The organism is Niallia sp. WK069_GA_01 (assembly GCF_983173855.1).
The window spans coordinates 4,036,999-4,152,341 of record NZ_OZ470138.1; the positions used below are offsets into that span (position 1 = coordinate 4,036,999).

Below are 115,343 nucleotides of genomic sequence, written 5' to 3' on the forward strand. Positions count from 1 at the left end.
ACAATGGTGCTTTTTGGAACAATCACAATGGAATGAGTTGGCAAGAAACTAACCGTTCTTCCTCTATCTTTTCCACTGAATAAAACAACCGTTCCAGATTCCGCTAATGTGATTTCGCTAATCGTAATGCCTATATTTGCTTGGTCTGCTTTTTCTATATTTTCTTTCCCCAAGGAGGAGTCCCATTCAAAAAACGCTGTTTCCTCCAACTCTTCCTTTAACAGCTTATTCACACCAAATTCCTCAAAACGCTCGTCTTTCCATGTGACGATTGATTTCCCGCCATATTCTTTCACTATTTCGCGGAGCTTTTCTGGCAGTTTTTCTTTTGAAGTAATGGTTAAATCAGTATGAATTTTTAAGCACTGTGTTTTTAATACCTCTACTAACTCATCTTTTGTTGCGTTTTTTAGCACCTGATCCTGAGGATTGTACGCCCATGCACGTTTAGGTGCTTCCCTTCTTACTTCTCTGCCAAGTCTATTTGCTATCGTCTGAAGAAATGCCTCTTTGTTCTGTATCGACCCTTGCATATTTGCCGCCCCCTTTATCTCTATTTTTAAACCAGTCCCGAAATCTTTCTTTTGTTGGTGCAGGAAAATCACGAATATCTGTCCATTCCTTTAATAGCCCTACCCCTTTTGTAATTTTCCCTCCCTTTGTTAAAGGCTTTGTCATAGCAGGAGCCATCTTGGAGCCAATATTATATAAAGATGGAGATGAAGCACCCATACCAAATGCATTAAATAACATTTTTTCTGAAACAGGTGCTTTCCCTTCTTTTTCCACGATTATTTGTCGATGTTTTAACAATAATTGGTGCAGCGGAATTTTCACGGGACATGCATCGGTGCAGGCAGCACATAATGATGATGCATAAGGAAGCTCTTTAAATTCATCATAACCGCCAAGAAGGGGAGATAGTACTGCTCCTATTGGTCCGGAATAAATCGAGCCATAAGAATGGCCGCCGACATGTCGATATACGGGACAAACGTTGATGCAAGCAGCACAACGAATGCATTGCAATACAGATTGAAATTCACCGCCAAGAATGGACGAACGGCCATTATCAACAATGACTAAATGAAATTCCTCTGGTCCATCCACATCGTCTGTCTCTTTTGGCCCTGTTAACGTGGTAACATAGCTTGTTAACTTTTGACCGACTGCACTTCTTGTCAGCATGCCGACAAGCACTTCCATTTCTTCAAATGTCGGCACAAGTCTTTCCATCCCCATAACGACCACTTGGGTTTTCGGCAAGGCAGCAACAAGATCTGCATTTCCTTCATTTGTCACTAAGGTAATTGAACCCGTCTCTGCTACAGCAAAATTACAGCCTGTTATCCCTATATCAGCTGTTAAATATTCTTGACGCAGCACTTGGCGAGCATGCCATGCCAACTCCTCTGGTTTCTCTGTGTTCGTGTAATTTAATTTTTCTGCAAACACATCGCGAATTTGTTCTTTGTTTTTATGTAATGCAGGAACCACAATATGGGATGGTGGATCATGATCATCGAGTTGGAGAATATATTCTCCTAAATCTGTTTCAATCACCTTACATCCAGCATCCTCTAATTTTTGATTTAATGAGATTTCCTCTGTTACCATCGATTTCGCTTTTACTACCTTTTTGGCATTCTTCTGTTTCGCAATATCTCCAATATACTTACTTGCTTCCTCAGCTGTTTTAGCAAAAAAGACATGTCCGCCTCTTTTAGCAACATTTTCGCTTAGCTCATCTAAATAATAATCAAGGTTATCCAACACATGCTGGCGAATTTCTTCTCCATGATTCCGCCATTCTTCCCAATTTCCCATTTCATCGGTTACAGCATTTTTTCTTGTTTGAATCGTTTCTTGTGCTTTCGAGACAGCGCCACGCATAAATTCATTTTTCAACTCACTGTTTACTCGCTCTTTAAACTTTACGGAGCTTGTTTTCATTGACATTACTGCATCCCCCTTTATTCATTAGATTTGACTGTTTAACACCTCTGCAATATGAAGTACTTTTACTGGCTTATCCTTTCTATCAAGACGTCCCCCTATATTCATCAAACAGCCAGCATCAGCACTTATTAAATAGTCCGCACCAGTATCTTCCACACAATGAACCTTTTCATCGACCATTTGCTCAGAGATTTGCCCCATTTTCACGGAAAAAGTCCCACCAAATCCACAGCAGTTTTCTTTATGTGGCAATTCGTTATATTCGATTCCCTTTACATTTTTTAATAGTTTCATAGGAGCTTCCTTGACACCAAGAAGTCTTGTCATATGACAGGATGTATGATAAGTTACCTTGCCATGAAAGCTTGCGCCAACATCTTCTATTTTTAATACATCCACAATAAACTGTGTTAACTCATATGTTTTAGAAGCAAGTTCTTTTGCTTTTGGCTCCCATACTGGGTCCCCTTTAAAAACATGTTGATACTCATGAAACATATAAGCACATGAACCTGAAGGGCAGACAATATATTCTGCATGCTCAAAAGCATTTATCATTGTTTTCATTGCTGCTTTCGTTTTTTCTACATAGCCACTGTTATAAGAAGGCTGTCCGCAGCATATTTGATTTGTTGGAAAATCCACTTCACATCCAAGCCGTTCTAATAATTCTACCGTTGCTTTTCCGACATTACTTTGAAACATATCCACTAAACATGTCGCAAATAAAGTCACTTTCATACTTACATCCCCTTTTTAAAATAAACTGAACTTTCTCTCCTTAAAAAGTCTGATCTTAATCAGATATACACATGAACAGGTCATCTGATGACTACTTTTTTACTATTTGCTTCATTTTTACAAAATAAATAGAATAAAAAAATTAAGCGCTTTCATAAATATATTGCTTTTTTATCCTATTGGCAAGGAAGAAATATTTTGCGCTTAACTGATTTTTTTCTTGTGCAAGCATTTAACAAAACTAGCTTTTGCTAACTACTTATACTCTTCGATGACTGCTAAATTCAGTCAAGCATGAAGGAAAAAGAGATTATCCTTTATTCTCTTTCCCCATAAAATATTGCTGCAAGACAGCTTCCACCTTTTGCAAATGGTATAGCATTGCCTCTCTTGCTTTATTTTCATCCTGATTTACTATTGCTTGATATATTTTTAGATGTTCTTCATAAAGTCTTTCTGTGGTTGTTTGTTTAGAGAATAACCATAATCGCCTCGTTTCCTTCATCGTTTCCTGCATTAAGTCAGAAACATTTAGTAACAAGTTCATTAATAAGGGATTTTGGGAAGAATCAGCAATTGCTAAATGAAAATCCAAATCCGATTTTTCTCCTAATTCTTCTACTCCATTTGCCCCTTTCATTTCAATTAAAGCTAGCTTCATCTTTTCTAAATTTTCTTTTGTTCGTTTATTAGCTGCTGCTGCTGCAGCACCAGTTTCTATAATCCTTCTTACTTCAAGGAGGTTATGAACATCCTTTTGATTCATTAAAATGGCTGTAGGAAAAGAAAACGAAATTTCATTCGCTTCAAATTGCCTAACATAAGTACCTTCTCCTTGTTTCATTTCAATCAAGCCTTTTGCCCTTAAAGCAGATAAGGCTTCCCTCACGGCTGAACGACTTACTTGGAAATTCTCAGACAGCTGCTGAACAGATGCGAGTCTATTTCCAGGTTTTAATTGACCTGATTGAATAGCCTCATGCAATGCTTCAGTTATTTCTTCGTAAATCTTTTTTGGTTTAATTTGTTTAAATTCCATTGTTTTACCTCAGAGCGCCACTCCGTTTGTTTAATTATACTGCTAAAAAGCAACTTTTTACACAGAAAAGACAAATTTTTGTAAAAAATATGTTGTTTTTTTCCATTTTAGATTTTATAATAGGTTCATCAAGTCATCAGATGACCTAGTTTTCCGTTTAGAATATTTTGAAAGCGTTTACTAAAAGGTATGCATGTAACGAAGGGTGTGAAGACTCCTGCGGGAAATGTGGGAAGGCTAAAGACCCCGCAAGGCTACGCCGAGGAGGCTCAGAGCTCCCACCCCGCGGAAAGCGAAGCAACCCGTAGTGGAAAGTAACCTCCACAATAAAAAACAAGCCACCCATTTTATTGTTCTTAAACCAAGTAATATCAAGACTTGCAAACGAATTTGATGGTGCGAAGTTTGAGTAATTAAGTGAAAAGATGAGTTGATTTTTATTTAGAAATGGTGAATGTAGAGAAAAAATGTAGCAAAGAGGAGATGAGTTTAATGACATTTACGCAAAATTTCACAGCGGTTGGTGATAATTTAGCTTTATCAGCAATCGTAGCTTTAATTCCAATTTTATACTTTTTTTGGGCATTGGCTATTAAACGCATGAAAGGTTATTTGGCTGGACTTACTACATTGGCAATCGCTTTACTTCTTTCTGTAATCGCTTTCGGAATGCCGACAGGAATGGCTGTAATGTCTGCCAGCCAGGGAGTTGTTTATGGTCTGCTTCCTATTGGCTGGATTATTATTACCTCTGTACTGCTCTATAAATTGACAGTAAAAAGTGGGCAGTTTTCCATTATCCGTAATTCTATTTTATCTATTACCGAGGATCGTCGTCTACAGGCATTGCTAGTTGCTTTTTCATTTGGAGCTTTTTTGGAAGGAGCTGCTGGATTTGGAGCACCAGTTGCCATATCAGCTGCACTGCTTGTTGGTTTAGGATTTAATCCTCTGTATGCTGCTGGCATTTGTTTATTAGCGAACACGGCACCTGTTGCATTTGGTGCAATTGGCATTCCAATTACTGCTGTAGAAGGTCCTACAGGAATTCCGGCATTAGAAATATCAAAAATGGTGGGTCGTCAGCTTCCTTTCATTTCTGTATTTATTCCCTTTTATCTCGTTATTATTATGGCAGGATTTAAACGAGTGTGGGAAGTAATGCCTGCTATTCTTATTTCCGGCATTTCTTTCGCAGTTACTCAATATTTATCCTCCAACTTCCTTGGGCCAGAATTACCAGACATTTTATCTGCATTAGTTTCTTTATTTGCCCTTACAATCTTTCTTAAATTTTGGAAGCCAAAAACAATTTTTCGCTTTAAAGGCGAAGAAGAGCTTGCCGCTTCCTCAGCAGAAGCAATTAAAACAGAGATGCCCCACTATACAAAAGGACAGATTTTTCATGCTTGGTCTCCTTTTTTAATCTTAACTGCCTTTATTTCTATTTGGGGGATTCCTCGCATTAAATTAGCTTTAACAGGACATTATGAAGGAACAAATAGTATATTAAAAGCAATCAATCATCTTGGTGAGGCACTAACCTTTATACCTGAAGTACCGTTTTTGCATAATAAAATTATGAATGGAGCAGGGGAAGCCGTTGCCGCTCTCTATAAAATAGAGTTATTAGGTGCTGCTGGAACTGCCATTTTATTTGCCTGTATTGTGACAAAATATCTTTCTCATTTATCTTGGAAGGATTGCTTCTCTACATTAAAAGAAACATTACATGAGTTAAAGTTTCCAATTATAACAATTGGTTCTGTCGTTGGATTCGCTTATGTAGCCAATGCTTCTGGAATGTCTACAACACTTGGAATGACATTAGCAAAAACTGGTGCATTATTCCCGTTTTTCTCTCCTTTTCTTGGCTGGCTTGGTGTTTTTATTACTGGGTCTGATACTTCTGCCAATTTACTTTTTGGAAATCTGCAAAAAATCACGGCAATGTCTGTTGGAATGGACCCAGTTTTGGCGGTTGCAGCTAACTCGAGTGGCGGTGTAACTGGAAAAATGATTTCTCCACAATCAATCGCTGTCGCTTGTGCTGCTGTAGGTCTTGCAGGAAAAGAGTCGGAGCTGCTGCGTTTTACCATTAAACATAGTATATTCCTTGTCATCATAATCGGTATTATTACTTTCTTGCAAAGCAATGTGCTTTCATGGATGATTCCTTAATTTAAGTTATTAGCGAGGGGATGAAATAGCCCTCGCTTCTTTTACCATGTACATTCACTGCCTGTTTCTTCTTCCAGCAGAATAACACGTACTTGTTCTCCTGCTTGATATCCTTTATTACCGCCTGGCAATATCGTTAATGCATTAGCAAAAGCAAGGCTACTTACACTGCTCGATTTATCTACACCGCTTACTGCTGTCTCTAATATCCCATTAACAACGGATACTCTGCTTCTAATAAGTCTTGTAAACGAATTAGGAGTTAAGAAATTTTCTTTCAAAATTGCCTTTACTATTGGCAAATGCGGCTTTTTCGAAAACAGCAAACTTTTAATGAGTGGATTTGCAAATAATTCAAAACCAACATAACAGGCAGACGGGTTCCCGGAAAGTCCAAATAATAATTTTCCATTAAGATGTGCTACTGTTGTCACACTCCCCGGCCGCATCGCTATTTTGTTAAAAAGCACTTCTGCCTTCAGTTTCTTATAAATATCTGGTAGCAAATCATAATCTCCTACTGAAACGCCGCCAGTTGTAATCAATAGATCGACTTTATTTAACGCTTTATGTATTGCTTCATAACTTGGATCCAATAGATCGGCTAATTTCCCGAAGTAGTGGGGAATGGCTCCAGCTCTTTCTATCTGAGCTATTATCATAGGGGCATTGCTGTTTCTAATTCTCCCTTCTTGAAGCTCTTCGTGAACTTCTAAAAGCTCTGATCCAGTAGCAAAAACACCAACAATCGGTTTTTTCGCTACTGGAACTTTTTCATAACCAAAAGTAGCTAATAATGCGATAATCCCTGGATTAATTTTTGTTCCTTTTTCTACTAAAATGGCCCCTCTTTTTATATCTTCGCCTTGAAAGGAAATATGATCACCTTTTTGAATACTATGTGCGACTGTTATGTTTGTTTGCTGTTTAGAATTACTAGATGATACTTGTTCAAGCATCACGACTGCATCACAATCAGCTGGCAGCATCGCCCCTGTCATAATTCGTACTGCCTGGTTTTTGCCAATCCTTTTATGGCAAACTTGACCTGCTCCTATTTCATCAATCACTTCTAAGGCGGTTGGATGCTTAGGTGACGCGTCAATTGTATCGATAGACCGCAAAGCAAATCCGTCATATGCGGAACGATTAAAGCTTGGAACATCGTGGCTTGCAGTAATATGTTCGCTTAAATAGCGGTTATTGCTCTCTGTAAGCGATAGCCATTCTGTTTCTCCTGTTTTTTTGTATTGCATCACCTTTTTTATAGCGTCTTCCACTTTTATTGGTGTTCGCTTTTCAACAAGCATTTATTATCTTCCTTTCTTATATGTATTTCTTTTTATTAACATTAGGCTACTCTTAATATAGGTTTTGGTCTCTCAATTAGTCCCGCGGGAGTCTTCGTGTATTCTGACTTCTCCCTGCTTATAAAACTTAAGAAAACTGCTTCTTTTCATGCGCAGGGTGCAAATTTGATTGGCATAGGGGGCTGTTTTAAAAGATAATATACTTTTTAAGGGAAGTTTTACGAGATTTTCTTGTTATAAAATGGGTTGGCATTGCTTCGTATGATGAGAGCAAGAAGGTGTGAAAAGTGAATAGCACCCTGACTAGAAAAGGTTAAAAAAAAAGAAATATCATGAATATAATACTTCTTTTTCTACATATCTTATCCCCCTATATAGGACATTTCCATTTTTTTGCGAGATGCTGCGGTTTCTTCGGTTCGCTCATCAGAATATCTGTCTGTTCTGTTTTCCCAGATTCTTTTTATATATTCTATAACTTCTTTATCTGTTGCTTCTGCTCTTAAAAAATCGCGAATATTATGCCCTTTTCCATTAAATAAACAAGTATAAAGCTTACCATTTGCTGAGAGTCGTGATCTAGTGCAAGTCGAACAAAAGGATTCTGATACAGAGGTGATGAAACCAACATGGAGCTGCTGCTCTTCATACCGATATTTTTTCGCCACTTCCCCATAATAATCTGCATCTACTGGAATCAAAGAAAAATGTTTCTGTAAAATAGTGTAAATCTCTTTTTTCGTTATTACTTGATCTAATTTCCAGCCATTCGTGCTGCCAACGTCCATATATTCAATAAACCGAAGTTCCAGTCCTTCTGCTTTACAGAAGTTTGCCATCGGAATAATTTCCTGGTCATTTAACCCTTTTTTGACTACCATATTAATTTTCACACCGAGTCCGGCCTGTTTTGCAGCTTCTATTCCCTTTTTTATTGGTGCGACTCCTACATTTCTGCCGTTAATTTTTCCAAAAAGCTGATCATTTAAGCTGTCTAAACTTATATTTACCCTTTTTAGTCCAGCATTCTTTAACATTTGTGCATATTTTGGCAGGAGAACGCCATTCGTTGTTAAAGCAATTTCACGAATCCCCTTAATTTTGGTTAGCTTCTCTACTAATTCAGGAAGATTTTTCCGAATCAATGGTTCTCCACCGGTCAGTCTAATTTTTTCTACTCCTAATTTGACAAAAATTTTGGCTAGTCTTTTTATTTCTTCATAGGAAAGTAATTCATTTTGGGATAAAAAAGGGTAATCTGTTCCGAATATTTCTGCTGGCATGCAATACTGGCAGCGAAAATTACATTGATCTGTTACGCTTATTCTTAAATCTTTTATTGGTCTATTCCATTTATCCTTTACTTCTATTGGTGTCATGATCAATCAACTCCGTAATAAAGACATATTGCTTCTTTTTTTATTTAAAAGCTACCACTGAAAAAGTAGTGCTCTCGTAATAAGTCCGCAGCCGGAATACAATTCGCTTTCCGCGGGGCGGGCAGCCGAGCCTGTCCCGCAGGAGTCTTCGGGTATTCCGGCTGCTCCCTGTTTCAAACTTAGAATTAGTCTGCAGTGATGCTCTCTCTTCTACTACAGTAATAATGTTATTCTATTTAAAATACTTGCACCATTAGCGAAAACGATTTTTTCAACTTGACAATAGTAAAAATATTCTGAAAAAAGAGGAGTCTATAAAGAGTATTATTGTTTTTTTCAACTAACTTGTAGTCAGACTAGTTGTTGTGCATATTTTGCAGTAAAGTCTAAAGTTTATTTAAATGGGACTTTTTTAACTTTTTCAGTTTAAAAGCTTCTAGTCCTTGTAAGAATTGTCTCTTGCCTCTAAAAGTTGAAAAGCGCTTTTGGAGGCAAGAGAACATTTTTCTTCGGGGCTAACCAGGTGTTTCCGCTTTTATTTTTCTAGCTCCAACACCTAGCCCCTGTGAAAGATAACCTCCTGCCTCTAAAAGTTGAAAAGCACTTTTGGAGGCAAGAGAACATTTTTCTTCGGGGCTAACCAGGTGTTTCCGCTTTTATTTTTCTAGCTCCAACACCTAGCCCCTGTGAAAGATAACCTCCTGCCTCTAAAAGTTGAAAAGCACTTTTGGAGGCAAGAGAACATTTTTCTTCGGGGCTAACCAGGTGTTTCCGCTTTTATTTTTTACTGTACGCCTAGTGCGATTTTGGCATAACGTGACATTTTATCTCTAGTCCATGCTGGGGTCCAGACTATATTTACTTCTGTTTCCTTTACTTCTGGGATATCATTAGTAGCCGCTTTAACTTGGTCGACGATGACACCTGCTAAAGGACAACCCATTGCCGTTAAAGTCATGGTTACAATTAACGTCTTCTCTTCATTTATTTCTAAATCATAGATTAAACCTAAATTTACGATATCCACCCCTAGTTCTGGGTCAATAACCATTTCAAGTGCTCCCATAATATTTTCTTTTAATTCTTCATTCATTTTAGACACTCCTTTTTCATTTATTATAAACATCTATCTAAAAATGCTTGTAGGTAAACGTATTGTATTCATCATATCAGAAACAAGAGCGAATGAAAAAAAACATGATTTAGTGCTTTTTCTTTTTCGGCATTCTGATGTATTATAAATGGTTTTCAAACCATTCAATTGTTTTTAACATAGCCACTCTGCTGACCTTATGACCAGATTTCTCATCACTAATAAATTGAAGATTGTCAGGTACTTTATTATACAATGGTTTTATTTTTTCGTAAAATTGATAGGAAAACTCATATGGAACGACTTGATCTTGCTTACTATGCCAAAACATTAATGGTCTATTATTTAATTTCTCAGGAGTATTACTTAGATCCAATTTATCTAATCGTTGAATTAAGCCATAAATCTTTTCATCTTGAAGTGGAAATTCATATCCGCTTTTTTTTACTTCATCTATTTTATATTGTGTAAATTTCTTATAATAAGGCATCCCCATTAAACTGACCGCGGCATGAATCCATTGGTATTTTCTTAGCGCTCCTAATGTTACAATGCCTCCCATGCTTGTACCAACTAGTCCAATTCGATTAATATCTATAAAACCCTTTTCTTCAAAATTCTCTTTAATTATGTTAATTTCATCTATTGTCTTTAATACAATTTCCCAAAAACGAATATTTAAATCCATTTTTACATAACCTTCTTCTCTTTCGCCGTGATATAAACAATCAGGCAAAACGACACGAAAGCCTTTTTCCGCTAAATTGTAGGCGAAGTGAAGATTATGTTCTTTTGCACTAGTAAATCCATGGATAAATTGAATGAATGGAAGCTTTTGATCGTAATTTTCTTTTTTTACTATATGTAATAATGGAATTTCATTTATAAATAATTTTTCAATAAGAACCATAAAAAACTCCTTTGACTACAGATGAAAAACGTTTACTCTTTCACTTAAAGTGGCACTTCTGAATAAACAAACTTATTCAGAAACTTTCATTATTTTCAACACTTTATAACTGCATTATTCTACATAAATACGTTTACCACTATAATGCAGATTTTTTATGAGAAAGTAAGTTATTTCTGATTATAAAAGCATTATTTAACAAACCTTTACAGTAATACGCTAGAATTAATGCATATATTATAATAAAATTTTATATGTATATAATGGATAGTAAATTAAGTTTATCATGAAGTGATTTGTTTTTCTAAATATAACACTTTATAGAAAAAGCGGAAGCGTCTCTTCATTCCCAAAGAAAAATTTTCTCTAGGTTCAAAAAGGGTTTTTCAACTTGTAATGACAAGAGGCAATGCTCACAGGGGATAGACGCTGGTGCTGGACAATCTGTTTTACCATTTTAAACATACTAGAAGGAGAAACTATGACGGACAAACATCTAATAGCACTCGATCTTGATGGAACATTATTAAAAAATGATAAAACTATTTCTCCCTTAACAAAAAAGGTTATTCAAAAGGCACGGGAATCCGGACATATTGTGATGATTGCAACAGGGAGACCTTACCGTGCAAGTGAAGCTATTTATCATGAATTAACTTTAGATACTCCTATCGTTAACTTTAATGGTGCGTTTATTCATCATCCTAAAGACAGAAACTGGGGTTTTTACCATTCACCTTTGGATATGAAAACGGCAAAAAATATTGTGGAAGCATGCAGCGATTTTTCTTATCATAATATTGTCGCAGAAGTTATTGATGATGTATATTTTCATTATCATGATGAAAAGCTGCTTGACATTTTTTCATTAGGAAATCCGAAAACAACAACAGGTAATCTTCTTAATTATTTAGAAGCTGCTCCGACTTGTTTATTAATTCATACAGAAGAAGAACATGTAAAAAACATCCGGAATCATTTATCAGATGTGCATGCTGACTTAATTGACCACCGCCGCTGGGCCGATCCTTTTCATGTAATCGAGATTGTAAAAGCGGGTTTAAATAAAGCTGTTGGATTGAAAAAAGTTTCTGAGTTTTATCAGATTCCCCAACAAAATATTATTGCATTTGGTGACGAAGATAATGACTTTGAAATGATTGAGTATGCTGGAAAAGGAATTGCAATGGGAAATGGCATACAAGAACTAAAGTCTCTTGCTAGCGAAATTACATTAAGCAATGAAGAGGATGGCATAGCTGTTTATCTAAATGAAGCTTTGAATTTAAAAGCCATCTAACGGAAGTGGTTAACTTTACCTTCATTAATTCTGCCTCTCTTGTTCCATACTATAAGAGAAGCAGTGATGTATACAGTTAATACTGTAAGTGCTGTTTTAAGCCACTTTATATTTGGAGGGATTACCTATGGGAAAACGTAACAAATCAAAACGCTTTGTACAACAGGGTGTGGACTCCGTAACTAAGCATGCTGAACGTATCCCTTTTCACATGACCTATGCAGAAGCAGAAAGCTATAAAATGGCAAATGTGAAGGAATCTACTCATGGAGGAATATAAATGGGAAACAGATTATTTCAAGAAGCTAGAGAAGCTGTTGAATCTATAAAAGCCGCTCAAGGCCAAGATGTTAATGATTTATTGGCAAAAGCCAAAAATGCAATTAGTTCAGCATACGCCAATACAACAAGTGCTGAACAGCAACAATTAGCAGAGCTGCAGAAAGAACTTGAACAGTTAGAAATTCATTAAAAAAAACAGCTTCACTGCAGTCATTTCTGTAAGTGGAGCTGTTTTTTTTGCTACATGAATCAGGAAAAAAACTCTAATTCTACAGGAAATGGATCGGTATAATTTTCTGCTTCCTCAATTAAATATAAAATAAGCGTTCCATTTTTTGGAAGACTCTTCTCTGGAATCTTAAGCTGAATGGTAAACCTTCCATCTGCTTGTTTTTCAACAACTTGATTGGAAAGAAGTTCATTATGACCATCCTCCACTGTATAGAGCAGTTTATTTGGAGTTTTAGCTATGCCTGTGATGGTGTAATGGCCATGATTTCCATCCACTTTGATGTTTTTATACATAGTATTTTTCTCTGGAACAGTAATGGTAGCAACTGTCTTTATTTTCTCTTGTGGATTATCCAACTGTGTTGAAGCGAGTACAGCCTCTACTGTATAATCGCCTGCTTCCACTCTTTTTCCATTATTTTTATAATCCCATTTTTCTTTCCATCTATACGATTCATTCGGTTTTAGCGTCATATCCTGAATCGCCTGTAGAAAAGCTTTATTAAGCGAATATCTATACACTTCTTCTCCCATTTCAGATTTAATGGAAATTTCATATTTTTGGGAAGAGGAAAAGTGTAATTTTTTGGGCTGATTCCCCAGGTTGCTTAACTTTAATTGCAACTCCACTTCATCCGTTCTAGTTATGGCATGAATCGTAAATAGTAAGTTTGCATTTCTTTTTGCCTGTACCTCTTCTATAAAAACAAAACAGATAAAAAGAACAGTTAAGATAATAAAGATTCGCTTCACCAAAAACCCACCTTTATTCTTTTCTGAAAAAACCAAAAATCGCTGTTGTTTGTACAATATTCGTAAATGCTTGAGGATCTACTTCTTTAATCACTCTTTCTAAATCAAACAATTCATAACGGGTAATGACAATCATCATCATATCCCTTTCCTCATTGGAGAAAGCTCCTTTTGCTGGGATCATGGTAATACCCCTGACTAGTTTCTCATAGATAGCTACTTTTAATTCATCTGATTTTTTGGTAACAATCATTACTGTCAATTTTTGATGCCGTGTATGAATCGCATCTATCACCCTTGTTGCTGCATAAAGCGTCACTAAAGTATATAGAGCCTTCTCCCATCCATACAGATAGCCTGCAGTTAAAATAATAATGCTGTTTAATGTAAAAAAGTACGTGCCAACAGGTTTATCCTGCATCCGGGAAAGTATCATCGCTACAATATCCATCCCACCAGTTGAAGCACCTACTTTTAATGTAAAGCCAACACCTACTGCTGCAATGACGCCGCCAAAAACAGCATTTAATAATATATCATCTGCATATGCATTCACTGGTATGAGTTCAAGAAATAAGGACATAAATGCAACACTTAAAAAACTATAAAAAGTGAATGATTTTCCTACCTTTATCCATCCTAATATAGCAACTGGCAGATTTAATAGAAAAAGCAAGATCCCTGTTGACAATGGAGAAACACTGGCGATTAATTGAGCAACCCCGGCAAAACCACTAGCATATACATCAGCAGGAATTAAAAAACAATTCATAGCAATTGCATTCAACAACGCTCCAATAATAACAATACTTAATTTTTTGAATGGCAACCAATACATTTTTTATCCTCCAATTATAGTAATTTTTGCTATATTACTATTTCCTATTCATTGTTTTTTTACAAAAAAAAATATACACTACTTGTATGTATTCGCCTGTTTTTCACCATTCGAAACACAGCTTAAGCACATATACCAGCAATCAATATACCATAAATTTTATTATACGAATTCATTTTTTTAAAAAAATTTATGGAAGGATTTGTTCTTCGTCTCCACAATAAAAAAATGAGGAAAGAAGATGAATAAAAATGACTTATAAAATCATGGCTGACAGTGCTTGTGATTTGCCTTTAAGCTTTTATCAAGAAAATGATGTAACCCTTTTTCCATTAAAAGTTTTTCTTAATGAGGAAGAATATGAAGATTTAAGAACAATTGCACCGGCAACTGTTTATGATGCTATTCGCAATGGGCAAATCCCAAAAACATCACAAGTTTCACCAAATGCATTTAAGGAAGCCTTCACTTCAATGGCAGAAAAGAAGGAAAAGGGAATATATATCGCTTTTTCCTCTCAATTATCCGGTACATACCAAACAGCTGTTATGATCTATGAACAAGTGAAAGAGGAGTATCCAGATTTAGATTTAACTATTTTAGATAGTAAATGTGCCTCATTAGGATGTGGTTTAGTCGTTCAAGAAGCTGTTAAACTGCGGAAAATTGGCAAAGAAATCACCGAAATAACGCCAACTCTTCAAGCGTATTGCAATCATATGGAACACTTATTTACTGTAGAGGATTTGGACTATTTAGCTCAAGGAGGACGTGTTTCAAAAGCTTCTGCCTTTATCGGAGGTTTATTGCAAATCAAACCGCTTCTTCATGTAGAAGATGGAAAACTTGTTCCTTTAGAGAAAATCCGTGGAAAGAAAAAATTATTTCGACGAATGCTGGAATTAATGGAAGAAAGAGGCATGAACCTTTCCAGTCAAACGATTGCAATCAGTCATGCTGATGATGAAGAAACGGCAATTGAGTTAAAAAATATGATACAAGAAAAGTTTCAGCCTAATGATATTTATATTTCAGCCATTGGTGCTTCTGTCGGTTCTCACACCGGTGCAGGTACAATTGCTCTTTTCTTTTTAAATCAGGTAGAAGAATAACGACAACAGTATTTTCAGATTGAGTATTTGTCGATAACCTGGTACATATTCTTTTTGCTTTTGAATCATACTATTAGTGCGTATTCAAAAAGGAGGATAAACCGACTTTTTGAACAACCTCTATTATTGTTCCGTTTCTTTTTCAAGAATAAACTGAACTTAAGAAAGGAGCATTTTCATGCCACATACTTCTGATAATGATAAAAAAGCAAAAGACAACAATGCATTACGTCATGAAAAGAATATGATGAGAGAAAAAAATCGCAAAAAAGGTAAACATCAATACAGCAAACAAACAGATCATTTATAAGTTTGTGCTATAATCGATTACCCAACTGTACTCCCTCTGTGAAAATAAGGAGTGCAGTTTTTTACTTTTCGTCACTTTCGTATACAGTAGCCTTATTTAATTTAAAGGACGTTATAGAAAAAGTGGCATCAAAAGTTTATTTCCAACTTTTTGATGCCACTTTTTCTAATCATTAAAATCAATCTTTTTTCAAATAAGTCCAGCCTTCTTCTTGATAGACTTTCTTTTCTTTCATTAATTTGCCTAGTGCCCGCTTAAAGGAACCTTTGCTTATTCCAAAACGCTCTTGAATATCTTCTGGCATACTTTTATCACCATAAGGAATTGCGCCTTTTCTTAGTTCTAAATAAGCAAGAATCTTCTCAGCGTCCACATCTAATGCTTCTTCTTTTCTAGGCAATAAAGAAACATTCACTGTACCATCTTCCTTGACATCAATAATTCTTCCATTTACTTTTTCGCCAAGTCTTGGTTCTCTTCCTCGTTCTGTTTCATGAATAAACCCTTTAAATCCTTCTGCTGTGTAAATCCAGCTTCCAACCTTGGCTGTACGATAAATATAGCCGTGGATATTTTTATTGTAATCTTTTTTTCCTGCTTCTGTTGAAATGCTTTCTATCACTGGATCAGTTGCTACCTTTACATATAAGTAATTATTTCGGTTTACCTTTAAGGTAATATACAGCATATCACCAACCTCTGGCCATACTTCATCATGTACGGGAAGGTCATCTTCTCCAAGCAGCATATCTTTTTTTAAGCCAATATCGAAAAAGCAGCCAATTCCTGATTTGATATCTGTTACTTTCACCCAATCATATTTCCCAACTGCTATCGATGGAATAAATGTGCTAGAACATGCTCTTGCTTGTGAATCTGTATAAACAAACACACGAACATCATCGCCTATTTCCAACTCTTGATCTGTCTCACTAAAATGAAGCAGAATATCTTCTTCACCAGCTTCCACTTGTAAAAAATAGCCAAACGGTGCTTCTCTAACAACGGTCGCCATTACTTCTTGTCCTATATATTCTCTTAAAGACACATTATTGTCCTCCTTGATTAATCCATCTATTTTCTTATACATTATGCCCATGATTATGACAACTGCTATATTCTACTATAATGAGGCCTAATGCTCAACAAACTGTACAATAAGAGGAACTTAAAAAACATGCATATATCACTGTTTGGCTTGATTTTATTCATCAATTAGTTATGTAGAATAATTTATTTTGGGAGGTTTAGATTTTGTAGAATTTGGTCGTATAACGAGCAATAAACTAGCGATTGCATTTTCATTAGGTGAATAAAAGCACGCCAAACCTTTACTCCAGAATAAAAAAGTGGTGCAATGATATCAAAATGAAAAACCTAAGAAAAAATATTATTTGAAATAGGAATTGCAGCCGTCTTCCTTAACCAATATGTTCGGATTGATAAAAAGTGGCAATACGTATATGCATTTATTAATTTCTTCCATAAAAAAATAACGGTCATAGTTGCGGTTCTAACAATAAGGCACCGCTGGTTTATCACGCTTTTTTATCCACCAAGAAAGGTATAACTATCGTTAATAATCAAAAATACTATTTACTATATTAAAATCCAATAAAATGTGCATAAATAGAACTAATTGTTTCTTAATCCTAAAAAAATAAAAAAGTTACCTAATTCTTAAAATGCTTGTCTTACTAAGAAGAAAAACTTAATTCTATTAAACTTCCAAATAACAAACTAAGGTGGACCCCATTGTCAAGACACGGATTTTTAAAAGTTAAGGTGCACTAATCTTTAATTATGTGTCAATGTGAGCGTCGGGGTGCTCATGAAACATGGAATCATACGGGGGGAGTTTCTTGAGGAGAACATGCCAAAGGGGCAAAGATTCTCCTGAACATAGAAAGTGGAGGTAAGCCATTAAGAGCTAAAGTAGACGGAGGATGGTGTCTGATAGCCTAGTGACTGATGAAGTCTTGTATGGTTATAAAATTCAATGTACTGCTTTATGCCCGTTCTTGCTTCACGGGGGCTTGAGTATTCATTCAGATAAACTTCTTCGTATTTGATGGAGCGCCAGAAGCGTTCGGTTATAATATTATCAAGGGCCCGGCCCTTTCCATCCATACTAATTTTAATACTATTTGACTTTACTAGATCTGTATATTGAGGACTGGTAAAATGACTTCCTTGATCACTATTCAAAATCTGTGGGTGAGCTTGGGAAAATCCATGTTTCACAGCCTCTAGTACGAAATCAATCTCAAGCGTTTGGTCCAATTCCCAACTTACTATATAACGAGAGTACCAATCAATTAAGGCCACTAAATACATCCAGCCACGTTCTAATCGAATGTATGTTATATCAATGCCCCAGGCATGATTAGGATGGACAATCTGAAGCCCTCTAAGCAAATATGGATAGATCCTGTGTTGCATATTTCGTTTACTGAGATTTGGACCTGGATGAATCCCTTCAAGGCCCATCTCTCTCATATGGCGCTGTACAGCTTTTCGATTGATGAGCAGTCCATCTGCTTCTAAATGTTCCTTCATGCGACGGGAACCAAAGAATGGGTATTTCGTATAAAGTTCATCGATGCGATGTTTGATAATAAGATCCTCTGAGGAAGGTTCCACAGGCTTATAATACAGACTGGTTCTATTAAGATTTAATAGCTCAGCCTGGGTTTTGATAGGCAGTTCGGAATCCTCCCAATCTAACAGATCGAGCCTTTCTTTTCTAGTCTTTAATGCCAGATTTTTTTTTAAGCCACGACAGCTGCGTGGTAAGTTTGCCGACTTCGGCGTATAGGTTTTGAATCTGGTCTTCATAATCGGAAAGGAGTAGATCCTGTTTTTTGTTCTCTTTCGTAAACAACTGTGGCATTTGTTCTACCGCTGCCTTTTTCCATTGCCGCAATTGGTTCACATGGATCCCATGTTGGGAAGCAAGTTCGCTTAACGACTTCTCTTCCTTAAATATTTCTAGCACGATTTGAGATTTAAACTCTGGTGTATACCGATTTCTTCTTGTCATAAACCTACTTTAACATCTCCTTCTTTCGTGTCTAGATTTATGGGTCCATTATAAACTTGAAGAAATCTGCTGAGTAAGTCATCATTCAAATTCCCTCTCTTTTAGACCACTGCTGAATCAATAAGCATACTGACGTATTAACTCAATAATATGCTTCTGTTGAGGAGATTGAGTTGGTTTCTTTGTTTTAACAAGCGAAATCATAAATGATGGTTGTGGTTGGTCATCAATAGGCAGAGCAACCAAATCATCGTTTTTACTTATGGCAATTTCAGCCAAAAAACTAATACCTACTTGTTCTCTGATCATTCCCTTAAGAATATTTAAGTCACTATTCTGATAAATGACATTTGGAGTGAATTGTGCTTGTTGAGCAATTTTTTTAAATATATTTGGGTGGATATAGTGCTCATTAAATAATACAAATGCTTCGTTTTTCAGTTCAGAAAAAGAGATACTTTTTCTTTTGGCTAACCTATGATTAGGACTTACAACTATTTTAAAATTTTTTTCTACTAATAATTCACTATTCAACAGCTCATCACGGATAGGCTGCGTTGAACCTAGCATAGCCATGTCAAGTTTCCCCTTTTTCAATAGTCTAAAAAGATCCTGAGAGCCCCCATTTACGATATGAATGTTTTGCATTAAACCTTTTTCTATCAAATCAACAGAAATTTTCGGAAAATAATAGTTGCCAATGATAGGTGGTAATCCACATTCGAATTTCTCATCTTTCAAACGGTGGATTTCCGTTTGAGCAACATCAAGTTCCTCTATAATATTTTTTGCATGTGCAGATAAAATTCTGCCAGCTTCTGTAATCGTGAGAGAATGATGGGCTTGATTGCGTATGATCAATTTCGTATCAAGCTCTTCTTCCAGCCGCTTGATGGCATATGTAATGGTTGGCTGACTAACGTGAAAAGTCTTAGCAGCTTTAGTAAAATTACCTTCTTTCACTAACTGTTGAAAGTATTGTAAGTCTTTTAAATGCATAGTACCTCCTAGTGTCATATAAATAAAATTTATTATAACTCTTTATTTTGACTATAACAAATGAGCTTAGATAAACTAACACTCGTAATCAACAGAAGGAGGCATTATTTATGCAAGGAATAACAATTTTAAACAACCCATTTTTAAACAAAGGTACAGCATTTACGAAAGAGGAAAGAGAAAAATACGGTATTGTTGGCATGTTGCCTTCACAAGTACAAACATTAGAGCAACAAATAACTCAAGCGTATAGTCAATACCAAAGCAAACCATCTGATTTAGAAAAACGTATTTTTCTAATGAATTTATTTAATACAAACCGTACACTCTTTTATAAATTAATGGGTGAACATTTGGTTGAATTTATGCCAATTGTATATGATCCAGTCGTTGCAGACTCTATTGAACAGTACAATGAAATTTTTGTAAAACCTCAAGATGCAGCTTTTTTATCAATCGATGATCCAGAAAATATTAAAGCAAGCCTCAAAAATGCAGCAGCAGGTCGTGACATTCGCTTGATCGTCGTGACTGATGCTGAAGGTATTTTAGGGATGGGAGACTGGGGCGTAAATGGCGTTGATATAGCAATTGGTAAATTAATGGTTTACACAGCTGCTGCTGGTATCAATCCATCTCAAGTTTTACCAGTTTCAATTGATGCTGGTACTAACAACCAAGAACTATTGGATAACCCTTTATACTTAGGAAATCGTCACGAACGTGTCACAGGTGAACCTTATTATGACTTTATCGATAAATTTGTCAAAGCCTCTGAAGAGTTATTCCCTGAATTATTACTTCATTGGGAAGACTTTGGTCGTGGAAATGCTGCAACAATTTTAGAAAAATATGAAGATAAATTAACAACGTTTAATGATGATATCCAAGGTACAGGTATTGTTGTTTTAGCTGGTGTATTTGGTGCATTGAATATTTCAAACGAAGAATTAAAAGATCAAAAAATATTAACATATGGTGCTGGTACCGCTGGTGTTGGTATTGCAAATATCTTATTTGATGAAATGGTTCGTCAAGGATTATCAGAAGAAGAAGCACGCAAACGTTTCTACTTAGTGGATAAACAAGGCTTATTATTCGAAGATACGGAAGGTTTAACATCTGGTCAAAAATCATTTGTTCGTAAACGCAATGAATTCGCTAATGCAGCTGAGCTAACAAACTTAGAAGCAATTGTGAAAGAAGTTCATCCAACAATTATGATTGGTACTTCAACACAACCAGGCGCTTTTACAGAAGCAATTGTGAAAGAGATGGCTAGTCATACTGAACGACCAGTGATTTTTCCATTGTCAAATCCTACAAAATTGGCGGAGGCTACTGCTGAAGATCTAATTAAATGGACAGATGGTAAAGCGTTGGTAGGAACAGGCATTCCAGCTGCAGATGTTGAATACGAAGGAATTACTTACCAAATCGGTCAAGCAAACAATGCCTTAATGTATCCTGGTTTGGGCTTAGGTTTAATTGCTTCAACAGCTACACGAGTGAATAGTGAAGTCTTATCTCAAGCAAGCCGTGCACTTGGAGGAATTGTAGATACAACACAGCCAGGTGCTGCAGTATTACCACCAGTTTCAAAAATTACTGATTTCTCTCAAAAAATTGCAGAAATCGTTGGTCAAAGCATCTTAGATCAAAATTTAAACCGTGAGCCAATTTCAGAAATTAAAAAAGCAGTCGCTGATGCAAAATGGCTTCCTGAATATCGATCATTAGACCTTAAAGAAGATTAACAATAAATTAATCTTAAAACGGAAAGGCTTGTGATCTACCTATACCGTCATGAGACGGTATAGGTATTATCCTAATTTACTCTATCCTTATTATCAAAAATAGCGATGCTGTATGTGGTATTAAATTTTATATAGCAGGAGTGCAAATGTATAAAGATAAGGTATCACATGGAACACTCTCTGCTATAAAGACACGAGAATCAAAAAAGTATGCGTGGCAAGAGGAATTGCCACCTTGCAAGGAATTGTTAGCAAAAGATTATATACATTTATTGTTATCCTGTCCACCAAGCCTTGCAACAAGCAATAGGTGCAAAATGACTTTAATTATCGACATTTGTGTCTAAACCCACTTGGTTTAAGCTGGTAACCGTTTAGTTAGCAAAAAAGAAAGGACTAATTACGATGTCACAATCTAATTCAATTCAAATGAATAACGAGAAAAGTGGATTTTGGGCAACAAAAATTACTGGAATCAGTCTACCAGTATATTTAATCATGATTGCCATTCTAATTATTACAATTATGTTAGGGAAACTGCCAAATAACATGTTAGGAGCACTTGCGGTATTAGTATTTTTAGGTAATATATTTCATTTAATTGGAAATAAATTACCGATTATTAAAACCTATTTAGGTGGAGGAGCAGTTTTCTGTATTTTTGCTTCCGCCGCTATTGCCACTTATGGGATTCTACCTAAAGAAGCTGTTACAACAACCAAAAACTTTGTCTCCAGTATGGGTTTCCTTGATTTTTATATTGCTGCACTGATTACAGGAAGTATACTAGGAATGAACCGTAAGCTGCTAATGAAAGCTTCCATTCGTTTTCTTCCAGTAGCCCTTATATCAATGGTGTGTTCTTTCCTTGCAGTTGGTGTTGTAGGTACGTTGATTGGTAACGGCTTTAAAGATTCCGTTTTATATGTTTCATTACCTGCAATGGCTGGAGGGATTGGTGCTGGTGTTGTTCCATTGTCAGAAATATATGCACATGGATTAGGACAATCTTCAGCAGATATTATCTCTCGTCTAATTCCAGCGTCTACATTTGCAAATGTATTAGCGATTATTGGTGCTGCTCTAGTTGCTAGATCAGGAGAATCTTTCCCTAAATATAATGGCCGTGGTACATTGATGGAAATGGATCTTGGCGAAACAAAATCCAAAGAAGTCAAATTAGATATTATAAAAATGGGTATTGGCTTACTTGTATCCCTTTCATTTTTTATGTTAGGAGTTATAGGAAATTATTTTATTCCACAAATCCATTCTTATGCTTTTATGATAATTGTGGTCATGATTTGTAAACTCACTAATATTATTCCACATTATTATGAAGAGTGCGCGATTATGTTTAACCAATTAATTGTCAAGAACTTGACTACAGCGGTTTTAGCAGGTATAGGGATTGCGATGTTAGATTTAAACGTTTTAGTACAATCATTGACATGGCAATTCATCGTCTTGTGTTTAACAAGTATTTTAGCGATTTCAATCACATCAGGAATAACTGGTAAATTATTAGGTCTTTTCCCAGTTGAATCTATTATTACTGCTGGTTTATGTAATAATAGTATGGGAGGAACAGGAAATGTTGCTGTTTTATCCGCCGCAAATCGGATGGGACTTATTGCATTTGCTCAAATGGGAAATCGACTCGTTGGAGCGATTGTTCTAATTATTTCAGGATTCTTATTACAGCTTTTATAATTAGTTAGGAAGAATAATCTAGCATTTTTATTAAAAATCCGAGGTTGAGGCATAACTAAATAGATACTAGGTAATGACGAACATTCTCTAATTTAGTACGTAAATGGTTACTTCTCTATACTGGTTTTTATGTTTTTTAATCTAGTTAACTCAAACTTTGCAGTTATAAATTCTTCTTCATGTATTGCTATAATTTGGTTTAGAGCAATGAGAAAAGGATGATTGATTAATCTTGCAAACATTATTCCTTATAAACAGGGGCAAGATTCTCGTTTCAGGATGCTCGCTTTCCGTGGGGCGTGCGATGAGCCTCCTCGGCGCAAGCGCCTGCGGGGTCTCATCTAACCCGCTAATCCCACAGGAGTCTCGCACCTTACACTCCAATCAAGCCGTTTTGATTCAATAGTTGCTCGTTGAACTGGTGAAAACATCCATCTTATAGAAATAGACTAAAAGTGCACATTGTGGGAGAACAACGTTGATTAATAAAATAAAAAATCAACGCTACTAGTGTTTAGCAATCATACCTTGTCATGAAATTCGAAGGCAAGAACTTATTCTAAAACCCTGCAGGCCAAGGGCCGAAGCGGCTAAAGCCGATCCTCACGGAAAGCGAAGTGTATGCAGGCTGCGGGTGATTACCACAAACCTTCTTTTTTACATCAATAAAAAACCGAAACCATGATACGAAATATTTTTTACATCTTCGTATCATGGTTCGGGTTTATCTTCGGCTGGAATACTTTTGTCCCAGCTTCTTCCTACATTTCAATCATTTAGAGTAAAAAAAATATGGAAGTTGTTTTTGAACTCTCATTCTTCTAGCTTTAAATTTTCTATATTTATAATCCAAGTATGTGATTTTAATTGAAGGCTATTTATAATCCAAGTATGTGATTTTAATTGAAGGCTATTTATAATCCAAGTATGTGATTTTAATTGAAGGCTATTTATAATCCAAGTATGTGATTTTAATTGAAGGCTGTTTTCGTAAAGATTGTGGTTTTTAAATAGTTGTTTATTGAAACTTAGGTATTCGCTCGTCTAATTAGAATAATTTAATAAATCAAACTTTAGGAGGTGCTATATTTGAGAAAAACACTATTTATAGCGTTATCTTTTGCTTCTTTGTCTTTGGTTCTTTTGGGGTGCCAATCGAAAGACAATATCACTAATGAAACAACAAATAATCTTTCTGAAAATCTTTCAATAGACAGCAATTTTAAAAGCATCGCTATTTCAAAAGCAAAAGGTTTTGACGAAATTACCCTTGATGACAATGAATCCCTCAAATTTTTTCAAAACGTCTTTTCTAGTGCAGTAATAGAACCTGGTGAAGTAAATTTGTCAGACCCCGAATTTTATTTGGAAGTCATATATGACAAAGATAATAATCAAAGTTTGTATTTATGGGTAGGCGATGAAGGAGAAAGAAGTACATTTATGAAAACGGAAGACAACCATACCATTTACACGGTTTCAGAAGAGTTGACAGTTAAATTAATTGAATTAGTTGATTCACATTTTAATTAAGACTTCGTATGTGATCTTTTTTTACGCTCTTCTTATCATCTCAACCGTAATACTATTGGATTTTTGACACGCCCAGTTCCTGCTTTACGAGCAGAGCAATCACACTACCGTTTCGGTCTTGAGCTACCACAACAGCGATTCGAGATTAGAAATCCCTCTCTTTTTGTCTTTTTCTCCACGTTTCTTGGCTTTTCTATGCCATCATTTCGATGTATTTTACCCACTTCTCAGGGCAATGAGAACCTGAAAACGTTCATAAAATAAAAAAATAACTCCGATGAGCAACCTACATTTCCAAGAGGGAAAATACCTATAAAACAATTGCAGTCAAATAAGAAATACTCCCAGATAATTTATAATTTATAACGTATATGGTTATAGTTTTGAGGAACTAGAAAAGAATCTGTTGTAGCCTTTTTATAAGCAAAATGACTAGTTAAGGAAGCTTGTTTTATTCCCTTCTCAAAACTCTACTAGCACTATGCTTTATTAAACGGCTATATTTTACTATAATACAAACATAAAAGAAATGTGGTCCTTTTTACAAAATAGTAATTGGTTGACCTTACAGGAGGTAAATGATGGCAAAAGAAAGTTCATTTGATATTGTTTCAAAAGTAGATATGTCAGAAGTAACGAATGCAATCAGTATTGCGAAAAAGGAAATTCAGAATCGATATGATTTTAAAGGGAGCAAAAGCGATATCACACTAGATAAAGAAGAACTAGTGTTAGTCTCAGACGACGAATATAAATTAGAACAGCTTAAAGATGTATTAATTAGTAAAATGATCAAACGTTCCATTCCAATTAAAAATCTTGATTACAGTAAAGTAGAAGGTGCTTCTGGGGGAACTGTTCGTCAACGGGCAAAACTAGTACAAGGCATTGATAAAGACAACGCTAAGATTATTAATATGCTTATTAAAAATAGCGGATTAAAAGTGAAAAGCCAAGTGCAGGATGATCAAATTCGTGTTACTGCCAAAAGCCGTGACGACCTTCAGCAAGTTATCGCTGCTGTAAGAGAGTCAAAAATTACAGTAGATGTTCAATTTGTTAATTATCGTTAAGAAATATCTTTATTACTCTTCCATCTAATGAAGCTGGAAGAGTTTTTTATCTTTGCCTGCCTTTCTCTAAACCAACTTACCAACTTATGGAACTTCATAAGGAGGAATTTATAACTGCGAAGTTTGAGAAATTTATAAAAACCAATTAACCCCTCCTTATTTTTCCATGTTTAATTATTTTTTCTAGGGAAAAATAAAAGAATATGAACATACCTTTAAGGAGTGAATGAAGCATGAGCAGCAATAATCAAAATAAAAATTTCCCCCCACAACATCAAAATCAACAGCCAGGCATTCAAACGGAGATGAATCCTGTTCCTACAGATGTAAATCCAAATTATAAAGGTTCTGGAAAACTTCAAGGAAAAGTTGCTATTATAACAGGCGGCGATAGCGGAATTGGTCGCTCTGTCAGTATTTATTATGCAAAAGAAGGAGCAAATGTAGTAATTGTTTATTTAAATGAACATGATGATGCCCAAAAAACAAAAGAACTAGTCGAAGCTGAGGGTGTAAAATGTTTAGCTCTAGCTGGAGATGTTGGAGATGAAAACTTCTGTAAATCAGTTGTTGAAAAAACGGTTGCTGAATATGGCACAGTTAATATCTTAGTAAATAATGCAGCCGAACAACATCCACAGCAAAGTTTGCTGGATATTTCCGCAGAACAGCTGCAAAAAACATTCCAAACGAATATTTTTTCCCAGTTCTATTTATCCAAAGCAGCATTGCCCCATCTTAAATCAGGTGACAGCATCATTAATACAACATCTATTACAGCCTATAAAGGTAATGAAACATTGCTTGATTACTCTTCGACTAAAGGTGCAATAACAGCCTTTACTCGCTCTTTATCTCAATCACTTGCCAAACAAGGAATCCGTGTAAATGGTGTCGCTCCAGGACCGATTTGGACTCCTTTAATTCCATCTACATTTGATAGTCAGCAAGTAGAACAATTTGGTGCTAACACACCATTCGGACGTGCAGGACAACCAAATGAGCTTGCTCCGGCTTATGTTTATTTAGCAAGTGAAGATGCATCCTATGTAAGCGGTCAAGTCATTCACGTTAATGGCGGAACGGTCGTTAACGGGTAAATTTCACTAGGCTTTCTTTTAAACCGCCCTATTCCATCCACTTGGAATAGGGCGGTTTTCGTTTGTTTGCTTGGCAGCGTGGGAGAATTATCTTTATCTTATGTTTGCCGGATTATTGAGAGGAAAGCAGAATTTTTTTGAGAAACGCGGATTATCGGGTGAAGCGCGGATTTATCCGGAGAAACGCGGGATTATCCGGAGGAACGCGGATTTATCCGAAGAAACGCGGGATTATTCGGAGAAGCGCGGATTTATTCGGAGAAGCGCGGATTTATTCGGAGGAACGCGGAATTATTCCGAGAAGCGCGGGATTATTCGGAGGAACGCGGATTTATCCGAAGAAACGCGGGATTATTCGGAGAAGCGCGGATTTATTCGGAGAAACGCGGGATTATTCCGAGAAACGCGGAATTATCCGGAGAAGCGCGGAATTATTCCGAGAATCGCGGAATTATCCGGAGAAGCGCGGAATTATCAGGAGAAGCGCGGGATTATTCGGAGAAGCGCGGATTTATCCGAAGAAACGCGGGATTATTCGGAGGAACGCGGATTTATCGAGAGAAACGCGGAATTATCCGGAGAAGTGCGGAATTATTTGGAGAAACGCGGGATTATTCGGAGGAACGCGGATTTATCCGAAGAAACGCGGGATTATTCGGAGGAACGCGGAATTATTCCGAGAAACGCGGGATTATCCGAAGAAACGCGGAATTATCCGGAGGAACGCGGAATTATTCCGAGAAACGCGGAATTATCCGAAGAAACGCGGAATTATCCGAAGAAACGCGGGATTATCCGGAGAAACGCGGGATTATCCGGAGAAACGCGGAATTCTCTCCAGAAACGCGGGATTATTCGGAGAAACGCGGAATTCTCTCCAGAAACGCGGGATTATTCGGAGAAACGCGGAATTCTCTCCAGAAACGCGGGATTATTCGGAGAAACGCGGAATTCTCTCCAGAAATGCGGGATTATTCGGAGAAACGCGGAATTCTCTCCAGAAATGCGGATTTTTCCTTCTAATCCTATTAGACCATTTTTCTCTTTCTTCTTTTAAAACCTAGTGATTCTGGAAATGCTAGTGAAAAGTTTTTCTAGGGGAGAGAGATAAGAATGATCGATTTAGCCTCCATTTACCATAGAACAGTAGATAATTATTGTTATCTTCATAACGAAGAAACGCTTCATATTCGCATCCGAACAAAACAAGGGAATATATCAGAAATAGAATTATTATTTGGGGATCAATATGAGATAGTCGATTATAGATGGAAAACATTTCGCCAGCATATGAACAAAACTGGTACTGACGCATTATTTGATTATTGGCAGATTTCGATTAGAGCTGATCATAAGCGGATACGATATGGGTTCATTTTAAAAAATCATGATCAAGAAATAACTTTCACAGAAAAGGGTTTTTTTCCGTGTGTTCCAGAAGATGCTGGTTTATTCTTTTGCTTTCCATACATGCATAAAAAGGACCTATTTTCGCCTCCAACTTGGGTACAAAAAACGGTTTGGTATCAAATATTCCCAGAACGTTTTCGTAATGGCAATGCAGAATTAAACCCAGAACATACATTAGAATGGGGACAGGAAGAACCTAATTTAACCAATTTTTTTGGTGGAGATTTTCAAGGGATAATAGACTCACTTGATTATCTTCAAGATTTAGGAATTACCGGAATATATCTTACGCCTATTTTTGCAGCAAGATCCAATCATAAATATGATACGATTGATTACTTTACTATTGATCCGCAATTCGGGGATATTTCTCTTTTGCGTGGCCTTGTAGAAGAATGCCATAATAGAGGAATTAAAGTGATGCTTGATGCTGTTTTTAATCACTGCAGTGTTGAATTCCCGCCATTTCAAGATGTATTAAAAAAAGGAGAAAACTCTTTGTATAAAGACTGGTTTCATATAAAACAGTTTCCGTTAAAAGATGGAAATTCCGTGAATTATGAAACATTCGGTTTTTATGAATATATGCCTAAACTCAACACGGCAAATGAAGAAGTGAAACAATATTTATTAGAAGCAGCTTCTTATTGGATTACAGAATGCGATATTGATGGCTGGCGGTTGGACGTAGCCAATGAAATCGATCATTGTTTTTGGCGTGATTTCCGTCTAACAGTCAAAACAAAAAAGCCCGAACTTTTTATTTTAGGCGAGATTTGGCATGATTCTGCTCCCTGGCTTCGAGGAGATCAATTTGATTCGGTTATGAACTACCCATTTTTGAACAAATCCTTACAATTTTTTGCTTATGATATGATTGCTGCTCAGCAATTTACAGAAGATTTAACAGCTATTCTTCATTGCTATTCTGATAATATCAATCACATTTTATTTAATATTCTTGGCAGTCATGATACCCCTCGTGTACTAAACGAATGTCAGTATCGAAAAGAACGTGTCAGACTGCTGTTTACCTTTTTGTTAACCTTTCCAGGAACTCCTTGTATTTACTACGGAGATGAAATTGGTTTAGATGGAGGCAGTGATCCAGGATGCCGGAAATGCATGCCCTGGCAAGAAGAAAAGCAAGACCTTGAGTTAAAAAACTATATAAAAACATTAATCTCTATTCGTAAAGGAACACCATTATTAACAAGTTATGGTACTTTATATTTTCTACCAGCCGTGGAAAATTGCTTCGCTTATTATAAACAAAAAGACAATCAGATTGTATTAACTATTATAAATAAAAGTGACAACGACATGCATTATGTTCTGCCATTTTCTTTAAAAGGCAAAAAGATATCCCTACTGCTAAGCAAACAGGAATATGCAGCTGAATCCGAAAAACTAACTATTACGCTTGCTCCATATGAAAGCACTATTTTATCTTTTAGCATTTAATTTTTTAGCTAAATCTTCAGAAATAAGAATTATCAGAAAAATCCTCTTGTCTAAGCACTGAATTAGGACTATTATTTGATATGACTGAATAGACAGGAGGACTGCCATAATGCAAGAAGACAACTCTAAATCGATTGGACTGCCTTTAGTCATTTCGATTATCGCTATTTCTTTTTCTGCAATATTTGTAAAATGGTCTGATGCACCTGCAGCCATTTTAAGCATGTATCGAATGTGGCTGGCATGTGCATTAATGCTCCCAATGGTGTGGATGCATAGACAGGATTTAAAAAAATTATCCAAAAAGGATTGGTATCTACTATTCCTTTCTGGCACCTTTTTAGCCATGCATTTTGCTTTATGGTTTAGTTCATTAAAATTGACTACTGTAGCCAGCTCAACCATCATCCTTGCATTGCAGCCTATTGTTTCTCTAGTTGGCGGATTTCTATTTTTTAAGGAACGCACAACTTCTTCTGCCATTATGACAATGGCTATTGCAATTATCGGAGCGATGATGATTGGATGGGGAGATATTTCCTTAAATAGCAAAGCCATTCTCGGAGATTTCTATTCTTTTCTCAGCGTCCTTTCAGTGGTTGGCTATTTGTTAATCGGACAAAGCATTGTGAAAAAAATGTCTCACTGGGTATATACTTGTTTTGTGTTTTTTTTCGCAGCATGTTTATTAACCTTTTATAATCTGATAATCGGCGAATCGTTAACAGGCTATTCGGGGAAAGAATGGGGAATTTTCCTTCTTCTTGCTATCGTTCCTTCTCTTGCACACGTTATAAATAACTGGCTGCTGAATTATGTCAATGCTACTACTATTTCGATGAGCATTTTAGGAGAGCCTGTCGGTGCTACCATATTAGCCATATTATTATTAGGTGAACATTTAGTTGGCTGGCAAATTGTCGGTGGAATACTAGTATTAGCAGGTGTTTTCTTCTTTCTTGTCCAGCAGCAGCAAAAACGAGAAATCAGACAAAAAGAAGCCGTGTGAAAATACCTCCCTTGGAAAATATCCAAGGGTTTTTCATCTTTACTCTGCATCCATTACATCAAAATCGATAGACTCTCTTTCTACTCCATTAACGATAAGGTATAAAGTATGCTGTCCTTTATAATGCTTTCTTGTTGTTAGATCTTTAAAAGAATGAACTTTGGAATAAGCTTTTCTTTGTTCTGCCTGCAACATGGTTTCAGATAAATGAAACACCTTTTTGCTGCGTTTTCCATTTGCTTTTACATAATCGATTGCATATTCCACTCTGATTTTTTGCGGGTTAGGAGCATAAATCTCAAAGGAAAAAGCAATGCTTTCACCAATGGAAAGATGCTTTTTTTCACAATGAATCGTGCTGATTTTCAGCGATTCTCCTGCATCATATCCAAAAATAGTTAACACTTTGCTATCTCCTTTTTTTAATAACGTTCTGCAGGCATGCTTCACAATCCAATCTGTATAAGTATTTTCTCCGTACCAGGATGTTGCCAGCTCTACGACCAAATCAGGATGTGTTTTGGAAATATCATTAAGATTATTCGCTACGCTTTTTCGTACATATAATGAATCATCTGATTTTAAGCGTTCTAAAATCGGCAAAACTGGATACGGGTTCTTTTTTAACGCTGGAATCGACATACCCCAAGGTAATCTTGGACGGCAGCCTTCACTAGCAAAACGACGTACATGTTCATTTTCGCTTTTAGCCCAAATCTGCATTTGATTAAGCATTTTTTCCTGGTCATGCAAAAGATATGGTCTAACAGCAAACTCCGAAGTGGAATATTCTGTTAGAAATTGTAATGCAGCAATCGATTGCTCCCAATGGTTCTGCCCGTATACTTCTATATAATCCGGGAAAATAATACCTCCTAACCCTTTAAAAAAAGGAGCCGCTTTATAGAAGCAATCTAACACTTCTAGATAATCCAATGGCAGAGAATCATGAAGCGAAATCGTTAACCTCCGCATTCTCTCCTTTAATGCAAGCTCTTCCCAATCTTGTTGATAAACAGAATCAAAAAAAGACTGCTCATCAAAAGAAAGACATTCTTCTTTCATTTTATCTGCCAATTTTTCTACAAATGTTCTGTTATAAATATTTTTTAAAGGCTCCATTCTATCTCCTTCTTCTAGTTTTTCTTCTATCAGTATAACCGAACTGATGTTCTTTTAAAAGCAAAAAAAAGCTGCACCTAAAGATTTAGGAACAACCTCTTAACGTTCATTTTTTCCGCTTAATCTACTACATTGATATTATAATCCTTAAACCAATAATGAATTTGCGCTAAATGTGCCAGTAACTGCGGCCCTGTCATCAGCTGACCAAACCAAGGTTCTTTAAAAGCAGCTCCTTCTGTTTCGATAATTTGCGTTAACTTTTCTTTATCAAAAAATTCATATAGTGCAGAACTTTTGTCTGCTAATATGCCATTCAGCATATCTTTTACCGTTTTTGTATACACAGGATTATGGGTTTTTGGATATGGACTTTTTTTACGATAAAGAATTTCGTCTGGAAGAATTCCTTCTAATGCCTTACGTAATAAACCTTTTTCTCTATTTTGATAGTTTTTCATTTCCCACGGAACATTCCACACATATTCAACTAGACGATGATCGGCAAATGGTACACGCACTTCTAAGCTTGCGCCCATACTCATTCGATCTTTTCTTTCTAATAATGTTGTCATAAACCATAATTGGTTAAGATAGAATAATTCTCTTCTTTTCGCATCTTCTTTGCTTTCGCCTTCTAATTTCGGTGTTTCCAAAATTGTTTGATTATATTTATCCAGCATATACTCTTCTAATTTTAATTTTTTGCTCCAATCGCCTTTTAACAAGCCCTGTCTTTCTTGAATAGATCTCATCCATGGAAAACCGCCGCGAGCTAAGTCTGCTTCTCTTCTAAACCATGGATAGCCTCCAAAAATTTCATCCGCACATTCTCCTGATAAACTCACTACAAAATCCTTTTTTATTTCTCTGCAGAACCATAATAAAGAAGAATCTACATCTGCCATACCTGGTACATCTCTTACTGTCACCGCTTCATGTAAGTATTGAGCCAATTTCTCTTGTGTAATCACACAATTATGGTGGGTCGTTCCAAAAGTATCCGTCATTTTTTTAATATACACACCATCTGAATTAGGTTGAAATTCAGTGGCTTTAAAAAATTTATCGTTTCCTTCATAATCGATGGAATAAGTATGAAGTGGCCCTTTGCCTGTTTTTTGATATTCATTTGATGCAATTGCAGTAATAGCACTTGAATCAACACCACCAGATAAGAAAGTACTAAGCGGCACATCCGAAACTAGCTGTCTTGTAACAGCATCTTGAAATAAAAATCGTACTTTTTCTACCGTTTCTTCAAAAGAATCTTCATGCTTTTCACTTTTCACATTCCAATAACGCCAAATTTTCAAACCATCCTGTGAAAATTTGAGCGCATGACCTGGTCGTAATTCTTTAATTCCTTTAAAGATACCAGATCCTGGTGTATGGGAAGGCCCTAATGCAAATACTTCAGCCAATCCTTCTCGATCTAATTCTGCTTTTACATTAGGATGTGCCAATAAAGCTTTAATTTCCGATCCAAAAATAATGCCTGTTCCTACTTCCGCATAAAATAGCGGTTTAACTCCTAGGCGATCTCTTCCTATGAATAAAGTATTTCTTTTTTCGTCCCAAACTGCAAAAGCAAAAATTCCATTTAAGTATTGTAAGCAATCTTCACCCCATTCGATATAAGAAGCTAATAAAACTTCTGTATCAGAATGACCTTTAAATGAATATCCTTTTATTAGTAATTCTTTTCTTATGTCTTCTGTATTGTACAACTCACCATTGTAGCAAATCGTATAATGAAAGCCCTGTTTTTCTTTCGTCATTGGTTGAATGCCATTTAATGGGTCTACTACTACTAAACGTTTATGACCAAACCCTGCATGAAGTGCCGTCCAAACATTTGTATCATCTGGTCCTCTTTTTGCCAACGTTTCTGCCATTGCTGTTAATATCTCTGCTTTTTTTCTCAAGTCGCTTTTGTAATCAACCCAACCTGTTATTCCACACATGAGTATCATCCTTTCTAAGTGGAATCTTGATTAGCTATCAATCAATATGGAGTATTCTATGCGAGAAGATAAAAATGGTTATTTGTCCATAGAAATTTTAAAGAAAAGGGAACAGATTTACTTCGATGAGAATATCCAGTGAATTTTCTTTTTATGCCCAAAAGGTTGGCTTTGCTTCAATCCCACCCTTATTAGACGTAAACAAAAACTCTTTTTTATCAGGAAAATAAAAACAATTTATTGATAAGTGCGTGTTCAAAAAGGAGGATTCAACTTTTTGAACAGCCTCTATAAGTTTAAAAACTGCAACTTCTGTCTACAAAGAATATAAGGGAATAAATAGGAGGTTTATGATGAAACAGCAGCGTGCAAAATTGATTGAGTATCAAACCCGTGCGTTTACGATGGGAACTGTTGAATATATGAATGACCAATGGATTTTTTTTGATGATGAAACGGAGGAAGCTTCTAATTTAGAGGAATATCTTCATCAAGAAATTGAAATTTTATTATTAAATAATTGGCGTAAAGGAATACTGTTAGATGATGGAAGAGTCAGTGCTTCTGGATCCATCTTTTCCCTTAAAAATCAAGATACCATCCGTATTCGCAAGCACCTTGTCTTTGCCTTAGAGAGATTATTAGAAGAAGTTAGTGATGATAGCTTTTATCAATTTGTCACCACCCTTAATACGCTGAAGTTCTCCATTTATGATTGTATATACTGTTACAACCAATTAACGTTCCTGAAAGATGTTAAACGCAAGAGTGGTGTTAATATGATGATATTTGATAATCAGGAAGGGTTGTGCAGCGTTAATCATCATTTTTACTATAATGAAAAAATTAGCGATCGATTTGAATTTACATTAAATACTGGGAAACGGATGATTATTGAGAAACTATCGTCTTGAGATATAATAGGATTTTTTAGATATTTTCTTTCTAAAAGGCTGACTGTGGTTGGTCTTTTTTGCTTTTATTTTTGTTATCTTTCTTTTTTTGGCTACCATGAAAAAAGGGTTCCTTACACTCTCAATTAGTCCGCAGTCAGAATACACTTCGCTTTCCATGGGGCGGGCGCCGAGCCTCCTCGCTGCGCTGCGGGGTCTCGCCTGTCCCGCTAATCCCATAGGAGTCTTCGTGTATTCTGACTGCTCCCTGCTTCAAACTTAGACCATAAAACAATATGGAAGCTGCTTTTTTTCATGTAACTTCATATCTTTTTTTATTAAAGGATAACTTTTTATAGACGGATGAAACTAAATAACTTTTTAAAACGTATATATCTAGAATGAATGAAAAAGACATTCCTGCTTTTCACTTTGATAAGAAAGGATGCACGATTATACGCTTCATATTCATACTTTTTAGCAAGCAAGGAAAATTTAGTACGTAGTATGCCAATTTCTGTGCCTTGTTTATCGTAAATTTTCCATTTAAGTCCAAGCATAGGGAATTTTCCACTTGTTAGAATATTTCCATCATTATCAAGCATCTGAACGCCTGAAGTAAAGCTGCTCTTTAAATCGAGAGTTCCAATTTAATCGCTTGGTTTTTAACGGCACTTGGCAATAGGGCAGAAATATCTTTGCTTGATTTTTTCGTGCTTTTCTTCTCGACCGCCATTTCAGACACAAGGGTATTGATAGTAGAAATATACGATTTACTCATTTCTGACAAAATAGAAGCCTGTTCTTTTGTTGGAAGTAGTTTAACTTTAACCGTTATTATTTGCGACATTGTTTCACCGCCAAATCACGAATTTCTTTCGCTCTCTTAATTCTTCTGTACTCATCTAAAGTAGCGTCTCGGATAATAACCCAACCATAGCGTTTCCCTTATGTAACCATTTGGGATATTGATATTGGATTTATCACAATCGTTTCTTCCGCATAAAACCATTATTGCTTTTTCATAGCTATCCCTATAATCTCTGTTAAATTTGGCATCTTTTACAAATTGTTCAAAACCACAACTATGACATTTTACTCACAACGATTCACCCCCTTGTTTTTTGTTGTTCAACATAACGTTTAATGGTTTCACTCGATACATTTCCTGCGGTAGATACAAAGTAGGAACGTGTCCAAAGGCTTGGCAAGTGTTTTAGATGAAGAAATTCTTCTCTCAACTTTTTAGAAGTCACGCCTTTGATTTTTGCCATAATATCAGCAGGACTAAATGTTGGTAGTGCGTTCAAGAACATGTGGGTATGGTCTTTGTCACATTCCAAAGCGACAATAACAATTTTTAATTCTTCACCTATTTCTTGGACTAATTGTTTGAATCGTTCCTCTACATCAGTACGAAGGAATATTTTCCTTCTATATCGAGGACAAAAAACGAAATGATAGTTAATTAATGATACGGTTGTGTTTGTTCTTCTGTATTCGTTCATATACACATTGTATCAGTTTTATTTGCAAACTACAACGAATATACATAAATATAGAGTGGCATTTTCAGATACTTGAAGTACCACAAACCTTTCGGTTTTAGTGGCACTCCGTATCTGACCTCACTCTCATCCCACCCCTAAAGGGGGTGCTATCGCACCGTAATGGGCTTTCCCGTTCGGAAAGTCTGTAATAGTCAAATTTCACATTATTTACTATCAAAAAAACGTTTGATTCTAGTTTTTTCTGAAAGTTTGATAATATTCCAACACAATTTTGGTGATTTTCTGTGTATCTGATACATCAACTATCAGCATGTTCTCATTCTTGTTATATGGAATCCAAGCTGCTACAAGGAGAATGTCTTTTATTTTCGGCAAAAGTTCAAGATCTTCTTCTTCCCGAAGCATCACAATTTTGGTATAATTCTCTGTTTTAAAACCCTCCACTAAAATTATATCAAGTCCTTCCATTGTTTTAACCAGATCATGCAAAGCTACTGTATTTCGTCGAATTAATGCTGTCTTTGCACTGGAAGTAATGGCTACTATCTCTGCTCCTGATTGATAATGCTTCCACGTATCTCGACCTTCATGATCTATTTCAAACCCATGGGCGTCATGTTTTATTGTACCTATTCTATAGCCGTAAGAACGTAGCTCTTTTATCAGTCGACAAATCAAATGTGTTTTACCTGAATTTTTGTAACCTACTATCTGGATAATACAAGGATTGGGCAAACCGAAAACCTCTCTTTCAACTAGTTATTGTATTCTTTTTTAACTTAAGTGATCTACCTAGTAGAAGGGAATTTTAAAAAAACTATTTAGGATACGGGCAGAATGAAAAATGTATTTTGCAGGATTTAATTATAAGGCTACTCTGAAGAGATGGTTCCAGCAGTTGGAATAAACTTCGCTTTCCTGTGAGCTACGCTTAATCCTCCTCGCTATGCTTCGGGGTCTCGTCTTTCTCGCATTCCTACGGGTGCCTTCGTGTATTCTGCCTGCTCCCTGCTTATAAATTTAAGAAAACTCCTTCTTTTCATGTGCCCTGGTACGAATTTTGTTGCATGGTGTTTATAAATAAAAAAATATATGTAAAGGTTATGTAAAAAAGTAGTATATCAATTTCAAATTATTTTTCGAGCTCTTTACTAAGTGCTAGTTATTAGCATGCTTTGACTAATTTCACTTTGTCAAAGCAGCCTTAATTCCATTTGCACACTACTTGTAATGAGGAACAATATCAGACCATGGCCACTCACTACCGTGGTTATCTTCCAAAAGCAGTACGTCCACTTCCATGCCTTTTTTGTAACCTCTTGTCCCACCTGGTAAAATAATAATGCCATTTGCATCTATTAAAGATGATATAGAGTTTGATTTGTCAAATCCTGAGGGTGAAACGAGTAGAGTGCTTTTATCATGAGTAATATTTCCTCGTATAAAACGAGTAAAGGGATTCGACTTTAAATAGTTATTGTTTAGTAGGGCTTTCACTTTCTTTAAATGCGGTTTTTCCTTAAATAATATCGACTGAATAACTGGACGGACAAGTATCTCAAAGCCTACATAACATGCTGAGGGATTACCTGATAATCCAACTAATAGCTTTCCCTGCAGTTGTGATACGGTTGTTATACTGCCCGGACGCATCGCAATTTTATTAAAAAGAACTTCCGCTTCCAATTTCTCGTATATTTCGGGTAAGTAATCATAGTCTCCTACCGATACTCCACCTGTTGTGATTAGAACATCGACATGTCTTAAAGCTTTCTGTACTTCTAAAAAACACATCTCAAAATTATCACTAATTTCTCCAAAATATCTTGCCTCTCCTCCAGCTCTTTTTATTTGAGCAAGAAGCATATACGTATTGCTATTTCTTACTTTCCCTTCTTGTAATGGTTCATTTATATTCAGTAGCTCACTTCCTGTTGCCAATACCCCAATAACAGGTTTTTTCGATACAGGCACCTCACTGTATCCAAATGTCGCCAATAACGCTATAATTCCTGGGTTAATGCATGTTCCTTTCCTTACAAGTATCTCTTCTTTCTTTATATCTTCACCTTTGTAGGAAATATTGTCTCCTTTATTTAAAACTCTCTTAATTTCTATATATTTTTTTGTACCCGTTTTAACTTCTCGTACTAGTTCTAACATGATTATCGCATTGCAGCCCTTAGGTATTTGAGCACCTGTCATAATACGAACAGCTTGAAATGAATCCACTGATTGATTAAAAACATTTCCTGCACCAATTTCACCAATTACTTCAAACCTAATTGGGTGATGATGGTCCGCCTTATTAGTATCCTCCGCTCTTATTGCAAACCCATCATAAGGTGATCTGTCAAAAGATGGCACATCATGAGTAGCTGTTAAATCTTCAGCTAAAAATCTGTTATAAGCATTTTCAATCGAAACCATTTCTTTCCATTTTAATTGTAAGTTAGCAAATTTCATTACTTTTGCAATGGCATCCTCTACCTTAATCGGCACTCTTTTTTCTAACATATCTACCAGCCTCTCTAACTTTTGAGTCAATGAACCATTTCATCATTAATTATCCATTCATTTAGAACATTCTATAAGGCACACTAATGGATAACAATTATCACTGCACATTTATACCATAATTCTCCATAATGTGTTTATATCTTGTAATTTCAAAAAAAATTCTTTATCGTAAAAGAAAACTATAGGCTTTTTTGTAGCTAATAATAATCTATTTAAGGAGTGTGTTTAAAAATAGTGCATCAATTCATTTCATTTAATACCACTAGTAACACAAGAACATTTGAAAATGACCTAAGGGGTAAGAAAATTAGAAATATATTTAGCCAGAATAAATTTACACTCCCACTATTCACGTATTTTACCGAGGAATTAAATAGAATATGAAAATTGCAGGAATCATTTTAGCCGGCGGAAAATCATCGAGATACGGTAAACCCAAAATGTTTGAAATGTATAAAAGCAAATATTTTTATCAGCATAGCGTGGATGCCTTAAAAGATAATTCCATTTTTCCCGTTATTATTTCTACAAATCTTGATTTACTCTATACATTTCCACAAATTGATCATACTGATTTTTTTATTGAACAGGAAACCTATCAAGGTCCTTTATCAGCAATTCACAATGTTGCATTAACCATACCAGATGTCGATTGGTTTTTTGTTTTATCATGCGATATCCCATTTGTCTCATCCGCTTTTGTCCATGAGTTACTAGGGAAAATAGATAAATACGATAACCATTATGATGCCATTGTTCCCTACCAATCCAATAAAGCCCAGCCACTTATGGCACTTTATCATCGTAGGATTCTTAAAAAATTTGAATATCTACTTTTAAGTGGTGAAAAAAAAATGCACGTATTACTAAATAATATCAATGTAAAAAGGATAGATTTTTCAGAAAAAGAAAAAGCATTTACCAATATAAACTACCATCAAGAATTTTTGAATATATTAAATAATCAGAAAAAATGATGTAAAGCCATTCAGAAAAGAAATTCCCTTCCAGTTGCACAGATTGCAGGAATTATGACAGCATAAAAAACAGCTGATACCATACCAATATGTAATCCGCCTATCTTTCTAAAAATCAAAGGTACTATTCGACCCTGTTTTCCCTTCTTTTAGATACTTGCTACATTCTTTAAAGTAAGGTTAATTCTGTTAAATCGTCTGGAAGAGGCAGCGTTATACGAAAATTATAACATATTGATGTCCGTTAACCCCATTTCCATGCACCACTAGGTACTCATACCTTTCATTTATATACAAATCCAAGTTCATAAACGGAACATTTTCATCCAATCCCTATTTACATCGTCCCGGTCATGGTTAAAATACAAAATACTTACATTTTGTATTTTAAAATATGCGTAATGGAATATATCCTTTCCTTTCTTTCAGCTGCTTTTAAAACAGGAATATGTTTTATAAATCCTTTTGGTTCAACAGGCAGTTTCATTTGATCCTGTCTTTTGATTACGCCAAAAAAAGGAATTCAGAAAACGTTCTCGGATCCCCCGCCCGTAGGATGATGCTCCCATATATCTCTGTCCTCCACCACGTTTAATTGATTAAAAAAGCGATGATGAATGATTCCTTTTTTGTATTCCAAATCATTATGTGCCAGTAAGTTTTCTACTTTTATATTCTTTAACCCTGTTTCCTCTTCCACTTCTCGAATAAAGTGTTTCATTTTTCTCTACCGTACCTTTTGGAATTTGTATGCCTACTTCTTTGATCGAGTGTTCAAGAACCAAAATCTGTGTTTGCCTGCCTTCATCATCCTCGTAATATAAACCACACATTTTTTTGATGATTTTCAAGAAGGCTCCCTCCTTGTCACATCGTCTATATTGCCAAATTATAAATACTTCTTATTCATTTGTTCTCCAAATCCGTTTAATGGAAACCTTTTTCTCTAGAAAAGTTATTTCAAATATATCTGGATTGGATAGCTCTTTCCATTGGGTAAAGCCAAAATCAGCATCAAAGTAATTTAATAATAATGCCAATAAATTTCCATGTGTGACTATCACTATATTTTCTGCCTGTCGGTGAAGGCATTCCTCTATAACCGAACCCCCCGCTTCATCGCTTCTTTACTAGATTCGCCGCCTTGATATTTACGTTCTAAATCTATAAATGTTTTCTCGAGCATTTGAAGCCAATCAGGATGTGGGGAAGCACATGATCTGATCAAGCTGTCGACAAACGCTCGATTTCTTCGTTGTTCGCCTCACTCGGATGCTCATTACCCAATAAAGGTAACTCCGCTCCTCCCAAGGCTTCTCGCCTCGAAATACAAACGTTTTCGATCAGCTTAAAATTTTAGAAAATAATACTTTTCCTCTGCTCTCTAAGAATATTCTTTCTTTTAATCGTTTATCGGTATTAATCGTATACCCTAATTGTTGTGCTAAAGGCAAAATCGATTGAATAGCTCGTTGGTAAGGACTAGCAATGATAAGATCTATTTTTTTGTTGCTGAAAAAATCCGCTACCTTTTTTGCTTGCTGTATACCTGTCTTCGTTAATTCTGCACTAGCATCTTGACCTTCCGCCTCACAATGGCGGATAAGATAAAAGGTTTTATTTTTTACATTCATATGTATTATTCACCACCAGCTGTTATTCTTCATTAATATACTACTAATCTGTGAGAATCCCTTTTTTTCTGTGTTATTATTGTGATTTTTCCGCTGAAAAGAAGCACAAATGTCTTGAACATTTTATTAGAACTATATGCTGGCACTGGATACAGACACAACCGCCATGTTATCCACATCCCATTTTTTTTATAATTTCTTGGTAGAGACACCCATGCTAATAAATTTACACCATAGCACATGAAATGAAGCAATTTTCTTAAGCAGGGAGCAGTCAGAATACACGAAGACTCCTATGGGATTTGCGGGACAGGCGAGACCCACAGGAGCAAAGCTCCGAGGAGGATCGGCGCCCGCCCCATGGAAAGCGAAGTGTATTCTGACTGCGGACTATTTGAGAGCGTAAAGAACCATTTTTTTCAAGGTAGACAATAAAAAAATGCCTGCTTCTAATGGAAGCTAGACATTTAATTTATCGCTATGCTTGAGCCTCTGTTTTTTCAAATAAATAATCTGACACAAAATCTTAACAGGAAAATACCCTACTATTCCTCCTAATGTATTTAAGATTAAATCATCTACATCAAAACTCCCCAGAGAAAACACAAGTTGAAAAATTTCATAAGTAAAACTTAAACAAAAGGTAGCTATTGCGATGGATTTAAGATTTGTCATTTTTCGAGATAATAGCGGCAATATAAAACCGAATGGAACAAAACCAATAATATTGCCAATCAGATTATCCATACGGATATTCGTATTAATATCCCCCATAAACAAATAAAAACCAATCGTTTTAAAAGGAATAAAATTATGTGTTTGCCAATAGTATTGATGATTCCCTTTAAATTGCTCCATGATATAGGTAAAATCACCATGTTTAAATAGAATAAGTTTTGTCAAAATGACAAGATACAAACATAATAAGATAGATAATATAAACTTCAGTAATAATTTCATTCTAACTTTTTCTCAAACCTTTCTTTCAAACTCCTTCTTATTATGAAACGATTCAACTTCCTCTATTGTTTCATTTTTTTGCTGTATCTTTTTCAAAAAAATCCTCTAAGAAATTCAATAGAGGAATAAGTTTATATTTCCTCTGCTAATCTACTAAAATAACAAACTCTGTGCTGTTTTCTTGATTATCGTTTTCATCCTCATGATAAAAGTGTAACTGTAATTTCGAAAGATCGTCAGGCAACGTTGGAGTTATAATAAACTCATGAGCAACATGACCTTCCGTTCCTCCACCTCCTGATGATCTGCAATGATAAGCCTCTCCAAGATATAATTCTAATAAGGGGGGATGCTTTCGATTCGTTGTCGAATCCCAATCTACTGTTACATGCAGAACACTAGCATTGGAATACTGCCTAACGAAGCTAACCGTGTATATAAAATGATTTACTTCCTTCGACTTTAAGAGGTTGTTCAAAAAGTCCGGTAAAAATGACACATCGAATTTCTTCGTTGGTTTGCTTCTCCGCTTCTCACGTATTTACACCATACGTTCCGATGCTCAAAGCTAAACCGCCTCGAACTTCTCGGTCCTTTTTATCCTCCTTTTTGAACACGCACTTTAATACAAGAATATGTTTTCTGAAACTTTCTGGTTCCATTGGGGGTTTGTATCGAGTCAATTCTAAATCAGAGAATATCGTCTTTAGCAGTTCTGCTGGGAGATTATACGTTTTTTCCCATTCTGTAATGTTTTCTAGAGGAGGTACCAGATGACTATTTTTAGTGTAATCTATCCGCTGTTTTAAGAATGCACAAATAGTTTCATCCATTGCAGTTAATTTTTCATCATAGAGCTTTTTTTGTCCTTTAAATGATGTAATCGTCCTCTCCTCCTAAAAATCAAAGGTAATATTTAACCCTGTTTCCACTTCTTTTAGATGATTGCTAAACTCTTTAAAAATAAAAGTTAATCCCGTTAAATCGTCTGGAAGGGGTGGTGTTATATGAAATTTATAGCATTGATGTCCGTTAACTCCATTTCCATGCCCCACTAGGCACTCATACCTTTCATTTATATACAAATCCAAGTTCATAAACGGGACATTTTCATTCCTATTTACATCGTCCCAGTCAAGGTTAAAACCTAAATTATTCATACATCCAAATAAAAGCTTGATTTGACATCGAAGCCAAGCATTTTTCTGTTGTGTTATTTAAAAATAGGGTGTGATTATGATAATTATCATGAGGTACAGTTAGTAGCACTAAAAAATGGCCACTTTTGGACATACTTCTCCCTTGGTTTTAAGGAGGCCTTTAAAAAATGTTAGGATGATCATTATTTGTGGTTCATTCTAGCTTGAGGCTCTGAATTCGTTGTAGTACCTTCCAGAAAAACGATTGATACACAAAGCTGGAAGATAATTTAAAGTAAAAGGATCGTCCTGATTTCACCAATTTACTGGCAACTTTAACGATCCTTGTTCGTATCGTCTGAATTTGCATGTTTTTCTGTTCTTCTGGAAAACAAAGTGTGCGTAACCAATTCGTTAGGTTATACGCTAACAAACTTAGCATCATCCTTACTTCGTTTGTCTCAAAGTTATGGCTGCTCATTCGATCCAGGTAAAAACCATTTTTTGCTTCCTTGATATAGTTCTCCATCGTTCCTCTTTTTTGGTAGGATCGAACAATGTCTTTTGGAGAGAATGCATCTATCAAGTTCGTTACAAAGAATGCATGCGTAAAAAACAATTCGCCAGCCGGACGAACAGATTGGATGATCACTTTTCTTGGTTTGGACCATGATTTTGCTTGATATTCGGTTTCCTCATAATAGCATTCCGACTTTGTCACGTCGGTTGGTGTGGTTGAGGGATGAAGTTCGTCGGCAAGTCGCTGCAAGTTTGCATTGGATTTCAAACGAATGACATAATAAACGGATTCCTCTTCACAAAGCTCATACAAAGCCGGAACAGCAAAACCACTATCTCCACGTAAGAATGGTATCGTCTCTGGAAACTTTTCATTGTAATGGCTGATGAGTGGTTGTACAAAATCCACAACACCGTTGGAAGTATAGACATTTCCTGGTCGCAGTTTAGCCTTTATAAAATCACCTGTTACGCCATCGAACGCAACCAATGGGTGAAAACCGATGGTCCCATAATGCGTGTTGAAAGCTGTAACTTCTTGGTCTCCGTATGTATCCGCATGGGTGGAATCCAAATCCAGGATGATTGCTTTGGAATCTCTAAATTGATGTACGTTGTCCAAAAGTTCTTGGTTTGCTTGATTTAATTGTTTGATGGATTGGTTATCAAATCGTGGGAACAGACGAGACAAACTGGGTTGAGAAGCTAACGCATTTGTGTCAACAATTTGTGTAAAAACAGGATCGTTCGTCAATTGATCAGCAGCGTCATCTTCAGGATATCCAGCAATGATTTGATAGATTTTTTGACGAAGCAATTGCTCATTTGAATGAACAAAGTAACGTCTGTCGTCCTTTAGCTCTAAATGCTTCTCCAATGTGGAGAAGAAACCAATTTTCTCATCGAATTCTCTAAACAAGAATTCACCCGTATCGGATGATAGAGCACCTCCATCATTAGACAACTTAATTTGACGATTGAAATCTAGTGTTATTTGCGGTAAAGTAGCCATTATAAGAACCCTTTCTGTTGGTTATTTGTTCGTACTTTAACTCTAACAGAAATGGGTTCTTTTTTCATTTATTTGATGCATGGCTAACACAGCGGAATTCCTTGATATACAAGGGCTCGTAAGTGATCTTTGAATTTCTATGAATAATTCAGGTAAAATACATAATACTTACATTTTTGTATTGTAAAATATGCGTAATGGAATATATCCTTTCTTTTTTCTCAGCTGCTTTTAAAACAGGAATATGTTTTATAAATCCTTTTGGTTCAACAGGAAGTTTCATTTGATCCTGTCTTTTGATTAAGCCAAAAAAGGTGTTCAGAAAACGTTCGTGGGAATCATACTGTTCCGCCCATATTTGGATAAACCGTGCAGGAGGCATTCCTGATTGCTTGCCGCAAATTTCTTTTCTCTTTTGTAAAAGTGCACATAATTCTCCATCAATAGTTAGAAGCCTCTCGTCATACTGATTTTCTTGTGCTTGATTTCGTTTTGACTTCATGTGTCTTCACTCCTTCCTTTTATCTTCAACTAGTAAAATTTAATTAGTAATTCTATCTAGTGATTTATACGACACTGTTAAAAGCTGCCCACAATGCTTTTCTTCTTCAGGGAGTATAGACAGACATGCAATTTAAGCCAAGAATAGTGCTGGTTTGAAGAGATATCCGCTCGACGCCCGCCCCATGGAAAAGCGAAGTGTATTCCGGCTGCGGACTTATCGAGAGAGCCGCTTTTCAGTTTAGCCAATCTCTAAAAGAAAAATTTCTATATTAAAACTTTTCTATAATCTTTTCCTTTTTTCCTGCAAAGAATAACCATTTCTTCAAAACCACTCTACACCGTTTCAATATATCAATAGTCATTACTAAATTCTAATTTTATTGAAATATAAATTCGAATATATTAGAATTAATTCATAAATACAATTGGAGGGATATTATGGAATACCTTTTTTCTGCACAACAAACAGAAACAGTCTCTTTAAAAGTAGAATCATCCGTAGTTTGGGAAGTAATCCTTGGCATCTCAGGATATACTTACGCACAGCTAAGACATACATTTGATTATGATGACCAATGGACGAATGCGCTGCAATCCATGCCACAATCATTAATCCAGAACTTAAAAACAATCGAAAAAACCAACCTTTGGTACGGCATGATTATGTTGCAAAATGAATTTTCAGCAGTTTCTATGGAAGATTTTACTGAAAAGCTATTAAGTTTAGATAATATCTCATTTTATAAAATCTTACTTCCCTATAAAGATCGTTATTCCGAGGATTTACGGTTGGAAACTGCCTATAAGCATGAAACGGAGTCTATTAAACATTACGCTCATTTTTTTAAAAAACATGCATTTCTAGAAAGTTATGTGCTTGCACTTAGCCACTCTCCCATTGAAAACATCATTGATTTATTTCATGCGACTTTACAAGAATGGTACAATTGGATGATTAACTTGGAAGAATGGAAGAAATGGAAACAGGCGCTAACGTTTGAACAGAAGCAATATGCTTCCATTGATCATACAAATCCAACCGCAGAAATAGAAAAAATAGCAGGAATTCATTATATACCGGAGCCTTCTGTCTGGACCATTAAACTAATCCCACATGTTTCCTATCGACCGTGGATTTTAGAAAAACGCACAAATGATACAAAACTTTTCTTTTATCCAATAAAAGAAGAATATTTACTCGAAGCTGGCACACCGTCTAAAGATCTTATTCGCGGCCATAAAGCATTAGGAGAAGAGCTTCGTTTAAAATTACTCTATCAACTTTTAAAAGGGCCTTTATCTCTTCAAGAATTAAGTGTTCAATTTACTATTTCGAAAACATCCCTGCATCATCAACTTTCTTTATTAAAAGCAGCAAAATTTATTAAAGTAGAAAAAGGCATCTATTCAGCGAATGCAGCGAAAATAAAAACGTTTTCTGAAAAACTGAATCAGTATCTTGAAATGACTAATGAGTAAATACTCTAAAGCATTTAAATCCTTATGGGTAGGAGAGATTATTTCTGAATTTAGCGGGGCAGCTGGAGCCATATTAAATGGGTTATTATTATTTGAATTAACAGGATCCAAACAATGGATGGGAATACTTTGGCTTGTTTATTATATCCCTTCTTTCGTATTGCAATTTTTAAGTGCTCCCTATCTTAACTATATATCAAAAGAAAAAACACTTCCTTTTATACAATTGGTTCGAGCGTTGGCATATATTTTGCCGTTAATCGGTTATCTATCTTTTGAAAAGGCAGGCGCTGTTATTGGCTTAGTTTTATTGCAATTTCTTTTAGGGTTAGTACAGCCTATTTATGCAAGTATCTCCTTTTCCTTATTGCCAGAACTTTGTAAAGAAGGGGAGCTTGTTCATGCAAATGGATTATTAGACAGCACGATACGATTGATGAGTTTCCTTGCTCCGGGAACCATTTCCTTATTGCTTCTTTTATTTCCCTTGCAATATCTTTATGGAATTTCTGCTTTGTTGTTTCTGCTTAGTTATTTTTCTCTTTCCCACCTACCAAGGACGAGTAATAGCAACACTGCTATTTGGTCAAAAAAATTTTGGTGGAAAGAAATGCGAGAAGGATATCGACTTTTTTTCCAATATCGTAATCTACTAAAATTAACCCTGCTTTCATCCACCGTTCATTTTGCTGTTGGTGCTACCCTTGTTTTAAATATTCCCTTTATCCGTGGAACCCTGAATGGTCAAGTATGGGAATATGCCATTTTTTCAGGGGCTTTTCCGATTGGTTATATTCTTGGAACATTTCTCCTGAAAAAAGTACCAAAAACAGAAAAAACGATGTATCTTGGTTTATTAGGAGGAGGTCTTTCCTTTATTCTCTTATTTTTTGTTCCAATCATCCCACTTGCCTGGATCTGTGAGCTATTTGGAGGAATAGCCTTTCCACTTTTTAATGTGCAATGTGCCGCTATTTTTCAAAAAGAAGCTCCTAAAAACCGTTTAGCTCAATTAAGCTCCGTTCGTTTGCTTATGATGAGAGCAATGATGCCATTAGGAATTCTCTTTGCTTCAACGAGCCTCTTTTCTTTAACGATACGAGAGAATTATTTTATTATTGGGATGATCATTTTACTACCAGCTTCTCTTTTCCTCTTGTTTTCATTTAGAAAAATCGATAATGCTTATAGCACAAGGGAATAGACTTAATCTATTCCCTTGATTAACTTGAGGATAAGCGCTATTAATTAAGTCCGCATTTACTTCGCTTTCCCGCAGGCGTCTCCGTGTATTCTGGCTACTCCCTGCTTCCACTATAACAGCGATATCTATAAATAATTCGAACTAGTACCTATCTTTTCAAGCTTTACACATGTCTTTTCTCGATCAAGCGAATCCCGACGCCAAGCATTAATGTTCCCATTAACAGCAGAACTGCTGTCGGCAAAAGTATTTCTGACAATGGGACGTCCTGTGTGATGACTTTATTCAGTATTTCCATTCCATACGTAATCGGAATAAACTTGGATAGTAGCAATAAAAATTTAGAGGTTACGATTTCTAATGGCCAGTACGCACCCCCAAGCATCGCAAAACTTACTGATATAAGCGGGATGATTGAGTTGAATTGACTCGCTGTTTTTACTAACCCTGTGAGTAGGATTGCCAAGGCAACAATAGCAAAAAGATAGGGAATGATTAACAGAAATACCATAAAGAATCTCCCGTGAAAATTAACTCCAACTCCATATTTAAAGATAGCAAAAATCATCATAATCTGAATATAACCGACCGCAAAACTAAATAGTAGATTCCCTAAATATAGCTGTGTTTTCGACGTTGACGATAAAATCAACCGATCCCAAATACCATTTTGCTTATCTCGTAAAATTTCTACCACTGTATAAGCAACTGTATAGATGCTAAAAAATAAGGTGAATCCAAATAATGCTTGAAGTGCCTGATTATACGTTGTGTCTTTTTCAGACATGTTACTATCAAACTTTATTGGTAAAATAGGATTTTTTTCATTCTCCGCCAGGACTTTTTCTGACTTTTGTTTATCCTTTGCGGCTCCGATCATCGCTTCTTTTTGCTGCTTATTTTGATAGTATTTCTCTAAATAACGATTGATTAGCATAGCATCAGAAGTATCTGCAACTCGATAAAGCGTATACGTATTTCCTCCGAGAGCTACACCTGCACTAGATGTCCCTTCTTCTAGCTTCTTTTTTGTTTCTTTCTCAGAATACACAGTAAAGGTATAGCTTTCGCTTTTGTTCAGTTCCTTTACAATGCTTTGTATATTTTCTGTCCCGCCTGCGTTAAAAACAGGAACTTCTATTTTCGAGAAAGAAGATTTCCCCAGCAAAAAGGCAAAAGCAATACAAATTATCGATGTAACAATAAGAGCGCCTGGCTTCCGGATAAATTGTCTGTATTTTCCCCATAGTATAGCTTTCAAGATGCTACACCTCTTTTCCTAATTAAAACAAGTGTTAAAACGATTAATACGCTGGTAAATAGTAAAATCGCTTGAAGTTGGCTCCAAATATCTATAAATGAATAGTCCTGATATACTTTTAAATAAGCGGTAATTGCCGCACCACCCGGCGAATATTTCCCTAACGTTTCCATAAATCCACCTATAACACTAACATCAAAAAAGCTTCCGCCAATAAATGCTAGAACAGGAATAATGAAATTTGAGAAGATTGCTTCGATATTTCTTGAATTGGTTGCATAAGACAAAGCAGTTGTAAAAACGGCAAATCCTGCAGTCATAGCATTTAACGCTACCGTTATACATAAATAATAAAGGATATGTGGAAAGGTCACTCCATAAAAAAGAGCTGTTAATCCAAATAAAATATTCAATTGGATAAAGGAAAGCAGGAAAGTCGCCGCAAATATTCCAGCAAAATAGGAAAAACGTGATACATTTGCAAGCAATATGCGCTGATACATATGCTCTTCCTTTTGTTGAAAAGCAAAACCTGCCACCGTTGTCGCCACATAAAAAACAAACATCACACACATGCCAACTGCATAATAAGAAAAAGTATCTATTTCTTTCTTTTTTGTTATATTCTTAACGATGCCTACTTCTGTTTGTGTTGCAGCTATTTTAGAATAATCAATTTTTAATTGCTTTGCTGTTTTCGCATACGTTAACTCTTTTTGAAAGCTCGTAATTATATCATGAATAACGGTTGCTTCTAACGACGTATTGTCCCGTACCGTTAACTTCCACTTTGCTACCTCCCCTTTTCCATCCACTAGTTTTTTATAAAAATCTTCCGTAAATGAAGAAGGAATTTCTAACGTGCCACTGTATTTTTTTTGCTCCTTATCTGTTAATGTACCTTTATCAAGAACAGTTACTTTTAGAACCTTTTTTAATTCTTTATTTTCAACCACTTCATTTAAAAAGAGATCAACAGGATTAAAGGAAGAAATAATGGCTATTTTCTCTGCTTTTTCCCTCTCCGTTAACGCGGAAGCTTGAATAGCATTTATTGCTTTCTCTTGCGCTGCTTTCGGATCATCTTTTAATAAAACAGCAAGTTTAGCATCAATTTTTACATCACCATTATTAAATGCTCCTAATGCACTTCCTAAAATGGTAATTAGAATAAACGGCATTAATAGCAATACAATCAGTTCTCTTGGTCTTCGCCAAATAATAAGCAATTCTTTTTTTATGAGCTGCCAGAACATAGTATCCCTCCTAATCCCTTAACTGCCGGCCAGTTAGATGTAAAAATACATCCTCAAGGCTTGGTGTTTCTATATTTACCGAAAGTACATTTGTTGCATATTCTTCTGCAAATTTAAAAATATCTTTCAGCAAGTTGATTTGTTTCGGAACAATGACTGTGATAATCGATTGCTTGATAGAGAGATTTTTCACATTCGTATGATTTTTAAGTGCATCTACAAATTCATGCTTAATCATTTCCACTTTAATATTTATGGCTGTCTCCGCAGACAGAATATTTTTCAGCTCCTCCTTTGTTCCTGAGGCAATAATTTGACCATGATCCATGATATAAATGCGGTCACAAAGAAACTCCACCTCTTCCATATAATGGCTTGTATAAAGAACCGTCATATTTTGTTCTTTATTTAATCTTTTCACTGTTTCTAAGATATAATTACGGGACTGTGGGTCAATCCCAACAGTTGGTTCATCCATGATGATAATCTTCGGTTCATGAATAAGTGCCACCCCAATATTTAATCTTCTTTTCATCCCACCAGAAAAAGTTTTTACAAGATCCTTTTCCCGATCTTTTAATCCAATAATGTTTAGTACATCATCCACCCTTTGCTGCAGGCGGCTGTTCGGGATTTTATGCATTTTTCCAAAAAAGATTAAATTTTCTCTTGCTGATAATTCCATATAAAGTGCAATTTCCTGAGGTACTACTCCTAAAATCTCCCGTAAATGTTGTGGTGATTTTAAAATACTTTCGTTATGCAGGCGAATATCTCCGTTATTAGGGGCAACTAGGGAGGATATTAATGAAATGGTTGTTGATTTGCCTGCTCCATTTGGGCCTAGTAAGCCAACGGTCTCTCCACTTTCTAAATATAAATTGATGGAATCGACAACCTTCTTTTGTTTGTAGGCTTTGGACAATTCTATAATTTCTAACATCATCATCATCCTTTCTACAATCTATCATAAAGACTTTCCCTGTTATCTCCTATACCTAAAGGTCATCTCTTTTGGAAAAATTAGTGACTCAGGTCATGGGTGATGGTCATTTTTTGCTTTTTTGGTAATAAGGGCTATCTGCTGTTTTCCATTTTTATTTTTTAGGCTAACCCTGACAAGTGGCGCGCTCAATAAGTCCGCAGCCGGAATACACTTTGCTTTCCTGCGGGGTCTCGTCTTTCTCGCATTCCCGCGGGAGTCTTCGCGCATTCTTACTGTTTCCTGCTTAAGACTATGAAAAATGGAATGCTGCTTCTTTTCATGCGCTTTGGTGCGTAATTTTTTGTTAAGAAGTGCATAAAAAAGACCTCTTAAAAGAGGCTCTCAATTAAATGTGCTTTTGAGTAAATCAATTAACCTATCCGCTTCTTCAGACGAAATTGTATAAATGGTGTGAGTATCATCTGGTTTCATAATTGTACTTCTTTGTCCTTTTTCGCCTATCCATAAGTACATCCTTGTATGTTCATTTTTGTTATATACAATATCCATATAAAATTCCGGGTTAGCCATATTAACTATGCCGTCTTCCTTTATTGCACTTGAAATGATTTCTTGAAAGGCATTAGTGTTTTCCTTATCATCAAAATTAACTTTACTTTGATCACTCGGCTTTGAGAAACTAATACTTATAATATTGTTATTTATTATAAGCTTCTTTTTACTTTCTGACTCTGAAGATGGATTTGTATTTACTTCAAACCTTTCTTTTGATTCACAAGTAAAAAGAAACAAAGATAGCAATCCCAAAGATAACAGCACAAATATCTTTTTTTCAAATACCCTAAAACCTCCTTAATAAGTTTCATACTTATTAGACGATTAGATACCTCTTTATGTTCCAATCTTACCTTGATAACTACCTCTATTGATTCAAGGAGTATACGAACTAAGTAAAAAAGCATTTGATGAACGAGTCAATCAAATGCTTTTTGCCTGTCAGAAATCTAATATACTTACTGCAAACCAACTAAGAGAATTTGTTTAATAATCAATTTTTAATTAGTTTTTGTATACCTAAGTGTAAAATTAATCCCATCATACTCCATACATTCAAAACAGCACTCGCGATTAATAGCGTGATTTTTATAAATTCTGGTGAATGTGTATTTAAGGCGATTATTAGAGTGCTACATCCTATAATTAGCATAGCAAACAATAAAGGTATGTTTTTCACCAAGTCAAGCCCTCCTCTTTATCCTTATTATTCCATAATACTATAATACTAAAAAACTACACTTAAATCAGCCGTTTTTTTTAAGAACATGTTTTAGTCAACCTGTTTTCAATAGCATGTTCTTTTGGTTCTTTTCCTCTAATTATCTCAAAACTAGATGCCTCACACTAACGATCCCTCTAATTTCACTAAATAAGCCTCTATATCTTTTTTGGTTTGTAGCAGAATAATTTGCTTTTGGAGATCTTTTTCTTGTATTGCTTTCAGTCTTGCTTTCATCTTTTTCTTGCGGGAAAAGTAGGTAGTGATGATAAATTTAAGAAATCGCCAATCTAACTTTTCCTTGCAGCCTTTTCCCATATCCATTCTCGTTTTTCCTAAATTCGTTAACCAGCGTTTTATCACACGATAAAGACATACACGAAGAGGTAGCTCCAAGTAAATAATGGTATCTGCACTTTTCACCCGCAGTTCAAAGGTATTATTATAGCTTCCTTCTACAATCCATTTTTTCTTTTGCAAAATAATCTGCTGTGCAGAAACGAATTCTTCTAGACTAGCTTCTACCCAATTCGGTTTCCAAAAGTAGGCATCCAAATGGTATACTTTCAGTTGCAATAATTCTCCAAGCCTTCTTGCAAATGTAGACTTTCCGACACCTGCTGATACTCCGATTACCATAATTCGTTTCATATCCAGCCCTCTCTTTCTATCAATCTATCCAAACTTGGGAGCATAAGGATACCTGGATAAACAGATTTCTCCTCCGTCCGATTCAGCCAAATTCCTTTCATTCCAGCATTCGTGCTTGCTAGTGCGTCTATCTTCAAATTATCGCCAATATAAATACATTCTCCTGTTCTTACATTAGCTTGTTTACTTGCTTTTATAAAAATATCCTTATCCGGCTTAGAAATGCCTAATTCACTCGAAGTGTTCACTTGATCAAAATAAGCTAATAATCCTGTATAATGGAGCTTTTCTACTTGCTGCTGGTAATCATCATTACTGATCACACCAAGTTTATATCCGATTTTTTTTAATTGCTGCAAGCAAGTAGCCGCATCAGGATAAGCCGTCCAATTTGTCTTGTAAAAATGGAGATATTCTTGAAACAAACTATCTGCCTCTTGATCGGTTATCTGTTTTCCAAATAGTTCTTTGATGCGCATTCTTCTCTGCTCTTGAAAAGAAAGTTCACCTGCCAAAAATTTCGCATAATAAGCATGGGACCAGCTGATCCATAAACTTGGAAATTCGTTATCCTCCATCGACAAATCCTCTTTATACTTATCATAAAATTCTTGTGCTCCTACTCTTTCAGCCAACTCATGATTCACTAATGTTCCATCAATATCAAAAAAAATCATGCGCTAGCCTCCCAATCAATTAGTAAAACTTCTTTATTATTCCTAGTTTCATATAAAATCATTCTTTACAGCAAATATAGCAAGCTGTGTCCGGTCTCTTAGTTCCAGCTTCATTAATATTTGCGTAATATGATTTTTGACCGTTCCAACAGATAAAAACAATTCACTGGCAATTTCTTTATTTGTTTTGCCTAAGCCGATATTTTTTACAATGTCCCGCTCTCTGTCTGTAAGAGGAAAGGCTAGTGCTGACTGCTTTTTTTGCTTTTTTTCTTCAAGGAGCTTCGGCATTACTTTCGCCGCTACCTGTTCATGTATCGTTATACCGCCTGCCAAACAGCTTTTGATGCTATGCAATAAATAATCACTGTCTGTTGTTTTTAATAAAAAGCCATTTGCTCCTTCTTTAAATGCCTGAATCGCATATTCCTCATCGTTGAAGGTGGTAAGGATTAGGATTTTTACATGAGGAAAGCTTTTTCTAATATGCTGTGTTGCTTCTACTCCATCCATAACAGGCATACGTATATCCATTAACACGATATCAATGGCATGCAGCTCCAATAATTGCAGCGCTTCTTTGCCATTTTCTGCTTCTGCTATTACCTTTACTTCTGCATCTTGTTCAATAATCATTTTCAGGCCGTTTCTTACAATCCCTTGATCTTCTGCAATTAACACCCTTATCATTTCTCTATCTCCTCTACCGGTATATTTCCTTGTAAAATAAATTGATCTTCTATTTGAAATGTATTTAGATTCCCTCCGATTTCCTCCAGCCTTTTTTTCATATTCTTTAATCCAAATCCTTCATAGATTGGATGCTTATGTACAAACACATTCTTTATCTCTATTGTTAAATGGCCCACAGGTGACACGCCTAATAGGATAAAAACTTCTTTTGAACTACTGTATTTCATCGCATTCGTTAATCCTTCTTGAATGATTCGATAAAGTGCTGCACTCTGCTTATTGCTAATGCGCATGTTAAGTACCCCTTGTTTTGTTGTTAAATGAACATGCACTGTATTTTCACTTTCCAGCTTTTTAATTAAATGAATAATAGGTGAAATCCCCTGCATTTCTTCTGCCTGTAATATGCGCACAGCTCTTCTTGTTTCTTCTAATGCCTCAGACGCCATATTTCGCAGCATCGCTATCGACTCCTTTTTTTCTTGAATGAAAAGAAGTTCAATCTGCATTAAAAGGGCTGTTAATTTATGTCCAACGGAGTCATGCATTTCTCTTGCAATCATATTTCTTTCTTCCATTCTGGCAAGCCTTTCATTTTTAAATGCCTGCCGTTTTTGGACGCGATATTCGTTCAGTAATGATTCATATGTATCTCTTATATGCAAATATTCTTGGTTGCTTTCATTTAAGCGAATAAGCAGGATTACAACCAAAATGGCTGCACAAACATATAAACTAATAGAAACATGAAAGAAGAATATACTAATAAAAAAATGGGTGACAAGCGTACTTAGAAGGAGAATTCGAAATGTTTTTACCGATACAGTACGACCGCTCTCCATTAAGATAAAGAGCATAAGTACCATTAAGTAAAAAAACACCTCTTTATTCATTAATACGGTTGCTGTTTGAATAAGAAAAAGTATAAGTATATAAAGGAATAGCTTCTTCTTCACAATTGGAATGAGGAAATATAAACCAAGCATACAAGATGAGAAGAAAAGGAGAATAATAAATGAAGCTGTATGTTTATAGGAAGCATATAAAGCACTTGTCATTAAAAACATTAATAATAGCAATTTCATATAATAGGATCTCAAAATATGTCTCCCCATTTCTCTTATGAACTATTGTTAACGTATCAAATAAAGACAGAATTGGTCAACAAATTTTTCCAATGAAATTGATTATAATTTTGTCGACAAATAGACATTTCGGCAAAATAAAAAAGAGAAGGATTTGCTCCCCCTCTTTCAGCCAAAATGCCATATTCCCATTGGTAATGTCATGCCCAAATAGAGAACCAGTGCCAATGCAACAATACACTGTGTCCATAATATTGTTGTTTTTCTGCCTTTTTTTGTTCGTACTAGAATCATCTCCAGTGCAACAATAACCCATAAGCCAACAAGTGTTTTTAACACATACAGTGCTGGTAAACTCCCTAAACTATAAAGCATCCATACCCCAGTTCCAATGACAATTACATACATTAAACGAAGAACCATATGTACAATTTTACTTGCCTTTTCTTTTCCACTTTTATGCAGCCCGAATGCTATTATAAATAAAATAATTGCCAGCGCCCATGAAGTGATATGAGAGTGTGTCATAAAAAATTCGCCTCCTTTACTTTACATATCTTATCATAATTCTAATTACTTACGATTGTTTTTATTATTCCACTATTGTATTAGATAAAACGCCAATTCCTTCTACTGATATGTCTATTTTATCTCCTGCCTTTAAGAAACGAGGCGGGTTAAAGCCCTTGCCTACCCCTGCTGGTGTTCCAGTTGCAATAATATCGCCTGGTTCTAATGTCATTCCTTTTGATAATACACAAATGACTTCATCTATAGGAAAAATAAAATTTTCTGTATTAGAATCCTGTCTTCTCTCTCCATTTACAACGGTTTGTATATGTAGAGAATGGGGATTTTTTATCTCAGACTTTGTAACGATCCATGGACCCATTGGTGCACTTGCATCTAAACTTTTTCCAATAAAAAACTGTTTATGTTTTTTCTGCAAATCCCTTGCTGTGATATCATTCACGATCGTATAGCCAAATACATAATCCAAGGCATCTTCCCTTTTGATTGCTCGTCCTGTTTTTCCAATCACAACAGCAAGTTCTCCTTCATAATCGAGCTGATCTGTTACTTGTTTATGTTCTAGTATCCCTTCATTTGGACCAACTACTGTTGTTGGTGCTTTTGTAAAAATCATAACATGTTCTGGTATATCATCTTTGCTTCCCATTTCAATGGCATGTTCGGCATAATTTTTCCCCACACAAAAGATATTTTTAGAAGGTCTTGGAATTGGTGCTTGTAATGTTATCCTTTCCAATGGCAAATAAAGCTCGTTAACAAGCTGTTCCTCATTCACCCACTGAACCAATGATTCTACCTTTGCTAAAAAATCTTCCCCTTCCTCTATACAGACAATCATATTATCTAAAAAAGGTCTCTGTCCACTGCGTTTTTCCTCTGCATCATTTAATAACAACACCGTCTTTTCATCTGTTCCAATAACGCCTACTGCACTTTTCCCTTCATATAGAGCTGTCACCAATTTCATGAATCCCTCATCCCCCCTATTTGTATTGATTCCTGTATTCATTATAAACTGTCAGATAATTTATTGAAAATGTTTCGTATTCGCTTCACGACAAGTGTTAACTAATACTTATATGAAACATTTGTATACTATATTATTTTGGCTCTTTTCTAAAGACTTTTTTTCCGAAAGATTGTGGTTTTTCTGATAAATAATTATAACTCTAAAATTATCTGATAAAATAATATTAATATAGATGCAAAAGGGGGTCATCCATTGTCGAAAGGACTTATTCACCATATTGAAATATATGTTTCAGACTTAAAAAGTTCAATCAACTTTTGGAGTTGGTTTTTAGAAGAATTAGGGTATGAGTCTTTTCAATCGTGGGAAAGTGGTCATAGTTGGAAAATAGGAAAGACCTATATTGTTTTCGTACAAGCGGAAGAACGTTTTATGGACATACCTTACCATAGGTGTCGGGTAGGTCTAAACCACCTAGCATTCCACGCAGGTTCCCGTCAACAAGTAGACGATATGACCAAAAAGTTAGAAAGTAAGGGTGTTAAAATCCTTTATACCAATAAGCATCCCTTTGCAGGTGGAGAAAAACATTACGCTGTTTATTTTGAAGACCCAGATAGAATTAAGGTTGAATTGGTAGCACCTTGACTTCTATATTTTAGAAGTCTTTTATTATGCACTTCTTGATATCTCAACAGTACTGAAGTTGGATTTTTGACACGCTGAGATATGTATTTTGTCAACACAATACTCAAATGCTAATTTTTCACCAAGTTCAAGCCATCGGAAACCAATACCTCTTTATCTTTAGGTCATTGATGTTTATCCCATACCACAAAAGGAGTTTAACATATTAAATATATAAAATATGTTAAAACTCCTTTTGTTTTTATTTGATATCAATAATGCTAATTATGGCAGTATGTTTTATGGCATAAAACATAAAATTCAAGTAATGAATAAAAACTTGCATATTTTCGGCTCTTTATTTTTTTCCTCGTTGTGTTAAACTCCCGTTAGCATAACAATGAAGATATTTTCTTTAGTAAAGTTGCATTACCTTCCCATACAGTATAGAAGCTCCATTCTTCAAGGAATAATTTTTTTAAATAAACGAATTTAATTTAGTATTTAATGATAGTATATTTCCTTTTGGTTTCCAATCACCTTATGTTATACTATTCTTAATAAAAGTCGAAAGGATGATGGGTGGACAATGATTAACTAATCTTATTTTATATTTGAAATCACATATTTCAAAACAAAAAAATAGGATTAGTCTGCCCATTATCTATAATTATTGTAAATAGCTTCAGAGTGTAGATAAATGATTAAATATACACTTATAGTGCGCGTTCAAAAGGAGAATAAAAAGGACGAAGAAATTCGCCATGTCCTTCTAACTGGACTTTTTGAACAGTGTCTTAATAGCCTGAGTGAAATCGTTTTACTTTAGCTTACTTGAAATATTTCTCAGTAAGCAAGTGAACGTTTCGACAGCCTTAAAAGAAAGCTTATTTGACAATGTACAGGTATGACTAATCCTTCCAAATGAATTGGGAGGATTTTTATATTGGCGGAAACTAATGCGCCAATATTACGACGTCTTATGCTTCGTATTCTCCCTTAATAAAGAAGGGATTGATTATATGAAAGAATTATTAAAATTATCTACTATTAGCTATGAAATAATGGAACGTACTATTTTTAAAGAGATAAATGCACATGTTCAACATGGTGACATCATCGGTATTATAGGCAAAAATGGTGCTGGTAAATCTACATTGCTGCAATTACTAAACAATGATTTAATACCAACACAAGGAAAAATACAGTGGATGCAGCAAGACCTGACTATTGTCCTGGTGGAACAAGAAGCCGAGTCGCATGCATCTGAAGTCAGCACTCCTGTTGAAGCAAAATTACTCGAGAAATGGCATGTACCGAATCATGACTTTCTACAATTAAGTGGTGGTGAAAAACTGAAAGCACGACTTGCAAAAGGTTTTTCAAAAGAAGCAGACCTTTTGCTATTAGATGAACCAACAAACCATCTTGACGAAAAAAGTTTAGAATTACTCACTATACAAATGAAAAATTATAAAGGTACTATTATTTTCGTTTCCCATGATCGCTATTTTTTAGATGCTATTGCAACCAAGATATGGTCGCTTGAAGGCAGCAAGCTTATCGAACATAAAGGGAATTATTCTAGTTATATGGAGGCGCGAAAACAGAAAAGACTTACCCAGCAGCGTGAATATGAGAAACAGCAGAAAATGGTTCAACGCATTGAAGGTCAAATCAATGAGATTACATCTTGGTCAAAAAAAGCGCATGGACAATCAACGAAAAAAGAGGGTTTTAAAGAGTACTATCGCGTAAAAGCAAAAGGGATGGATGCACAAGTAAAATCAAAACAAAAACGGCTTGAAAAAGAGTTGGAAAAAGCAAAAACTGAACCAGTTGAGTCAGAATATACGGTAAACTTTTCGATCGAAGCAAACACCAAGATTGGAAAACGATTTTTAGAAGTAAAGAATGTATCAAAGTCTTTTGACGGAAGAATCCTATTTAAACAGGTTCATTTCACCATTCAGCACGGGGAGAAAGTTTCCATTATTGGTCCAAATGGCAGTGGAAAGACAACCTTGTTAAACATAATTCTTGGAAGGGAACCATCAGACGGGAATATATGGATTTCACCTTCTGCCAAAATCGGCTATTTAACGCAAGAAGTATTTGATTTACCACTCGAACAAACACCTGAACAGCTCTTTTATAAAGAAACATTCGAGACAAGAGGGAAAGTGCAAAATTTAATGAAACATTTAGGATTTTGTGCTTCACAATGGACAGAACCAATCCAGAATATGAGCATGGGTGAACGGGTAAAGTGCAAGTTAATGGCATATATATTAGAAGAAAAAGATGTGCTTATTTTAGATGAGCCGACGAATCATCTTGATTTACCTTCACGTGAACAACTTGAAGATACATTAGCACATTACAATGGAACACTGCTTGTTGTTTCACATGATCGATACCTGCTTGAAAAAACGACAAACAGTAAACTTGTTATTGCGAACCATCGCATCCAAAAGCAATTTGCTGAAACACCTCAAAAAAGAAATAATCTTGAAGAGCTGCGGTTAAAGCTCGAAACGGAAAGACAAGAAGTTTTAGGAAAGCTTAGCTTTATGACTCCAAATGATAAAGCCTACACAGAACTTGATAAGAAATTTAAAGAGCTTACGAAACAAATAAAAGAGCTTTAATCAACAGACGAATGTTATTTTAAAAACACTGCATATTTCATCAACAAATAAAGCTAATATAGGACGGAATTCGCCTGAATACGGACGAATTCCACCTATTTTAACATTTATTTTCACCACTTACTTTCAGTATGTTTATTAGCATGTGCAAGTTCACACAAATATTGATTAAATAGTGACTCTCTATTTCTTCATCGGTTGTATAAAAGGTATGAAAAATTTCGTCAGGAACTTCAGCATATTTGGCTAAACTCCTATATGAAAATTGATACTCCTCTATTAAGAAAGAATGTATCAATAGCTTGATTCTTTCTTTAGCATTCATAATTGAAAATCCATCCGTTAAAAATAGAGAACGATACTCAATCAACTCTATTTCACCTTTTTTCCATTCATATGGTTCATCTTCTAGGATTTTTTTTATCTTTTCAGAAGATATACCTAATAATTTTGGCAATTGTTCCACTTCTATATGAAATTTCTCCATCATTTTAAGCATCTTTTCTTTCAGGTAATCGTTATTATCTGTTGATGGCAATTCAATAGATAAATTATGTTTAAACCGCCCCATAATTCCCTCCTTTTTTTGTATATTATACCATTACTTATAACTCAAAGTTCGCTGCATAAATTCCTTTTCATTTCTTTTAGACAACTTGCTTTGCAGCGTAGAAAGGGATGTTGATTTTCTTGTTAGGTATTTTTTTTACTTTATCGCTATTCAATAGGGGGGTTTCAGTGTTATCAATCTAAACTTCAATATATTAGGAAATTGAATAAAAAGCGTTAGTTTTTCCGAGGCTTACTGCTCGCTTTCCATTTAGGAGTCTCGCATATCCTCTACAGCAACCAGTTTGATCTATTGGTTGCTCTCGCTGAAACTAGGGAAATATCCATCTCGTTTATAATTTCCTAGACGAGTATAAGTTTCCATTTTTGGACAGAAAATTCTCTTTTTATTTCCGAAAATTTCTATAACTCTTGTACATAAATTGGCTTTTAAATACAGGAAAAACAATAAAAATAGGGCTATGCTTTTTCTGTAAAGTAGTGGTATTATAGAATTGTTTGAAGAAAGAAACTTGTAAAAATAAAAAAGAATAACTCCAAAGTACAAGGTGATTAGACTATGACAGAAAAACATATTTCGATTCCCTCCTTGTCTTCCAACTCTGTTCGATTGGGAGTATTATTAGCAATTGTCGGAGGATTTTTAGATTCTTATACGTTCATCACAAGAGACGGAGTGTTTGCCAATGCTCAAACTGGAAATATCGTCTTATTTGCTGTGGAAGCATCAAATGGAGCATGGAAAGAAGCAATGCTCTATATTCCTCCACTTATTGCCTTTATGTTAGGGGTCCTTGTTTCTGAAATAGTGAAAATCCCTCCTATAAGACATGCGCTGCATAGTTATCGTCGATCCATTCTTATACTTGAATGCATTGTACTGATTATAGTCGGTTTTTTGCCCTCTAGTGTTCCTAATATTATCGTTACAGTATGTATATCCTTTGTTTCTTCTTTACAAATTTCTACCTTTAATAAATTAGATAAATGGGGCTACAATTCAACGATGACGACCGGCAACCTGCGAACAGCAACAAGAGCTGCTTATTGTGCACTTGTCGAACATGATGAAGAAGCGAAAAAACAAAGCAAAGAGTTTTTTGGCATTATTGGCGCGTTTTTATTTGGTGCTCTATTAGGAACATTTTCCACTACTTATATTGGAATCACTTCTGTGTGGATTGCATCAGCCATTTTAGCTATTGCGCTTATTTTATATCATCGGGATAAAGGGTTTGTACCAAGGAAGGCTATGTTGAAATAAACTCAGATAATTTTTTTCATTATATGTATAGAGGGAAGAGCGATGGTACCGTCCTTCCCTCATTTAAATTCGATTTTACTTGCCGTTATCTTGTAAATCCACCTTCACACTTTCTAACTCTACAGGATAATAGGAGGTTAAATAACCTATTCAATTCCCCCGTTTCACTTCATCAAATAGAACGATTTTCGTTGTCTCCATATCTGTGCCAAATTCCTTAGGAAATTGCTTACCTATAACTAATAAATAGAAACCAGATAAATATCCATTCGAATTTGGTGGCTCGATTTTTTGCAACTCTTTATCCTTTAATAGGAAATACTTTCCCTCTAATCCTAAATTCGCACTAGTTCCTAGTGAAACAATTAATTGATATTCAAATTTAGGATTGCTAAAGAAATTTTTTTGATTTAAATAATCTAGCTTTGAAAACAATTGCTCAGCATCCATCAATTCATCATATTGTACTTTTTCTTTTATTTTCTGTTTGCTGATACTTACTTTATTATCTTCCTCTTCCTCGCATGAGTAACAGGTTCTATAATGATAAACGATAAAATAATCCTTCTCTTTATCTATTACATCAAATACGACGGAGTAAATAGTCTGATTTTTATCTAAGGTTAATTTAAAGTTTTCCAGTTTAGCATTGTTTGTAATAGTTAATTTTTCTCTAAACTGATGCCAACTGTCAACATTATTGACCGTATTAAAATCTTCCTGTTTATATAAAGATACTTTTTTCGGACGATTTTCATAAAAATTATATATTGCTGCCAAAATCACTAAAAAAATCAACGTTACGGTAATTGCCCAGATCCTTTTTTGCAATCCTTTCTCCTCCACATTCTTACATATCACTTATTATTTTTACAGAAAAACACAAGAGGCTTTCTTAAAACAACAAAATATAGACAAAACTTTCTTTTTATATTACCATAATTTTCAGACTAATATTTTTAAAAGGATGATGATAATGGATATTAAAAAAGATGATTTAACCGGTCCCGAGGTTATTGAGTTGTTGATGGATCATTTGCAGAGTATGGCCGTACATTCTCCACCGGAAAGTAGACACGCACTTGATGTGGAAGGATTGAGGAAACCAGAAATCACCTTTTGGAGTGCATGGGAAGAAAATGATTTAGTTGGTTGTGGGGCATTGAAGGAGCTTAATGCTCAACATGGGGAAATTAAATCCATGAAAACTTCTTCCTCCCATCTAAGAAAGGGTGTTGCACAGCAACTGCTTCAACATATAATCGGAGAAGCAAAACGCCGTGGTTATAGACGGTTAAGTTTAGAAACAGGCTCCATGGATGCTTTTGAACCAGCTAGAAGGTTATATTCAAACCTAGGCTTTCAATATTGCAACCCCTTTTCGCACTATAGTGAAGACCCTAATAGTGTATTTATGACATTAGAGTTATAGAATGAAAGACGAACAGGAATTCATTCTACCTTCTATTAGGATAGCAGAAGATAATTTTTTCTTGTTCGTTTAATTTCATTATATTTAGTAAAGTTTTCTTCCATGGGTGGTTTCTTCCGATAGATTCTTCATTTATTCAAACAACATAGTAAACAATATTTTCATACCATCCCATCTACCGCTTAACAAAAAGAACAACAAAAACGACAAAAATGATGCCAAGTAATAAGAAAGGACCAACACCCGAACTATACACAATATATATCTTAATATGTCGTATTAGATGAATAACTAGAAATAACAGTAAAATAACACCAGATATTGTAATGAAAGGCATCTTTCTGTTGCGGTTCAAGCTAACCAGCCCCTCCAAAAAATCTTAAGTACAGATAATAATGCGGAAATTTACTGGATGTTATTGTTTTCTTCCGCAATATAACACTATGTTCATCACATCTTGTATTATTCATCTAATTTTCCCTGTTGTTAATACGAAGTACCAGCAATGTAACATGCAACTTGAGCACTTTATGTATTATCAGAAGAAATTTTTAAGACAAGGGGGGAGTTTTGATATATAATTCCGCGTTCCTCCCATTAATTCCGCGCTTCTCCCGATTATTCCGCGTTCCTCTCGTTAATTCCGCGTTCCTCCCGATAATTCCGCGCTTCTCCCGATAATTCCGCGTTCCTCCCGATAATTCCGCGCTTCTCCCGATAATTCCGCGTTCCTCCCAACAATTCCGCGTTCCTCCCGATAATTCCGCGTTCCTCCCAACAATTCCGCGTTCCTCCCGATAATTCCGCGTTCCTCCCGATAATTCCGCGTTCCTCCCGATAATTCCGCGTTCCTCCCATTTATTCCGCGTTCCTTTCATTTTAAATATATAAAAAGACCAAATCACGATGATTTGGTCTTTTTATAATAATGTTATACACAAATTCTTCACAAAAAGTTACTCTTACATCTCTATTCTCAAATTATTAAACATCTTTACCAACCTCTGCTGGCACCGCCACCGCCGGAAGAGCCTCCTCCGCCGCCTTTTGGCCCACCACCTCCGCCACCTCTTCCTCCACCACGGGAAAGGATGGACAGTATAGCATAAGTGAATGTACCGCCAAAGAATTTAATATCTAAAAATAAAGCAACAATTACAATAATAATAATGATCCACGTTGGGAAATCATTGGTATCAGCTGCTGTGGCAGGTTTTTCTGCTTTCAGCTGCTGCTGCTCATCTATATTGTATTCGGCGTAAACTTCATTTGCCAGCACTTTATAGGTTTCAGTTATTGCCTTATTCGGCTCCTGATTTTTTAAATATGGCAATGTATATTCATCTAGAATTCTTCCCGCTTTTCCGTCAGGGATTCTTCCTTCCAGGCCATAGCCTACTTCAATTCTGACTTTCTTTTCCTGTGTAGCAATAACTAATAAAAGTCCATTGTTCTTTTCCCTATTGCCAAGTCCGTATTGGCGAAAGGCTTCATTAGCATACTCATCAATCGATTGATCCCCAATTGTTTTTACTGTTAACACAGCTACTTGGGCCGTTGTTTGGTCTTCAATCGATCGGCCAATTTGATTTAATTCCTGCTTTTCGGATTCATTTAATAAATTGGCAAAATCCTGAACATATATATCGCCAACTGCTTTTGGAATATCACTGCTTGCTGCTAATGCATTCACACTAGTGAAGCAAAGAAAAAAGAGGGCAAATAATGCAGAATATAACTTGGAAGTCATTATCCATTGTCTCCAAAATCAACATTTGGTGCATTTTCCGCTTCCGGACTTGCATTAAAGTATTCTTTTTCATCAAAGCCAGTTATTTTTGCCATCACTACACCTGGAAATTTTTTCACTTTTTTATTATAGGATGCCACTTGTTCATTGTAATCTTTTCTTGCAACAGAAATTCTGTTTTCCGTACCTGCTAATTCATCCATTAATTGCGTAAACTGCTTATCCGCTTTTAAATTCGGATAATTTTCCACTACCACTAACAATCGGCTTAAAGCACTTGATAATTCAGCATTCGCTGTTGCCTCTTCTTCAGGGGAATCTGCACCAGCAAGTTTGGCACGAGCATTTGATACGGAAGCAATTACTTCTTTTTCATGAGAAGCATATCCTTTCACCGTATTAACAAGATTCGGAATTAAATCCAATCTTCTTTGCAGCTGATTTTCTATTTGTGCATAAGATTGGTCTACATCTTCCTCTGCATTAACAAATCCATTGTAGCTGGACATAAAAATGATAACGAACACGACAATTACTGCGACAGCAATAATTATTCCACTAAACTTTTTTTTCAATTTAATCACTCCTATTTTCTCTTTATGTGCGTGTTCAAAAAGGAGGATAAAAAGGATCGAGAAGTTCGAGGCGGTTTAGCTTTGAGCATCGGAACGTATGGTGTTAATACGTGAGAAGCGAAGAAGCAAACCAACGAAGAAATTCGATGTGTCATTTTTACCGGACTTTTTGAACAACCTCTTTATGTTTTTATATGTACAATTATTCCAGTATATACTAGCTTTCTCTTTTTGTCATAGTGAAGAAACTTTTACTCTGACGTTTTTACTGTCCCTAAAACAGAAAAGTCTGCTCTCTTTTCTTGGTAAATAATTTCTTTTATTATTCCCCCGTTTTCTCCATATCACACTACTACTTTCTTACGGATTTTCCAAGTGATAAATTCTATCCAAGCTGCACTTCTTCTTTAGGCTTACAATCCTCCCTATTCGGTTTCTTTTTCCAAATTCTACTCCCTCTAAACCATTTGAAAAACCTTTTCTATTGTTCGGTTATAGTCCAACCTCTGCCCTGCATATTCTTAACAGGAGAGCATAATTGATTTAGGCGAATGTATCACCACTCTAACCATTCAACATAGTATGTAAAAAGAATCTTAAGTAAAGGATGTTGATCATGCCCGCTATTGTTGGAGTGGCTCAAGTAATTTCCGTTGGGAGTAGCTCTATTTTTAATATTGGAGATGTATATAAAATGATGCCCATTTCTAACGCCAAAACGTTTTCTGGATCTGGTTCTTTTAATACAGGAGATGGATTAAATATAACCAATTATCAAAGCTCCACGAATACATTTGATAATGATGGAGTAGACCAGGCGAACTTTTTAAATGCCTAAGAAGAAAGTTTAAGGTGATAGGGATGAATTATTTTATTCAACAGTCAATCACAATTAATACGATTAAAATCGGCGGGATTACCAATTCTTCCGTTTTTCAAGTAGGTAGTGCAGGAATCATAAAACCAGCCTCCTATTTATATAATACAGGAGGTTTTAGTGAGGCTGCTCCCAATTCGCTGCCTGAATCTGGACTTGGGACAGCTAGCGACCAAGATTTGATTTTTTCTCCTTCTGTTCCCTTGCAAGCTCCTTCTAAAGCGTAATAAAGGAGGTATCTTTTATGTCCCAAGATTTTTACCAATATAGTGAACAGATGCGCTCTTACTTGCAATATCTTGAAAAAAGAATCAAAAAGTTAGAACAAACGGTCACTACATTAACAAGTGATCTAACCTCAATGAAAGAAAAACCTTCTATTCATGTTGATCGGATTGATTACAGTTTTGATCAGCTGAAAATTGAGACGTTAGAAGGAACATTAAATATTGGTCTTAATCCTGCAGATTTAGAAAAAATTGAAGAATTGTCTATTAATCCAAATGGTCCTGTTAACCCTATTAATCCAAAAGGCGCCTATTATCCACCTGCTGATCCGAAACAAATGATGAACCGTTCAATGGAAATAGAAGAAGCGATGCACCAGTTTATTCAACTGGAATTACCTGAAATGATTATCCAAAAGCAAAAGGAACTTGGTTTACAAGAGGATGAAGGATATATAACGTTTATCCAAGAAGATATCACCAAACAATTGCATACGAGAATCACCTATTATCTTCAGCAGCAGGAAAGAACAAACGAAGAAGATCCAGCAGTATTTTCGGAAAAGGTCATCACATCGTTAAAAGAGGAAATGGTTAATGGGGTTCATTTATTCTTAAGTAATATTCCAGATAACATGAAGGGGAGAAAAGATGTATGAACTTTCAAGTCTATAATAGAGATTTACAAGTGGGTGATATTCGCATTATCGGGGTATCGAGTTCCTCCATTTGCTTAATTGGCGATACGCAAACCATTCAGCTCGCTTCTACCTTTGATACACCTGCTGAATCGCTGATTATCGGTCCATTTGTACCGTTGATTCCGAAAGGATAACTTAAAATGCTGCAAAGAACATCTGTTGTTGACCGTCTGAAGGTTTCCACTTTATCGTTCTCTTCCTTTTTAGAGATTGGCGATGCTTCATACTTCCAAGCATTTTCTCGAGCTTTAGCCGTACAAAGGCAAAAGAAACTTTTTTATGGAATAGAAGGATCATTTAATGACTATCCCGTCTTTTTTGAACCGATCCCGCTTCCTCCTATTCAAGAAAATATAGTTTGTCAATTTGAAAATGTTAGACCAATTATTAAAGTAAATAATATTTATATAATTGGGGTATCTGCTTCTTCCTTATTTCAAATCGGAAATTGTTCCCATCTGTATGCAGAAACAAGAATAAAACATATTAGACAGGTATCAAATCCACAAGCAAAGTCAAATGGAAGTGCTCAAATACTTTTACAAGATCCAAACGAAATCCATTTAGATCAAAAAACAGAAGTTAATAAGTAAATCAGCTAATGAAGAAAAGCGCAAGTGCCTTGTTCAACCCCGAAGAAAAATGTTCTCATGACTCAGAAAGTGTCTTTTACTTTTAGAGGCAAAAGGTTATCTTTCACAGGGGTTAGGCGCTAGAACTAGACACTAATCTAAGTTGAAAAATTTTATACTTTCTTACCTTATAGAAAAAGGAGGAATTATTTTGCCAGCTATAATAGGTCCTGTACAAATTGTAAATATTGCAGATGGAGTAGTACAGTTTGGAGACTCTCTGTTTATATCCCCAAAAGGCAACTCAAAAGCTACTTTAGGTTCCGGTACTTCTAATACTGGGGCATTCATTATTACCAATAATGGCTTAAGCGCCAGCAACTATATCGATACTAGTCTGCTTGATCAGCCAAATGTTGCGAACAATTAAACTCTCAATCGAGTAAAATAAGAGTGTCTATCTATAGTTTATTTCTAATCGCCTTTGTCTTAACAAAGGTGATTTTTCTACTAGGGGATATCAGGACTCCGAAGGAAACAATAATTTTTCCATAATCATTATATCGACAAACTGGCCATCTACTATTCCTTGATTTTTAAAGATGCCTACCTCTCTATACTTCATTTTATGATAGAGTCCTTGTCCCAACTCATTAAAAGGGAAGGTGAATAGCACTAATTTATAAAATTGGTTGGAAATTGCTTCATGTTCTATTCTTTTTAATAACAATTTACCAACTCCTTTTCCTCTATAGTCTCTATGTACATAGATAGATAATTCTCCTACTCCATCATAAGCTGGACGGGCATTATACTGACTAATGGAAGCCCAGCCAACAACCTTTCCTTCCTTATTTTCTGCCAAAATAGCACAATAGCGACTTTGATGATTTTGGAACCAAAACTTTATATATGCTGCATCTTTTTGTTCCATTTCAAGGGTTGCTATTCTATCTTCAATTCCTTGATTATAGATGGTTAATATATCTTGAAGATCGTCTTCTTCTACTTTTCTTATTAACAATTTAAACCTCTCCCCACTAAGAAAGTCTTTAAACATTGTTCGTTACTAAAATTGTATCCTCGCTTTGTCCATCTTATCATAAATAGTTTTTATAGAGGTTGTTCAAAAAGTCCTGTAAAATGACACGTCGCTTTCTCACGTATTTATTTAACTAGAGGAACTTTAACTAAAAGCGATTCACCTTTTAGCAATGTTTAATTCATCACATCCTGTGGAAGGTCGATGGCTTATTGTATTTTATTTGTAGTAATACGGATTAGCTCAATCATACAAAAAACTGCCCAACAATTTTTCATTGTCAAGGCAGTTTTTCCCCTTATCTTTTACATTGTTAAAATATGTGCTCCATCAAAAAAGAACAAATATTTTTCATCGATTTTGCGTTTTAACATTTTTTCTAAAGCTTCTGCATACAACTCTAGTTGCTTTTCATATCTCACTTCTAAAACGGGCTTTGCTTCTTCATAGCCACTTTTAAACTTTCCGGTTATCGTATCTGTTTTATAATCAAGCAGAACCGAACCTTCATCATCTTCAAAGTATACATCAATAATCCCCTGAACTAAGATTGATTCGTCTTCGCCTGCCCAATCTGCATATACTTGACTTGCCGGATACGCAATATTAAAAGGAATTTCTCGCACTAGTTTATTTGCATGCAGCATCCTTTGCCCAATTTTTGATTCGAAAAAGGATACTATTGCTGTTGGCTCAATCACTTCAGCCTGCTCTGAGGTGATTAATTCTTTTCTCAGCATATCTTCCAGCAAGCATTCAATCGAATAGGACGTAATTTCCGCCTGCAAATCAACATGCTGCATAACCATATGCATTGCTGTTCCTTTTTCAGCAGGACTTAATTTTTTTTCCTGCATAAATTTTGGTCGATTCCATATTGATTTGCTCCATTTTTGCAGCAGTTCTGTTCCACTTTCTTCGTCTATACTTTCACTTTGTCTTTTCAACTCAGAAACAGATTGTTTGGAACGATAGACCGTGCTGTCTACATGAGAATACTTCCATGCTAATGTTTGCTGAATCTGCTCATTATAGGGAGAACTTATGTTTACTTTTTGGCCGCTTATTACTTTCTCCAACCAATTATCTTGCTCTTCCTCTTGCTTTATTGTATAACTAAGCACTTCTTCTTTTGCAAGAATGCGTATATTCCATGAAGAAGAATGTTCCGCTATGTCATTATGTGCATGCCATTTTTCTGGATGCAGCAATACATTCTCTTGATGCCTCACTAAAGCAGGACCAATCCAATCCAAATAGGAATTCGCTGAGGCACGGTCAAACTCATTTAACAGCCAATTTCCATGCCCTGCAATTTGTGCCCATTTTTGCTTCGCTTTTTCCACATCATTAACCGAACCAATTAAGATCAATTTCTCTTTTGCTCGAGTTAATGCTACATATAATACGCGCATTTCTTCCGCTAACAGTTCCATTTTTTTCTTTTTTCTAAAAGCAATTTGTGAAAGAGATGGATAGGATATACGGTTTTGTACATTGATATATTTAGTCGCAAATCCTAAATCTTTGTCTAATAAGAATGATTTTTTTAAATCCATTGTATTAAAGTTTCTACCCAGTCCAGCTATAAAGACAACTGGAAATTCAAGGCCTTTACTGCTGTGAATAGTCATAATGCGAATAACATCTTCCTGCTCTGTTAATGCCCTAGCCGCACCTAAATCATTGCCTCTATCTCTCATTCTTTCTATAAAACGCAAAAAACGAAATAAACCGCGAAAAGACGTTGCTTCATACTGCCGAGCACGGTCATAAAGTGCACGCAGATTTGCCTGGCGCTGATTCCCAGCAGGCAGTCCGCCGACAAAATCATAAAAATGCGTATCACGGAATAATTTCCAAATCAACTCAGACAATGCCCCCTGCCTTGCTTGTGTACGCCAATCTGCCAGCATATTAAAAAATGGTTTTATTTTATCAAATAAAGCATCTTCCCTATTGGCTCGCTGATAAAGGAAGGCTTGTACCGCTTCAAAAAATGATCCCTGTTTTTTGGAAATTCTAATCGTGCTAAGCTCTTCCTCATTCAGTCCAACAATAGGCGAACGAAGCACAGAGGCTAATGGGATATCTTGATATGGATTATCAATTACTTTCAACAGAGACATCATTATATTTACTTCTGTTGATTCAAAATACCCGGTTGTTATATTAGCGTAAGTAGGAATATTAAACTGCTTTAACTCTTCCATTATTTGCGGCGCCCATGTCATGGAACGAAGCAAAATGACCATATCTTTGTACATCATCGGTCGGTAGCTTTTCGTTTTTGGATCGTACACTTCCTGTTTATTTTCAAACAGTTCATGTACTTTTTTGGCTATGCTCCTTGCTTCTAATTGGGATTGCTCCAGCTCTTGTGCATCGAATTCCTCTCTGCCATCTCCCTCATTAGGCTGTTTATCCTCTGCTTTTTGATTAATAAGCATTACTTCAATCGGATAAGGAATCTCCTCTGGATAAGCAGCACCTTTGACAAGCTCAGCACTTTCATCGTATTCAATTTCACCAACTTGCACTCCCATTATTTGTTTAAATAAATAATTGGTGCCGTGCAATATTTCTTTTCTGCTGCGAAAATTTTTAGCTAAATCAATTTTATAGCCTGAATCATCACGCTCTTGAAAACGGAGATATTTTGCTAAAAATAAATTAGGTTCTGCTAAACGAAATCGATAAATAGACTGCTTGACGTCGCCCACCATAAATAAATTCCCACTGGCTTCCTCGTCTGCTGTTACAAGCTGAAGAATTGATTCTTGCACTAAATTTACATCTTGATATTCATCTATTAAAACTTCTTTAAATTGCTCCCGATAATATTGTGCTGCAGCAGAAGGCCTAAGCAGATGCTCCTCTTCAGCAGTGGGATCATTTAAAATTTCTAAACAATAATGCTCTAAATCAGCAAAATCGACAAGCCCTTTTTCCGCCTTCGCTGCTTGAAAACGATTAGAAAAGGCCTGAACTAGCGCAACAAGTGTTTCGATATATGGTTTCATTTCCTTTATATCTTTTAAAAAGCTTTGCGGCATCCGTGAAAATAATTCACTTTGCATTTCCAGCAGAATTTTTTTTGCCCGGTCCCTTACTTGCTGCCCTTCTTCCACTAGAGCAGGATCATAATCATCGCCTTTACACGGCTTTGCCCGCGAAAATTTTAGTAATTGCATCCCTTCATACAACGTCTGCCAACCATCATTTTTTGCCTGCACTAGTACTTCCGTTTGAGCAAGATCATCTGAAAAATTGCTGGCTCTAGGTGCAGGACCGCCTGGAAGTTTTGTCAATTCTAAGCCATACTCCAGCAGCTGCTTGGCTCCTTCTAAATGAAGTTCAATATCAAATAATAGTTCTTTAGCAAAAGGCAGGTCTTCCACTCTGCAATCTTCTTCTATCTTATACATCTTTGTAACAGATGATAAGTAACCACTCGGAAATGGATTAGCCCGAGAAAAATCATATACCTCTTGTATAATTCTTTGTAAAGCATCATCGCTGCGATCACTTGTAAATGCGTCGACAAGGTCAAAAAATGCATTATTTCCATTTTTTCCATATTCTTCTTCAAACAGCTCTTCTAAACATTCATCTCGAAGCAGTTGTGCTTCTGTCTCATCTGCAATTCGGAAACCTGGATCCAAATCAATTAAATAATAGTATTTCCTAATCACTTCTAAACAAAAGGAATGGATGGTGGAAATATGCGCCTTATTCAACAATGCCAATTGTTTTTTTATATGCATGGAATGAGGGTTGGCATTCATTTCTTTTTCCAAAACATCCCCAATTCGATGCTTCATTTCAGCAGCTGATGCATTCGTAAACGTTACGACCAATAATTCATCTACATTAATAGGAGTTTCTGATACAATTTTCCGAATCATTCTTTCTACTAATACAGCAGTCTTCCCTGATCCTGCCGCCGCTGCGACTAATATATCCTGCCCGCTTGTCATAATGGCATTCCACTGATCATCTGTCCATGTCACATCACTCGGTTTTACAGGAATTTCAGCCTTCCTCATGTCTATTTGCCTCCTTTTTAATCAATTCAAGCGCCTCTTCTTTTGAATAGGTTGTCAATTGGCGGAATTGGTTTGATTCAATTGCCTCATCAAACTGGCAGACTGATTTAAATGCACAAAACGTGCATGGCTTTTTTTCCTTTAATTTATATGGTGCTATATCGACCGTTCCACCAGTAATTTTATTTCCAGCATCCACATACTTATGGCGAACAAACTGTTGTAAATGATGAAAGTCTTCTTTTGAAGCAACTTTTGAGCGTTTAGATAATGTTCCATCTGTTTTAATTCCTGCTGGAATGATAGCTGAATCACCTTTTTCCAATGTTGCATCCATCAAACGAATCACATTTTCTTCTCCAAGCATTAAACCATTCATCTTAAACTTTTTTAATAATTCTTCTTCTATTTCCTCTAATGTTAAAATCCTTTTACTAGTAAGCATCGGATTATGAACATGGAAATAAAGAACACCTGCCGGATTCGCTTTTTTATCCACTAGCAGTTCGCTGTTTGTAATGATCAAATCTAAGTACGTAAGCATTTGCAGAGATAATCCGTAATACACTTCATTCATATTTAGTTCATGTGCACTTGATTTGTAATCAATGACACGCAAAAACACTTCGTTATCGACTTCCCCTTTATCGACCCGATCTATTCTGCCAACTAATTCCATCTTACTGCCATTTCTCAACGGAAATGAAAGGGAAGGAAGCTTTCCTTTTGGACCAAACTCCAGCTCTAAATCAATTGGTGAAAATCCGCTTAACTTCGCATGTTCACTCAAAATATAAGAAGCTCTGCTTATAATTTGTTCGAGCTTTCTCTTAATATAATGATGTCGATTCGTACTCAATAAAATTTCATTCTGCAGCTTTGGTGCTAACATATCTACGGCATCTTTCGCCAAGCCTTCACATTGTTTTCTCGTTAAATCAGACCATAATAACTTTTCTTGGAGAACCGTTTCTGCAATCGACTTTAAAGCTGCATGAAATAAATCTCCAATGGCTGGTGCTTCTAACCGAAACACTTGCCGTTCCCGAAGCTTTAATCCATGATTGGCAAAATGAGAAAATGGACAGGACTGGAATAGTTCCATACGCGATACACTGGCTGTTATCGTTTCCCCATATAGCTCTTTACTTGTTGTTTCTGCTAATGGCTTTGTAGAATTTTGATACGTTAAGCTGGAAAAAACCTTTGTGGCTGCATCCTTCCAGCCGTGATTATCCATATAAGCATTGTAAACATCCCACCAAAAGTCATAAATAGGATAATTTCGCTTCTTCAATTGCAGCTGTCCTGTTAGGTAAGATAAGCTTGTTTTCCACTGCACGGCATAATCAAGCTGCCCTGTTTCTCCTAACTCTTTTGGATCCGCCATAAAATAAACGGTCTCTGCATGAGGAAAATGCTCTCTCATTCTTTTTATATAAACAGAGGGTAATAATGACTTTCCCTCGTCATTTGCTAATGGATAGGTTAAATAAAGAAGTTCAGATGGTGTCGTAAATGCTTTGTAAGCGAGAAATTCTTCGTCTAATAATCTTGTTTTACTTGTTGGTGCAATCTTCATTCCACTCATAATGAGACTTTCTCTGTCACTATCTGCAAATATGCCTTCATCGGCAAACCTAGATGGAAATACGCCTTCATTTAAGCCAATGACAAAAGCTGCCTTTACATGATCTAAACGAGATTTCTCTAAATCTGCAATTAGAACTTGGTCAATAGCTGGTGGAACAAGAGAGAAACGTAGCGTATCAAGTCCAGCATCGAGAATAGCGGCAAATTGCTTATTTGTGATGTTCTCTTCTCCAAGCATTTCTACAAACTGATCCAATAAATCGACTATGCTGTTCCATGCTTGATCATGTTCACTCGCTTTTACCAGCTCGCCTTTTTGTTCTGATTCAGTCTTCCAATTCTCTAATTTTGTCGGAACTTCTAATTCTTCTAAAAATAAATACAATGCCTCACATTTCGAACGTCCGGATTTTGCTCGCTTTAACCTTTTTCCTAATCGTACTAACGGCGCTGTTAAGGACAGCCGGATTTCATTTAATATTTGCTCAATCTTTCTCTCCTGATCTGTTTGTACACCTTGCTCCCAATCCAAACCTTGAAATCTTCTATATTTCCAGCGATCCCTTTTTGTCCACTTATCGCCTTTTATTCCGTTAGCTAAACAATAGTTTTCTAACTGATCGACTTTTACTCGCAACCTATCTTTTTCTTCATGCAAAGGAAACAACAATTCTGTTTTAATGGCACGGAATACTGGCTCATATCTCCAATTTGTTTCGAAAATCTCCAATGAGGACCGAATCAGTTCTATCAATGGATGAAAATGCATCGTTCTTTTTTGATCAATAAAAAACGGAATCTGATAGTCTGTAAAAATAGTTTCAATAATATTTTGGTATTCGGCCATATTCCGTGAAAGCAAACTAAAATCCCGATAGCGATAATTTTTCTGACGAATAAGCTTTAATATTTCTCTTGCTATTCCTTCCACTTCTGCCCTTGGATTCACACTTTCAGCAAAATGGACCGCACTTTCTCCTTCAAATGCTTTATATGGCCTGCTGTCAAAATAAGCCTCTAAATGATTTAATGATTCCTGTTTGCTTCGTTTTACTTCTTGAAGAATGGTTTCTTCCACTTTAAGTCCAAATTGTTTTGCCATTGTATAAATCGTCTGAAATGTCTCTCCAGACATACGAAATAAATCAAGTTCATTCGGAATTTCATTTTTATACGGTTTATCTAAAGTAAATGTAATCGTTACATTACTGCAAGTATTCATTAATTGTTGAATAATTAAATATTCCTGTGGTGTAAAACTGTAGAATCCATCGATATATATTTCTGCTTTTTGTAAATAGGCTGAAGCTGAAATGCTTTCTGCAAGCAGACGAAAATAATCTTCGCTGTCGATATATTTTCCGATTATATTTTTTTCGAATTTCTCAAAAATCAGCTCTAAATCATGAAGCTTGTTCTCCAGTACTTTATTTAAACCGGCACCAGAGGACAACTCGTCTTGTTTGGTTATTAATTCTTCTGGGGTTACACAATATCTTCTAAATTCCGTTATAAGCTGCTCTACCTGACTAATAAATCCAGTTTTATCTGCCGCCTTTTTAAACAAGGTTAGATCTTCTTTATTTTCTTCAATTATTTTGCGAATGAGCATGCTGATGCCAACACTATTTATATGATAACGGCTAATTCCGCCTGTTTCTTGTAAAATTCTCCATGCAAGTCTAGTAAAACTATATGTTTGGGCGCGGAACATTCCTCCGATTCCTTTGCTTGTAACTAAACGCTGATCAGATAGAAATGTCATCTGATCTGGCACTAAATAAATAATAGGATTGCCTTCTGGATCTGCTAATAGCTTCTGGCGAATTTCTTCTATACAAAGAGTCGTTTTTCCACTACCAGCCCGACCAACTAATAATCGTACGGACATACTAGCTCTCCTCTCCTACCTTTTATACTTCTATAATCATCATAACATACAAACGAATGTTCTTATAAGTTCGTGTTTAAGTTCTTCTTTACCTAAAACGATTCAAAAACAAAAAAAGAACCCGATGAGTTCTTTTTTAAAAGGAAAACTGAAATTCATCTAATGGCCAATAGCGCAAACTCACTTTTCCCACTACTTGATCGATCGGGATAAATCCAAAATGCCTGCTATCCCAGCTTCCTAAACGATTGTCACCTAATACAAACAACATATCTTTAGGAACACTGCTTTTACCGGTGATTTCCTTCAAAGTAAAATCACCTGTCAGTCGGCCTGCTGCCACTTGCTTACGATAGCGATCTAAAAAAGATTCTCTATACATTTCTCCATTTATATACAAGTGATCATCCTTATACTCCACTTTATCTCCGGGAATACCAATAACCCTTTTTACATAGTCTTCTTTTTTATTTGCATGGAAGACAATAACATCAAAATGGTGAAAGTCACGAACTTTATACCCTATTTTATTCACGACCAACTTATTTCCATTTTGCAATGTGGGCATCATCGATTCTCCCTCCACCTCATAATTGGAGAAGAAAAAAGCACGAATTAAGATAAAAATGACACCGCCGACAGCTAGTGCCTTCAGCCATTCTATGCTTTCCTTTTTAAACGCTTCTTTCACTGATTATCTCCTCCAAGAGCACTAAATCCTTCTTTTTATGCCTTTTCTCTTTCTTTTCCTTCACTTGTATGGTTCATTTTGGCTTCTACCCGTTTTCCGACATACCACAGTATCAGAATTGCTATCGCTACAGGAATCGTACGCAATGGCTGGGCAATCATCGACTTTAAATCATATCCAATAAAACTAATAGTAAAAATCATTACTAATTTCCCTGCAATAACGGCAAGAAAATATTGACCCACTCCAATTCTTGATAATCCGGCTACAATATTAACTAATGCGGATGGAGTAAAGGGAAAGCATAAAAGAATAAACAATGGTCCAAATCCATGTTTTTCAATCCACGCCATGAGTTTCTGCACCTTTTTATGATTTCTAATAAAACGTAATAATTTTTTTTGGCCATACCTTCTAGCCAATAGAAATACTAACAATGCTCCTCCACATGTGCCAATCCAAGAATAAAGAAAACCAAACCAAAAACCAAATGCATTTACATTCGCCATAATGAATAAAAACAATGGCAAGAATGGAATAAATGCTTCAAGCATTGGTAGTAAAATTCCTGGAAGTGGTCCAAAAGAACGATAACTATCAATTAAATGCATAATATTTTCAATTGTAAACCATGCTTTAATTGTTTCCATATCCATAAAAAAACTCCTTGCCATTCTTTACGCAATTAAATTATATACTTTTCCCACCATCTTCTTTTATTACTCAACCATACATTTAAAAAGACGATGGGCATATCTACGTAATTTTTGTGTTCACACAAGCTACCCTGAAAAAAGGCTTTGGCTCTCTCAATAAGTCCGCCTTCGCTTTCCATGAGGCGGTCGCCGAACCTCCTCGGAGCATCGCCTGTCCCGCTAATCCCATAGGAGTCTTCGTGTATGCCGGCCTTGTAAAACTTAAGCACCCTGCATCTTTTCGAGCGCCATGATGCAAAATTTGTTGAATAAATGTCTACTAATTTACTTGGCTAAAAATTCTTCTATTGCCTGCCTATTTTGCTCTAAATCTACACTTAATACTGCTGCTCCACCTACTGTTGCATTTTGGAATGTTCCATCCACCGGTATTCTTAATGATTCAACATCTGCATCCTTTTTTGTTACGAGCTTGTTCCCTATTGATATTAACTTGCCTGTGCTCATATCTGTATTGATAAATGGCATCATAACACCAACCAACTTTGGGAATTTAGCAACAGTTTGTACACCCGATACTTGCGATGCTAGTGCCTTTAATGTTTTCTGCTGTCTTTCTACCCTTCCGAAATCAGATATAGCATCATGACGAAAACGAACATATCCAAGCAGCTGCTTTCCATTCAGCTTCTGCAAACCAGGCTCTAATGTAACACCAATATTTTTAGACATTTTCTTTTCTACATCCATATCTACACCTTCTGGAAATGCCTCATTAATTAGTTCTTCAAAACCTTTAAAGTTAACAATTGCATAATACTGCAAATCAATATTAAAGTTTTCTTTAATCGTTTTTCTTAACAATTCAGGACCTTCTTTTTCAATACTGAATGCGGAATTAATGCGGCCTTTTCCATGTCCAGGAATATCCACATACATATCTCTCATTAAAGAAATAATCTTATATGTACCCTTTTCTGGATGATATTGTGCAATCATAATCGTATCTGTTCGTGAATGTTGATCTCCTTCTCGAGCATCACTGCCTAATAAGAGGATATTCGTTCCTCCATTTTTGTCCTTTTCCCCATTAAATTCATAATTAACCTTTTGACCCGCTCCATTTTTCATCGATTGTTTAACACCTTGTTTATATTGAACAATGCTATACGTTGTTATCGTAATGATAAATAATACAAGTAAAAAACCAAAAAATCTCCCTTTTCTCAGCCTTCTTCTTTTTCGATTGCTCTTCTTATATTGAGTTCTCTCCATACCTAGTTTTTCCCTTCTCTTCTATAATTAATTAAACTTATGTTAATAAAAGGTTTGTGATAAGAGTTATACCTGTATATTAGTACAATTCTTTCCTTCCCTTCCTATAATTACACTAATTTTTTTTGAACACACACTACAACTTGGAAATTGCTTAAATTTTGTTATTTCTTTCTATTATCATATCAGAAAATACCGTTTTTCAACATTTTTTCATTATGCACAAAAAAAACACCCCAATTGCTTGAGTTTACGCTTAGCAATTGGGATATTTCTTTTTATCCTAAGTATTCTTTAAACCAATTATTAATATAATTCAATCGCTCTATTCGCAAGTTTGGTTTTCCACTTCTTGACAACTCATGGTTAGACTCCGGGAAGCGAATAAATTTAGTTGTTTTCTTTTGTCTCTTTAATGCAATATATAGCTGTTCAGCCTGTTCGATTGGACAGCGAAAATCTTTTTCTCCGTGTAAAATTAGTAATGGTGTTTCTATTTTGTTAACATAAGCAAGCGGTGAATGCTTCCACAATGTTTCTATATCATTTAGATCAGCTTTTATTTGCCATTCAGAAAAATAATAACCAATATCACTAACCCCATAAAAACTAATCCAGTTTGAAATAGAACGTTGTGTGACAGCTGCTTTAAAGCGATTCGTATGTCCAATAATCCAATTCGTCATAAAGCCGCCATAACTTCCGCCTGTCACGCCTAAACGAGTCTCATCCATAAAATCATAGTTTGCTAATACATAATCTACTGCATCCATAACATCTTCATAATCTTTACCGCCATAATCTCCTCTAACAGCATCAACAAACTGCTGCCCGTATCCATGACTACCTCTAGGATTTATATATAATACAGCAAACCCATTAGCAGTTAATGTTTGAAATTCATGAAAATAGGAATTTGCATACATTGCATGAGGGCCGCCATGAATTTCAAGAATGAGAGGATAACGCTCCCCTTCTTTAAAATCAACGGGCTTCATTAACCATCCATTTAATTCCCATCCATCTCTTGCCTGAAATTGAATGGATTCTGCATCTGCAAATCTATACGCTTCTAAGAATCTCTTATTTACATTTGTTAATTGTGTAAGATCACCAGTCTCCAAGCTTAATAGAAATAAGTCGCCTGGATAAGCAGGTTTACTGATAGCCACAACTGCTTGCTTTAAGCTTCCGCCTGTTGATAGCCCATATACATGTTGATTATCAATTAATGATGGATAAATCGCTCCAGATATATTTCCAAAATAAACGATTGTATTTCCATGGTCACTAGCTAAAAAAGTAAAACTCTCATTATCAGCTCCCCATAACATGCCTGGAGTAACACTGCCTTGTTGAAAATCTCCAATTGCATAATCGCCGACATTTACATCCCAGTCTGCTGTTAAGCATTGTAAGTGATCTATTTCTAAATCATACACCCATAACTTAGACAATGTTGCATTTTCATACTCTCTTTCGCTTCCAATCAACCCTATCTTCAAACTATTCGGCGACCACGTTACATCACCAAAATAGCCCGTGCTATTCGTAATTTTATGCCATTCCTTTGTTTCCACTTCATATAAAAAGACATCAGATACAAAACTAAAATCCTTGTCTTCATTTAGATTTGCAGAAACTGCTAAGTACTTTCCATTTGGGGACCAGCTTTGTAAGATGTAATCATTTTCTCCAGAAGTAATTTCCTTTACTTCTTCTGACTCGATATTTAATACAGCTATATGCTGATAGCTTCCATCCCAAAAACCAGCTCCATCTGATTTGTATTTCATCTTGTCTATTTCTAAAGGAACTAATTTCTTTTCTGTTTCTTTCTTATTTTCTTTCTCTTGAATGCTCTCTTGTTTTCTGATTGTTGTTTGGAAAGCAATCTCTTTACCATCTGGTGACCAAACAGGATTTGTGGCCCCATTCTTAACAAAGGTAAGTTGTTTCGCTTCTCCACCATTGCGGTTTAGCAAATAGATTTGATTTTTTCCTGTTCGATTGGAAACAAAAGCAGCCTCCTTACCATCTGGCGACCATTTTGGTGAATAATTTTTATTTTCTCCAAATGTCCACTGAACAGCTTCTTCTTCTCTTTCTAAATTTTTATAATATAGATTCGAATAGTATTTATCACTCTCTTCTGAAATAGATGTCACAACAAATAGACATCCCTTTCCGTCAATAGCTAGTTGCGGATCAACAACTGATTTTAGATGATATAAGCTTTCTGCAACAATCTTCTTTTTTTCACTCATCTCATTCTTCCTTCCATATGTATGTAACTTATTATTTCGACAACTGAAATAATTTCCCTCCGTATCCCTGTATATTTTTTTATTAATTTGAGTTTATTAATAGTGCGTGTTTAAAAATAACACTATTTATTGTTTTAAAAAAGCATATACAGTTTCTTACCGAGTATCCATTCGCTTTATACGAGTGAGAGCTACTAACCTACTTGAAAAAGAATAAGAAATCATCTATCATAAAAAAAGAACATTTGTTCTACACCGCTCAAAAGGAGTTGATTTATACTGTGACCAGAATCCCTGAAAAAGACAGACATATCATGGAACAGGCAATTTATTTTCCTATGCTGTTAACCATACTTAATCGTGATCTTCTTCTTATAAAAAAAAATACCTTTAAATTAGAAAAGCCATACATCGAACTTATTACTATCACTATGAAGACAATCCATTTGGAGTTAAAGGAAACGAAAGTATATATGAAAAATCATAATATGAAAATACAAGAGACAACACGGGATGATGCTTTTACGGTGTTTTTATTTCTATATAAGGGATATGAGGAATATCATAATTATTTTAATCCCCGCCTCCGAAATAAAGTACAAGAATTATTACAATTTTATCTGTATAAACGCTGTAAGGAGGATGCCAACCTCAAACTTATCACTTAATATTCTTCCTCATCCTTTTTCTTTTTACGGGAATGCCTATTATTATCTTTATCACTGTATAGATTGAAAGACTCTCGGATTTTATCATGGTTATGAGTAAGGACATTTTGCAGAGAATTTGCTCTCAGTATTTGATTATTAAGGGAGTGCATGGAAATATCCACTGTTATTTGTTGATAATTTTTGAAGGTAATAAGTGTTTTTAATGGTTCCACTTCTCTATTTTCCAAAATATTATGTAAGGAAACCCAAACACAGGATGGACTTGATGGAGAATGTGTAGGAAAAAAATAAATGGTATTTTTAGAATCAATTGAAACAGGCAATTTATAATTATAGTTCATAAGAAAACGAGTAGCTTTTCTTTTTCCATCATAGGAACATCCTAAAAATATGCAACTCCATTCAATAATTTTAGTAGGGCATTCCCTGCAGATGAATATATTAGGACCTTCATATATTTTTGAATAAACTTTTCCTTCGTTTGTGATAAAAGGCATAATTGCACTTGTGTGCAAATTAATTTCATAGATATCCAATATTTCTTTAACATTTTCCAAATTATATCCACTCCTTTTTTAATATGCACACATAATAGCACTATAATCCTACTAATTGTTTGAATATTCTATTTTTTCTAAAATTATTCATACTTTATAATTATTTTCTGAATTTTTTAAAAAAATAATTGATATTTATCTAATTCTTCCATATAATATTAAAAAGGTATCAGGGGTGAATAGTATGAATGAAAAGTCGTACACTGAGTTAACCAAGTTAAATGCAATGAACAAAAGTAAAGAGAAAGAAACTTATGTGATGGACCTCTACATTGATATGCTGCTTTCTGAAATACAATTAAACACGGAAAAAGCAAGTTTAATGATCCTCATTGATCAAGCCATTGACGAACACAATAAAGAGTTATTTTTAGAACTAAGTTTAAAGTTCAATAAATTATGTAAGCGCTTCGGTAATTAAACAAAAAAAGAGTGAAGCCGGGACATAAGTATTCCAGCCGAAGATAAACCCGAACACTGATACGAAGTTGTAAAAAATTTCGTATCAGTGTTTGGGTTTTTTATTTATGTAAATTGTGATAATCACCCGCAGCCTGCATACACTTCGCTTTCAGGTTTTAGAAAATAACCTTTAAAAACGAAGTGGAACAACATAGTTTTTAATACTTAACTACTAAAACTTCGCAGTTATAACTTCGTCTTCATGTATTGCTATTACTTGGTTTAGAGCAATGAGAAAAGGATGATTGATTAATCTTGCAAACATTATACCTTATAAATAGGGGCATGATTCTCGTTTCAGGATGCTCGCTTTCCGTGGGGCGTGCGATGAGCCTCCTCGGCGCAAGCGCCTGCTTAGGTCTCATCTAACCCGCTAATCCCACAGGAGTCTCGCACCTTACACTCCAATCAAGCAGTTTTTGATCCATTAGTTGCTGTCGTTGAACTAGTGAAAACGTCCACCTTATAGAATAGACTAAAAACGGCATATTTTGGTAGAACAACGTTGAATAATAACATAAAAAAACAACGCTACTATGGTTTAGCAATCATATCTTGTAATGAAATTCGAAGACAAGAACTTATTCTAAAACAGGTTGCTTGTAACGGAGGGTGCGAAGACTCCTGCGGGAAATGTGGGAAGGCTAAAGACCCCGCAAGGCAACGCCGAGGAGGCTCAGAGCTCCCACCCCGCGGAAAGCGAAGCAACCCGTAGTGAAAAGCAACCCCATAAGAAATGCGCAAGCGCCTTGTTTAGCCCCGAAGAAAAATGTTCTCCAGACTCAAAAAGTGTTTTTTTACTTTTAGAGGCTGGAGGCAATACTCACTGGGGCTAGGCGCTGACCGGCTAAATACGCCACGTCCTTATGTCTTGGCCGGCACTTGTACATCCTGTACGGCGAAGCTAGACAGCCTTCACATTTCAAAAAATAGATACTTTCTCACCTTTTAAAAAACAAGCCTCCCATTTTATAGTTCTAAACCGAGTAATATCAAGACTTTCAAACGAATTTGAAGGTGCGAAGTTTGAGTTAACTAGATGAAAAACATAAATAACCAGTATAGGGAAGTAACCATTTACGTGCTAAATTAGAGAATGTCCGTCTTTACCTATTATCTATTTAGTTATGTCCCAGCCTCATTCTTTTTTATCGTGCTAATTAAATACTATTTTTTTCTATTTTTTTGTAGAATACTCGCTTCTTCTAAAGCAGTAATTCTTTCTAGCATCGTTGGATGGTTATAACGAAATACTTTTACCAAAAATGGTGGATTTACCTCGCTTAGTCCAGACTTTGTTAATTTTTGAAAAGTAGTTATACCAGCATCCGCATCATTTGTTAGAGTAATAGCATATTGATCTGCTCTTTTTTCCTCATATCTAGATATTGTATTTGTAACTGGGCTGACTAAAAAGAATAGTAAAGAAATCAATGCAAGCATTAATGGTAAGGAACGAATTTCTTCCACCTTCCCTATTCTTAATGCTTTTCCCCATTTTGCTACAATAATATGCATTGCTTTATAAATTATATATAAACCGATAAAAGATAAACATAAGGAAAGTGCAATGCCTATATAAATATGTTTTTCTACATAATGGGCCATTTCATGTGCCATCACAAATAAAATTTCCTTATCTTTTAATTTCGTTAATGTTGTATCCCAAAGAACTATTCTAGAATTGCTGCCTATACCTGTTACATAAGCATTTAATGCATTTGTTTTATCAGACATATTCACTTGAAAAACATGTTCAGCTGGAATATTGGACTGTCTTGCCAACTCTAATATTTTCGTTTCCAGCTCCTGATTTTGCAATGGGGTAAAGTCATTATATAATGGATCAATTATTACAGGCTGAATAAAGGTAATAAATAAAGTAAATGGCACAGAAAGCAACCAAGTGTATAACCACCATCGCTTTTTGCTTTTATTCATCAGCCAATAAACTACTAACACAATGATAAATAAAAAACCGAAATTAACCCAAAAATCAATTAACTCATCCTTCATCCAAGAAGTAAAGCTTTGTGTAGATATGTTATATGTTTTAGCTAATGAATAGCTAATATAGCTTAATGGATAGGTTGCAATATATGCTGTTAAGTTCAACCAAAATAAATAAATTGCCTTTTGCAAAAATGTATATTTGGCAGAAGCTTCTCCCCATTTCTGAAAAGATGCAGACAAACCAAACAATAAAATAAAAATATAAAGAACCCATTCAAAAGGAGTTGATATAAAAAATAAAAAGTTTCGTATTTTGGAATAATCCTCACTAAGCATAAGCTCTCTGCTATTTAAAAAAGTCGTTGGATCTGCTGCAGATCCCTGGTATTCAAACGGCAGCCCGGTGTGAGAATGGTAAAACAGATACCAATAAAAAAATAAACCGTACACTACATAAAAGAATACGGTATAAAAACCAATTTTCCTAGCCATTTTCTCCCTCCTAACCTTGTACCATCTACTACTAATAATTAGTCCAAAATCTGCTGTTTAGAACTAGAAATTATGAAAATAGAAAATAAACGCCAAACAAAAAAGATATGCTTTCCGAGAATAATCCACTACAACAATGTGTTGCCGGTGGAAAATACTTATGAAAGAATATCTTATAAGGGTAAGTCTATTTGCTTAATAAATCAGATGTAAAAAATCGTCTTTCGTTACATTACCAAAATAATACTTAATAGGTGTTTCTTCCAGCGCCTTTTCTAATTCTTCCCGATCATAACGAACACCGACTAATCTGTTTTCTATATCTGCAATGTCCCCTACACCAAAGAAATCGCCGTAAATTTTACAGTTTTTTATGACTCCTTTCGTTACTTCAAAGCGCACGTCAATTTGCCCAACAGGAAAGCGATGGGAATGCTGTAGATTAAATTTAGGGGATTTTCCATAATTCCAATCCCAGTTTTGGTATCTTTTTTTGGAAAGTTCGTGAATATTTTTCCAATCTTCTTCCGTTAATACATATTCTTGAATTTTGTCTTCTCCTTCAAAAAGGTGAGTCAATATTAACTTGCGAAACTCTTCAATCGTAATTTTTTTAGTTAAAAATTCTGTAATATTAGCAACTCTACTTCTTATTGATTTAATACCTTTTGATTCAATCTTGTCTTTTTTTACCCTTAGTGCAGAAACAATATGTTCCATCTCGGAATCAAAAAGCAAGGTCCCATGGCTGAACATTCGACCTCTTGTGGAAAACTGTGCATTTCCAGAGATCTTTCTGCCTTCTGCTAGCAAATCATTTCGACCGCTTAGCTCTGCATTTACGCCCATGTTTTGTAATGCTTTGACAACAGGTTCAGTAAATTTTCTGAAATTATGAAAGCTGTCTCCATCGTCTTTTGTGATAAAACTAAAATTCAAATTTCCTAAATCATGATAAACTGCTCCACCGCCGGAAAGTCTTCTTACTACATGGATTCCATTTGCATCTACATAGTCTGTATTTATTTCTTCGATGGTATTTTGATTTTTCCCGATAATAATGGAAGGTTTATTTATATAAAATAAAAGATATGTTTCATTTATATCTAAATTTTTCAAAGCATACTCTTCTATAGCTAAATTAATTCTTGGATCAGTGATACCTTTATTATCAATAAATAGCATGTTAACACCCCTCATATTTCCTATTCTAGTCTCTTTATTTTAATAGTAACATAACTCTTCTAATAGGAATATTTCTGTCTTTCTTTACTATATTTAATTTTACTATTTGCTTCACTTTTTTTACACTAGTTTTATTCTATTGGAAATAATAGTATGTTTTCTTGTAACTCCCTGAAACAAGTATTCCTTACACTCTCAATGAGTTCGCAGCCGGAAATACCGGAAATACTCTTCGCTTTCCATGGGGCGGGCGCCGAGTCTGTCCCGCTCATCCCATAGGAGCCTTCGTGTATTCAGGCTGCTCCCTGCTTCAACATATCAACACGCTCATTCATACTCGCCTATCTTCATTCTTCATGATGTGAATTTTTGTTTGCAAGAGTGTCTACCCTGAAAAGTGATGCTCTTAAAAAGGCCAAACTTCCTTATTTGAAAGTTTGGCCTTTTGGCTATTCTTTTAGTCCATAACTGGCTCTTTGTATTTTCGTTTAAAGGTGATAATAAAATATATCATTGTTCCTGTAATAAATAGTATCGGATATATTGCTAGAATAGTAGCGTTATGCCACATATAGGAGAAGTCTCCGCTTGAAATGACCGCTTTTAATCCTGCAACTGAATATGACATTGGCAATAATGCATGCACATGCTGCAAGAAATTCGGAATTAATTCTAATGGGAATGTACCAGCACTTGTTGTCAATTGAAAAATCAGTAACAGAACAACAAGAAAACGACCTGGATTCCCTAATAAAGTTACAAAAAATTGAATGATCGAGAAAAAGACCATACTAATAATAATAGTAAATAAGATAAACAATGGCACACTTTGCACATCTATTCCTAATACTTCCAGCAAAATAAAGGAAGCAACAAGGGCTTGTAGAATACCAACAGCCACCAATATAACCGTTTTACTTAAAAACCATCTAATCCCATTTTTAGGGGTTCCCTCTGGTTCGTTAAAGGAGAACACAATCGACAACATCAACGCCCCAACAAATAATCCTAAAGAGATGAAATATGGTGCCAATCCTGTACCATAGTTCGGTACTTCCGTCAGTTTTTCTGAACTTACTTTCACAGGCTCTGCCATCATATTATATGTTTTGTCATCAGAATGAATCGAACTTGCATCGTTGGCTCCATCTGATAGTTTGCTAGAAAGCTCTTTACTGCCATCTAACAAAGAATTTGTACCTTGTGACAGTTCTTTTGAACCATTTTTCAACTTGCTCGCTCCACTTGTTAATGCGTTAGAACCAGATTCCAATGTATTCATTCCAGTTAACAGCGACTGCATACCACCCACAAGCGTAGTAGAACCTTCCGCAGCTTTTGAAAACTCAGTTCCGTATTTCTCCATGCCTGCAACGAACTGTTTCTGTCCTTCTACTTGTTGTAGTGACCCATCTTTCAGCTTTGTGCTTCCATCAGCCAATTGATTAACACCACTTTGTAGTTTTTCATGCCCTTGATTCAGTTCATTTAATCCAGAAGATAAGCTTTCACCGCCTGCTGCTAACTGATTTGCTCCTTGCGCAAGTGCCTCTGTATTAGTTGAAATAGACTGACTTCCATCAACAAGCCCTTGAAGAGCTGCCAATAATTCATTTTGTTTATCCTCAGGCAATCCTTGCAATAGCGGCATCATTGAATTAATCGTTTCCTGAAGCTGCTTTGTACCAGCATTTAATTGCTTAGCACCTTCTGCCAGCTCCATTGATTTACCGCTCCAATTATTTAAATTAGCTGATAAAGAATCAGAGCCTTGTTTCAATTTATTTGTTCCATCAATTAATGAAGGGATACTGCCTTGTACTGTGTTTATCCCCTCACTGGTTTGAGCGATGCCGTTCAGAATCGCTTGATCACCAGCTTGTAATTTAGTAGCAGCATTAGACAGATCCTTTTGACCATTCTGTAGCTGTCCTAATCCCCCGGCTAACCCCTCCGCTCCATTTAAGAGTTTTTTTGCACCAGAATTTGCAGAAGAGACTCCTTCGTTAAACTCAATTGACTTTTCAGCAAGAGTAGCCAAGTTATTATACACATCTTTCGAACCTGTATTAACTTTAGAGGTTCCTTTTTCTAAATCTTTCGCTCCATTACTTGCATTTTTCAATCCGTCAGCCATCTCACCAATATTATCAAAAACGGACTTAGCATATGTTTCTGTTATCTCTTTACTTACCCCTTCTTTAATTCTTTCGATGGCTGAATTTCCAATTTGCGAGGAAATAAAGTTATAACCAGGATTGGAAACATAAATTAAATCTAATTTTTTCGGATCATTATCAAGAAGTGTTGTTGCATTTTCAGAAAAATCCTTTGGAATTTCAATAAGCATATAGTATTTTTGATTTTTTAAATTTTTATAGCCTTCTTTTTTATTTACAAATGTAAAAGCAAACTCATCACTGTCTTTTAAATTTTCAACTAAATCTTTCCCTAATTCCAGCTTTTTACTATCCATTTTTGCTCCACTATCTTCATTAACTACAGCGACAGGAAGCTTTTCTAAGTGACCGTATGGATCCCAAAATGCCCATAAATAAACACCTGAATATAAAATAGGAATAAAAATAATCGCAATAATAGAAATAAGCTTCATTTTATTTTTAAAAATTGAGGATAGTTCTGCTTTTAATAAACTTTGTTTCATATTAGTCCACCCCATCATATTGACCGTAATATTCAATTAGTCATTTTCATTCTTAAAAAGAGGATTATCTTATATGGACAATCCTTTAAATAATGTATTTTCAAAAAAAACTGCTATTTCTTTTGCTTGAAGAGGAGAATGATTCCTTTCCCAATCAAAGATTAATGCCAGATATAATTTAAAAATTAAAAATGCTATTAACTCCGTATCACAATCCTGTATTTCTCCCTTATCAATAGCTTCCTGAACACGAATCTTAATATAATTAATAACAGCATTTTCCAGTCTATCAATTACTTCTTTTACTTCTAATGTCCCCATTTCCTTTTGTTCTTGAAAAAGCTTTATTGTCAACTGATGTTGTCTACGGAACTCAAGCATTTTCATTAATGTTTGATGAACATTTTCCATAAAACGATTTTCCGGATTAAAGGACTCATCTGCTGCCTCTTTCATTTCTTGAATAAGTCCAGTAATGATTTCCGCAAATAGCTCTTCCTTATTCTTAAAAAAAGTATAAATAGTCCCCTTCCCTACATTAGCAATTTTAGCCACTTGATCCATTGTTGTTGCTTTATAGCCAAACATCGTAAAAGATTTAGCTGCTGCATCAATAATTTGTTTTTTACGATCGACTGCCAAATAAATCACCTCATGAAATAGAAAAAATAAATAATCTGCTGCTTCGTTTCTATTATAAATTTCTCATCTTATTAAAAATGACCAAAAATCACTTTCGGTCATTTAGTACGTTTATGAATATAACATAACCATTTCCCCCATGCAAGAATAAATACTACATAAGAAACAAATTTGCTTTTATTCTCCTTAAAAGATTTACTTAAAAATCGTTTCTTTCCAGGCAAGTTCATTTCAAGAATAAAACAAATCCTTTTTGTCTTTGAAACGACTTTCTCTGACCTCATGCAAAAAGCCCAAAGATTTTCCTAACAAAATCATTTGGGCTTTATCTATTTTCTGCACATACGTCCGAAAATACTTGTTAATTTGCATAAACTTTTAGTGCGTGTTCAAAAAGGAGGATAAAAAGGACCAAGAAGTTCAAGGCGGCTTCACTTTGAGCATCGCCCTTTCACAGGATGTGATGACTTCCACGTTGCTCACAGGACGTAAGCGTTTTTAGTGGAAGATCCTCTAGTTGAGACGTGAGAAGCAGAAAAGTGAAGCCAACGAAGAAATTCGACGTGTCATTTTTACCGGACTTTTTGAACAACCTCTTTTAATTTGTTTAATACAACTGTTGATAATGCCTCAATAAATTCCGGCTGCGCATTTGGCATGGACGGTCTATAATAATTAGCACCCACCGCTTTAGCTGCAATCGCACATTCATAATCATTATCATAAAGTACCTCTAAATGGTCAGATACAAATCCAGCTGGAACATAAACAAATGCTTTATATCCATGCTTTTTATGCAAAGACTTTGTTAAGTCTTGAACATCTGGTCCGAGCCATGGATCTGGAGTATTTCCAGCACTTTGCCATCCGATATAATAAGCAGAGATATTTGCTTCTTTTGCAATAAGATCTGCGGTTTCTTTTAATTGCTTTGGATATGGATCACCAGATTGTAGAATTTTTTCTGGCAAACTATGTGCAGATACAATTAAAGCAGCATTTTCTTTGTCCTCTTTTGGCATATTTTCATACACTTCTTTTACCTTTTCTGACCAATAATGAATAAATTTCGGTTCTTTATACCAGCTTTCAATACTATGTATAGTAAGACCGCCCAATTTATCTGCCATTTCCTTCGCACGACCATTATAAGATTTAATGCTAAATGTTGAGAAATGAGGAGCAAGAACAATGCTTACCGCCTCAGTGATACCATCTTTATGCATACTAGTAATAGCATCTTCTACAAATGGTTCAATATGCTTTAACCCTAAATACATTTTAAATTCGATTTCATCTTGAAGTGAATTCAAATGAGATTCTAAGCTTTTTGCCTGTTCTAGCGTAATTTTTGCCAAAGGGGAAATTCCGCCAATTGCTTCATAACGGCTTTTTAAATCTTCCAGCATTTCATCAGTAGGTCTTCTACCGTGACGAATATGTGTATAATATCTTTCAATATCTTCCTCCTTATAAGGAGTGCCATATGCCATTACTAAAAGTCCAACTTGTTTTTTGCTCATTTTTATCACTCTTTCAGTAGTAGTCAGTTTATCCTTTATTTCTTATCGCTTCTGCTGAATATTCATGTACAAAATTTGTTAATTTCTTTAAAACAGCAGGATTTACATCAGGGAAAACACCATGTCCTAAATTGAAAATAAATCCGTTTGGGTTATTAATTCCTTGATCAATTATGCCCTTTGCTCTTTCTTCAATTACATTCCAAGGAGCTAATAAAACAGCAGGATCAAGATTTCCTTGCACTGCCTTCGATATTCCCTTTTCCCTTGCCTCATTAATAGATAAACGCCAATCTAACCCAACAACGTCTAAAGGAAGGTTGTTCCACTCTAATGCTAAATGACTAGCACCAACTCCATGCATGATTAAAGGAACTTGCTCTTCTTTTAGTGAGGAGAAAATTTTTGTCATAATTGGTTTAATAAAAATGCGGTAATCTTCCACATTTAATGCACCAACCCATGAGTCAAAAATTTGAATAGCATTTGCTCCGGCTTTAATTTGTGCCTTTGCATAGACAATAACCATATCCCCTAATTTTTCCATAAGGGCAAACCATGCTTTCGGATCTGCATACATAAATGCTTTTGTTTTATGATAATTTTTCGAAGGTCCGCCCTCAATCATATAGCTGGCAAGTGTAAAAGGAGCTCCAGAAAAGCCGATCAATGGAACCGTAAGCTGTTCTGTTGTTAATAATTTAATGGTATCCAGAACATAAGCAATATCTTGTTCCGGCTGAAGTATGCCCAATTTTTCAACATCTTGAAAGGATGTGATTGGATTCGCAATAACCGGACCGATTCCTGATTTTATTTCTACATCAACTCCTATTGCAGGCAATGGAGTCATAATATCTTTATATAGAACCGCAGCATCCACATTATATTGATCAACAGGAAGTTTTGTAACATAAGCACAGAGTTCTGGCTGATGGGTAATTTCAAATAGAGAATATTTTTCCTTAATTGCTCGATATTCTGGCTGTGATCGTCCAGCTTGACGCATATACCAAACAGGAACAAACTCGGTTTCTTCTCCCTTTGCTGCTCTTAAAAAAGTAGTTTGCGTTGGTTTATTCATACTTACTATGTCCACCTTTCAGATGCTTATAAGAATATTTTAATAGATAAAAAAATAAAAAAAATCATTATTAAATTATAATATTTATAAATAAAATTGCAAATAAAAAAGAATGTCTTAACATTGAGACACCCATATGTAAAAATTTCTATGTATTATCATTTTATATTATTTGATAAAAAAGAGAACGTTTTCTATTATCTCCATTTTGTTTAGCTAATATGAATATATATGTTAACTATATCTCTTTTCTACTATAGTTGTATAGATAACTATCTGTTTTGTCACAAAATAGACGAATTTAATTGTTTAGAATGGAATAAAAGAAGGGAAAAACTTGATTTATGGATAGAAAAAACTTTTTTCTATACAATTACTTATAACAAGAAAAGCGCAAGCGCCTTGAACAGCTCTGAAGAAAAATGTTCACATGACTCAAAAAGTGTTTTTTACTTTTAGAGACATGGGGTTATTTTTCACAAGAGCTAGGCGCTGGAGCTAGACATTTGAAAAGCGCAAGCGCCTTGAACAGCTCTGAAGAAAAATGTTCACATGACTCAAAAAGTGTTTTTTACTTTTAGAGACATGGGGTTATTTTTCACAAGAGCTAGGCGCTGGAGCTAGACATTTGAAAAGCGCAAGCGCCTTGAACAGCTCTGAAGAAATATTCACATGACTCCAAAAGTGTTTTTTACTTTTAGAGGCATGGGGCAATACTTACTAGATGTAAGCTATGGCCAGCTAATTACGCTACGTCCTATACGTCGAAGCCTGGATGTGAACACAATCACCAAGTTATCCATCCACCCATTTTGTTTATAAATTTTGGATGATAAGAAAAAAGGGGGCATACTTATGCAAGTTTTTATTGCAAATGGAACATATGATTTTTTAGAAAATAAATATAAAAAGTACTTCTCTACAGAAAGCATGGTTCTTATGCAAAGCACCAATCAGGATCAAGCAACATTAATTCATGAATCTACCGGTCAAAGCTTCTTCCAGACACCACGAAAATTCGATATATTATACTCATTTGGACGATTAGAAAATAAAGGATATATTGTGATCAATCATTTTTCCTTAGAAGATTTATCAAAACCTATTTTTGAGCATAAAACATTACAACAATTAGAAAAAGGCAGTATACCTTGTGCTGCTGTTCGTTTGCTGCGTGCTGTAAAAGGAGATACCTATTTGGTTTTGTCTTTATGGAAAGATTCCGTTTCCTTTAAAGAATGGGAAAAGTCTGCATCTGCTCAAACATTCCCGGTTAGCGCTTCAATTCCTGATATTTGGAAAGTCAAAGAAAATAATCTATATTACAGTAAATCTTATGTAACCTATCATATTATCCCGGAGAAAAATTAGATTCCCTAAAGTGATTGTTATCTTTTTAAAAGGCTCCTCCCCTGAAAAAACTTTGGCTTTTCTGAATAGTCCGCAGTCGGAATACACTTTGCTTTCCATGGGGCGGGAGTCTTCGTGTATGCCAACTGCTCCCTGCTCCAATATATCAATGAACTTAACAACAATCTATACGAGATAGAATTTAAAACGGACTTAACATATTAGCTCTCTTTTTTTAATGACTTTAATACTCCATTTCGATTGGCATATACGGCTGCCTGTGTGCGATCTGATACTTCCAGTTTCCCGAGAATATTGCTAACATGGGTTTTTACCGTTTTGATCCCAATATATAACTCTTCACTAATTGCTTGGTTTGTCATCCCTTCACCGATACACATGAGTACCTCAAGCTCTCTTTCAGTAAGGCTATCATGCGGTTTTTTTTCAGATGGACGGAGTTTTTTTAGCATAACGGTGGCTACTTTGGGCTCAATAACAGTTTCTCCGGCATATGCTTTATGAATGGCAGCTACTACTTCTGCTGCGGTTGCTGTTTTTAGCAAATAACTAAATGCTCCTGCTTCTATTGCTGGTATTACTTGTGATTCATCATAGAAACTAGTAATAATAATCACCTTACATTGTGGATATTCCTTTAAAATTTCCTTTGTTGCTATTATGCCATTCCCTTTTTCCATTAATAGATCCATTAACACAACTTCCGGTTTTTTCTTCAATACAAGTCCTATTGCGTGATGACCGCAATTTGCTTCTCCAACAACGTTAATAGTAGGTTCTGTTACTAAATAGGAAATAATCCCTTTTCTTACCATTTCATGATCATCAACAACAACTACATTAATCATGATGCTCCCCCCTTTATCGGTATGCGAATATCTATATACGCCCCTTCTCCGATTTTTGAACGAATCTCCATCACACCACCAATCTCGTCACAGCGTTCCCTCATCGTTCTTAACCCGTATGAAGCTTTTCTTTCAATCGTTGGGTCAAACCCTTTTCCGTTATCACTTATATGTAAATAAGCATATGTATCTTTCTCTTCCAAAATCATTTTCACATTTTTGGCGTGTGAATGACGAAGAACATTAGATAATGCTTCTTGGACAATCCTAAATAAATGCTCTTGTACTGCAGATGATAAATCTCCAATTTCATCGATGCTTGCAGTAAAATGCAAATTCGTTTTTTCTTTTAATTCTTGAATTAGTTTGATGATTCCATCACATAAACTATCATTGCTTAATTCAATTGGGCGCAAATGTAGCAATAATGCTCGCATCTCCCCTTGCGCTTTCGCTGCAACTTCTACAATTTCTTTTAATTGTACTTTTGCTAGCTCTGGATTTGTATCAAAAACTCGATAAGCAGCAGACGACATCATATTTAAAGCAAAAAGCTGCTGGCTGACAACATCATGTAGATCTCTTGCCAATCGCTGCCTTTCCTCCATTACTGCTGCCGTATGAGCTGTCTGTGCTAATGTTGTTTTCTCGTTAGCTAATCTTTGCATGGACTGCACTAATTCTTGCAAGTAGGTAGCAAGAAGATTTAATTCTTCACTAATATGGCCAAATGTTTCTTTATTAGAAACACTCATTCTTTCTGCAAATTTTCCTCTTCTTAGCGTAGAAACATATAGCAATATATCACCTAGCTGCTTGCGTAATACACCGCTTTCCTTTAAGGCAAAGTATAAACCTACTAACAATGTACTAAGCAAGCTGAATATAAAAAGCCAAAAAGATGTTTTTGTCGTAAAAACAGGAGCGCTATTAATGTATAAATAAATTTGTGTACCAATAAATAGAAACAAGGAGCTAATGATGCTTGTCATAAGAAAACTTTGAAAATACCAATATCGAATTCCTTTTGTTTTTTTCACCACGCACCTCTATATTCTTTCTATTCGAATATCGCCAATTTTTAAATCGATTTGTAGGTTTATTTTTTTTACTGCCTGATCATATTCAGTAGATTTATAGGTTAAACTATTGCTAATTCCATCTTTAGATGAATTAAAAATCCGGAATTCTCCAATTTTTACTTCACCATCAATCTGAACTGGTAAATCATCAGGAATTAATATTTTCACATCACCTATCCATCCTTTGATTTCAATGGTTGTTTCTTTTTCCGGAATATATGCTTTACTGAAATCAATAAAATAATCCCCTATACTGTTATATAGCTTCATTGGTTCTACTGCCCAATTATCACTATTAAGAATAACATCGCCAATAGAAAAAGCTTTTGACAATTTCCCTTCTTTTTTTCTGTTTTTATTCATTCGAATCACCGATTGTTGAGACAGTGCATCTTTTTTTTCGAGCTTTATGTCAACATCTGCTTTTTTGCCACTTTTTCTATTTCCAAATAGAAAAATGATTGCACTGTATATAAGAATGACTGGCCATAGTTTCCAAAACTCAAGAAATTCAAAGTTGATTATATGCAATCGATCCAGCACTAAGAAGCTGGAAAAAATAAGGATAAATAAGGTGAAAAAGTAATTAGCAGTTCTGTTTATTAAATTTTTAATAAGTGAAATTAGTCCGTAAACTAGTAACAGAAATGGATAAGATACGACAAAAAGCTGTTTTATTTCCAAGGAAATGACACCAATATTTACGAGCAATAAGGTGACTCCAATTGCTAATAAGCAAATGGCAAACATAATTTGATATACTGATCTGCTTCGCAAATTCTTTCTCCTTTCCAATTGGATTTATTTATATTCAGGCTACCCTGAAAAAAGGGTTTCTCTTTCAATTAGTCCGCAACCGGTATACACTTCGCTTTCCGTGGGGCTGGCGGCTTTGCTCCTGTGGGATTTCAGCTTTCTCGCAAATCCCATAGGAGTCTTCGTGTATTTTGGCTGTTCCCTGCTTATAAATTAAAGAAACCTACTTCTTTTCATGTGTCATGGTGCAAATTTGTTTGCATGGGTTCTACCCTGAAAAGAGGATTTGACTCTCTCAATTAGTCCGCATCCTGCAGCATAATAACAATCTGAATCAAATCGCTATTTTCATCTTAAGTGTTGCTCATTTTTTTCAAAATTTTTCTATCTATATATTACTATTATTTTGATGTTATTTGTTCAAACTGTGGATGTTTTTTTATCCATCTTAAGTAGGAGATTCTATAAACAGCAATCTGAATTTTTTCAGTAAGAAGTATTTATTTTATTTCTATCACCAAATACCGCTCCATTCATATTCTGTAGTAAATCCGAATAGTGGCAAATGCCTATATGTTTTCCTAATCGGATAAGAAAGGAGTAGTAGTTGAACATGGGGATAGAATTGACCGCACTTCACTGGATATATGTATTGTTTATTCTTTTTATTATTGGCTTTATGGTGATGAAACGAGATACTACCTTCATTTGTATCGTTGGAATATTTTTATTGGCCATTACAGCAACTGGTTCATTAAGCAGTTCAATAAGCAGTATTTTTAATAGCTTTATCTTTGCTATCACAGAGTTGCTTCCTACTATTTTGGTAATTTCCATTATTGTAGCGATGAGTAAAATATTAACGAAAACAGGTATTAATGATGTGATGATCTCGCCATTTTCGAAATTAATTCGATCACCAGGATTAGCTTATTGGATTATTGGTATACTTATGATGCTTATTTCTTTCTTTTTCTGGCCATCACCAGCAGTTGCGTTAATAGGAGCTGTCCTGCTGCCTGTCGCTATACGGGTTGGCTTGCCAGCAATCGGGGTCGCCGTTGCCATGAACTTATTTGGGCATGGTATTGCCTTATCTGGTGACTATATTATTCAAGCAGCACCAAAACTTACTGCGGATGCAGCAGGAATTCCTGTTCATGAAGTGATGCAGGCGAGTGTTCCTTTAGTTATTGTTATGGGCTTAGTTACTACCATTACAGCATTTTATTTTATTAAAAGAGATATAAAAAAAGGCACATTAACAATGTCTACTGGTGTATCCACTACCACTTCCTCTATCTTACCTGAAAAACAATTATATTTACTTACAAGATTCCAGAAAAGATTTTTTGCTGTTCTTATTCCCTGCTTATTTGCACTTGACGTAGTGGTAATGTACCTTTTAAAGCTGCAGGGTGGCGATGCAACTGCATTAATCGGCGGAACTTCTATATTTATTCTTATCCTTATTACATTGGTAAGCTATAAAAATAAAGGACTAGAAAAAACCACCAGTTATTTAATAGATGGTTTTCAATTTGGATTCAAAGTATTTGGTCCCGTTATCCCTATTGCTGCCTTCTTTTATCTTGGAGATTCTGGCTTTACATCAATTGTCGGAGATTTCCTTCCAAAAGGTTCACATGGAATCGTAAATGATTTAGGCGTTGCCCTAGCCTCTACTGTTCCACTAACAAAAGAAATTGGAGCTGTTACTTTAACCGCTGTTGGTATCATCACAGGATTAGACGGTTCAGGTTTCTCCGGTATTTCACTAGCAGGTTCTATTGCTGGTTTATTTGCGCATGCTATTGGATCCGGGATAAGTACTTTAACAGCACTTGGGCAAATTGCTGCGATTTGGGTTGGCGGCGGTACTTTAGTACCATGGGCTTTAATTCCTGCGGCAGCGATCTGTAATATTGATCCATTTGAGCTGGCAAGAAGAAATTTAATACCAGTTGGCATTGGCTTGGTTGTCACTACGATTGTTGCCATTTTTCTTATTTAAGGGATGCTTTCTAATAGTTTGTTGTTTTAACTCGCTGTCTGCAAATACCTCGCTGCAATCTACAAAAAAGTTTAACAAAAAAATCCCACAGAGAGTAACAATCATCACCTGTGGGATTTTATGTAAATTACTATTTATTTTATTCGCCCAAAAATAAAATTCCATAATTAAACCTTTTCACAAAAATTGAACGAATTTTAAGTGGGGAGTCATCCATTATCATGGTATAATATAGAATAATAAATATTCTGAATTTTTTAACGAGGTGAATAGGATGATTGATACTCTTTTTCATGATTTAGAAAGTAGTTACGAGGAAATGGTAGAAATAAGAAGATACCTCCATCAATACCCAGAGCTTTCATTCTTAGAACATAAAACTGCACAATACATTATATCCTATTATGAAAAATTAGGAATAGAAGTAAACGGAAATATAGGAGGAAATGGCGTAGTCGCAAAAATTTATGGAGGAAAACCAGGAAAAACGGTTGCTCTCCGTGCCGATTTTGATGCATTGCCGATTCAAGATGAAAAAGATGTTCCTTATAAATCAAAAGTTCCAGGAGTTATGCACGCATGTGGTCATGATGGACATACAGCAACACTATTATTACTAGCGAAAGTTTTAGAAAAACATAAAGAATCATTAGCAGGAAACTTCGTATTTATACATCAGCATGCAGAAGAAATGTCACCTGGGGGAGCTAAACCAATGATAGAAGCAGGCTGTTTGGAAGGAGTCGATGTTATCTTCGGAACACATTTATGGACAACTATTCCAACAGGTACTGTTTTCTATCGTGAGGGGCCAATGATGGCAGCCGCAGATGGCTTTGAGATAACCATCCAAGGACAAGGAGGACATGGAGCTCAACCTCATAAAACAAAAGATTCCCTTGTCACCGCCTCACAGCTTGTTGTCAATCTCCAGCAAGTTGTCAGCAGAAAAGTAAATCCGATTGATGCTGCTGTACTAACAATCGGCACTTTTCAATCAGGATCCGCCAATAATGTAATCGCAGATACTGCATCATTGAGCGGCACCGTGCGGACATACAAGGAAGAGGCGCGAGATCTTATTGCAGAGGAAATGGAAAGAGTGATTAAAGGGACATGCTATACATCAAACAGTTCTTATATTTTCGAATATGAAAAAGGATACCCGGCTGTAATCAATCATTCTGCAGAAACACAGTTTCTTGCTGCATGTGCTTCTGCTATACCCGGTGTTCAAGCAGTGGAGGGAGATCCAGATTTGACTGGAGAAGATTTTTCTTATTTTCTGAATGAAATCAAAGGAACCTTCTTCTTTACAGGAGCAAAACCTGACTCAGAGGATTCTTCGTTTCCCCATCATCATCCAAAGTTTGATATAAATGAAAAATCAATGTTAATAGCTGCTAAAACATTATGTTCCGCAGCCGTACAATATCACCAAATGGTTCCAGAGAACATTGCGTTATCAACAGCAAAATAAACGGTTAACAGAGGTTGTTCAAAAAGTCCGGTAAAAATGACACGTCGAATTTCTTCGTTGGTTTGCTTTTCCGCTTCTCACGTATTAACACCATACGTTCCGATGCTCAAAGCTAAACCGCCTCGAACTTCTCGGTCCTTTTTATCCTCCTTTTTGAACACGCACTAACAGCAATTATTGAACACATTTCGTTCAATAATTGCTGTTTTACCATTCCTCTACATTCTCTGATGACAGCTTTTTAAAATATCGTATGCGATAAACGTTTTTGGCTGCTTCGCCTAATTGGTCGATTAAATTATAATTGGCATAAGCACCAACAGCGGCTCCAATCCCAGGTACAAGCTGAAGCATTTTAATAAAGTCAATATAATCTCGATATTCCTGCTGCAGCGCTTGCCAATCAAGCTGCAAAACTTCAGCCTTTCGCTCTTCCCAATTTTCGACAATGTCAAACAGCAACTTTTTTCTCTCTTCACTAGAGAAAGCTAATTGAAAAATGTACAGCAGAAAAACCCGTTCTTCATATTGATCGGTATCATATCCATAAACAGAAGCTGCTTCCATTAAGAACTTCATCTTAATGGACAATAATAAAGGAAAGTCCGCTAGACCCCATAATATGCCGCCTGCACCAGTTCCTGCCCCTTCGACACCTGCCGTTTTTCGGTAAATATCTATTTTTTTGTTCATAAGTTGATCTTTTTCCATTAAAGAAAGATTGACATGCTGCTTTTTTTCGTCAGTTTATTCGATCCAGCTAATGTTGTATGAACCATTTGTTTCATTGCCTCTGTTATGGCACCATGTATTTTTCCAGGAATAAAGGCATTCATTTTATTTTGCGCCTTTTTTGACATACGATTAAATAAAGAGGAACGTTTAAAAAGCTTTCTTTTCCATTCAGCTGTTTCTATATAAACCTGCTTTTCATAATCATTCATGCTTTTTCCCCCCTTATTATTTTATTCTTACGTCAAATAAGCTAATTAGTTTCCTTTTTTTCAAGATAAGATATAAACCAGTCGCATTAATTTCCCTAAACATATAGAAGGGTATCTTTTTCAGTAATCTAAAAAACATCTTCCCCTTAGGAAAGACGCTTCTTATTCATATAAAACCGCACAAATAAATAGGAAAAAACAAAGCTGCAAGCTAGAGCGTAGAAAGCATTTTCCAAATCCCCTTTTACGAAAATAACAATTGCTAATAGAACGCTCTGCAGCAATAACACAGTTAAGATAAGGCTTTTAAATGATTTAGTCCTTAATGTTTCTTTTAAAGGATATAAATCAACCCAAATTTTGTCTTGATACGCATTCCATAAAGGAATGAGTTGTAAACCAGTCAGAAATAAAAATAATATTGCAAGAAGCACTTGCCCTGGTCCAAATGATAAAAAGTATAAAGTCAAGCCTCCTATAACGGTTAATCTCACCGTTAATCCAAAATAATCACCGGATCGAAAATAAGTTCTCCAAAATAAATGACCAAACGCTTTATTCCCATCAAATGGAATTAACTGCACAAAAACATCCAATATTTTTCTTCTTTTTATTCGATTTTTCAATTTAGGCACTTCTGTAAACATATTCGCAAAAAGATAAAAAGAAGATAATCGTTTTTCGTCTTGTCCAATTAATAGCTCCCAATTTACTCCTTTCCATTTTGTTGCATGGTGAAAATAAAGCAATAAAGCAGAAAGTAGAATTATCGTAATAATAAGAAAGATGGGATTTGAATTAGTAAATAGAAAATATAATAATACAGCATTAATACAGTAGCGGATACCGCTGTCTATGTAATGATAATTGGTGTTAACAAAGTATTGGACATGCCAGCGAATGAACATATTTAATCCCTTGCTGACCAGTAATACAATTAAAAAATACCAAAAGGGTCTAAATCCTTGCTCATTTAATTGGGCATACATTGGCATTAAAACACTCAATCCTATAAGTAAAAAATAAGCTTGAACAACAAAGCTAATAAACACGCATTTTATGAAATAACTGGCCATCTTTACTTCAACAGGTATTAAAAAGATTTTATCTGCTTCCTTTAAAAAGGTATAAATTGGACTTTTGGTTACAAGCAATGCTAAAAGAATACTCATAATGATTCCAACGGGGAAGCTTTCAGGCAATAGTTTTAACCATGCTTGATAATAATAAGCTGCTGTTCCTAATAAAAACACAAAAACAAGAACAAGATGTCCATTAAAAATATATTTTAAGTACTGACCATATTCTTTAGCTGTTTGACCAACTCGATCCTTCCACAACTGTTTTTCATTAAACTCAAACATAATCTTCTTCCTTTGTTAACTGAATATATAGATCATCTAGCGTTGCATTTGGCATATTAAATTCTTGACGCAGTTCGTTCATCGTACCAGCACATTTTATTTTTCCTTCATGAAGAATGATAATTCGATCACAGTATCTTTCTGCCGTTGCCAATATATGTGTTGACATTAATATGCCTGCTCCCTCTTCTTTCATCTTCTTCATATAATCTAATAATGACTGAATCCCTAAAGGGTCTAACCCAACAAAAGGCTCATCCACAATATAAAGAGAAGGCTGCACTAAAAAAGCACACATAATCATCACCTTTTGTCTCATCCCTTTAGAAAAATGAGCCGGAAACCATTTCAGCCTTTTGTTCATTCGAAATTCTTTCAATAAAACATTCATTCGTTCTTTATATTGCTTTTCCGTTAATCCATAGGCCATTGCTGTTATTTTCAAATGTTCTTCTAATGTTAATTCATCATAAAGAATCGGTGTTTCAGGTACAAAGGTAAACTTCTTTCGATATGCTTCTTTGTCTTTTTCAAAGGATAGCCCATCTATTGTAATTTCTCCTTTATGCGGCTCCATTAATCCAATAATATGTCGGATAGTCGTACTTTTCCCTGCACCGTTTAAACCGATTAAACCGACAATTTCATTTGCATGAATGTTAAAGGAGATATCTTTTAAAACAGGATTTCTGGTATAACCTCCTGTAACGTTTTTTATTTGTAATAGCGTCATATGACGTAACCTCCAAGTTATAAGTATCTATAGTTTATCAACAATCTGCACTAAATAAAAATAATTCCACACCTATTTTTTATTTTTTGTTGCATATAATCTTTTCGATTGGATATTCTATTTATTGTAGGGGAGCACCAATAAATTTATTGAAACAAAATCTTCAATAATAATGAGGTGTTTGCAAAAGATTATTTTCGAGTAATCCATATATGTAAACTTCATTCGTTCTTCAATTAAGGGGATGGTTGCCTTGCACGAAGTGATAAGTGTAACTTAACGATCAGTAACACCATATGTTGCTTCATACGAAAAAGCAATATAATGTCATTTCCACTTTGAAATGAGGTGTTTGTCGCAGACTGTCATCCATCTTTATACGTTAAGCATTAACATATAAAGTGATAAGGGGATGGTTCGATTGAACAATGATCATTATCTCTCCATATAAGTGCATGTTCAAAAAAGAGGATAAAAAGGACCAAGAAGTTCGACGTGTCATTTTTACCGGACTTTTTGAACAATCTCTATAAACAAATCATTTTTAAATGAGGTGTTTGTCAAAGAGCATAACCTTTGAACGTCTAATCAGAAGTTTCCCCTACCTTTAGGCAGGATTCCAATTGGGATCCTGCCTTTTGACTATCGACAAACAATTATTTGTTATCAAATTTCCAACTTGCAAAAGTTTCATTTATCTTCTAGACCAATCAATTTTTTTCACTTTTAAAGACATGAATCTGCTATGATAATAGGAGAAAAAATAAAGAAGGGAATGACTAATTTGAGTGAATGTATTTTTTGTAAAATTATTGCTGGAGAAATTCCAGGAAGTAAAGTTTTTGAAAATGAACATGTATTGGCATTTTTAGATATCAGCCAAGTAACAAAGGGCCATACATTAATTGTTCCTAAAACACATGTAAAAGATATATACGAATTAACACCAGAAATCGCTAGAAATTTATTCGAAGCTGTTCCAAAAATAGCTACTGCCATAAAAGATGCTTACCAGCCTATTGGATTAAATATTCTAAATAATAATGGTGAAAAAGCTGGACAATCTGTTTTTCATTATCATATGCATATTATTCCTCGTTATGGAAAAGGTGATGGCTTTGGATCTGTATGGAAAACTAATTTTGATGCCTATACAAACGATGAGCTTAGTCAAATCGCTTCCACAATAAAAGAAAAAATAATTTAAAATTTTTTGATCACATTTTATACATACTTTTATTATTGAATAAAAGCTTCTATGCAAACTAATAGCAGTTTTTTCTTTTACTTTATGCAATAACTGAAGAAAAAAAACTTTTTTATTGTTTTTTTAATAAAACAACGAAAAACAAAACTTTCTTAACAAGTGAAAAAATTTTCAAAAGGTTTTAATTTTTTATCTGTACAAATTTTCACAATTTGATAGTATTAGATTAAACTTTTAGTCTTAACCGCTAACTTAAGCGGAAATGCATTGGGAGGAAATAATATGAAACGCGCTTATAATTTTAATGCTGGACCTGCTGCTCTTCCAGAGGAAGTACTACAAGAAGCACAAAATAATTTGTTGAACTTTAACAATACTGGCATGTCTGTAATGGAACTAAGTCATCGTAGCAAAGAGTACGAAGCAGTACATAATGAAGCAAAGGCACGTTTATCCTCATTGCTTTCTATTCCAGAGGATTATGAAATTTTATTTCTTCAAGGTGGAGCGAGTCTTCAATTTTCAATGATACCGATGAACTTGTTAGAAGAAAATAAGGTTGCATATTATGCTTTAACAGGAGCTTGGTCTGAAAAAGCACTGAAAGAAGCTGCAAAAATCGGCGAAACTGCTGTTACAGTATCCAGCAAAGAAGCTAATTACACTTATATCCCAAATTTAGAAGAAATTAAAGTTCCAGAAGATGCTGCTTATCTTCATGTTACTAGTAATAATACGATTTTTGGTACACAATGGCATGCTTATCCAGAAGGGTTATCTGTTCCTTTAATCGCAGATATGTCCAGTGATATTTTAAGCACTCCTATAGATGTAAAACAATTCGACCTCATTTATGCTGGCGCTCAAAAAAACTTGGGACCTTCAGGCGTAACAGTCGTTATTATCAAAAAAGAGTTAATTAAAGCAAACTCTTCTTTACCGACAATTTTGAGTTACGATACACATGCAAAAAATAATTCATTATTTAATACACCACCTACATTTGCCATTTATTTATTATCTCTTGTACTAAAATGGGGCGAAAAACAAGGTGGATTAGAAGGCATTGCTGCTATAAACGATAAAAAAGCGCAATCGTTATATGATGTAATAGACAATAGCAACGGTTTTTATAAAGGCCATGCAGAAAAAAACAGCCGTTCCAAAATGAACGTCACATTTACACTGCAATCTGATGACATAACAAAGCAATTCCTGCAACAAGCAAAAGAAGCAGGTTTCGTTGGACTTAATGGTCACCGTTCTGTTGGCGGCTGCCGTGCATCCATTTATAATGCTGTTCCTTTAGAACATGTACAAGCACTAGCTTCCTTTATGGAAAACTTTCAAAAAAATTATAACTAAGTAAAAGTTACAAGCTACAAAAAAATCACGAGGAAGTAGATTCCCCTCGTGATTTTTTATATCTCTATAAAACATAAAGACAATCAGTCCAAAGTAACAATATAGATAGATACATCTTCTTAATCCTTTAAATAGAAATAATAGAAAGTAATGCGTTATAATAAAAAGGTACATTACGCTTAGACAACCTTGAAGTGAAACACCACAGAAGTATCTACAAACTACTTAAGAGCACTTCTTTTCAGAGTAGACAAACAAATTTCGCACCATGTCACATGAAAAGAAGTAGCTTTCTAAAGTTTATAAGCAGGAAGCAGTCTGAATACACGAAGACTCCTATGGGAATCGCAGGACAGCCGAGGCCCCACAGGAAAAGCTCCGAGGAGGCTCGCCGCCCGCCCCATGGAAAGCGAAGTGTATTCTGACTGCGGACTATTCGAGAGAGCCAAAACACCACTTTTCAGGGTAGCCTAACTAAAAAAACGAGGTGAAAAAATGAGAGGAAAATCATTTTTAACAGGATTTATTATCGGAAGTTTAGCAGCTGGTATATCTACACTTTTATCCACCCCAATGTCTGGAAAAGAAGCTAGAAAAGCATGTCGTGACAATACAAATGCCTTTTTAGCAGATATAAAAGAATTAAAAACTAGCATCTTGGAAATAAAAGAATCTGTTACAACTGCTACCGTAGAAGGAAAAACAATCATTGCTTCCTTTATTGAAGATCTTAAACTCACTTTAAATGATTGGAAAATTGAAATTAAACCACATCAGGAACAACTGCAATTAGAATTAAAGGAGCTAGAAACTACAGTAAACGACCTAGAATCAAGTTTAAAATAACTCCATCTTGAAATAACATAAAAAAATCTTGCTTAAACAATAAGAGATTCCAACATTCTTTTTGGAATCTCTTTCGCAAGTTATTTCTTGATTTTCAACCGCATTCTATTCGCTGCCAAAGTAATTAAGAAAGCACATAGCATTGGAGCAATCATCGCAATAATAACGCCTGTTACTCACCCCTTCACTCACACTTCTCTTCATTAAAAAAAAGAAAAATATCTTTAAAATAACAATAAGAATAATTCTACACCGCTCCTAAAACCTAACATAAAAATGACAGAATATCTGACATCAAATATTTTCTTTTTAATTTTCATGTTAAATAATCTTATCTTATGTGATTTTTTTTAACACCAAATAACAAAAAAAGGAATAAATTTTCTATTTACATATAGTATTTCTTTTCCTTCTTATCCTTGTTGAAATTAACCCCTTTTAAACTCCTATTCAAATGGCTTTAAACAAATATTCATTTTTTATAAATTTTTTCTTCGATTATTTTTTTATTGCTGTTAAATAACAACGACAAAGTATGTTATAAAACAGTTATTTTAACCTTATTTTCGAAATGAAATTTTATTTTCTTTTACTATACTGTTAAAATTTTCATTTTATTGATTATTTTATCTGTTTTTTTAACGAATATTTATTAATTGATAGTAATAAATATTCGTAGTAACCGCTTTCTAATAAAAAATATTCACATTTTTTAAAATTTTGTTTATTTATATCTTTATTAATTTTTGTTTTATTGGCATAATGATTATAGACAATAGAAAAGTAGGTGAATTGGAGATGAATGAAAGACAATACTCAATGAAGGAATCATTATTATTTACACAAAGAATTGGACAACTTAGTAAGGCACTTTGGAAATCAATCGAAAAAGATTGGCAAAATTGGATTAAGCCATACGATTTAAACATTAATGAACATCATATCCTATGGATTGCGTACCAGTTAAACGGTGCTTCTATCTCTGATGTTGCAAATTTTGGCGTAATGCATGTTTCCACAGCTTTCAATTTTTCAAAAAAGCTGGAAGAAAGAGGACTTTTAACGTTTTCCAAAAAGGAAAATGATAAAAGAAACACGTATATATGTTTAACAGACAAAGGAGAATCAATGTTTCTAAGCATTATGGCAGAGTATAATCCTAATAATAGTGCAGCTTTTTCCGCTTCCTTGCCAATTAAAGAATTATACGGAAGATTCCCTGAATTACTCGAAGTAATGACCATTGTAAGACATATGTATGGCGATGACTTTATGGAGATCTTTGAAAAATCTTTCACTAATATTGAAGATAAATTTGTAGAAGTAAATGGGCAAATTAGACAAAAAGATCCAGTACCCGTAAAATAAAAACAAATAGATAAAGAGAAAAAGGACTATAAAAAGCAGGAGATCTCTCTCCTGCTTTTTTGTATGGAGAAAAGTAGACGACCACTCTTATACATAAAAACCCCTTCTGGTGCTTTGTATTTGAATTTTTATAATAAAAATTCAAATTGTTCTCGAACACTACCTTAAACGTTACTATTATTCACATGATTTCTTACATCTGAAATACGGGAAAAAGTGAACAATTTATTAATAATTAAAAACTAAAAAAAACCTATTGATTTTTTACTCTATTCATCGTAAAGTATCAAAGTGAGTTGAGCACAATTAGGAAAATTTCTCCGTTCGGAGGTTGATTATATGAACTGCTGGAAAACAATTAATTTACAAAGACAATATGGTTTACAACGAATTTTCATTATATCGTCCCTTACCATGATTTTAACGTTCCTATTTCTCTATGTACCAATAACTACTTATTTTGCACAAAACAGATTAAATGATAATTATTTTTCTCTATTTTTACTATGTTTAGTTCTTGTCTATCCTATCCATAAGCTACTCCATTTATTGCCTATGGTTCCTTTAGGCGATAAGGTGAAAAAGAAACTAGATGTTCAATATCGTTTTTTCCCGATTATTTGCATTCGTGCTGATGAACCAATAGGAAAATTCCATTTTCTTTTTGCTTCTATTACACCTTTTATCGTCTTAAATATAACTTTTATTGCTTGCTGTTTTCTTTTTACACACTATGTACATTATTTTCTTATTCTGTTTGCTTATCACTTTGGTATTTGTGTTCCTGATTTTATACGAATGAAAAATCTTTGGAAGTCACCAAGTAAATGTTATGTAGAAGAAAATGAACATGGATTTGAAATACTGGTCAATAAAATATCTTAATCATAAGAAGGAATCATATATAGCGTTTCCAATCATATAATGGTTGAAAACAATAAAAGACGGTCCACGTTTGATATTGTAACTCTCATGCTATTCGAAAGTACTGTCTACTCCACAAAAGAGATAATACTATCTTTTTATACCGTTATTTGGTATTGTAAGTAGCATACAACCACTATGCAGATAAGGAGGGAATCAATGATGATCTCCATTTTTATCATTTTAGCCATTCTAATATTGTACAATATTAATAGAATGACAAATGCTTTATGTTTACAAAAAGAGATTCCAGAAGAAAAACAACCAAAGGTATTTCGAACCATTAATGTTCTAATAACGATTCTTTTGATTTCTTCCTATGTCGATATCCTTTTTAATTAAACATAAAGTGGAGTTTCCTTTAACGAGGATCCTTCCACATAAAAGACCATTCATATAAAAAGGTGAGCAAATGCTCACCTTTTTATATTTTATCAAGGACATAATTTTATAACCAAGATGCTCCAATGATTACTAACAAAATGAAAAGCACTACTAATAAAGCGAAGCCTCCACCATATACGCCTGCACCAGACATGAAAACGCCTCCTTTCTTTTTCCATACTAATCGCCAATATTACAAGGCAGCGATTTAATAATGGTCTTAATTAGTAATTACAGCCATGCAGCGCCTACGATAACTAATAAAATAAACAATACTACGATTAATGCAAAACCACCGCCGTATGAGTTACCCATAGTAACACCTCCTTTAAGGTTGTTACCATATTGTATTCAGTTAATGACTAATCGCTTATACATCTCGAAAAAAATTCACTTAACAGAAGGCAGTACCAACTATCATTATTAAGAAAAACAGTACAATGAATAAAAGAAAATAATTATTATTCCCTGCCATCCAATACCTTCTTTTAAGAAATTTCTTTCCGGAAGCTAGCAAAGGATTTAATCTATCCTTGTTTTCAGCTCAATGTATCATATGTATTTGACCCAGAAACGGAACAGGACATCTACCCATTTTTTATTTCTCGCATGACGAAGCTGAAATTATGTTTGAGCTAATATGAAAAGGAGCTTTGGCGCATTCTTTTGATGAAAAAATTCGAAACGTTGCCAAATATGTTTTCAATCAAATTGCTTTGTTAAATGCTAGCAAAAATAGACGGGCAAACAGCATATCCCAGCTACTCTAGCTTTAGTCAACTTAAAAAGTGAACATTGTGAGCAATGGATCCAAGCGAACGGTGGTCTTCGTTCCGTTTTCCGAAGCTTTTCATGAGGCTTCGTTTGAGCTTAAACCATAGTAGTTATAATCAAAATTTAACAATATTGGCTATCATTATTACAATAACTTTTGCTCTTTGTACAATTTATGATATAGTAGGGATTGTTGAGAATGAAAAACTTACTTGGGAGTGTTTAACTTGAAAAAATGGATATTATCCCTCACTTTAGCTGCAAGTGTAATAGGTCTTAGCGCATGCAGTAATGATGGATCCGAGGCAGTTGTAAAAACGGATGCTGGGGACATTACAAAAGATCAACTTTATGATGCAATGAAAGATAAATACGGTACAGCAGTTCTTCAACCATTGCTTTATGAGAAAGTATTAGAAAAAAATTATAAAGTTTCAGATGATGAAGTAAATGAGCAAGTAGATAAAATAAAAAGCCAATATGGTGATAACTTTTTAACTGCTATTCAACAATATGGATACAACAGTGAAGACGAGCTACGCGCTATGTTTAAAACTGGTTTATTACAACAAAAAGCAGCTGTTAAAGAAGTTAAAGTAACAGATGATGAGATTAAAGCTTATTATGATGATTACAAGCCTGAAATTAAAGCACGTCATATTCTAGTTGCTGATGAAAAAACAGCAAAAGAAATCAAGAAAAAACTAGATAATGGCGATAAATTCGAGGACTTGGCAAAAGAAAACTCTACTGATACGGCTAGTGCAGCTAATGGCGGAGATTTAGGATGGTTTGGTGCAGGTTCTATGGTACCTGAATTTGAAACAGCTGCTTATGGTTTGAAAGTAAATGAAATTAGTGGTCCAGTTAAAACTGATAATGGCTACCATATTATCCAAGTAACTGATAAAAAAGAAAAAGGCAAATATGAAGATGTAAAAGACAAAATGGCGTATGACTTGAAAGTATCCAAGCTTACAACGGAAGAAATCAATAAAGCCATGCAAAAAGAGTTAAAAAATGCAGATGTAAAAATTGAAGATAAAGACTTAAAAGGTATTTTAGATACTACTACTACTACTTCTGAAAAGTAAAAAAAAGGCAATATAAAGGCGTAAATCCCTTTATATTGCCTTTTTCTTTTATATTTAACTTGTCTGATGCTTTCCATGGGAGATCCGAGAGCCTCAGTGCTGTAGGAAGGCAGCTGAAAAAGTGTTTTATACGTTATTATTTATAGAGAAAACATTCACTATTAGGATAAAGATGATATTTCTAGTTTAAAAACGCCACATAATAGTAATTTGGTGAGGCGTTCATACAACTCACCATTTGCGAGACAGGCGAGAAGAAAGGCTAGTGCTAGACTGTCTATCCGCTTTTTAGCAGCTTTTCTGTGCGCCTGTAAGGCACCCCTTTGACTCGCTATCAGTTTTCGAACACTTTCTCTTCTTTATTCCCCTGTCGCCGCTGTTTCTCTTGTTCTAGACGCTTCATATACTCTTCGCCTTCTCTCTCTATCCCTTCATTCTCCTGCTGTCTTTCTTCTTTTCCTGTTTTAACTGCCATAAAAGCACTGACGACAATTCCACCAAATACAAATAGAACCCACATCGGTATACTAAACATTGTTCATCTACTCCTTCCATCTATAAAAAAGCATATCACTATTTATACTTCATCATATGCTAGAAAAAGTAGATTATTCCTATGTTTCCCTAATGACCACATCTCTTCTACTATTTGTGAAAAGTAGGTTTATAAAAGGATCGATTTTCCAATGGAAAAATTCGTTCTGTAAACTCACCCGGTTTTACTCTTTCTAATGCACCATCAAGCATATTCATTTTTGCATCTAAATTATCAATATAATGAATGATTTCCGCTTCTTTAATTAATGGAGCTTTTGGACTGCCCCACTCTGCTTTTCCATGGTGAGATAAAACAATATGCTGAAGCAGCATCAATTCTTCTCCGCTAATATCCAATTCATCAGCTGCTTTTCCGATTTCATTTACCATAATCGTAATATGACCTAGTAAATTTCCTTCTACAGTATAAACAGTAGAAATAGGACCTGAAAGTTCTAATACCTTTCCTAAATCATGAAGAATAATGCCACCATATAAAAGATCCTTATCTAGACTAGGATAAAGGTTCGCAATTGCCTTTGCCAAATCTAACATACTTACAACATGGTAAGCTAATCCAGACACAAATTCATGATGATTTTTTGTAGCTGCCGGGTACTCTAAAAAAGCTTGTTGGTATTTTTTAACCAAATGCCTTGTTAGTCTTTGAATTTTTGAATTCTGCATTTCAAATATATACTGTGTTATTTTGCTCATCATTTCATCTTGCGTTAAAGGGGCTGTTTCTAAAAAATCTGCCAAGCGAACATTATCTTCTTTATTCGCTAATTTAATTTGGCGTATTCTTAACTGCAGTCTTCCACGATAGTTTTGGATATCTCCATTCACTTTTACTATAGCTTCTGCCCGATAGTTTTGCTCATCTGCATCTGTTGCATCCCAAAGTTTTGCCTCTATATCGCCACTCTTATCTTGAAAGATCAGTGTTAAAAACGGTTTGCCATTACTTGCGATTGCTTTTGTTGCACTTTTTATTAATAAAAATAATTCAATTTGTTCTCCAACCTCATAATGGAGTACTCCTTTTTTACTCAAATAACTCCGCTCCCTTATCTTGTTATTTTCTAATTTTAAATTGTTCTGTAGGCTACCCTGAAAAAGGCTTGCTTTCTCAAATAGTCCGCAACCGGAATACACTTCGCTTTCCATGAGCCATGGTGTAATTCTCTATTAGCATAGGTGTCTATCAAATTGATTTAAAATACCATGAAAACGTAATAAAGCTTTTTCCATAGTAACTTGTCTATAAAAACTTAATCTTTAATCAAATGATATTTGCCTTGATTTTTTTTAGAGCATAACAAAAGTAGTATAACATGAAATGATTTTTTATTTCTTATAGGCTTTCCTGAAAATAGGGTTCCTTGCTGTAAATTTGTTGCATGGTTGTCTACCCTGACATGGTATATATCTCATTAGCATGAAACATTATATTTTGCTTGCCTCTACATTTAAATAACAAACTTCTTCCTTTTTAAAATACTGGGTAATATGAGGGTGGCAAGTAAAAAAAAGAAGCTGATTTTCTGTATTCGATTTTAATAGCTCAATCACCCTTTTTGTTCTTTTTTCATCAAAGTTTACAAAACTATCATCAATAATAATCGGCAGCTGATATTTTTTATAAAAGGTGTTAGCCAGCGCCAACCGAATAGAAACATAAAGCTGCTCCGTGGTTCCTTGACTTAGCTCTTTTGCTTCAAAGTAAACTTGTTCTTTGCTTTCTATTAGAAATCCAACGCCATCCTCTTTAGGTATAATTCTTTTATATTTACCGTTTGTTAAGAATTGCAAATACTCTTCTGCCTTTTGCAGCATTTTTGGCAATTGCTTATTTTTATACTGCTGTACTGTTTGAGAAAGGAACTGCCTTGCAACAGCATACTTTCCCCATTCCTTTGCTTCTTCTTCAAATTCTGCTTTTAATTGTTTATAAGAATGTAATAACTCCGTATATGTTCCACCAGTTTCGATACGTAAAACCTCAAAATTTAATGCTGCTGCCTCTTCCATCCATTGTTTGCTGTCTTCTTCTAGCTGTTTCATCTTCCTATCTAGCTGCTCCACTTCCATTACTGGTTCTTCGATTAACATATATTCCATTGTTTTTTTCTTTTGAAAAGAAGATAGATCTAATTGAAGCTGTACCGTTGCAACATCAGCCATAATTTGCGTTTTCTCTTCATCCTTTTTAGCCTGTTCTCGGAAACGTTCTTCATCTTCCACCTCTGCAAGCTGAAATAATTGTTTCTTCTCCGATTGATAGATAGATAACTCTGCCTGCATGTCTTTTCTATCACGATTATATTCCGTCAGCTTCCTGGCGTTTTCCTGCCAGCGAATCTTTTTTTCATTTTCTCGCTTTAAAGCGCTTTTCAGCTGAAAACATTTATTTTGTATACTGTCTGTCTTTTTCGGAAAAAAATCATTGTACAGTTGCACAATTGCTTCATTCAGTTTATCAATGTCTCTCTCTATAGAAGCTATTTCTTTTTGAACAGCATGTCTTTCTCTGTTTTTTTTCTTCCATTCCTCTAACAATAAAAAGGCATCATATATGTAATGCAGGGCAAGCTCTTGTGGGATACCAGTTTCTTTCCCCAGCTTCTTTAACAGCATATCAAGATCTTTTCTATCCTGTTCCCACTGGTCAAAACCACGAAGTACTTTTTCATAACTTTCATTTTGCTGCTCTAATTTGATCTGATACCGAGTGAACTTTTCTCGATTATCATCATCTTCTTTCAGTATTTTCACAATATGAGTAAAATCACTGCTTTTGTCTTCCTTCAAATTTTGTTGAACAGTTTCTAATTCAGTCCTTATTTCCTGCTGCTTCTTCAGTAAAAGAGCATATTCCTTTTTGTATTGCTGTTTACTGCGGAACAGCAGCAAACCACCAATACCGCTGGCTATAAGACCAACTAGAATATATAATACATTATTGCTCCATATTCC

At 35.2% G+C, this 115,343-nt stretch carries 108 protein-coding genes and 4 pseudogenes (2 of these 112 only partly in view); 41 read left to right on the forward strand and 71 right to left on the reverse strand.

Annotation, left to right across the window (positions count from 1 at the left end; translation table 11 throughout):
• The 4 genes from AC5LWL_RS18805 to AC5LWL_RS18820 form a co-directional block, all read right to left on the reverse strand.
• Positions 1-533, reverse strand: partial view of a LutC/YkgG family protein gene (locus AC5LWL_RS18805; protein ID WP_493435738.1) — the 5' portion only. The gene continues 178 nt to the left of window position 1, outside the view; the window shows 533 of its 711 coding nt (coding positions 1-533); the start codon lies at positions 531-533; its stop codon lies off the left edge, out of view.
• Positions 481-1,959, reverse strand: a complete 1,479-nt coding sequence (locus AC5LWL_RS18810) for a LutB/LldF family L-lactate oxidation iron-sulfur protein (RefSeq protein WP_493435739.1) — start codon at positions 1,957-1,959, stop codon at positions 481-483. Before AC5LWL_RS18810 ends, AC5LWL_RS18805 begins: the two co-directional genes overlap by 53 nt.
• Positions 1,960-1,980: 21 nt before the next feature.
• A complete protein-coding gene (locus AC5LWL_RS18815; protein ID WP_493435740.1) occupies positions 1,981-2,700 on the reverse strand; it encodes a (Fe-S)-binding protein in 720 nt (239 codons plus the stop codon).
• A gap of 310 nt (positions 2,701-3,010) precedes the next feature.
• Positions 3,011-3,739 carry a FadR/GntR family transcriptional regulator gene (locus AC5LWL_RS18820; protein ID WP_493435741.1) on the reverse strand — a complete coding sequence of 243 codons (729 nt, stop codon included), beginning with the start codon at positions 3,737-3,739 and terminating at the stop codon, positions 3,011-3,013.
• A gap of 492 nt (positions 3,740-4,231) precedes the next feature.
• On the opposite strand from AC5LWL_RS18820, the gene AC5LWL_RS18825 reads away from it, so the two are divergent.
• Positions 4,232-5,920 (forward strand): L-lactate permease, encoded by a 1,689-nt coding sequence (locus AC5LWL_RS18825; protein ID WP_493435742.1) that lies wholly within the window; start codon positions 4,232-4,234, stop codon positions 5,918-5,920.
• Between the two features lie 41 nt (positions 5,921-5,961).
• Here AC5LWL_RS18825 and AC5LWL_RS18830 read toward each other — a convergent pair whose 3' ends face one another.
• From AC5LWL_RS18830 to AC5LWL_RS18845, 4 genes are all read right to left on the reverse strand, one after another.
• Entirely contained in the window at positions 5,962-7,230 is a 1,269-nt protein-coding gene (locus AC5LWL_RS18830) for a molybdopterin molybdotransferase MoeA (protein ID WP_493435743.1), read from the reverse strand.
• Positions 7,231-7,592: 362 nt separating this feature from the next.
• Positions 7,593-8,609 (reverse strand): GTP 3',8-cyclase MoaA, encoded by a 1,017-nt coding sequence (gene moaA, locus AC5LWL_RS18835; protein WP_493435744.1) that lies wholly within the window; start codon positions 8,607-8,609, stop codon positions 7,593-7,595.
• Between the two features lie 784 nt (positions 8,610-9,393).
• Positions 9,394-9,702: a metal-sulfur cluster assembly factor gene (locus AC5LWL_RS18840; RefSeq protein ID WP_493435745.1), complete on the reverse strand. Its 309-nt coding sequence runs from the start codon at positions 9,700-9,702 to the stop codon at positions 9,394-9,396.
• 142 nt (positions 9,703-9,844) lie between these two features.
• Positions 9,845-10,612, reverse strand: coding sequence for a prolyl oligopeptidase family serine peptidase (locus AC5LWL_RS18845; RefSeq protein ID WP_493435746.1), 768 nt, complete (start codon positions 10,610-10,612; stop codon positions 9,845-9,847).
• Between the two features lie 481 nt (positions 10,613-11,093).
• Between AC5LWL_RS18845 and AC5LWL_RS18850 the strand changes: the two genes are divergently transcribed.
• The 3 genes from AC5LWL_RS18850 (at position 11,094) to AC5LWL_RS18860 (ending at position 12,384) form a co-directional block, all read left to right on the forward strand.
• The gene (locus tag AC5LWL_RS18850) at positions 11,094-11,912 is read left to right on the forward strand and encodes a Cof-type HAD-IIB family hydrolase (protein ID WP_493435747.1); all 819 of its coding nucleotides are present in this window, start codon (positions 11,094-11,096) and stop codon (positions 11,910-11,912) included.
• A gap of 127 nt (positions 11,913-12,039) precedes the next feature.
• Positions 12,040-12,192, forward strand: a complete 153-nt coding sequence (locus tag AC5LWL_RS18855) for a hypothetical protein (protein WP_445486649.1) — start codon at positions 12,040-12,042, stop codon at positions 12,190-12,192.
• On the forward strand, positions 12,193-12,384 hold the full coding sequence (locus AC5LWL_RS18860; RefSeq protein ID WP_493435748.1) for a DUF3813 domain-containing protein: 192 nt from the start codon (positions 12,193-12,195) through the stop codon (positions 12,382-12,384).
• Between the two features lie 59 nt (positions 12,385-12,443).
• Here the strand turns inward: AC5LWL_RS18860 and AC5LWL_RS18865 are convergent, their stop codons facing one another.
• Positions 12,444-13,178, reverse strand: coding sequence for a BsuPI-related putative proteinase inhibitor (locus tag AC5LWL_RS18865; RefSeq protein ID WP_493435749.1), 735 nt, complete (start codon positions 13,176-13,178; stop codon positions 12,444-12,446).
• A 13-nt stretch (positions 13,179-13,191) separates the two neighbouring features.
• A complete protein-coding gene (locus tag AC5LWL_RS18870; RefSeq protein WP_493435750.1) occupies positions 13,192-14,016 on the reverse strand; it encodes a YitT family protein in 825 nt (274 codons plus the stop codon).
• 251 nt (positions 14,017-14,267) lie between these two features.
• Between AC5LWL_RS18870 and AC5LWL_RS18875 the strand changes: the two genes are divergently transcribed.
• Together AC5LWL_RS18875 and AC5LWL_RS18880 are read left to right on the forward strand one after the other, a co-directional pair.
• Complete coding sequence (locus AC5LWL_RS18875) at positions 14,268-15,128, forward strand: DegV family protein (protein ID WP_493435751.1); 861 nt, start codon at positions 14,268-14,270, stop codon at positions 15,126-15,128.
• Positions 15,129-15,306: 178 nt separating this feature from the next.
• A complete protein-coding gene (locus AC5LWL_RS18880; protein ID WP_493435752.1) occupies positions 15,307-15,438 on the forward strand; it encodes a DUF3941 domain-containing protein in 132 nt (43 codons plus the stop codon).
• 178 nt (positions 15,439-15,616) lie between these two features.
• Here the strand turns inward: AC5LWL_RS18880 and AC5LWL_RS18885 are convergent, their stop codons facing one another.
• The 3 genes from AC5LWL_RS18885 to AC5LWL_RS18895 all read right to left on the reverse strand — a co-directional run bounded on the left by AC5LWL_RS18885 (position 15,617) and on the right by AC5LWL_RS18895 (position 19,480).
• Positions 15,617-16,486, reverse strand: a complete 870-nt coding sequence (locus tag AC5LWL_RS18885; protein ID WP_493435753.1) for a CvfB family protein — start codon at positions 16,484-16,486, stop codon at positions 15,617-15,619.
• A gap of 875 nt (positions 16,487-17,361) precedes the next feature.
• Positions 17,362-18,481 (reverse strand): IS3 family transposase gene (locus AC5LWL_RS18890; RefSeq protein WP_493435754.1). Its coding sequence is split into 2 segments (ribosomal slippage): positions 17,362-18,211 and positions 18,210-18,481, totalling 1,122 coding nucleotides; the frame shifts between segments, so codons are not numbered across the junction.
• Positions 18,482-18,598: 117 nt separating this feature from the next.
• Positions 18,599-19,480: a LysR family transcriptional regulator gene (locus AC5LWL_RS18895; protein WP_493435755.1), complete on the reverse strand. Its 882-nt coding sequence runs from the start codon at positions 19,478-19,480 to the stop codon at positions 18,599-18,601.
• 95 nt (positions 19,481-19,575) lie between these two features.
• Between AC5LWL_RS18895 and AC5LWL_RS18900 the strand changes: the two are divergent.
• The 4 genes and pseudogenes from AC5LWL_RS18900 to AC5LWL_RS18915 all read left to right on the forward strand — a co-directional run.
• Positions 19,576-21,237, forward strand: a pseudogene (locus AC5LWL_RS18900) (malolactic enzyme); the annotation flags it as partial.
• Positions 21,238-21,383: 146 nt separating this feature from the next.
• Entirely contained in the window at positions 21,384-21,584 is a 201-nt protein-coding gene (locus AC5LWL_RS18905) for a hypothetical protein (RefSeq protein ID WP_493435756.1), read from the forward strand.
• 58 nt (positions 21,585-21,642) lie between these two features.
• Entirely contained in the window at positions 21,643-22,950 is a 1,308-nt protein-coding gene (locus AC5LWL_RS18910; protein ID WP_493435757.1) for a 2-hydroxycarboxylate transporter family protein, read from the forward strand.
• Between the two features lie 1,089 nt (positions 22,951-24,039).
• On the forward strand, positions 24,040-24,483 hold the full coding sequence (locus tag AC5LWL_RS18915; protein ID WP_493435758.1) for a YhfM domain-containing protein: 444 nt from the start codon (positions 24,040-24,042) through the stop codon (positions 24,481-24,483).
• A 62-nt stretch (positions 24,484-24,545) separates the two neighbouring features.
• On the opposite strand, the pseudogene AC5LWL_RS18920 reads toward AC5LWL_RS18915, so the two are convergent.
• A pseudogene (locus tag AC5LWL_RS18920) lies at positions 24,546-24,681 on the reverse strand (IS1595 family transposase); the annotation flags it as partial.
• A 383-nt stretch (positions 24,682-25,064) separates the two neighbouring features.
• Between AC5LWL_RS18920 and AC5LWL_RS18925 the strand changes: the two are divergent.
• The 5 genes from AC5LWL_RS18925 (at position 25,065) to AC5LWL_RS18945 (ending at position 30,539) form a co-directional block, all read left to right on the forward strand.
• Positions 25,065-25,556: a YajQ family cyclic di-GMP-binding protein gene (locus tag AC5LWL_RS18925; RefSeq protein ID WP_493435759.1), complete on the forward strand. Its 492-nt coding sequence runs from the start codon at positions 25,065-25,067 to the stop codon at positions 25,554-25,556.
• 233 nt (positions 25,557-25,789) lie between these two features.
• Entirely contained in the window at positions 25,790-26,656 is an 867-nt protein-coding gene (locus AC5LWL_RS18930; RefSeq protein ID WP_493435760.1) for an SDR family oxidoreductase, read from the forward strand.
• Between the two features lie 100 nt (positions 26,657-26,756).
• Positions 26,757-27,713: a hypothetical protein gene (locus tag AC5LWL_RS18935; RefSeq protein WP_493435761.1), complete on the forward strand. Its 957-nt coding sequence runs from the start codon at positions 26,757-26,759 to the stop codon at positions 27,711-27,713.
• 56 nt (positions 27,714-27,769) lie between these two features.
• Complete coding sequence (locus AC5LWL_RS18940) at positions 27,770-29,530, forward strand: glycoside hydrolase family 13 protein (protein ID WP_493435762.1); 1,761 nt, start codon at positions 27,770-27,772, stop codon at positions 29,528-29,530.
• Between the two features lie 109 nt (positions 29,531-29,639).
• The gene (locus tag AC5LWL_RS18945; RefSeq protein WP_493435763.1) at positions 29,640-30,539 is read left to right on the forward strand and encodes a DMT family transporter; all 900 of its coding nucleotides are present in this window, start codon (positions 29,640-29,642) and stop codon (positions 30,537-30,539) included.
• Between the two features lie 39 nt (positions 30,540-30,578).
• Here the strand turns inward: AC5LWL_RS18945 and AC5LWL_RS18950 are convergent, their stop codons facing one another.
• On the reverse strand, positions 30,579-31,661 hold the full coding sequence (locus AC5LWL_RS18950) for a DNA alkylation repair protein (RefSeq protein ID WP_493435764.1): 1,083 nt from the start codon (positions 31,659-31,661) through the stop codon (positions 30,579-30,581).
• 119 nt (positions 31,662-31,780) lie between these two features.
• Positions 31,781-33,628, reverse strand: a complete 1,848-nt coding sequence (gene asnB / locus AC5LWL_RS18955; RefSeq protein WP_493435765.1) for an asparagine synthase (glutamine-hydrolyzing) — start codon at positions 33,626-33,628, stop codon at positions 31,781-31,783.
• A 350-nt stretch (positions 33,629-33,978) separates the two neighbouring features.
• On the opposite strand from asnB, the gene AC5LWL_RS18960 reads away from it, so the two are divergent.
• Positions 33,979-34,542, forward strand: coding sequence for a DUF2777 domain-containing protein (locus AC5LWL_RS18960; protein WP_493435766.1), 564 nt, complete (start codon positions 33,979-33,981; stop codon positions 34,540-34,542).
• A gap of 332 nt (positions 34,543-34,874) precedes the next feature.
• On the opposite strand, the gene AC5LWL_RS18965 is transcribed toward AC5LWL_RS18960, so the two are convergent.
• From AC5LWL_RS18965 to AC5LWL_RS18985, 5 genes and pseudogenes are all read right to left on the reverse strand, one after another.
• Positions 34,875-35,126 carry a hypothetical protein gene (locus AC5LWL_RS18965; protein WP_493435767.1) on the reverse strand — a complete coding sequence of 84 codons (252 nt, stop codon included), beginning with the start codon at positions 35,124-35,126 and terminating at the stop codon, positions 34,875-34,877.
• Positions 35,127-35,170: 44 nt separating this feature from the next.
• Positions 35,171-35,371, reverse strand: a pseudogene (locus AC5LWL_RS18970) (RNA-guided endonuclease TnpB family protein); the annotation flags it as partial.
• A gap of 259 nt (positions 35,372-35,630) precedes the next feature.
• Positions 35,631-36,029 (reverse strand): IS200/IS605 family transposase, encoded by a 399-nt coding sequence (tnpA, locus tag AC5LWL_RS18975; RefSeq protein ID WP_493435768.1) that lies wholly within the window; start codon positions 36,027-36,029, stop codon positions 35,631-35,633.
• 234 nt (positions 36,030-36,263) lie between these two features.
• The gene (mobB, locus tag AC5LWL_RS18980) at positions 36,264-36,767 is read right to left on the reverse strand and encodes a molybdopterin-guanine dinucleotide biosynthesis protein B (protein ID WP_493435769.1); all 504 of its coding nucleotides are present in this window, start codon (positions 36,765-36,767) and stop codon (positions 36,264-36,266) included.
• 486 nt (positions 36,768-37,253) lie between these two features.
• Complete coding sequence (locus AC5LWL_RS18985) at positions 37,254-38,549, reverse strand: molybdopterin molybdotransferase MoeA (protein ID WP_493435770.1); 1,296 nt, start codon at positions 38,547-38,549, stop codon at positions 37,254-37,256.
• Between the two features lie 383 nt (positions 38,550-38,932).
• On the opposite strand from AC5LWL_RS18985, the gene AC5LWL_RS18990 reads away from it, so the two are divergent.
• Positions 38,933-39,529, forward strand: coding sequence for a molybdenum cofactor guanylyltransferase (locus tag AC5LWL_RS18990; RefSeq protein WP_493435771.1), 597 nt, complete (start codon positions 38,933-38,935; stop codon positions 39,527-39,529).
• A 644-nt stretch (positions 39,530-40,173) separates the two neighbouring features.
• Here AC5LWL_RS18990 and AC5LWL_RS18995 read toward each other — a convergent pair.
• The 8 genes from AC5LWL_RS18995 to AC5LWL_RS19030 all read right to left on the reverse strand — a co-directional run bounded on the left by AC5LWL_RS18995 (position 40,174) and on the right by AC5LWL_RS19030 (position 45,295).
• A complete protein-coding gene (locus AC5LWL_RS18995; RefSeq protein ID WP_493435772.1) occupies positions 40,174-40,380 on the reverse strand; it encodes a hypothetical protein in 207 nt (68 codons plus the stop codon).
• 51 nt (positions 40,381-40,431) lie between these two features.
• Complete coding sequence (locus AC5LWL_RS19000; protein ID WP_493435773.1) at positions 40,432-40,593, reverse strand: hypothetical protein; 162 nt, start codon at positions 40,591-40,593, stop codon at positions 40,432-40,434.
• Positions 40,594-40,872: 279 nt separating this feature from the next.
• Positions 40,873-41,163 carry a histidine phosphatase family protein gene (locus AC5LWL_RS19005; RefSeq protein ID WP_493435774.1) on the reverse strand — a complete coding sequence of 97 codons (291 nt, stop codon included), beginning with the start codon at positions 41,161-41,163 and terminating at the stop codon, positions 40,873-40,875.
• Positions 41,164-41,622: 459 nt separating this feature from the next.
• Positions 41,623-42,123 carry a VanZ family protein gene (locus AC5LWL_RS19010; RefSeq protein ID WP_493435775.1) on the reverse strand — a complete coding sequence of 167 codons (501 nt, stop codon included), beginning with the start codon at positions 42,121-42,123 and terminating at the stop codon, positions 41,623-41,625.
• Between the two features lie 145 nt (positions 42,124-42,268).
• Positions 42,269-42,622 carry a hypothetical protein gene (locus AC5LWL_RS19015; RefSeq protein ID WP_493435776.1) on the reverse strand — a complete coding sequence of 118 codons (354 nt, stop codon included), beginning with the start codon at positions 42,620-42,622 and terminating at the stop codon, positions 42,269-42,271.
• A gap of 397 nt (positions 42,623-43,019) precedes the next feature.
• On the reverse strand, positions 43,020-43,283 hold the full coding sequence (locus tag AC5LWL_RS19020; RefSeq protein WP_493435777.1) for a hypothetical protein: 264 nt from the start codon (positions 43,281-43,283) through the stop codon (positions 43,020-43,022).
• 193 nt (positions 43,284-43,476) lie between these two features.
• Positions 43,477-44,793 (reverse strand): IS1380 family transposase, encoded by a 1,317-nt coding sequence (locus AC5LWL_RS19025; protein ID WP_493435778.1) that lies wholly within the window; start codon positions 44,791-44,793, stop codon positions 43,477-43,479.
• Between the two features lie 148 nt (positions 44,794-44,941).
• On the reverse strand, positions 44,942-45,295 hold the full coding sequence (locus AC5LWL_RS19030; protein ID WP_493435779.1) for a hypothetical protein: 354 nt from the start codon (positions 45,293-45,295) through the stop codon (positions 44,942-44,944).
• Between the two features lie 440 nt (positions 45,296-45,735).
• Between AC5LWL_RS19030 and AC5LWL_RS19035 the strand changes: the two genes are divergently transcribed.
• Together AC5LWL_RS19035 and AC5LWL_RS19040 are read left to right on the forward strand one after the other, a co-directional pair.
• Positions 45,736-46,776 (forward strand): ArsR family transcriptional regulator, encoded by a 1,041-nt coding sequence (locus AC5LWL_RS19035; RefSeq protein WP_493435780.1) that lies wholly within the window; start codon positions 45,736-45,738, stop codon positions 46,774-46,776.
• Positions 46,769-47,980: an MFS transporter gene (locus tag AC5LWL_RS19040; protein WP_493435781.1), complete on the forward strand. Its 1,212-nt coding sequence runs from the start codon at positions 46,769-46,771 to the stop codon at positions 47,978-47,980. Before AC5LWL_RS19035 ends, AC5LWL_RS19040 begins: the two co-directional genes overlap by 8 nt.
• Positions 47,981-48,143: 163 nt before the next feature.
• Here the strand turns inward: AC5LWL_RS19040 and AC5LWL_RS19045 are convergent, their stop codons facing one another.
• The 11 genes from AC5LWL_RS19045 to AC5LWL_RS19095 form a co-directional block, all read right to left on the reverse strand.
• Positions 48,144-49,241 carry an ABC transporter permease gene (locus AC5LWL_RS19045; RefSeq protein WP_493435782.1) on the reverse strand — a complete coding sequence of 366 codons (1,098 nt, stop codon included), beginning with the start codon at positions 49,239-49,241 and terminating at the stop codon, positions 48,144-48,146.
• Positions 49,238-50,497, reverse strand: coding sequence for an ABC transporter permease (locus AC5LWL_RS19050; protein WP_493435783.1), 1,260 nt, complete (start codon positions 50,495-50,497; stop codon positions 49,238-49,240). The genes AC5LWL_RS19045 and AC5LWL_RS19050 overlap by 4 nt, the downstream gene beginning before the upstream one ends.
• A gap of 10 nt (positions 50,498-50,507) precedes the next feature.
• On the reverse strand, positions 50,508-51,440 hold the full coding sequence (locus tag AC5LWL_RS19055) for an ABC transporter ATP-binding protein (RefSeq protein ID WP_493435784.1): 933 nt from the start codon (positions 51,438-51,440) through the stop codon (positions 50,508-50,510).
• 384 nt (positions 51,441-51,824) lie between these two features.
• Complete coding sequence (locus tag AC5LWL_RS19060) at positions 51,825-52,235, reverse strand: YhfM domain-containing protein (RefSeq protein WP_493435785.1); 411 nt, start codon at positions 52,233-52,235, stop codon at positions 51,825-51,827.
• Positions 52,236-52,491: 256 nt separating this feature from the next.
• Positions 52,492-52,677 carry a hypothetical protein gene (locus AC5LWL_RS19065; RefSeq protein ID WP_493436663.1) on the reverse strand — a complete coding sequence of 62 codons (186 nt, stop codon included), beginning with the start codon at positions 52,675-52,677 and terminating at the stop codon, positions 52,492-52,494.
• Positions 52,678-52,839: 162 nt separating this feature from the next.
• Complete coding sequence (locus AC5LWL_RS19070; RefSeq protein WP_493435786.1) at positions 52,840-53,370, reverse strand: P-loop NTPase family protein; 531 nt, start codon at positions 53,368-53,370, stop codon at positions 52,840-52,842.
• Positions 53,367-54,047 (reverse strand): HAD family hydrolase, encoded by a 681-nt coding sequence (locus AC5LWL_RS19075; RefSeq protein WP_493435787.1) that lies wholly within the window; start codon positions 54,045-54,047, stop codon positions 53,367-53,369. Before AC5LWL_RS19075 ends, AC5LWL_RS19070 begins: the two co-directional genes overlap by 4 nt.
• A gap of 48 nt (positions 54,048-54,095) precedes the next feature.
• Entirely contained in the window at positions 54,096-54,737 is a 642-nt protein-coding gene (locus AC5LWL_RS19080) for a response regulator transcription factor (protein ID WP_493435788.1), read from the reverse strand.
• Entirely contained in the window at positions 54,734-55,840 is a 1,107-nt protein-coding gene (locus tag AC5LWL_RS19085; RefSeq protein WP_493435789.1) for a sensor histidine kinase, read from the reverse strand. The genes AC5LWL_RS19080 and AC5LWL_RS19085 overlap by 4 nt, the downstream gene beginning before the upstream one ends.
• A 153-nt stretch (positions 55,841-55,993) precedes the next feature.
• Positions 55,994-56,353, reverse strand: a complete 360-nt coding sequence (locus AC5LWL_RS19090) for a YisL family protein (protein WP_493435790.1) — start codon at positions 56,351-56,353, stop codon at positions 55,994-55,996.
• Between the two features lie 64 nt (positions 56,354-56,417).
• The gene (locus AC5LWL_RS19095) at positions 56,418-57,326 is read right to left on the reverse strand and encodes a fumarylacetoacetate hydrolase family protein (RefSeq protein WP_493435791.1); all 909 of its coding nucleotides are present in this window, start codon (positions 57,324-57,326) and stop codon (positions 56,418-56,420) included.
• Positions 57,327-57,581: 255 nt separating this feature from the next.
• Here AC5LWL_RS19095 and AC5LWL_RS19100 point away from each other — a divergent pair, with 255 nt between their 5' ends.
• Together AC5LWL_RS19100 and abc-f are read left to right on the forward strand one after the other, a co-directional pair.
• Positions 57,582-57,977, forward strand: a complete 396-nt coding sequence (locus AC5LWL_RS19100; protein WP_493435792.1) for a VOC family protein — start codon at positions 57,582-57,584, stop codon at positions 57,975-57,977.
• Positions 57,978-58,978: 1,001 nt separating this feature from the next.
• Positions 58,979-60,607, forward strand: a complete 1,629-nt coding sequence (gene abc-f / locus AC5LWL_RS19105; RefSeq protein ID WP_493435793.1) for a ribosomal protection-like ABC-F family protein — start codon at positions 58,979-58,981, stop codon at positions 60,605-60,607.
• A gap of 100 nt (positions 60,608-60,707) precedes the next feature.
• On the opposite strand, the gene AC5LWL_RS19110 is transcribed toward abc-f, so the two are convergent.
• Positions 60,708-61,178 carry an HTH domain-containing protein gene (locus AC5LWL_RS19110; protein WP_493435794.1) on the reverse strand — a complete coding sequence of 157 codons (471 nt, stop codon included), beginning with the start codon at positions 61,176-61,178 and terminating at the stop codon, positions 60,708-60,710.
• A gap of 558 nt (positions 61,179-61,736) precedes the next feature.
• Between AC5LWL_RS19110 and AC5LWL_RS19115 the strand changes: the two genes are divergently transcribed.
• Positions 61,737-62,441: a YoaK family protein gene (locus AC5LWL_RS19115; RefSeq protein ID WP_493435795.1), complete on the forward strand. Its 705-nt coding sequence runs from the start codon at positions 61,737-61,739 to the stop codon at positions 62,439-62,441.
• A 150-nt stretch (positions 62,442-62,591) separates the two neighbouring features.
• Here the strand turns inward: AC5LWL_RS19115 and AC5LWL_RS19120 are convergent, their stop codons facing one another.
• Complete coding sequence (locus AC5LWL_RS19120) at positions 62,592-63,272, reverse strand: hypothetical protein (RefSeq protein ID WP_493435796.1); 681 nt, start codon at positions 63,270-63,272, stop codon at positions 62,592-62,594.
• Between the two features lie 145 nt (positions 63,273-63,417).
• Between AC5LWL_RS19120 and AC5LWL_RS19125 the strand changes: the two genes are divergently transcribed.
• Positions 63,418-63,873 (forward strand): GNAT family N-acetyltransferase, encoded by a 456-nt coding sequence (locus AC5LWL_RS19125; RefSeq protein ID WP_493435797.1) that lies wholly within the window; start codon positions 63,418-63,420, stop codon positions 63,871-63,873.
• A gap of 551 nt (positions 63,874-64,424) precedes the next feature.
• Here AC5LWL_RS19125 and AC5LWL_RS19130 read toward each other — a convergent pair.
• The 3 genes from AC5LWL_RS19130 to AC5LWL_RS19140 form a co-directional block, all read right to left on the reverse strand.
• On the reverse strand, positions 64,425-64,778 hold the full coding sequence (locus tag AC5LWL_RS19130; protein ID WP_493435798.1) for a hypothetical protein: 354 nt from the start codon (positions 64,776-64,778) through the stop codon (positions 64,425-64,427).
• An 89-nt stretch (positions 64,779-64,867) separates the two neighbouring features.
• Positions 64,868-65,626, reverse strand: a complete 759-nt coding sequence (locus AC5LWL_RS19135) for a TPM domain-containing protein (RefSeq protein WP_493436664.1) — start codon at positions 65,624-65,626, stop codon at positions 64,868-64,870.
• Positions 65,623-66,198, reverse strand: coding sequence for a LemA family protein (locus tag AC5LWL_RS19140; protein ID WP_493435799.1), 576 nt, complete (start codon positions 66,196-66,198; stop codon positions 65,623-65,625). Before AC5LWL_RS19140 ends, AC5LWL_RS19135 begins: the two co-directional genes overlap by 4 nt.
• Positions 66,199-66,814: 616 nt before the next feature.
• Between AC5LWL_RS19140 and AC5LWL_RS19145 the strand changes: the two genes are divergently transcribed.
• The 6 genes from AC5LWL_RS19145 to AC5LWL_RS19170 all read left to right on the forward strand — a co-directional run bounded on the left by AC5LWL_RS19145 (position 66,815) and on the right by AC5LWL_RS19170 (position 69,005).
• Positions 66,815-67,036, forward strand: a complete 222-nt coding sequence (locus AC5LWL_RS19145; RefSeq protein WP_493435800.1) for a spore germination protein — start codon at positions 66,815-66,817, stop codon at positions 67,034-67,036.
• 23 nt (positions 67,037-67,059) lie between these two features.
• Entirely contained in the window at positions 67,060-67,302 is a 243-nt protein-coding gene (locus AC5LWL_RS19150) for a spore germination protein GerPB (RefSeq protein ID WP_493435801.1), read from the forward strand.
• Positions 67,303-67,319: 17 nt separating this feature from the next.
• Positions 67,320-67,961: a spore germination protein GerPC gene (gerPC, locus tag AC5LWL_RS19155; protein WP_493435802.1), complete on the forward strand. Its 642-nt coding sequence runs from the start codon at positions 67,320-67,322 to the stop codon at positions 67,959-67,961.
• Positions 67,958-68,137, forward strand: a complete 180-nt coding sequence (locus AC5LWL_RS19160) for a spore gernimation protein GerPD (RefSeq protein ID WP_493435803.1) — start codon at positions 67,958-67,960, stop codon at positions 68,135-68,137. The genes gerPC and AC5LWL_RS19160 overlap by 4 nt, the downstream gene beginning before the upstream one ends.
• 6 nt (positions 68,138-68,143) lie before the next feature.
• A complete protein-coding gene (locus AC5LWL_RS19165; protein ID WP_493435804.1) occupies positions 68,144-68,596 on the forward strand; it encodes a spore germination protein GerPE in 453 nt (150 codons plus the stop codon).
• A gap of 190 nt (positions 68,597-68,786) precedes the next feature.
• On the forward strand, positions 68,787-69,005 hold the full coding sequence (locus AC5LWL_RS19170) for a spore germination protein (protein ID WP_493435805.1): 219 nt from the start codon (positions 68,787-68,789) through the stop codon (positions 69,003-69,005).
• 90 nt (positions 69,006-69,095) lie between these two features.
• Here AC5LWL_RS19170 and AC5LWL_RS19175 read toward each other — a convergent pair whose 3' ends face one another.
• From AC5LWL_RS19175 to AC5LWL_RS19205, 7 genes are all read right to left on the reverse strand, one after another.
• Complete coding sequence (locus tag AC5LWL_RS19175) at positions 69,096-69,635, reverse strand: arsinothricin resistance N-acetyltransferase ArsN1 family A (protein WP_493435806.1); 540 nt, start codon at positions 69,633-69,635, stop codon at positions 69,096-69,098.
• A 287-nt stretch (positions 69,636-69,922) separates the two neighbouring features.
• A complete protein-coding gene (gene addA / locus AC5LWL_RS19180; RefSeq protein WP_493435807.1) occupies positions 69,923-73,666 on the reverse strand; it encodes a helicase-exonuclease AddAB subunit AddA in 3,744 nt (1,247 codons plus the stop codon).
• Complete coding sequence (gene addB / locus AC5LWL_RS19185) at positions 73,653-77,150, reverse strand: helicase-exonuclease AddAB subunit AddB (RefSeq protein ID WP_493435808.1); 3,498 nt, start codon at positions 77,148-77,150, stop codon at positions 73,653-73,655. Before addB ends, addA begins: the two co-directional genes overlap by 14 nt.
• A 136-nt stretch (positions 77,151-77,286) precedes the next feature.
• Positions 77,287-77,841 (reverse strand): signal peptidase I, encoded by a 555-nt coding sequence (gene lepB, locus AC5LWL_RS19190; protein ID WP_493435809.1) that lies wholly within the window; start codon positions 77,839-77,841, stop codon positions 77,287-77,289.
• Between the two features lie 35 nt (positions 77,842-77,876).
• On the reverse strand, positions 77,877-78,497 hold the full coding sequence (locus AC5LWL_RS19195) for a TVP38/TMEM64 family protein (RefSeq protein ID WP_493435810.1): 621 nt from the start codon (positions 78,495-78,497) through the stop codon (positions 77,877-77,879).
• A 324-nt stretch (positions 78,498-78,821) separates the two neighbouring features.
• Positions 78,822-79,772, reverse strand: coding sequence for an LCP family protein (locus AC5LWL_RS19200; protein WP_493435811.1), 951 nt, complete (start codon positions 79,770-79,772; stop codon positions 78,822-78,824).
• Positions 79,773-80,050: 278 nt separating this feature from the next.
• Positions 80,051-82,039: a S9 family peptidase gene (locus tag AC5LWL_RS19205; protein WP_493435812.1), complete on the reverse strand. Its 1,989-nt coding sequence runs from the start codon at positions 82,037-82,039 to the stop codon at positions 80,051-80,053.
• Positions 82,040-82,320: 281 nt separating this feature from the next.
• Here AC5LWL_RS19205 and AC5LWL_RS19210 point away from each other — a divergent pair, with 281 nt between their 5' ends.
• Positions 82,321-82,707: a YhjD family protein gene (locus tag AC5LWL_RS19210; protein ID WP_493435813.1), complete on the forward strand. Its 387-nt coding sequence runs from the start codon at positions 82,321-82,323 to the stop codon at positions 82,705-82,707.
• On the opposite strand, the gene AC5LWL_RS19215 is transcribed toward AC5LWL_RS19210, so the two are convergent.
• On the reverse strand, positions 82,704-83,267 hold the full coding sequence (locus AC5LWL_RS19215) for a competence protein ComK (RefSeq protein WP_493435814.1): 564 nt from the start codon (positions 83,265-83,267) through the stop codon (positions 82,704-82,706). The two genes, AC5LWL_RS19210 and AC5LWL_RS19215, sit on opposite strands and share 4 nt — an antisense overlap.
• A 184-nt stretch (positions 83,268-83,451) precedes the next feature.
• On the opposite strand from AC5LWL_RS19215, the gene AC5LWL_RS19220 reads away from it, so the two are divergent.
• On the forward strand, positions 83,452-83,688 hold the full coding sequence (locus AC5LWL_RS19220) for an IDEAL domain-containing protein (protein ID WP_493435815.1): 237 nt from the start codon (positions 83,452-83,454) through the stop codon (positions 83,686-83,688).
• Between the two features lie 1,208 nt (positions 83,689-84,896).
• On the opposite strand, the gene AC5LWL_RS19225 is transcribed toward AC5LWL_RS19220, so the two are convergent.
• From AC5LWL_RS19225 to hemE, 6 genes are all read right to left on the reverse strand, one after another.
• A complete protein-coding gene (locus AC5LWL_RS19225; RefSeq protein ID WP_493435816.1) occupies positions 84,897-86,174 on the reverse strand; it encodes a M48 family metallopeptidase in 1,278 nt (425 codons plus the stop codon).
• Between the two features lie 195 nt (positions 86,175-86,369).
• Complete coding sequence (gene lplA, locus AC5LWL_RS19230; protein ID WP_493435817.1) at positions 86,370-87,359, reverse strand: lipoate--protein ligase; 990 nt, start codon at positions 87,357-87,359, stop codon at positions 86,370-86,372.
• Positions 87,360-87,816: 457 nt separating this feature from the next.
• The gene (locus tag AC5LWL_RS19235; protein ID WP_493435818.1) at positions 87,817-90,024 is read right to left on the reverse strand and encodes a YhgE/Pip family protein; all 2,208 of its coding nucleotides are present in this window, start codon (positions 90,022-90,024) and stop codon (positions 87,817-87,819) included.
• Between the two features lie 69 nt (positions 90,025-90,093).
• Positions 90,094-90,666 carry a TetR/AcrR family transcriptional regulator gene (locus AC5LWL_RS19240; RefSeq protein ID WP_493435819.1) on the reverse strand — a complete coding sequence of 191 codons (573 nt, stop codon included), beginning with the start codon at positions 90,664-90,666 and terminating at the stop codon, positions 90,094-90,096.
• A gap of 572 nt (positions 90,667-91,238) precedes the next feature.
• A complete protein-coding gene (gene hemH / locus AC5LWL_RS19245) occupies positions 91,239-92,189 on the reverse strand; it encodes a ferrochelatase (protein ID WP_493435820.1) in 951 nt (316 codons plus the stop codon).
• Between the two features lie 28 nt (positions 92,190-92,217).
• Positions 92,218-93,273 (reverse strand): uroporphyrinogen decarboxylase, encoded by a 1,056-nt coding sequence (gene hemE / locus AC5LWL_RS19250; RefSeq protein WP_493435821.1) that lies wholly within the window; start codon positions 93,271-93,273, stop codon positions 92,218-92,220.
• Positions 93,274-94,128: 855 nt separating this feature from the next.
• Here hemE and AC5LWL_RS19255 point away from each other — a divergent pair.
• Positions 94,129-94,644 (forward strand): hypothetical protein, encoded by a 516-nt coding sequence (locus AC5LWL_RS19255; RefSeq protein ID WP_493435822.1) that lies wholly within the window; start codon positions 94,129-94,131, stop codon positions 94,642-94,644.
• 200 nt (positions 94,645-94,844) lie between these two features.
• On the opposite strand, the gene AC5LWL_RS19260 is transcribed toward AC5LWL_RS19255, so the two are convergent.
• Genes AC5LWL_RS19260 through liaF form a run of 3 tightly spaced genes read right to left on the reverse strand, consistent with a single transcriptional unit; the run spans position 94,845 to position 97,351 of the window.
• Complete coding sequence (locus AC5LWL_RS19260) at positions 94,845-95,492, reverse strand: response regulator (protein WP_493435823.1); 648 nt, start codon at positions 95,490-95,492, stop codon at positions 94,845-94,847.
• Entirely contained in the window at positions 95,489-96,532 is a 1,044-nt protein-coding gene (locus AC5LWL_RS19265) for a sensor histidine kinase (protein WP_493435824.1), read from the reverse strand. The genes AC5LWL_RS19260 and AC5LWL_RS19265 overlap by 4 nt, the downstream gene beginning before the upstream one ends.
• A 9-nt stretch (positions 96,533-96,541) precedes the next feature.
• Complete coding sequence (gene liaF, locus AC5LWL_RS19270; protein ID WP_493435825.1) at positions 96,542-97,351, reverse strand: cell wall-active antibiotics response protein LiaF; 810 nt, start codon at positions 97,349-97,351, stop codon at positions 96,542-96,544.
• 592 nt (positions 97,352-97,943) lie between these two features.
• Between liaF and AC5LWL_RS19275 the strand changes: the two genes are divergently transcribed.
• Together AC5LWL_RS19275 and AC5LWL_RS19280 are read left to right on the forward strand one after the other, a co-directional pair.
• Positions 97,944-99,344 carry a hypothetical protein gene (locus tag AC5LWL_RS19275; protein WP_493436665.1) on the forward strand — a complete coding sequence of 467 codons (1,401 nt, stop codon included), beginning with the start codon at positions 97,944-97,946 and terminating at the stop codon, positions 99,342-99,344.
• A gap of 274 nt (positions 99,345-99,618) precedes the next feature.
• Complete coding sequence (locus tag AC5LWL_RS19280) at positions 99,619-100,824, forward strand: M20 family metallopeptidase (protein WP_493435826.1); 1,206 nt, start codon at positions 99,619-99,621, stop codon at positions 100,822-100,824.
• Positions 100,825-101,031: 207 nt separating this feature from the next.
• On the opposite strand, the pseudogene AC5LWL_RS19285 reads toward AC5LWL_RS19280, so the two are convergent.
• From AC5LWL_RS19285 to AC5LWL_RS19295, 3 genes and pseudogenes are all read right to left on the reverse strand, one after another.
• Positions 101,032-101,768, reverse strand: a pseudogene (locus tag AC5LWL_RS19285) (EcsC family protein).
• A gap of 146 nt (positions 101,769-101,914) precedes the next feature.
• Entirely contained in the window at positions 101,915-103,132 is a 1,218-nt protein-coding gene (locus AC5LWL_RS19290) for an ABC transporter permease (RefSeq protein WP_493435827.1), read from the reverse strand.
• Entirely contained in the window at positions 103,125-103,865 is a 741-nt protein-coding gene (locus AC5LWL_RS19295) for an ABC transporter ATP-binding protein (protein ID WP_493435828.1), read from the reverse strand. Before AC5LWL_RS19295 ends, AC5LWL_RS19290 begins: the two co-directional genes overlap by 8 nt.
• A gap of 775 nt (positions 103,866-104,640) precedes the next feature.
• Here AC5LWL_RS19295 and AC5LWL_RS19300 point away from each other — a divergent pair.
• The 6 genes from AC5LWL_RS19300 to AC5LWL_RS19325 all read left to right on the forward strand — a co-directional run bounded on the left by AC5LWL_RS19300 (position 104,641) and on the right by AC5LWL_RS19325 (position 109,917).
• The gene (locus AC5LWL_RS19300) at positions 104,641-105,072 is read left to right on the forward strand and encodes an HIT family protein (RefSeq protein ID WP_493435829.1); all 432 of its coding nucleotides are present in this window, start codon (positions 104,641-104,643) and stop codon (positions 105,070-105,072) included.
• Between the two features lie 282 nt (positions 105,073-105,354).
• Complete coding sequence (serC, locus tag AC5LWL_RS19305; RefSeq protein ID WP_493435830.1) at positions 105,355-106,437, forward strand: 3-phosphoserine/phosphohydroxythreonine transaminase; 1,083 nt, start codon at positions 105,355-105,357, stop codon at positions 106,435-106,437.
• A gap of 495 nt (positions 106,438-106,932) precedes the next feature.
• Complete coding sequence (locus tag AC5LWL_RS19310; protein ID WP_493435831.1) at positions 106,933-107,283, forward strand: YtxH domain-containing protein; 351 nt, start codon at positions 106,933-106,935, stop codon at positions 107,281-107,283.
• A 798-nt stretch (positions 107,284-108,081) separates the two neighbouring features.
• Entirely contained in the window at positions 108,082-108,651 is a 570-nt protein-coding gene (locus tag AC5LWL_RS19315) for an HTH-type transcriptional regulator Hpr (protein ID WP_493435832.1), read from the forward strand.
• 339 nt (positions 108,652-108,990) lie between these two features.
• Entirely contained in the window at positions 108,991-109,536 is a 546-nt protein-coding gene (locus AC5LWL_RS19320) for a DUF3267 domain-containing protein (RefSeq protein WP_493435833.1), read from the forward strand.
• A gap of 201 nt (positions 109,537-109,737) precedes the next feature.
• Positions 109,738-109,917, forward strand: a complete 180-nt coding sequence (locus AC5LWL_RS19325) for a hypothetical protein (protein ID WP_443482901.1) — start codon at positions 109,738-109,740, stop codon at positions 109,915-109,917.
• Between the two features lie 106 nt (positions 109,918-110,023).
• Here AC5LWL_RS19325 and AC5LWL_RS19330 read toward each other — a convergent pair whose 3' ends face one another.
• The 3 genes from AC5LWL_RS19330 to AC5LWL_RS19340 all read right to left on the reverse strand — a co-directional run bounded on the left by AC5LWL_RS19330 (position 110,024) and on the right by AC5LWL_RS19340 (position 110,434).
• Entirely contained in the window at positions 110,024-110,113 is a 90-nt protein-coding gene (locus tag AC5LWL_RS19330; protein ID WP_493435834.1) for a YjcZ family sporulation protein, read from the reverse strand.
• A gap of 77 nt (positions 110,114-110,190) precedes the next feature.
• Positions 110,191-110,274, reverse strand: a complete 84-nt coding sequence (locus AC5LWL_RS19335; protein WP_493436666.1) for a YjcZ family sporulation protein — start codon at positions 110,272-110,274, stop codon at positions 110,191-110,193.
• A gap of 79 nt (positions 110,275-110,353) precedes the next feature.
• Positions 110,354-110,434 carry a YjcZ family sporulation protein gene (locus AC5LWL_RS19340; protein ID WP_493436667.1) on the reverse strand — a complete coding sequence of 27 codons (81 nt, stop codon included), beginning with the start codon at positions 110,432-110,434 and terminating at the stop codon, positions 110,354-110,356.
• 526 nt (positions 110,435-110,960) lie between these two features.
• Between AC5LWL_RS19340 and AC5LWL_RS19345 the strand changes: the two genes are divergently transcribed.
• On the forward strand, positions 110,961-111,827 hold the full coding sequence (locus AC5LWL_RS19345; RefSeq protein WP_493435835.1) for a peptidylprolyl isomerase: 867 nt from the start codon (positions 110,961-110,963) through the stop codon (positions 111,825-111,827).
• A gap of 334 nt (positions 111,828-112,161) precedes the next feature.
• Here AC5LWL_RS19345 and AC5LWL_RS19350 read toward each other — a convergent pair whose 3' ends face one another.
• The 3 genes from AC5LWL_RS19350 to AC5LWL_RS19360 form a co-directional block, all read right to left on the reverse strand.
• A complete protein-coding gene (locus tag AC5LWL_RS19350; RefSeq protein ID WP_493435836.1) occupies positions 112,162-112,362 on the reverse strand; it encodes a sporulation YhaL family protein in 201 nt (66 codons plus the stop codon).
• A gap of 110 nt (positions 112,363-112,472) precedes the next feature.
• Complete coding sequence (gene yhaM, locus AC5LWL_RS19355) at positions 112,473-113,420, reverse strand: 3'-5' exoribonuclease YhaM (protein ID WP_493435837.1); 948 nt, start codon at positions 113,418-113,420, stop codon at positions 112,473-112,475.
• A gap of 393 nt (positions 113,421-113,813) precedes the next feature.
• A protein-coding gene (locus AC5LWL_RS19360; protein ID WP_493435838.1) for an ATP-binding protein crosses the window boundary here: on the reverse strand, positions 113,814-115,343 show its 3' portion. 1,458 nt of this gene lie beyond the right edge of the window; 1,530 of the gene's 2,988 nt are visible here — the last part of the coding sequence; its start codon lies off the right edge, out of view — the gene reads right to left on this strand; the stop codon is at positions 113,814-113,816.

Coding starts and splice junctions, on each gene's coding strand:
- AC5LWL_RS18810 (WP_493435739.1), bottom strand. CDS start 1,959: ATGTCAATGAAAACAAGCTCCGTAAAGTTTAAAGAGCGAGTAAACAGT.
- AC5LWL_RS18815 (WP_493435740.1), bottom strand. CDS start 2,700: ATGAAAGTGACTTTATTTGCGACATGTTTAGTGGATATGTTTCAAAGT.
- AC5LWL_RS18820 (WP_493435741.1), bottom strand. CDS start 3,739: ATGGAATTTAAACAAATTAAACCAAAAAAGATTTACGAAGAAATAACT.
- AC5LWL_RS18825 (WP_493435742.1), top strand. CDS start 4,232: ATGACATTTACGCAAAATTTCACAGCGGTTGGTGATAATTTAGCTTTA.
- AC5LWL_RS18830 (WP_493435743.1), bottom strand. CDS start 7,230: ATGCTTGTTGAAAAGCGAACACCAATAAAAGTGGAAGACGCTATAAAA.
- moaA (WP_493435744.1), bottom strand. CDS start 8,609: ATGACACCAATAGAAGTAAAGGATAAATGGAATAGACCAATAAAAGAT.
- AC5LWL_RS18840 (WP_493435745.1), bottom strand. CDS start 9,702: ATGAATGAAGAATTAAAAGAAAATATTATGGGAGCACTTGAAATGGTT.
- AC5LWL_RS18845 (WP_493435746.1), bottom strand. CDS start 10,612: ATGGTTCTTATTGAAAAATTATTTATAAATGAAATTCCATTATTACAT.
- AC5LWL_RS18850 (WP_493435747.1), top strand. CDS start 11,094: ATGACGGACAAACATCTAATAGCACTCGATCTTGATGGAACATTATTA.
- AC5LWL_RS18855 (WP_445486649.1), top strand. CDS start 12,040: ATGGGAAAACGTAACAAATCAAAACGCTTTGTACAACAGGGTGTGGAC.
- AC5LWL_RS18860 (WP_493435748.1), top strand. CDS start 12,193: ATGGGAAACAGATTATTTCAAGAAGCTAGAGAAGCTGTTGAATCTATA.
- AC5LWL_RS18870 (WP_493435750.1), bottom strand. CDS start 14,016: ATGTATTGGTTGCCATTCAAAAAATTAAGTATTGTTATTATTGGAGCG.
- AC5LWL_RS18875 (WP_493435751.1), top strand. CDS start 14,268: ATGACTTATAAAATCATGGCTGACAGTGCTTGTGATTTGCCTTTAAGC.
- AC5LWL_RS18880 (WP_493435752.1), top strand. CDS start 15,307: ATGCCACATACTTCTGATAATGATAAAAAAGCAAAAGACAACAATGCA.
- AC5LWL_RS18895 (WP_493435755.1), bottom strand. CDS start 19,480: ATGCATTTAAAAGACTTACAATACTTTCAACAGTTAGTGAAAGAAGGT.
- AC5LWL_RS18905 (WP_493435756.1), top strand. CDS start 21,384: ATGTATAAAGATAAGGTATCACATGGAACACTCTCTGCTATAAAGACA.
- AC5LWL_RS18910 (WP_493435757.1), top strand. CDS start 21,643: ATGTCACAATCTAATTCAATTCAAATGAATAACGAGAAAAGTGGATTT.
- AC5LWL_RS18925 (WP_493435759.1), top strand. CDS start 25,065: ATGGCAAAAGAAAGTTCATTTGATATTGTTTCAAAAGTAGATATGTCA.
- AC5LWL_RS18930 (WP_493435760.1), top strand. CDS start 25,790: ATGAGCAGCAATAATCAAAATAAAAATTTCCCCCCACAACATCAAAAT.
- AC5LWL_RS18935 (WP_493435761.1), top strand. CDS start 26,757: ATGTTTGCCGGATTATTGAGAGGAAAGCAGAATTTTTTTGAGAAACGC.
- AC5LWL_RS18940 (WP_493435762.1), top strand. CDS start 27,770: ATGATCGATTTAGCCTCCATTTACCATAGAACAGTAGATAATTATTGT.
- AC5LWL_RS18945 (WP_493435763.1), top strand. CDS start 29,640: ATGCAAGAAGACAACTCTAAATCGATTGGACTGCCTTTAGTCATTTCG.
- AC5LWL_RS18950 (WP_493435764.1), bottom strand. CDS start 31,661: ATGGAGCCTTTAAAAAATATTTATAACAGAACATTTGTAGAAAAATTG.
- asnB (WP_493435765.1), bottom strand. CDS start 33,628: ATGTGTGGAATAACAGGTTGGGTTGATTACAAAAGCGACTTGAGAAAA.
- AC5LWL_RS18960 (WP_493435766.1), top strand. CDS start 33,979: ATGATGAAACAGCAGCGTGCAAAATTGATTGAGTATCAAACCCGTGCG.
- AC5LWL_RS18965 (WP_493435767.1), bottom strand. CDS start 35,126: ATGCTTGATAATGATGGAAATATTCTAACAAGTGGAAAATTCCCTATG.
- tnpA (WP_493435768.1), bottom strand. CDS start 36,029: ATGAACGAATACAGAAGAACAAACACAACCGTATCATTAATTAACTAT.
- AC5LWL_RS18985 (WP_493435770.1), bottom strand. CDS start 38,549: ATGTTAGAAAAAAGAGTGCCGATTAAGGTAGAGGATGCCATTGCAAAA.
- AC5LWL_RS18990 (WP_493435771.1), top strand. CDS start 38,933: ATGAAAATTGCAGGAATCATTTTAGCCGGCGGAAAATCATCGAGATAC.
- AC5LWL_RS19005 (WP_493435774.1), bottom strand. CDS start 41,163: ATGAATGTAAAAAATAAAACCTTTTATCTTATCCGCCATTGTGAGGCG.
- AC5LWL_RS19010 (WP_493435775.1), bottom strand. CDS start 42,123: ATGAAATTATTACTGAAGTTTATATTATCTATCTTATTATGTTTGTAT.
- AC5LWL_RS19020 (WP_493435777.1), bottom strand. CDS start 43,283: ATGAATAATTTAGGTTTTAACCTTGACTGGGACGATGTAAATAGGAAT.
- AC5LWL_RS19025 (WP_493435778.1), bottom strand. CDS start 44,793: ATGGCTACTTTACCGCAAATAACACTAGATTTCAATCGTCAAATTAAG.
- AC5LWL_RS19030 (WP_493435779.1), bottom strand. CDS start 45,295: ATGAAGTCAAAACGAAATCAAGCACAAGAAAATCAGTATGACGAGAGG.
- AC5LWL_RS19035 (WP_493435780.1), top strand. CDS start 45,736: ATGGAATACCTTTTTTCTGCACAACAAACAGAAACAGTCTCTTTAAAA.
- AC5LWL_RS19040 (WP_493435781.1), top strand. CDS start 46,769: ATGAGTAAATACTCTAAAGCATTTAAATCCTTATGGGTAGGAGAGATT.
- AC5LWL_RS19050 (WP_493435783.1), bottom strand. CDS start 50,497: ATGTTCTGGCAGCTCATAAAAAAAGAATTGCTTATTATTTGGCGAAGA.
- AC5LWL_RS19055 (WP_493435784.1), bottom strand. CDS start 51,440: ATGTTAGAAATTATAGAATTGTCCAAAGCCTACAAACAAAAGAAGGTT.
- AC5LWL_RS19070 (WP_493435786.1), bottom strand. CDS start 53,370: ATGAAACGAATTATGGTAATCGGAGTATCAGCAGGTGTCGGAAAGTCT.
- AC5LWL_RS19075 (WP_493435787.1), bottom strand. CDS start 54,047: ATGATTTTTTTTGATATTGATGGAACATTAGTGAATCATGAGTTGGCT.
- AC5LWL_RS19080 (WP_493435788.1), bottom strand. CDS start 54,737: ATGATAAGGGTGTTAATTGCAGAAGATCAAGGGATTGTAAGAAACGGC.
- AC5LWL_RS19090 (WP_493435790.1), bottom strand. CDS start 56,353: ATGACACACTCTCATATCACTTCATGGGCGCTGGCAATTATTTTATTT.
- AC5LWL_RS19095 (WP_493435791.1), bottom strand. CDS start 57,326: ATGAAATTGGTGACAGCTCTATATGAAGGGAAAAGTGCAGTAGGCGTT.
- abc-f (WP_493435793.1), top strand. CDS start 58,979: ATGAAAGAATTATTAAAATTATCTACTATTAGCTATGAAATAATGGAA.
- AC5LWL_RS19110 (WP_493435794.1), bottom strand. CDS start 61,178: ATGGGGCGGTTTAAACATAATTTATCTATTGAATTGCCATCAACAGAT.
- AC5LWL_RS19115 (WP_493435795.1), top strand. CDS start 61,737: ATGACAGAAAAACATATTTCGATTCCCTCCTTGTCTTCCAACTCTGTT.
- AC5LWL_RS19125 (WP_493435797.1), top strand. CDS start 63,418: ATGGATATTAAAAAAGATGATTTAACCGGTCCCGAGGTTATTGAGTTG.
- AC5LWL_RS19145 (WP_493435800.1), top strand. CDS start 66,815: ATGCCCGCTATTGTTGGAGTGGCTCAAGTAATTTCCGTTGGGAGTAGC.
- AC5LWL_RS19150 (WP_493435801.1), top strand. CDS start 67,060: ATGAATTATTTTATTCAACAGTCAATCACAATTAATACGATTAAAATC.
- gerPC (WP_493435802.1), top strand. CDS start 67,320: ATGTCCCAAGATTTTTACCAATATAGTGAACAGATGCGCTCTTACTTG.
- AC5LWL_RS19160 (WP_493435803.1), top strand. CDS start 67,958: ATGAACTTTCAAGTCTATAATAGAGATTTACAAGTGGGTGATATTCGC.
- AC5LWL_RS19165 (WP_493435804.1), top strand. CDS start 68,144: ATGCTGCAAAGAACATCTGTTGTTGACCGTCTGAAGGTTTCCACTTTA.
- AC5LWL_RS19175 (WP_493435806.1), bottom strand. CDS start 69,635: ATGTTTAAAGACTTTCTTAGTGGGGAGAGGTTTAAATTGTTAATAAGA.
- addA (WP_493435807.1), bottom strand. CDS start 73,666: ATGAGGAAGGCTGAAATTCCTGTAAAACCGAGTGATGTGACATGGACA.
- addB (WP_493435808.1), bottom strand. CDS start 77,150: ATGTCCGTACGATTATTAGTTGGTCGGGCTGGTAGTGGAAAAACGACT.
- AC5LWL_RS19195 (WP_493435810.1), bottom strand. CDS start 78,497: ATGGATATGGAAACAATTAAAGCATGGTTTACAATTGAAAATATTATG.
- AC5LWL_RS19200 (WP_493435811.1), bottom strand. CDS start 79,772: ATGGAGAGAACTCAATATAAGAAGAGCAATCGAAAAAGAAGAAGGCTG.
- AC5LWL_RS19205 (WP_493435812.1), bottom strand. CDS start 82,039: ATGAGTGAAAAAAAGAAGATTGTTGCAGAAAGCTTATATCATCTAAAA.
- AC5LWL_RS19220 (WP_493435815.1), top strand. CDS start 83,452: ATGAATGAAAAGTCGTACACTGAGTTAACCAAGTTAAATGCAATGAAC.
- AC5LWL_RS19225 (WP_493435816.1), bottom strand. CDS start 86,174: ATGGCTAGGAAAATTGGTTTTTATACCGTATTCTTTTATGTAGTGTAC.
- lplA (WP_493435817.1), bottom strand. CDS start 87,359: ATGCTATTTATTGATAATAAAGGTATCACTGATCCAAGAATTAATTTA.
- AC5LWL_RS19235 (WP_493435818.1), bottom strand. CDS start 90,024: ATGAAACAAAGTTTATTAAAAGCAGAACTATCCTCAATTTTTAAAAAT.
- hemH (WP_493435820.1), bottom strand. CDS start 92,189: ATGAGCAAAAAACAAGTTGGACTTTTAGTAATGGCATATGGCACTCCT.
- hemE (WP_493435821.1), bottom strand. CDS start 93,273: ATGAATAAACCAACGCAAACTACTTTTTTAAGAGCAGCAAAGGGAGAA.
- AC5LWL_RS19255 (WP_493435822.1), top strand. CDS start 94,129: ATGCAAGTTTTTATTGCAAATGGAACATATGATTTTTTAGAAAATAAA.
- AC5LWL_RS19260 (WP_493435823.1), bottom strand. CDS start 95,492: ATGATTAATGTAGTTGTTGTTGATGATCATGAAATGGTAAGAAAAGGG.
- AC5LWL_RS19275 (WP_493436665.1), top strand. CDS start 97,944: ATGGGGATAGAATTGACCGCACTTCACTGGATATATGTATTGTTTATT.
- AC5LWL_RS19280 (WP_493435826.1), top strand. CDS start 99,619: ATGATTGATACTCTTTTTCATGATTTAGAAAGTAGTTACGAGGAAATG.
- AC5LWL_RS19290 (WP_493435827.1), bottom strand. CDS start 103,132: ATGTTTGAGTTTAATGAAAAACAGTTGTGGAAGGATCGAGTTGGTCAA.
- AC5LWL_RS19295 (WP_493435828.1), bottom strand. CDS start 103,865: ATGACGCTATTACAAATAAAAAACGTTACAGGAGGTTATACCAGAAAT.
- AC5LWL_RS19300 (WP_493435829.1), top strand. CDS start 104,641: ATGACTAATTTGAGTGAATGTATTTTTTGTAAAATTATTGCTGGAGAA.
- serC (WP_493435830.1), top strand. CDS start 105,355: ATGAAACGCGCTTATAATTTTAATGCTGGACCTGCTGCTCTTCCAGAG.
- AC5LWL_RS19310 (WP_493435831.1), top strand. CDS start 106,933: ATGAGAGGAAAATCATTTTTAACAGGATTTATTATCGGAAGTTTAGCA.
- AC5LWL_RS19315 (WP_493435832.1), top strand. CDS start 108,082: ATGAATGAAAGACAATACTCAATGAAGGAATCATTATTATTTACACAA.
- AC5LWL_RS19320 (WP_493435833.1), top strand. CDS start 108,991: ATGAACTGCTGGAAAACAATTAATTTACAAAGACAATATGGTTTACAA.
- AC5LWL_RS19325 (WP_443482901.1), top strand. CDS start 109,738: ATGATCTCCATTTTTATCATTTTAGCCATTCTAATATTGTACAATATT.
- AC5LWL_RS19330 (WP_493435834.1), bottom strand. CDS start 110,113: ATGTCTGGTGCAGGCGTATATGGTGGAGGCTTCGCTTTATTAGTAGTG.
- AC5LWL_RS19335 (WP_493436666.1), bottom strand. CDS start 110,274: ATGGGTAACTCATACGGCGGTGGTTTTGCATTAATCGTAGTATTGTTT.
- AC5LWL_RS19340 (WP_493436667.1), bottom strand. CDS start 110,434: ATGGCAGGGAATAATAATTATTTTCTTTTATTCATTGTACTGTTTTTC.
- AC5LWL_RS19350 (WP_493435836.1), bottom strand. CDS start 112,362: ATGTTTAGTATACCGATGTGGGTTCTATTTGTATTTGGTGGAATTGTC.